74 protein-coding genes, 1 pseudogene and 1 riboswitch (2 of these 76 running past the window's edge) are annotated in these 115,343 nt (G+C 42.6%); of the genes and pseudogenes, 56 read left to right on the forward strand and 19 right to left on the reverse strand.

Annotated features, from left to right (window positions below):
- On the reverse strand, window positions 1–346 hold the 5' portion of the coding sequence (locus ACFGVS_RS03665; RefSeq protein ID WP_439697505.1) for a LysE family translocator. It extends 281 nt beyond the left edge of the window; the window shows 346 of its 627 coding nt (coding positions 1–346); the start codon lies at window positions 344–346; the stop codon falls past the left edge of the window.
- Window positions 347–616: 270 nt separating this feature from the next.
- Between ACFGVS_RS03665 and ACFGVS_RS03670 the strand changes: the two genes are divergently transcribed.
- Window positions 617–1,318, forward strand: a complete 702-nt coding sequence (locus tag ACFGVS_RS03670) for a uracil-DNA glycosylase family protein (RefSeq protein ID WP_439697506.1) — start codon at window positions 617–619, stop codon at window positions 1,316–1,318.
- A 67-nt stretch (window positions 1,319–1,385) separates the two neighbouring features.
- Here ACFGVS_RS03670 and ACFGVS_RS03675 read toward each other — a convergent pair whose 3' ends face one another.
- Entirely contained in the window at window positions 1,386–1,709 is a 324-nt protein-coding gene (locus ACFGVS_RS03675) for a hypothetical protein (RefSeq protein ID WP_439697507.1), read from the reverse strand.
- A gap of 381 nt (window positions 1,710–2,090) precedes the next feature.
- On the opposite strand from ACFGVS_RS03675, the gene ACFGVS_RS03680 reads away from it, so the two are divergent.
- The 3 genes from ACFGVS_RS03680 (at window position 2,091) to ACFGVS_RS03690 (ending at window position 8,860) form a co-directional block, all read left to right on the forward strand.
- A complete protein-coding gene (locus ACFGVS_RS03680) occupies window positions 2,091–4,388 on the forward strand; it encodes a family 20 glycosylhydrolase (RefSeq protein WP_439697508.1) in 2,298 nt (765 codons plus the stop codon).
- A 9-nt stretch (window positions 4,389–4,397) separates the two neighbouring features.
- Window positions 4,398–6,515: an alpha-L-fucosidase gene (locus ACFGVS_RS03685; RefSeq protein WP_439697509.1), complete on the forward strand. Its 2,118-nt coding sequence runs from the start codon at window positions 4,398–4,400 to the stop codon at window positions 6,513–6,515.
- 62 nt (window positions 6,516–6,577) lie between these two features.
- Window positions 6,578–8,860, forward strand: a complete 2,283-nt coding sequence (locus ACFGVS_RS03690) for a GH92 family glycosyl hydrolase (protein WP_439697510.1) — start codon at window positions 6,578–6,580, stop codon at window positions 8,858–8,860.
- Between the two features lie 72 nt (window positions 8,861–8,932).
- On the opposite strand, the gene ACFGVS_RS03695 is transcribed toward ACFGVS_RS03690, so the two are convergent.
- Window positions 8,933–10,585 (reverse strand): L,D-transpeptidase family protein, encoded by a 1,653-nt coding sequence (locus tag ACFGVS_RS03695; protein ID WP_439697511.1) that lies wholly within the window; start codon window positions 10,583–10,585, stop codon window positions 8,933–8,935.
- Window positions 10,586–11,005: 420 nt separating this feature from the next.
- On the opposite strand from ACFGVS_RS03695, the gene ACFGVS_RS03700 reads away from it, so the two are divergent.
- The 3 genes from ACFGVS_RS03700 (at window position 11,006) to ACFGVS_RS03710 (ending at window position 13,824) form a co-directional block, all read left to right on the forward strand.
- Window positions 11,006–11,647, forward strand: a complete 642-nt coding sequence (locus tag ACFGVS_RS03700; RefSeq protein WP_439697512.1) for a peroxiredoxin family protein — start codon at window positions 11,006–11,008, stop codon at window positions 11,645–11,647.
- Window positions 11,648–11,686: 39 nt separating this feature from the next.
- Complete coding sequence (locus tag ACFGVS_RS03705; RefSeq protein WP_439697513.1) at window positions 11,687–12,304, forward strand: beta-class carbonic anhydrase; 618 nt, start codon at window positions 11,687–11,689, stop codon at window positions 12,302–12,304.
- Between the two features lie 65 nt (window positions 12,305–12,369).
- Window positions 12,370–13,824: a phytoene desaturase family protein gene (locus ACFGVS_RS03710; RefSeq protein WP_439697514.1), complete on the forward strand. Its 1,455-nt coding sequence runs from the start codon at window positions 12,370–12,372 to the stop codon at window positions 13,822–13,824.
- 79 nt (window positions 13,825–13,903) lie between these two features.
- On the opposite strand, the gene ACFGVS_RS03715 is transcribed toward ACFGVS_RS03710, so the two are convergent.
- Together ACFGVS_RS03715 and ACFGVS_RS03720 are read right to left on the reverse strand one after the other, a co-directional pair.
- On the reverse strand, window positions 13,904–15,460 hold the full coding sequence (locus tag ACFGVS_RS03715; protein ID WP_439697515.1) for an alpha-N-arabinofuranosidase: 1,557 nt from the start codon (window positions 15,458–15,460) through the stop codon (window positions 13,904–13,906).
- Between the two features lie 216 nt (window positions 15,461–15,676).
- On the reverse strand, window positions 15,677–16,264 hold the full coding sequence (locus ACFGVS_RS03720; protein WP_439697516.1) for a TlpA family protein disulfide reductase: 588 nt from the start codon (window positions 16,262–16,264) through the stop codon (window positions 15,677–15,679).
- A gap of 284 nt (window positions 16,265–16,548) precedes the next feature.
- On the opposite strand from ACFGVS_RS03720, the gene ACFGVS_RS03725 reads away from it, so the two are divergent.
- From ACFGVS_RS03725 to eutC, 13 genes are all read left to right on the forward strand, one after another.
- Window positions 16,549–17,097 (forward strand): hypothetical protein, encoded by a 549-nt coding sequence (locus ACFGVS_RS03725; protein WP_439697517.1) that lies wholly within the window; start codon window positions 16,549–16,551, stop codon window positions 17,095–17,097.
- Window positions 17,098–17,392: 295 nt separating this feature from the next.
- Complete coding sequence (locus ACFGVS_RS03730; protein ID WP_090652649.1) at window positions 17,393–18,283, forward strand: hypothetical protein; 891 nt, start codon at window positions 17,393–17,395, stop codon at window positions 18,281–18,283.
- Between the two features lie 25 nt (window positions 18,284–18,308).
- Window positions 18,309–19,862 carry a phosphatase PAP2 family protein gene (locus ACFGVS_RS03735; RefSeq protein WP_439697518.1) on the forward strand — a complete coding sequence of 518 codons (1,554 nt, stop codon included), beginning with the start codon at window positions 18,309–18,311 and terminating at the stop codon, window positions 19,860–19,862.
- A 29-nt stretch (window positions 19,863–19,891) separates the two neighbouring features.
- Window positions 19,892–20,707: a hypothetical protein gene (locus tag ACFGVS_RS03740; RefSeq protein ID WP_439697519.1), complete on the forward strand. Its 816-nt coding sequence runs from the start codon at window positions 19,892–19,894 to the stop codon at window positions 20,705–20,707.
- Between the two features lie 97 nt (window positions 20,708–20,804).
- Window positions 20,805–21,911, forward strand: coding sequence for a hypothetical protein (locus ACFGVS_RS03745; RefSeq protein WP_439697520.1), 1,107 nt, complete (start codon window positions 20,805–20,807; stop codon window positions 21,909–21,911).
- A gap of 203 nt (window positions 21,912–22,114) precedes the next feature.
- On the forward strand, window positions 22,115–22,579 hold the full coding sequence (locus ACFGVS_RS03750) for a RidA family protein (protein ID WP_439697521.1): 465 nt from the start codon (window positions 22,115–22,117) through the stop codon (window positions 22,577–22,579).
- Between the two features lie 190 nt (window positions 22,580–22,769).
- Entirely contained in the window at window positions 22,770–23,903 is a 1,134-nt protein-coding gene (locus ACFGVS_RS03755; protein ID WP_439697522.1) for a D-TA family PLP-dependent enzyme, read from the forward strand.
- Between the two features lie 11 nt (window positions 23,904–23,914).
- Window positions 23,915–24,985, forward strand: coding sequence for a dipeptidase (locus ACFGVS_RS03760; RefSeq protein ID WP_439697523.1), 1,071 nt, complete (start codon window positions 23,915–23,917; stop codon window positions 24,983–24,985).
- A gap of 99 nt (window positions 24,986–25,084) precedes the next feature.
- Complete coding sequence (locus tag ACFGVS_RS03765; protein ID WP_439697524.1) at window positions 25,085–27,682, forward strand: MGH1-like glycoside hydrolase domain-containing protein; 2,598 nt, start codon at window positions 25,085–25,087, stop codon at window positions 27,680–27,682.
- A gap of 415 nt (window positions 27,683–28,097) precedes the next feature.
- Window positions 28,098–29,030, forward strand: a complete 933-nt coding sequence (locus ACFGVS_RS03770; RefSeq protein WP_274213461.1) for a sugar phosphate isomerase/epimerase family protein — start codon at window positions 28,098–28,100, stop codon at window positions 29,028–29,030.
- 410 nt (window positions 29,031–29,440) lie between these two features.
- A complete protein-coding gene (gene eat / locus ACFGVS_RS03775; RefSeq protein ID WP_274213460.1) occupies window positions 29,441–30,790 on the forward strand; it encodes an ethanolamine permease in 1,350 nt (449 codons plus the stop codon).
- Between the two features lie 62 nt (window positions 30,791–30,852).
- Window positions 30,853–32,229, forward strand: coding sequence for an ethanolamine ammonia-lyase subunit EutB (locus ACFGVS_RS03780; RefSeq protein WP_439697525.1), 1,377 nt, complete (start codon window positions 30,853–30,855; stop codon window positions 32,227–32,229).
- An 86-nt stretch (window positions 32,230–32,315) separates the two neighbouring features.
- On the forward strand, window positions 32,316–33,068 hold the full coding sequence (gene eutC / locus ACFGVS_RS03785) for an ethanolamine ammonia-lyase subunit EutC (protein WP_439697526.1): 753 nt from the start codon (window positions 32,316–32,318) through the stop codon (window positions 33,066–33,068).
- A gap of 171 nt (window positions 33,069–33,239) precedes the next feature.
- Here the strand turns inward: eutC and ACFGVS_RS03790 are convergent, their stop codons facing one another.
- The 5 genes from ACFGVS_RS03790 to ACFGVS_RS03810 form a co-directional block, all read right to left on the reverse strand.
- Window positions 33,240–33,653, reverse strand: a complete 414-nt coding sequence (locus ACFGVS_RS03790; protein WP_439699232.1) for a DUF4251 domain-containing protein — start codon at window positions 33,651–33,653, stop codon at window positions 33,240–33,242.
- Between the two features lie 239 nt (window positions 33,654–33,892).
- A complete protein-coding gene (gene htpG / locus ACFGVS_RS03795) occupies window positions 33,893–35,776 on the reverse strand; it encodes a molecular chaperone HtpG (protein WP_439697527.1) in 1,884 nt (627 codons plus the stop codon).
- A gap of 228 nt (window positions 35,777–36,004) precedes the next feature.
- Window positions 36,005–36,526 carry an NADPH-dependent FMN reductase gene (locus ACFGVS_RS03800; RefSeq protein WP_439697528.1) on the reverse strand — a complete coding sequence of 174 codons (522 nt, stop codon included), beginning with the start codon at window positions 36,524–36,526 and terminating at the stop codon, window positions 36,005–36,007.
- 788 nt (window positions 36,527–37,314) lie between these two features.
- Window positions 37,315–38,664 carry a sensor histidine kinase gene (locus tag ACFGVS_RS03805; RefSeq protein WP_274213454.1) on the reverse strand — a complete coding sequence of 450 codons (1,350 nt, stop codon included), beginning with the start codon at window positions 38,662–38,664 and terminating at the stop codon, window positions 37,315–37,317.
- Entirely contained in the window at window positions 38,654–40,012 is a 1,359-nt protein-coding gene (locus tag ACFGVS_RS03810) for a sigma-54-dependent transcriptional regulator (protein ID WP_274213453.1), read from the reverse strand. The genes ACFGVS_RS03805 and ACFGVS_RS03810 overlap by 11 nt, the downstream gene beginning before the upstream one ends.
- Window positions 40,013–40,701: 689 nt before the next feature.
- Between ACFGVS_RS03810 and ACFGVS_RS03815 the strand changes: the two genes are divergently transcribed.
- The 13 genes and pseudogenes from ACFGVS_RS03815 to ACFGVS_RS03875 form a co-directional block, all read left to right on the forward strand.
- Window positions 40,702–41,955 (forward strand): efflux RND transporter periplasmic adaptor subunit, encoded by a 1,254-nt coding sequence (locus ACFGVS_RS03815; protein ID WP_090652632.1) that lies wholly within the window; start codon window positions 40,702–40,704, stop codon window positions 41,953–41,955.
- Between the two features lie 136 nt (window positions 41,956–42,091).
- Window positions 42,092–42,769, forward strand: a complete 678-nt coding sequence (locus ACFGVS_RS03820; RefSeq protein WP_090652755.1) for an ABC transporter ATP-binding protein — start codon at window positions 42,092–42,094, stop codon at window positions 42,767–42,769.
- 280 nt (window positions 42,770–43,049) lie between these two features.
- Window positions 43,050–43,475, forward strand: a complete 426-nt coding sequence (locus ACFGVS_RS03825; RefSeq protein WP_439697529.1) for an ABC transporter permease — start codon at window positions 43,050–43,052, stop codon at window positions 43,473–43,475.
- A gap of 137 nt (window positions 43,476–43,612) precedes the next feature.
- The gene (locus tag ACFGVS_RS03830; RefSeq protein WP_439697530.1) at window positions 43,613–46,042 is read left to right on the forward strand and encodes an ABC transporter permease; all 2,430 of its coding nucleotides are present in this window, start codon (window positions 43,613–43,615) and stop codon (window positions 46,040–46,042) included.
- A 103-nt stretch (window positions 46,043–46,145) separates the two neighbouring features.
- Window positions 46,146–48,512 carry an ABC transporter permease gene (locus ACFGVS_RS03835; RefSeq protein WP_439697531.1) on the forward strand — a complete coding sequence of 789 codons (2,367 nt, stop codon included), beginning with the start codon at window positions 46,146–46,148 and terminating at the stop codon, window positions 48,510–48,512.
- A gap of 71 nt (window positions 48,513–48,583) precedes the next feature.
- Window positions 48,584–50,938, forward strand: a complete 2,355-nt coding sequence (locus ACFGVS_RS03840) for an ABC transporter permease (protein WP_439697532.1) — start codon at window positions 48,584–48,586, stop codon at window positions 50,936–50,938.
- Between the two features lie 232 nt (window positions 50,939–51,170).
- Window positions 51,171–53,597, forward strand: a complete 2,427-nt coding sequence (locus ACFGVS_RS03845; protein WP_439697533.1) for an ABC transporter permease — start codon at window positions 51,171–51,173, stop codon at window positions 53,595–53,597.
- Window positions 53,598–53,811: 214 nt separating this feature from the next.
- Window positions 53,812–56,223: an ABC transporter permease gene (locus ACFGVS_RS03850; protein ID WP_439697534.1), complete on the forward strand. Its 2,412-nt coding sequence runs from the start codon at window positions 53,812–53,814 to the stop codon at window positions 56,221–56,223.
- A 108-nt stretch (window positions 56,224–56,331) separates the two neighbouring features.
- Window positions 56,332–58,800 carry an FtsX-like permease family protein gene (locus ACFGVS_RS03855; protein WP_439697535.1) on the forward strand — a complete coding sequence of 823 codons (2,469 nt, stop codon included), beginning with the start codon at window positions 56,332–56,334 and terminating at the stop codon, window positions 58,798–58,800.
- 88 nt (window positions 58,801–58,888) lie between these two features.
- Entirely contained in the window at window positions 58,889–61,354 is a 2,466-nt protein-coding gene (locus tag ACFGVS_RS03860) for an ABC transporter permease (RefSeq protein ID WP_439697536.1), read from the forward strand.
- A gap of 156 nt (window positions 61,355–61,510) precedes the next feature.
- On the forward strand, window positions 61,511–64,018 hold the full coding sequence (locus ACFGVS_RS03865) for an ABC transporter permease (protein ID WP_439697537.1): 2,508 nt from the start codon (window positions 61,511–61,513) through the stop codon (window positions 64,016–64,018).
- A 178-nt stretch (window positions 64,019–64,196) separates the two neighbouring features.
- Window positions 64,197–66,626: an FtsX-like permease family protein gene (locus ACFGVS_RS03870; RefSeq protein WP_439697538.1), complete on the forward strand. Its 2,430-nt coding sequence runs from the start codon at window positions 64,197–64,199 to the stop codon at window positions 66,624–66,626.
- 105 nt (window positions 66,627–66,731) lie between these two features.
- Window positions 66,732–69,095 (forward strand): annotated as a pseudogene (locus ACFGVS_RS03875) (ABC transporter permease); the annotation flags it as partial.
- Here ACFGVS_RS03875 and ACFGVS_RS03880 read toward each other — a convergent pair.
- Window positions 69,077–69,151, reverse strand: coding sequence for a YSIRK-type signal peptide-containing protein (locus tag ACFGVS_RS03880; protein ID WP_143065467.1), 75 nt, complete (start codon window positions 69,149–69,151; stop codon window positions 69,077–69,079). The pseudogene ACFGVS_RS03875 and the gene ACFGVS_RS03880 overlap by 19 nt on opposite strands.
- Window positions 69,152–69,358: 207 nt before the next feature.
- Here ACFGVS_RS03880 and ACFGVS_RS03885 point away from each other — a divergent pair, with 207 nt between their 5' ends.
- The 11 genes from ACFGVS_RS03885 to ACFGVS_RS03935 all read left to right on the forward strand — a co-directional run bounded on the left by ACFGVS_RS03885 (window position 69,359) and on the right by ACFGVS_RS03935 (window position 89,074).
- Window positions 69,359–71,779, forward strand: coding sequence for an ABC transporter permease (locus ACFGVS_RS03885; protein WP_439697539.1), 2,421 nt, complete (start codon window positions 69,359–69,361; stop codon window positions 71,777–71,779).
- Window positions 71,780–71,888: 109 nt separating this feature from the next.
- A complete protein-coding gene (locus tag ACFGVS_RS03890) occupies window positions 71,889–74,243 on the forward strand; it encodes an ABC transporter permease (RefSeq protein WP_439697540.1) in 2,355 nt (784 codons plus the stop codon).
- A gap of 124 nt (window positions 74,244–74,367) precedes the next feature.
- On the forward strand, window positions 74,368–76,752 hold the full coding sequence (locus tag ACFGVS_RS03895) for an ABC transporter permease (RefSeq protein WP_439697541.1): 2,385 nt from the start codon (window positions 74,368–74,370) through the stop codon (window positions 76,750–76,752).
- A gap of 156 nt (window positions 76,753–76,908) precedes the next feature.
- Complete coding sequence (locus tag ACFGVS_RS03900) at window positions 76,909–79,290, forward strand: ABC transporter permease (RefSeq protein ID WP_439697542.1); 2,382 nt, start codon at window positions 76,909–76,911, stop codon at window positions 79,288–79,290.
- A 447-nt stretch (window positions 79,291–79,737) separates the two neighbouring features.
- Window positions 79,738–80,415: an ABC transporter ATP-binding protein gene (locus ACFGVS_RS03905; RefSeq protein ID WP_090651025.1), complete on the forward strand. Its 678-nt coding sequence runs from the start codon at window positions 79,738–79,740 to the stop codon at window positions 80,413–80,415.
- A gap of 13 nt (window positions 80,416–80,428) precedes the next feature.
- Window positions 80,429–81,862 carry a TolC family protein gene (locus tag ACFGVS_RS03910; protein WP_439697543.1) on the forward strand — a complete coding sequence of 478 codons (1,434 nt, stop codon included), beginning with the start codon at window positions 80,429–80,431 and terminating at the stop codon, window positions 81,860–81,862.
- A gap of 197 nt (window positions 81,863–82,059) precedes the next feature.
- Window positions 82,060–82,662, forward strand: coding sequence for a porin family protein (locus ACFGVS_RS03915; protein WP_439697544.1), 603 nt, complete (start codon window positions 82,060–82,062; stop codon window positions 82,660–82,662).
- 219 nt (window positions 82,663–82,881) lie between these two features.
- A complete protein-coding gene (locus tag ACFGVS_RS03920; protein WP_439697545.1) occupies window positions 82,882–84,672 on the forward strand; it encodes a glycoside hydrolase family 9 protein in 1,791 nt (596 codons plus the stop codon).
- 28 nt (window positions 84,673–84,700) lie between these two features.
- Window positions 84,701–86,983 carry a glycoside hydrolase family 3 N-terminal domain-containing protein gene (locus ACFGVS_RS03925; RefSeq protein ID WP_439697546.1) on the forward strand — a complete coding sequence of 761 codons (2,283 nt, stop codon included), beginning with the start codon at window positions 84,701–84,703 and terminating at the stop codon, window positions 86,981–86,983.
- Between the two features lie 189 nt (window positions 86,984–87,172).
- Window positions 87,173–88,204 carry a glycoside hydrolase family 53 protein gene (locus ACFGVS_RS03930; protein ID WP_439697547.1) on the forward strand — a complete coding sequence of 344 codons (1,032 nt, stop codon included), beginning with the start codon at window positions 87,173–87,175 and terminating at the stop codon, window positions 88,202–88,204.
- Window positions 88,205–88,315: 111 nt separating this feature from the next.
- Window positions 88,316–89,074: a ThuA domain-containing protein gene (locus ACFGVS_RS03935; RefSeq protein WP_439697548.1), complete on the forward strand. Its 759-nt coding sequence runs from the start codon at window positions 88,316–88,318 to the stop codon at window positions 89,072–89,074.
- Between the two features lie 114 nt (window positions 89,075–89,188).
- On the opposite strand, the gene ACFGVS_RS03940 is transcribed toward ACFGVS_RS03935, so the two are convergent.
- From ACFGVS_RS03940 to ACFGVS_RS03950, 3 genes are all read right to left on the reverse strand, one after another.
- Entirely contained in the window at window positions 89,189–90,364 is a 1,176-nt protein-coding gene (locus tag ACFGVS_RS03940; RefSeq protein WP_439697549.1) for a DUF5009 domain-containing protein, read from the reverse strand.
- A 315-nt stretch (window positions 90,365–90,679) separates the two neighbouring features.
- On the reverse strand, window positions 90,680–92,605 hold the full coding sequence (locus ACFGVS_RS03945) for a TonB-dependent receptor (protein WP_439697550.1): 1,926 nt from the start codon (window positions 92,603–92,605) through the stop codon (window positions 90,680–90,682).
- Window positions 92,595–94,088: a carboxypeptidase-like regulatory domain-containing protein gene (locus ACFGVS_RS03950; protein WP_439697551.1), complete on the reverse strand. Its 1,494-nt coding sequence runs from the start codon at window positions 94,086–94,088 to the stop codon at window positions 92,595–92,597. Before ACFGVS_RS03950 ends, ACFGVS_RS03945 begins: the two co-directional genes overlap by 11 nt.
- Before the next feature lie 635 nt (window positions 94,089–94,723).
- Here ACFGVS_RS03950 and ACFGVS_RS03955 point away from each other — a divergent pair.
- The gene (locus ACFGVS_RS03955) at window positions 94,724–97,603 is read left to right on the forward strand and encodes a TonB-dependent receptor (RefSeq protein WP_439697552.1); all 2,880 of its coding nucleotides are present in this window, start codon (window positions 94,724–94,726) and stop codon (window positions 97,601–97,603) included.
- A gap of 151 nt (window positions 97,604–97,754) precedes the next feature.
- Window positions 97,755–98,645, forward strand: coding sequence for an AraC family transcriptional regulator (locus ACFGVS_RS03960; RefSeq protein ID WP_090651034.1), 891 nt, complete (start codon window positions 97,755–97,757; stop codon window positions 98,643–98,645).
- A gap of 6 nt (window positions 98,646–98,651) precedes the next feature.
- Here ACFGVS_RS03960 and ACFGVS_RS03965 read toward each other — a convergent pair whose 3' ends face one another.
- On the reverse strand, window positions 98,652–99,341 hold the full coding sequence (locus tag ACFGVS_RS03965) for a class I SAM-dependent methyltransferase (RefSeq protein ID WP_439697553.1): 690 nt from the start codon (window positions 99,339–99,341) through the stop codon (window positions 98,652–98,654).
- A gap of 365 nt (window positions 99,342–99,706) precedes the next feature.
- Between ACFGVS_RS03965 and ACFGVS_RS03970 the strand changes: the two genes are divergently transcribed.
- The 4 genes from ACFGVS_RS03970 to ACFGVS_RS03985 all read left to right on the forward strand — a co-directional run bounded on the left by ACFGVS_RS03970 (window position 99,707) and on the right by ACFGVS_RS03985 (window position 102,427).
- Complete coding sequence (locus ACFGVS_RS03970) at window positions 99,707–100,210, forward strand: helix-turn-helix transcriptional regulator (protein ID WP_439697554.1); 504 nt, start codon at window positions 99,707–99,709, stop codon at window positions 100,208–100,210.
- Entirely contained in the window at window positions 100,210–100,860 is a 651-nt protein-coding gene (locus ACFGVS_RS03975; RefSeq protein WP_274213426.1) for a nucleotidyl transferase AbiEii/AbiGii toxin family protein, read from the forward strand. The genes ACFGVS_RS03970 and ACFGVS_RS03975 overlap by 1 nt, the downstream gene beginning before the upstream one ends.
- Before the next feature lie 63 nt (window positions 100,861–100,923).
- Window positions 100,924–101,634, forward strand: coding sequence for a DUF92 domain-containing protein (locus tag ACFGVS_RS03980; protein WP_439697555.1), 711 nt, complete (start codon window positions 100,924–100,926; stop codon window positions 101,632–101,634).
- 16 nt (window positions 101,635–101,650) lie between these two features.
- A complete protein-coding gene (locus tag ACFGVS_RS03985) occupies window positions 101,651–102,427 on the forward strand; it encodes a zinc-dependent peptidase (RefSeq protein ID WP_439697556.1) in 777 nt (258 codons plus the stop codon).
- On the opposite strand, the gene ACFGVS_RS03990 is transcribed toward ACFGVS_RS03985, so the two are convergent.
- Window positions 102,424–103,242, reverse strand: coding sequence for an MBL fold metallo-hydrolase (locus ACFGVS_RS03990; RefSeq protein ID WP_439697557.1), 819 nt, complete (start codon window positions 103,240–103,242; stop codon window positions 102,424–102,426). The genes ACFGVS_RS03985 and ACFGVS_RS03990 overlap by 4 nt on opposite strands.
- A gap of 160 nt (window positions 103,243–103,402) precedes the next feature.
- On the opposite strand from ACFGVS_RS03990, the gene ACFGVS_RS03995 reads away from it, so the two are divergent.
- A complete protein-coding gene (locus ACFGVS_RS03995) occupies window positions 103,403–104,056 on the forward strand; it encodes a YceH family protein (protein WP_439697558.1) in 654 nt (217 codons plus the stop codon).
- A gap of 36 nt (window positions 104,057–104,092) precedes the next feature.
- Here ACFGVS_RS03995 and ACFGVS_RS04000 read toward each other — a convergent pair whose 3' ends face one another.
- The gene (locus ACFGVS_RS04000) at window positions 104,093–108,388 is read right to left on the reverse strand and encodes a two-component regulator propeller domain-containing protein (protein WP_439697559.1); all 4,296 of its coding nucleotides are present in this window, start codon (window positions 108,386–108,388) and stop codon (window positions 104,093–104,095) included.
- Window positions 108,389–108,652: 264 nt separating this feature from the next.
- Here ACFGVS_RS04000 and ACFGVS_RS04005 point away from each other — a divergent pair, with 264 nt between their 5' ends.
- Complete coding sequence (locus ACFGVS_RS04005; protein WP_274213421.1) at window positions 108,653–108,877, forward strand: VF530 family protein; 225 nt, start codon at window positions 108,653–108,655, stop codon at window positions 108,875–108,877.
- Here the strand turns inward: ACFGVS_RS04005 and ACFGVS_RS04010 are convergent.
- Together ACFGVS_RS04010 and ACFGVS_RS04015 are read right to left on the reverse strand one after the other, a co-directional pair.
- Window positions 108,874–110,166, reverse strand: coding sequence for a DEAD/DEAH box helicase (locus tag ACFGVS_RS04010; RefSeq protein ID WP_439697560.1), 1,293 nt, complete (start codon window positions 110,164–110,166; stop codon window positions 108,874–108,876). The two genes, ACFGVS_RS04005 and ACFGVS_RS04010, sit on opposite strands and share 4 nt — an antisense overlap.
- A 103-nt stretch (window positions 110,167–110,269) precedes the next feature.
- Entirely contained in the window at window positions 110,270–111,079 is an 810-nt protein-coding gene (locus ACFGVS_RS04015) for a tRNA pseudouridine synthase A (RefSeq protein WP_439697561.1), read from the reverse strand.
- Between the two features lie 126 nt (window positions 111,080–111,205).
- Window positions 111,206–111,404, forward strand: a riboswitch (cobalamin riboswitch).
- A gap of 120 nt (window positions 111,405–111,524) precedes the next feature.
- Here ACFGVS_RS04015 and ACFGVS_RS04020 point away from each other — a divergent pair.
- The 4 genes from ACFGVS_RS04020 to ACFGVS_RS04035 all read left to right on the forward strand — a co-directional run.
- A complete protein-coding gene (locus ACFGVS_RS04020; RefSeq protein ID WP_439697562.1) occupies window positions 111,525–113,477 on the forward strand; it encodes a TonB-dependent receptor plug domain-containing protein in 1,953 nt (650 codons plus the stop codon).
- A gap of 50 nt (window positions 113,478–113,527) precedes the next feature.
- The gene (locus ACFGVS_RS04025; protein ID WP_090651045.1) at window positions 113,528–114,100 is read left to right on the forward strand and encodes a DUF6580 family putative transport protein; all 573 of its coding nucleotides are present in this window, start codon (window positions 113,528–113,530) and stop codon (window positions 114,098–114,100) included.
- A 72-nt stretch (window positions 114,101–114,172) separates the two neighbouring features.
- On the forward strand, window positions 114,173–114,862 hold the full coding sequence (locus ACFGVS_RS04030; RefSeq protein WP_439697563.1) for an SIR2 family NAD-dependent protein deacylase: 690 nt from the start codon (window positions 114,173–114,175) through the stop codon (window positions 114,860–114,862).
- Between the two features lie 78 nt (window positions 114,863–114,940).
- Window positions 114,941–115,343: the 5' portion of a diphthine--ammonia ligase gene (locus tag ACFGVS_RS04035; RefSeq protein ID WP_439697564.1), read on the forward strand. The gene runs 311 nt beyond the window's last position; 403 of the gene's 714 nt are visible here — the first part of the coding sequence; it begins with the start codon at window positions 114,941–114,943; its stop codon lies beyond the right edge, outside the window.

Genomic DNA, 115,343 nt, shown 5'->3' on the forward strand with positions numbered 1-115,343 from the left:
CAGATAAATAAGTTTTACGCACAGGCTCCAATACCATGGTTACATCCTGTTTTAAAATTTCTTCTTTGGAAAGAAACTTACTGATGCCAAGATAAACCAGGTAGGCAGCGCCGGCGTATTTTACAAAGCTGAAAGCCATTGCAGATTGTGATAATATTAACGACAAACCAAATGCAGCCAGCGTAGTATGTACAAGCACCCCTGTAGCAATACCCAAAGTTGCGTAAATTCCCGCTTTTTTGCCTTGGCCTATTGATTTGTTAAGCACGAAAATGGTATCGATACCCGGTGAAATGATAAAAAGGAGAGATGTGACCAGAAAAGTAGTAAAGTTGACAATGCCCATAACGTAAAAGTAAACAGATCTAAGCAAAATATAGGCTTTAAAAAAGGAGGCACCTACGGAGCCAAACAATAGGTATTTATCATGCTATAAACACGTAACTCCGCTGGAGTTAGAAATAATGCGTGTCATTGACTCCGTAGGAGTCGCGTGTTTATAGCTAAATAAAACTCAAAAGCAGGGCTCCGTAGGCGCCTCCTTTTTTAAAAGCAATTGCTGAACCAAAATAACTTTATGCGTTAAGCTTTTTGCTTTTTACTAATTTTACCCGGTATGAACACCTTTGCCGATAGAATAATAGCCTTTAACCAACAACTGGAATATACAGGAACGCTGCCAACAGGCATAAGCATCATGAACCCGTTCAGGGATAATGATTTTGCGCTGGATGTATCCACGCGGTTTTACGGCAAATATTATAGCGATAACCATCCCCGCCATTTGATATTGGGTATTAACCCGGGCCGGTTTGGCTCGGGCATGACAGGAGTGTCATTTACCGATCCCAAACGGATGATCAGCAAATGCCAGATACCCTATATCGGGCCTATTACACATGAACCCTCGTCAGAATATGTGTATGATATGATTGAAGCCTTTGGCGGAATAGAACAGTTTTACCAGCAATTTTATATTCATTCTGTTTGTCCGCTGGGTTTCACCATAACAGGCCCCAAGGGTAAAGAGATAAACTATAACTACTACGATACACCTGAGTTAACAAAGGCAGTGTATCCTTTTATTGTAGAAAACATCAAAAAGCAAATTGCTATAGGGTTTGAAACTGATGTTTGTTTTTGTTTTGGTACCGGCAAAAATGAAAACTTTTTGCGCAGGCTTAACGATGAGCACCGGTTTTTTAAACAGGTTGTAGCGTTGGAGCACCCGCGTTTTATTATGCAATACAAATCAAAAACAAAGCAGGATTATATAGCCAAATACTTAAAAGCTTTTAACGCGGTTGTTATTCCCTAAAAAATGCGGGTAAAGGTTAAAATTGAGGGTAAATGAACAAGCCTGAAGCTATCTTGACTCTTAACTCTTACTTAGTGCTGATATCGCGTTTATGATCGTCAAACTCCTGGCCTGTGGCATGGTAATCCCTTATCAATTTGGCCAGTTGTTTCAACTCAAAATCAGTAAGCTCGGTACCACCGGAGTAATGATACCCCGGCTCTGTATCATCTAAAAAAATAGCGCCCAAATATCCCTTATCAAAAGTTTTTGGGCTGTCTATATCCCTGTATAGCTTGTAGGTCCCATTATTGTCTTCGTTGATCTTATTAGTATCTGCCGGATCAACTGCAATAATAATATGGGTTCCGTCTTCTTTATTAATACCGAATGTTACGCCGCTGGTTATCATAAATCAAGAAACAAGCCGGTTGGATAAATGTTTGAGTACACACGAATTGCACGAATTAAATCGAATTTCACGAATTGAACTAACACGAATTGTACGAATTGAGGCGAATTTCACGAATTTGCATAGATCGCTAAATTTTAAGCTCAGTAGTTGCAATTAGTAAGCCAACTTTGAACCCCTTGTTTGCGCTAATTCGCTTCAATTCGTGCAATTTGTGTTAATCTTCTTTAAGAAAATTAAAAAGTTTTAATATGTTTATAAAATTATTGGAATTATCTATTGTGACACATAAAAAGCAATGTTTATCATAGCTTTGTTACGCGGGCGGAATAATTGATGTTAGATAATTTCAGGAAAATACTATTAAAATTCAAACTATCAATGATAGCTTTTTTACGAAAAAATGCCGGCATCAAGCTGGTAACCCCACTCTTGTTTGTATGGTTTAGTTCAAACGCACAAGACGCAGCTAAATTTCCACTGATACCTTATCCTGCAAAATTAACATCAGGTAAAGGTGCATTTGTTATAACCGCACGAACAACTGTGAGCGGGCCAGCATTTAAGAACGAGACTAAAGAACTCGCTGCTCTTTTAGAAAAAGGACTTGGACAAAAATTAACACCAGCTAAAATCCAATCAGCATCAGCTATAAGCATTATTAAAAGTACCGATATAACAGCATCAGAAGGCTACCGGCTTACTATCACACCAAAGCATGTCGAGATTTTGGCCAACTCCGGTGCCGGCGTTTTTCATGCCATCGAAACCATCAGGCAACTGTTGCCTGTATCAATAGAGAAAGGTATCACCAATAAAAAGTTAGTTTTGCCGGCGTTGACTATCCAGGATGAACCTGCTTATGAGTGGCGCGGTATGCACCTGGATGTTTCGCGGCACTTTTTTTCTATCAGCTATCTTAAAAAGTTTATCGACAGGATGGCACTTTACAAAATGAACAAGCTGCACCTGCACCTGACCGACGACCAGGGCTGGCGCATCGAAATAAAAAAATATCCCAAACTAACCGAAGAGGGGGCATGGCGCACATTCAACGGCCAGGATTCGTTGTGTATGAAACTTTCAAAAGATAATCCCGATTTTGTGATCGATAAGGAGCATATCATTCAGCGCGGCGGTAAAACACTTTACGGCGGGTTTTACACCCAGCAGGAAATGAAGGGTGTTGTAACTTATGCCGCGGCAAAACACATTGATATTATTCCCGAGATAGATATGCCGGGTCACATGATGGCCGCCATCAATTCGTACCCGTTTTTAACCTGTAATGGCGAGAATAAATGGGGAACGCTGTTCACCAAACCCATTTGCCCTTGTAACGAAACAACCTTTGAGTTTGCCCAAAACGTATTTACCGAAATTATGGACATCTTCCCATCCCAATATATCCACATTGGAGGCGATGAAGTCGACCGTACCGATTGGGGGAAATCTGACGCCTGCAAGGCTTTGATGGAGAAAGAAGGAATAAAAGACCTGGCAGCGCTGCAAAGCTATTTTATTAACCGCATGGAAAAGTTTTTTAACTCCAAAGGCCGTAAATTAATAGGTTGGGACGAGATTATTGAAGGTGGCATCAGCCCAACAGCCATAGTGATGTATTGGCGCGGATGGGTACCTAATGCGCCTGTTGAAGCGGTAAAAAACGGTAATATGGTGATCATGACGCCCGGCGAGCCCTTATATTTTGATAACCAGCCCGATCAGTATTCGGTTGACAGGGTATATCATTTTAACCCAATCCCCAAAGTACTAAATGCGCAGGAAGCTAAATCGATCATCGGTGCCCAGGCTAACATCTGGTCGGAACGGATTCCATCCGAGCGCCGTGCCGATTATATGGCCATGCCCCGGATGACCGCCCTTGCCGAAAAGCTTTGGACAAATCAGCCCGATAAATATGATTCATACCTGAAACGGCTCGTGCAGCAATATAGCAGGATGGATGGCATGGGGATAAATTATCGCCTGCCGGATTTGCCGGGCCTGCTAAACGAATATGTATTTACCGATGAAGGCAAATTAAGTATTGCATCGCCTTTGCCAACTTTAACCATCCGTTATACTACCGATGGAACCCTGCCAGGCGTAAACTCCCCGGTATTGCCTTCACCATTAGTTATCAAAAAATCCGAATTGGTAAGGGTTGCAGTATTTACAACCGTTGGCACCCGCGGCGATGTTTACAACCTGAATTATACCCAACAGCAAATGCTTGGCCCGGTTAAAATAGCGCCGCCAAAACCTGGCCTGGCTTGTACTTATTACAAAGCCTACTTTAAAGCAACAACTTTTATGAAGGACGCTAAAGTTGATAGTACATTTACCACAGATAAAATTGAAGTACCGGCAACTGTAAAAGCGCCATCATTTGGTATTACTTATAAAGGCTATATTGATGTACCCGATGATGGTATTTACAGCTTTTACCTTACCTGCGATGACGGCGGAGTGTTAAAAATAGGCCCCAATATGGTTGTCAATAACGATGGAAACCATTCGGCCCAGGAGCGCAGCGGGCAGGTGGCCTTAAAAATGGGGGCACACCCTTTTCAGCTTGATTTTATTGAGGGCGGCGGCGGCTTTAAGCTGGGCCTAAAGTATAGTGTTAATGGCTCGGTACCGCAAGAGGTGCCGGCTGGTTGGTTTAAAAATTAAAATGTATTCATGAAAAAGGTTACAGGTATCATATTATTGTTATTGGCCATCGGCCTAAAAGGATTTAGCCAGGCGGCACCGAAGCCCTACGGCCCGCTGCCAACCAAAGGGCAGCTAAACTGGCAGGAAATGGGTATGTATTGCATTATTCATTATGGCGTTGATGTTTATACCGATAAAGAGTGGGGCTATGGCGATGAAGATCCTAAGCTTATCAATCCATCGCAGTTTAGCGCTATGCAAATTGTAGGTGCTGCCAAAGCCGGCGGTTTCAAAGGCGTTGTAGTGGTTGCCAAGCACCACGATGGTTTTTGCCTTTGGCCGACCAAAACAACCGAGCATAACATATCCAAAAGCCCATACAAAAATGGAAAAGGTGATATTTTAAAAGAGTACCGCGAAGCTTGCGATAAATTAGGAATGCAATTGGGTGTTTATTGCTCGCCCTGGGACAGAAATAACCCTAACTATGGTACGGATGAATATATCAAAATCTATCGCGAGCAATTGCGGGAATTATATACTAACTACGGCCCGCTGTTTATATCATGGCATGATGGCGCCAACGGCGGCGACGGCTATTATGGTGGCAAACGCGAGGTTAGGCATATCGACAGGTCTACATATTATGGTTGGGATACCACCTGGGCTATTACCCGTAAACTACAGCCTAACGCCGTTATTTTTGGTGACGTTGGCCCCGATGTGCGCTGGGTTGGTAATGAAGAGGGCTATGCAGGCGAAACCTGCTGGGCAACTTATACACCCCATGCCCCCATAGAGGGCAAAAAACCAGGCAATGGCTTTGTAAAAGATTATGAAGGAACAGAAGGTACCCGCAATGGCGATTTCTGGATGCCCGCAGAATGCGACGTGTCCTTAAGGCCAGGTTGGTTTTATCACAAAACACAGGATGATGGCGTAAAATCACCTTATACATTGCTTGATCTGTATTACAAAAGTGTAGGCCGCGGTGCGGCGCTGGATTTAGGCTTATCGCCAGATCCTCGGGGTATTGTAAATGAGATAGATGTTAAATCGCTTACCCAATTTGGCAACCTGTTAAAACAAACCTTTGCGGTTAACCTGGCAAAAGGGGCTACCGTTTCCGCAAGTAATATCCGTGGCGGTAATAAATTAAGCTTTGGCCCGCAGCTTTTGTTAGATAACGACAGGTACAGTTATTGGGCTACGGATGATAAAGTAACCACCCCCAGTTTAACTATCGACCTGCACACGCCAAAAACATTCAACGTTATCCGCCTACGCGAAAATATTAAGTTAGGCCAGCGGATAGAAGCTTTTGAGGTTGATGCTTTTATGAACGGCAAATGGCAGCAAATTGGCGCAGCCACCAGCATAGGCGGTAACAGGCTGATCCGTTTAACTCAAAACATTACGGCAAGTAAGTTAAGGTTAAGAATAACCAAATCGCCTGTTGCCATAGCGCTTAGCGATTTTGGATTATTTAAGGAACCTGTACATTTAACGGCCCCTAAAATTGCCCGAAACAAAAAAGGTGAGGTTAGCATAACAACCGAAGCTCCGGTGAGTGCCATCAGGTATACGTTGAGCGGACAGGAACCAACCCTTACTTCGCCTGTTTATAAGGAGCCGGTTTTGCTGGCTAACGGTGGCATTGTTAAAGCACGTAGCTTTGAAGGCAAAGGGCAGAAAAGTGATGTTGCTTTCGCCTCATTCGGCTATGCCAAAGCAGATTGGAAAACCATTGATGCAACTACTGCAAATGACGGCGGTAACCGGGCAGAAAATGCGATTGATGAGCACACCAGTACGCTATACAGTACATTAAGCAAGGATGATGCAAAATTTCCGCAGCAAATAGCCATTGATATGGGCACTGCCCGCCAAATTAAAGCGTTTGGATATTTACCAAGACAGGATAAGCAGCCGGACGGCATTGTTGACCGGTATGTTTTTTATACAAGCCTGGATGGCAAAGAATGGGTGAAAGTGGCTTCGGGAGAGTTTTCGAATATTAAATCGAACCCGATTGTGCAGCCGGTTGTTTTAAGCAACCCCGTAAGCGCCAGGTATTTTAAATTTGAGGCAGAGCATGTAATAGCCGGCAATGGTATTACCGTTGCCGAATTAAGCGTTTATTAATAATCTATTATATAGCCGGGTTTATGTTTGTGCAAACCCGTCATACAATCTATAAATAACGAATGAAAAAACAGATCTTTTTAGCCGGAATACTGGCTGTCTTAACATCAAGCTCATTTGGCCAGGCCCATAAGTCCCAAAAAACCGGGAAAGCGGTGTCTGTCTCTTTTACCAAATATGTCGATCCTTATATCGGCACCGGCTTTCATGGCCACGTGTTTGTAGGCGCAAACGTTCCTTTTGGTGCTGTGCAATTAGGGCCAACCAACTTATCCGAAGGCTGGGATTGGTGCTCGGGTTACCATATTTCCGATTCAACCATCATCGGCTTTCAGCATACCCACCTAAGTGGTACGGGTATCGGCGATTTGGGCGATATATCTTTTATGCCAACCACCGGTGCCATCAAAACTTACAAGGGCAGCTTGAAAGATATGCAAAACGGCTATGTTTCACTTTTTAGTCATAAAGACGAAGTTGTAAAACCCGGGTATTATAAGGTTAAGCTAAAACGCTACGATATCGGTGTCGAGCTTACAGCCAGTACAAGGGTGGGAATGCACAAATACACTTTCCCGGCTTCAAAAGATGCGCATATTGTAATTGACTTACAGGAAGGTATAGGTTGGGACAGATCGTACGAAACCTACATTAAACAGGAAGATAAATACACCATCAGCGGTTACCGCTTTTCAAAAGGATGGGCGGCTGATCAGCGTATTTACTTCACCGCTGTTTTCTCAAAACCGATAGAAAAATTCGCGGTTTATGACAGTACAGCCAAAGTTGCCGGTACCAAATTAAAAGGAGTAAAAGTTAAAGGCGTTATCAGCTTTGCTACCTCAAAAGGCGAGATTGTTTATGCTAAAGTTGGTATTTCGCCGGTAAGTTCGGCAAATGCCATGCTAAACATTAAAGCCGAAATACCTGGTTGGGATTTTGCAAAAGTTGTTACCGAGGCCGACCAGGCCTGGAATGCACAGTTAGGTAAAATCAATATCAAAGTCGATTCATTGTCGATATTGAAAAAGTTCTATACCGCCTTCTATCACTCCATGGTGGCACCATCTATATTCAACGATGTAAACGGCGAATATTGGGGTACCGATAAAAAGGTACATAAAAACGTTGGTTTTAATAATGTAACCACTTTTTCGTTATGGGATACTTACAGGTCTAATAACCCGCTGTCAACCATTATCCACCCGGAGCATACCAACGATATGATAAACTCGATGCTGGCTATTTACCAGCAGCAGGGTACTTTGCCAACCTGGCATTTAATGGCTAATGAAACTAACTGTATGGTTGGTTATAGCGCGGTGCCCGTTGTTGCCGATGCATTGCTTAAAGGCTACAAAGGTTTTGATGCTAACCTTGCATATGAGGCTATGAAAACTACCGCCATGCAGGATGCACGCGGCGTTAAATTTGTTAAAAAACTCGGTTTTATTCCTGCAGATAGCACAGCGGAATCTGTTTCGATGGGTTTGGAATATGCTATCGACGATTGGTGCCTTGCACAAGTTGCCAAAAAACTGGGTAAAACAGCCGATTATGAATACTTTAGCAAGCGCGGCAAATACTACAAAAACTACTACGATCCTAAGGCCGGGTTTATGCGTGGCCGTTTGGCCGACAATTCATGGCGCACGCCGTACAGCCCATTTATCTCGATTCATGAAACAGGTGACTTTACTGAAGGCAATGGCTGGGAATACACTTTCCTGGTACCACAGGATGTTGAGGGATTAATTAATTTGCTGGGTGGCAAAGATAAATTTAATATCAAGCTCGATTCGTTATTTATTGCCGAGGGCGATATGGGTAAATTTAAATCGCCCGACGTTTCGGGATTAATAGGCCAGTATGCCCATGGCAACGAGCCTGGCCACCCAATGGCCTACTACTATGATTACTCGGGCCAGCCATGGAAAACAGCCGCCAAAGTGCGCTATATCCTGGATGATTTTTATACCACTAAAACCGACGGTATTATTGGCAACGAAGATGTTGGCCAGATGTCGGCATGGTACGTACTCTCGGCCCTCGGCTTTTACCCGGTTAATCCGGCAAATGGCCTGTATGTTTTTGGCAGCCCGGTAATCACCGAGGCAAGGCTGAAACTGCAAGGCAATAAAACATTTCACATCGTTGTAAAAAACAACGGGCCTAAAAATATGTACATCAACGCCATGAAGCTAAACGGTGTAAATTATACCAAAACTTACTTTTCGCACAAAACCCTGATGGCCGGCGGCGAGCTGGAAATAACCATGGGCGATAAACCAGGTACCGTTTGGGGAGTTGGGGATGCCAATAAAGCGGTATCGGTGTTGAAGTAGAAAGTAAAAGCGGCAAAAGACTTACGAAGTTTTAAAAACTTCGTAAGTCTGGCTCTGCGGATGGATATATTCTTAATATTTCCCGCTTCCCGACAATATCATCGAAGCCAGCTGCTCATCCCTGTCGTAGATATCCTGGCGAAAGTTGAGTTGGTTATCTCTATCGGTAAAAGCTGTGAAATAGGCGATGAACACAGGTACTTTTTGTTTAAGTGTTATAATTTGTTCTTTGCCAAGATGCATCGCTTTGTAAATTCTGTCAGCAGTCCAGGTAGTATCATATTTCAACAGAAAAGCGGTAAGCTTTGCAGGTTCGCCAACGCGGATGCAACCGTGACTAAAGGCCCTGGACGATTCGCCAAATAACGATCGTGAGGGTGTATCATGCAAATAAATACTATAGCTATTGGGGAACAAAAATTTTACAAGGCCTAAAGAGTTCTCAGGGCCTGGCTTTTGTTTAATTACCGGTAAACCATTTTCGCGGCCGGTAATCACCATATTATGCTTGTTAATATAATTGGGGTTCTTTCGCATATCGGGTAAAACTTCGTTCCGTACAATGCTCTCGGGTACATTCCAGTACGGGCTAAACACCACATACTGCATTTGACCATAAAATATAACTGTTTGATGAACCTTTTGGCCTACAACCACATTGCAACTCCATAACAAACTATCGGCATGATAAACGTGCAGCTTAAACTCGGGGATATTTACCGCCAGGTAGTCGGTACTTAAACTAACCGGAAGCCAGCGGCACCGCTCCATATTAACAATAATCTGCCTGATGCGTTTTTTTAAGGGTACGTTCATCTCTGCAAGTGTCCCCGGCCCCGGCAGACCATCGGCTGTTAAGCCATGCCTTAGTTGGAACCGCTTGATGGCCTGTTGTAAAGTATCATCGAAAATATTGTTTAGCGTGTCGCCTTTAAAATCCTCCAGTTTATAAAGACGAGCTCTTATCTGGGAGATAACTGCCGACGAGTCTCCCGGTTTTACGCCCTTGGCCGATGGAATTGCGGTCCATTTTTCTCTCGCATCTAAAGCCCGGTATTTGGCAAGGTAAGCCTTCAATAAATCGTACTGTCTGTAAATAGGTTCTGACAAGGGACTGCCGGCCTTACCGCTTTGCTTCAACAAAGTATCCAGGTAATCATTATAGGAGATTTTTTTGCGCGGTAAAAACCAGTTAACCGCTTTACTGGTAGAATCGCTCATTCCCTGGAAAGCCAGCTTTGAAAATACAAAATACTGGGCGGTAAGCATTAATTCGGTTTCGATATTGGGTTTTGATGACTTGCTATTAGGCGCAAATATCAATGAGTCTAAAACTTTGGGGTAGGGAGTGGCCTTGTAAATACCCTCATTTTGTAAATTTCCTACTCTGTCTGCCAGGTTACCGGCCTGTTCAATCAACTTTCCTTTGTTGTACCAGGCGTAAGCAAACTTGCGCTTGCTATAAAACAGGTTGATATCCTTAACATAGGGCTCAAATGCAGGGTGGGTTTTAACAAAAGTGGCAAGCAGCGTGCTATCAAAAGTTGCTTCGGTTTGATCGCTGAAATTGCCTGGGATGGTTTTATTCCATTCTTTAACAGCTTTTCGTTTAAGCGAGTCGGCTTTTGATTGCCGGCCGGATTTAGAACTATGATTACAGCCTAATGGTATGTATAAGAGCGGAATAAGTGTTATGGAAATGAATTTGCAAACGCCTTTTAACATGGATGTTTTTATTGGTAAGTTAAGTAACTAAAAGAAGAATTAAAAAAATTATAAAAATGTATACTAATTATATAGACATTATAGTACATTTGTTTCGTTAATTCAAAGGAATGTTAAACAACACAATAAAATACAAATCAAATAACTTTTTAAATCGCCACGATTTAAGAGGGATAATGTGTATGTGTTGCTGCTGTTGAGTTTCTCTCCCTTAAAACCACAGATCCCGCCAAAAGTTTACTGACCTCGTTATTTAATATATTTTATGAACGCTTACCCGATAAATCCTTTAAAGAAACCATTTTTTGATAGGGTGCTGCATTACCAGCACGTGATTTATGGCTTATGCCGTTGTTGAAGGTGATACCTCTCTCATCTGCGCCAATAAACATAATTTACTACTATTAACCACACTACAAAATGTCAACTACTGCTAATAAATACCCGTTTTTCGATCTTTCAGAAATTGTTCCTGATAACGATATTGCTTTTAAACCTTACCGCGCTTTGCAACCCGTAAAAGCAGGTAATTATATTCCGGATTTAAAGTTTTCCAATGATTATACTCGTTGGCAATCGTTTTTCAACGGTGCACAAACACATGGGCCAATTGCTTTAAGGCAACTGCTCAAAAAACCATTGGTGATTGCATTTTACTCGCACCACTGGAAAGAGCAAGGCTTTGAATTGTTAAATCAATTGAACAATATCCAGCAGGAAATAAGAGCAAACGGCGGTAGCTTGTTGATTATCAGCGATGAGCGTACCGACGAACTGGCAAAACAGGCCTGGGAAAGCAGTTTTACCCTTAACTTTTATCACGACGAGGAGAAAAATATAGCTCACACATTCAGGATTTATTCTGACAACGACCCGGTTTGGAACCGCTTTTCGGGTATTGATGTTAATGTGCCCTTACTGGCCACCTATATTATCGATGCCAATAAGCAAGTGATTTACAACCACATCGATCTTGACTTTTTGGGAACTTTCAATAGTGAAGCGATCATTACTTCGGTTTACGAATCGTCATTGATAGCTAACAGCAGGAAATCAGCCTGACAATTTAAAAACGAGGTTTATTCACAAAAACATAAAACTATGTCGAACGCAATTGATGAGCTTCAGCAAGTTAAAAGCAAGGTACATCGCCAGGTACTTAAGGCTAACGATGAATATGTAAAACATTTTGGCGAAAAGGGTAATCTTACCATACCGCCGGCACGCCAGTTTGCTATTTTAACCTGTATGGATGCCCGCCTTGATCCAGCTAAATACGCAGGCCTTGCCGAGGGTGATGCACATGTAATCCGCAATGCAGGCGGCCGGGCAAGTGACGATGCTATCCGTTCATTGGTGATATCGCATAAACTATTGGGCACCAAGGAATGGTTTGTAATACACCATACCGATTGCGGTATGGGCTTGTTTACCGACGATATCATTCGCGACTTACTCTCCAAAAGCCTGAATACCGCCACTATCGACGAAAACGGCTGGCGCAATACCGACGAAAACGGTGGATCTGACGAGGCCAACCATGTCGCATTTCTCACCTTTAAAAACCTTGAAGCAAGCGTTATTGAAGATGTTGAACGGATAAGGCATCATCCTTTAGTAGCTGGTAACATTCCCATTTACGGTTATATATATGATGTGCGGTCGGGCAAATTGATTGAGGTGCCCCAGGCCACGCATGCAGGCGAGGTTTTAAACTAAACAATGTCAGCTTAAAACAGTTAATTTGGATATCTTAGGGGGATAAACACCTCTTTGCACCATACATGAAGCTTGAAAAGCGCGATTACGATGCGATAATAGTAGGATCGGGGCCAAACGGACTGGCGGCTGCAATTTTATTACAGCAAAACGGTCTTTCTGTTTTATTACTCGAAGGCAAGAGCGAAATAGGAGGAGGGCTGCGCACTACCGAACTTACCCTGCCTGGCTTTAAACACGATATATGCTCGGCCATCCACCCACTGGCGGTTGCATCGCCTTTTTTTGAAACATTGCCGCTTGTACAGCACGGCCTTGAATATATATTTCCAGAGATAGCAGCCGCCCATCCTTTTGATGATGGAACGGCTGCTGTTTTGCTAAAATCGGTAACAGAAACCGCAAGGTTACTTGGCAAGGATGAGCAGGCATATCTTGATTTAATGCAGCCTGTAGTAAAAAACTGGCCGCTAATTGCCGCAGATGTTTTAGGCCCGCCGCATTATCCGAAACATCCCTTGCTGATGGCACAATTCGGCCTTCCCGCCATAACGCCCATCACATGGTTAGCCAAAAAGTTTAAAACCAAAGAGGCAAAAGGCTTATTAGCAGGGATGGCGGCACATTCCATACAGCCTTTGAGCAATATCGCCACATCCGCTATTGCACTGGTACTAATGGCACAGGGGCATTTAAAAGGATGGCCATTACCCAAAGGCGGATCTGAGCAAATAGCAAAGGCCTTGGCTTCGTATTTTATATCGATTGGCGGTAAGATTGAGACCGGGTTTTATGTCGAGTCATTAAATCAATTACCCTCATCACATGCTGTTTTGTTCGACGTTACACCAAAACAACTGTTAAAAATTGCCGGCCATAAATTTTCGCCGCTATACAAATGGCAATTAGAACGCTATCGTTACGGTGCGGGTGTATTTAAAGTAGATTGGGCTTTGGATGCGCCAATCCCGTTTAAGGCCGAAGCAGTTAAACAGGCAGGCACGGTACATATTGGCAACACATTTGCCGAAATTGCCGAAGGCGAGCAACTGATTTGGAAAGGTAAACACCCGGACAAACCCTATGTACTTTTGGCTCAGCAAAGCATCTTCGACACATCACGGGCACCGGCAGGCAAACATACGGCATGGGCGTATTGTCATGTCCCGAATGGTTCAAATAAAGACATAACTGATATTATAGAACGACAGGTGGAACGTTTTGCACCCGGTTTCCGGGACACAATTTTGGCTAAGCATACCTTTAACACCGCCCAGCTTGAAGAATACAATCCCAACTATATAGGCGGTGACATTAGCGGCGGCGCAATAGATATCGGCCAGTTATTTACGCGGCCTGTGCTAAGGGTTTCGCCTTATAAAACATCAGCCAAGGGGTTGTATATTTGTTCATCATCCACGCCTCCGGGTGGGGGGGTGCATGGCATGTGCGGGTATCATGCGGCTAAAAAAGCGTTGAAGGATATATGGAACAAAAGCCCCACCCAAACCCTCCCCTGAAGGGGAGGGCCCAAGAAGGTTTTACTACTATTAATAGAAGGGGAACTTTACTTTTTAAAGTCTCCCCTTCCGGGGAGATTTAGAGGGGCTGTAACTCCAGCGTAACTACCGATTTTGCGGGTAGTGTAACCACCAGTTTATCTCCATCTTTTTTGGCATTGGTAAAGGTTGCCAGGTGCAGTTTGTTTGGCACCGCAAAAGTGTTAATATCCGTAATATTTGCTGAGGTTAACACCTGGCCTTTAACAGCACTCCATTTAACATCCTTCAATTCGGTAGTAATGGTGATGGCATTATGCATATCAAGGTTAACTAATGAAATATGTACCTTGCCTGTGTTATCCTGCGATGCAGACGCATTTACCGCCTCTATTTTTTTGCCATCAACCTCGTAGTTTGGCACATCCAGCTTAATAGGCAGGTATTTGGCATCCTGGTGCACCTTGTACATATCAAAAACATGATAGGTAGGGGTAAGCACCATTTTTTCTTTGTCGGTTAAAATAAGCGCTTGTAACACGTTGACGGTTTGTGCCAAAGCTGCCATGCGCACACGATCACTGTGGTTGTTAAAAATATTAAGTGTTGTTCCCGCAATTAATGCATCGCGCAGGCTGTTTTGCTGGTATAAAAAGCCGGGGTTGGTACCTGGTTCTACATCCGTCCAAACACCCCATTCGTCAACTACTAAGGCTACTTTCTTTCCTGGATCATATTTGTCCATAATGGCCGAGTGTTTGGTAACCAGCTCTTCCATTTTAAGGCAGTTAACCATCGTGTTAAAGTATTCCTTCTCGCTGAATTCAGTGGCCGACCCTTTTTTACCCCAGTTACCGGTAGGGATAGTATAATAATGCATTGATAAGCCCGACATCATCCAGTTTGGTATGTTTTTCATACAAACCTCTGTCCAGTTATAATCGTCTGAATTGGGCCCACTGGCTATTTTTTTGAGATGCGCACCAGGGTAATCTTTAGCGAAGGAAGCGTAACGTTTAAAAAGGTCGGCATAATATTCTGGTGTCATGTTACCGCCGCAGCCCCAGCTTTCATTACCCACGCCCCAAATAGTTACTTTATATGGCGCCGGATGGCCGTTTTTAATACGTTCTTTAACCACTGTGCTGGTACTGTTTGAGTTAAGGTACTCAATCCATTTCGACATTTCTTCTACCGTGCCACTGCCAACATTGCCGGCTACGTAAGGCTCACATTTCAATAATTCGCAAAGCTCCAAAAACTCATGCGTACCAAAGCTGTTATCTTCGGTAGTGCCGCCCCAGTTGGTGTTTACCATACGCGGGCGTAATGCGGTTGGGCCAATACCGTCGCGCCAGTGATATTCGTCAGCAAAACATCCGCCCGGCCAGCGCAGGTTAGGTATTTTTATCTTTTTTAAAGCCTCTACAACATCCAGGCGAATCCTGTCCTGCTTTTTTACAGGGAGGCTTTTATCAACCCAAAAACCGCCATAAATGCCATGGCCCAAATGCTCGGCAAATTGCCCGTAAATGTGCTTGCTGATGGTTGTTTTTGAATCGGTACTGATACTAAGCGTTCCGGTTTGGCTGTAACCGGATGCCGAAATTAAACACAAGGCGGCAGCGCCAAGTGATGAGAGCAAATTTCTTTTCATGGAATAACAGGTTTATGCCGTAAAGAAAAGAAAAAATAATTAATAAGTGTTGTTTTAACAATAAAAAAGATTTGAGATGTTAGATATGAGATTTGAGATGAAGGTTTAAAATAGGTATTTCGCTTCATTAATAGGATATTTTGATTTTACATTGTAAGGTAACCGAGCATATTTTTTAACTCGTCTGTCTCATATCTCATATCTAACATCTCATATCTATTTCGCTTCCCTCTCCAAAAACTCATTAAACTTATCGCTGTTGTAATCGGCTGCGCCGGTGTGTTTGTATTTTAGCTTGCCGTCTTTGCCAAATATGAGGGTTGTTGGAATAGTGCCATCCAGTAAAGTATCCGGAAATTTGCCGACAGACGTATATAATGGCAGGCTGTAATGGTTATTTTTGAGGAACGTTCCTGACTTTAGCTGGTCGTTATCTGTATCAACCATTATAAAAACAACATTGGGGTTATTTTTAAACTTCATGTAAAGCCCGTTTACCGATGGCATTTCGGCGAGGCAGGGCGGGCACCAGGTAGCCCAATAATTTACAAACACAACCTTATTTTTGAGGCCGGATATTGAAATTGTATTTCCTGATGTATCCCGGTAACTATAATCGGGCAGGTTTGCAGGGGCTTTATGGTTACGGGCATAATCATCCGGATCTGGTTTAAAAGCCCCAACGGCCATCAGCCCACGAATTAGCTCAATTTTGGCTGTGGGGTTCACCCAGGTAATCACAGCCAGTACCATGAGCAATGCAAACATGATGTTTGATGCCGAAAAGTATTTTCGTAGTATCATATGATAAGTTTGGTGCAAATATGCAAACAAAGTTATATTATGTTAATCATATATAATATAATGAAGGATAGCCCTTCGGGCGAAAGGGTTGAGTTCTGAGCGCCTTATAGGACGTGTCGTGTTTTGTTTGTCCGGCTCAAAATACCTGAAATTTTAAGTCCCTTATCTCATATCTAACATCTCATATCTGCTTTTCGCAGTACAATTTTTACTTTTATTTGTTTTAATAGTATTGTAACAATATATTTACCGCTAATTATTACCCTAATAGTTAATCTGGAAAAGTGAAAAGGTTTATTGCAATGCTATTACTTAATGTGCACCTGTTCAATTTGGGCGGGTACCAGTTTGTATTTCAGTATTTCATTCACCAATCAGAAATACAGATAGTTAAAGAGATTTACGAAAACAAGATTGACGCAACCAAACTTGTCGAAATCAAAATTCCGGTTCACCTTCCCGGTATAAAAAAATGGGACCACTACGTAAGGGATAACGGCCAACTACAGTTAAAAGGAGTTTATTACAACTATTTAAGATACAAAATGTCGCCGGATACCATGTCGTTCATTTGTATTGCAAATAGTGTTAAAACCCGCCTGGTATCTGCCAACCTGGTCATTGCCAAAGAAATTAATGATGTACCACTTAGTAAAAAGGGGCATGATCAGCTTAAAAAATCCGGCACAGGAAACGATTATAGCTTCCAGGTAACATACTACCAGTTTGTAGCCTTTTCAACGCTGCTTAAAGCTATTGCAAGCCCTATAGCCTACCATGTGAACGACCCTTACATTGAATCTCCAGGCAAACCGCCAAATTTTACCTGCTAATTATAGCTTATAAATTATGATGTTGAATTGTTCTTTTATCGGCAAAAGATAAAGGCTGTTTAATTTGCTTATCATTTAAATAACTCTTTTTAGTCTGCATAGTGGGCTTCAATCAGATATTTTGATGACACATAATCGTAGGCTTCCGGCTTTTACGCTGAATTAATGTTTAACGTGTTATTTAATGCTTTAAATCATTTTCTGTCAGTTGGTTTATTATTAAATTTTTATTGATTTTCCTTACTTAAATAGAATGAAATATTCATTGCTGTATTTTTACAGATGCTGTATTGTTATGGCTGTATGCCTTACTTTAACTAAACATGTACAAGCCCAAACTGATGCCGACGCACTGATGATACCTAAAAACTATGTTTGCGTGGCTGGCGCTTACACACATAGCCAGTGGGACCATTACTGGGAAGGTACCTTTAAACGTGATGCGCCAAATATGGGTACGGTAAGTTCAAATGCTTACATGCTTGGTGTTGTTTATGGCTTGTCAAACAAAATCAATATATCTGTTGCGCTTCCTTATATTACAACCAATGCCAGCGCCGGAACTTTGCGGGGCGAGCACAATTTTCAGGATGTAAGCGCCTATGTAAAATGGCTGGCTGTTAAACATGAAATAGGTAAAGGATCTTTGAGTTTACATGCTATTCTTTCGGGCTCGATACCTGCAAGTAACTACGAAGCTGATTTTTTACCATTATCTATCGGCTTACACAGTAAAAATGTCGCTTTACGTGGTTTACTCAATTACCAGATTAGCAGGTTTTTTGTGGCCGGTGCTTATCAGTACGTGCGCCGAAGCAATATTACTATCGACAGAAACTCCTATTACACTACCGAAATGCATTATACCAACGAAGTGCAGATGCCCGATGTTTCTAATTATCTAATCAGTGCCGGTTTCAGGAGCCTGCAATTTAATGCCGAGGCTACGTTTACGCAGGTTGATACGCATGGAGGCTTTGATATCAGGAAAAACGATAATCCTTTCCCAAGTAATAAAATGAATTCGCGGGTCGCGGGGCTCATCCTTAAATATATGTTTACCAAAATACCAGGATTAGAAGTGACAGCGGGCGGCAATTATGTGTTGAAAGGCCGAAATGTTGGCCAGTCGCGCACCTTCTACGGTGGTATTGACTATGTTTTTAATACCAGGAAAGAGAAATAATTTTTAATAATTAAAAGAGAATCTGATGAAAAGATCATTACTTTATATAATACCATCAATGTTTATAGGCGTGGCTATATTTAGCTTATCCTGTAAAAAAGACATTGTAGATCGTACTCAACAATACCCCGCGCTGGCCCCCGCTAATATCGACCTTAATGCCGATACCTGGAAACCAGTGCTGGTTAATGATTTTAGTGTGCTTACCGTTGCCGCCCCCGATGCGGTTACTTCGCCGGCTTACCTTGCGGATATTAACGAAATTAAAGCAGCTCAGAGAAATTTAACTGATGACCAAAAGGCATCTATTAAATACTGGAGCGCAGGTGCTGTGTTAAGGTGGAACGAGATTATGCGCCAGTTGGTTGCCAAACATAATGTTGCGCCATATCAAAATGAAGATGGTACTTATCCCGCGCCAAGTTCGGCCAACCCATTTAATTATCCAGAGTTTCCATTCTCAAACCCGCCTTATGCCGCCCGCGCTTATGCTTATGTGAGCGCAGCGCAATATGATGCTTTGTTGGCTGCGTGGCACTTTAAAAACACTTATAAACGTACGGCCCCTTACAAAAACGATGCAGCTGTACAGGCCTTGGTGCCGGTTTCTGAGCTGCCATCATATCCAAGCGAAGATGCAGTTGTTGCCGGCACCACCGTTGAGCTAATGAAGCTGTTATTCCCTACCGAACTGGCTTACATCAACCAAAAAGCCCAGGAAGAAAAAGAATACCGTATAATGGCAGGTGCAAATACCCGCGGCGAGATAGCAGCAGGTGAATCATTAGGAAAACAGGTTGCAGCTTTATTTGCAGCCCGTGCCCGTGGAGATCGTGCAGGTAAAGCAATAGGTACGCCGGCTGTTTGGGCCACGCTACAAACAACGGCATTTGAATCAGGAAAGTTTTGGGTGAGTTTAGAAACACCTAAAAGACCACCGATGTTGCCTTTGTTTTCAAAAGTGCTTCCGTTTTTGTTTGATACATTAACTGTTGTTTCACTGCGCCCGGCGCCACCGTATTTATCTACTTCGGCCGAATATAAAAAAGAAGTTGATGAAGTACTATCAATGAGTAAAGATCATAGTCGGGCACATGAAGAGCAGGTTGCTTTTTGGGCTGATGGCATTGGTACCTACACACCGGCTGGCCACTGGAATGCTATTGCTGCCGATGAGTTTGTGAAACAAAATTATAGCGAAGTGCGCTGGGCCCGTAACTTTGCGTTGCTAAATATGGCCGAAATGGATGCCGCTATTGTTTGCTGGGATACAAAATATTTTTACTTTAACCAACGCCCGTCGCAGGTTGATCCGTTGATTAAAACGCTTACGGGGGTGCCAAATTTCCCGGCTTATACATCAGGACACTCTAACTTTAGCGGCGCAGCAGCAACCGTATTAAGTTATTTATTACCTGACAGAGGAACTAAGTTTACTGATCTGGCACAAGCGGCCGCCATGTCGAGGCTGTACGGTGGTATCCACTTCCGCAGCGATTGCGAAGTTGGTTTAGTAACCGGCAAAGCGGTAGGACAATACGCGGTTAACAGGGGTAAAGCAGACGGTGCAGGATTATAACGGGTAGGGAGAGTTTAAGATACAATAACATGTCGCGTTTAATTTCAGATAAAAATATATACTACACGCTCAGGTTTGCGTCAGCAATGTGTTTTATAGGTCATGGTGCCTTTGGTATCATCACCAAGCAAATTTGGTGTAATTATTTTGCCGTAGTTGGCATCGGGCATGATATGTCATACACGCTGATGCCCTACGTAGGAATGATGGATATTTTGTTTGGCTTATCGCTATTGGTATATCCAACACGTGCGGTAGCCGGCTGGCTGGTGGTGTGGGGGATAATTACAGCCGCCATGCGTCCTTTATCGGGCGAGCCATTTGCCGAGTTTATTGAACGCGCAGGTAATTTTGGTGCTCCATTTGTACTGCTGCTAATGCAGGGTGGGGTTAAAATACCGCTAAAAAAATGGTTCGGCCGGATGGATGACAATGTAAACATGGATGCAGGTACCTTAAAAAATGTTTTAAATTGTTTAAGGTTGTTTGCATTCCTGCTGCTGTTGGGCCATGGTTGGTTAAACCTGATACAAAAACAAAGTTTAATTAATCAGTACCATGCTTTGGGTTTTAACGATCCTGATAAAACCGCGCTGGTAGTTGGCACTTTTGAAGTTTTGGCAGCACTTTCTGTACTTATTCGCCCATTCGCAAATATTCTGTTTTTGTTTATCATCTGGAAAATAACAAGCGAACTCTTTTACCCTAAATATGAAATATTTGAATGGGTTGAGCGGGGCGGCAGCTATGGGGTATTGTTATCCTTATGGTTTGCTGTTAAGCGATCGCCTACCGGATTTTTATCATGGCCTTTTAAAAAATCAGCCCATTTACAAACTAATTAATTAACCTGATACCCTGTAAAAAGCAGGCTTTAGCTGGGTTTTATCACCCGGCCTTAATACTCAATTATCTAAACAATAATAACCACTAAAAAAAACTATGAAACTAATTTTAAAATTGAGCTGCGTTGCAGCATTATTTGTACTTTTTACAAATGCAAAAGTAAACGCACAGGGCTGCGTAGCCATCAGGAGTACAGGTGGTTTGTGCACTATGGACGAACATCCGGATAGTGCCAATGTTGCTGAAGGAAGCTGGTTGTTAAATAGCAATAGCCGCTACTTCAGGTCATACAAACATTTTGTTGGCACAACCGAGCAAAAACAACGTATAGCGCTGGGTACAAATGTTATTAATCACTCCTATACCAATGATATAACACTTACCCGTATTTTTAACAATCGCTGGTCGTTTGCGGTGGATGTACCTATTGTGGATAACAGCCGCTCATCATTATATGAGCACGGCAGCAAAGAACGTTTACAAACACATTCATTTGGCCTGGGCGATGTTCGTTTAACTGCATATGCCTGGTTATTAAATCCGGCTAAAGCACGTAAGGGAAATATCCAGGTTGGCTTGGGCTTAAAACTCGCTACCGGTGCTTATAACTACCAGGACTATTTTTACCACCAGGGCACAACCGATGCCAAAGTACTTGGCCCGGTTGATCAGTCTATACAGTTGGGCGACGGCGGTACAGGTATAACCACCGAAATTAACGCTTATTACAATTTTACCCACAAATTTGGTGTATATGGTGGTTTTTATTACCTCGTTAGCCCAAGAGAACAAAACGGCGTTTCAACAGCCCGCGGTGGTACTGCAAGCGCTAAGGCCATTGCTAATGGCAGCGATATTATGAGTGTGCCAGACCAGGTAATGCTTAGGGCGGGTGCAAGCTATGGCACAGGTAAATTTGACTTTTCGGCAGGTGCACGTTATGAGTGCTTACCGGTTCATGACCTTGTTGGCGGCAGTAACGGTTTCAGAAGGCCGGGTAATATCCTTTCGGCCGAGCCCGGGGTTACATTCCGTTTAAAATCACTTTCTATTTATGCATTTGTGCCGGTTGCTTTACGTCGCGAACGTACGCAAAGTGTTGCTGACAAAATTTCAACCAACCTTACCGGAACATACACACAAGGCGACGCGGCTTTTGCCGATTACGCCGTTAACATTGGAATTACGTACAGATTTAAATAAAGTTGATTCATGGTTTAAGCAAAAGCCGGGTTTGAGATCCCCGGCTTTTTTGTTTTTATGGCAAACAGAAACCTACTTTGTTGCTTTTGGGGGGTGTTTTCGATGGTCTTACTACCATATCGTAAGTTTTTAAAATTTTTAAATATGTTTTCTCTACTTTATGAATAGTATTTTTAGATTTGAAAATACTATAGTTTTACAATATGAACACTCCCGAAGAAAATTTTGCTGCGCTGGGTTTAAACCTGCCGCCGGCACCAAAGCCGCTTGGCGTTTATAAACCATGTTTAATTGATGGAAAATACCTTTACCTATCCGGTCACGGAACGGTACAGGATGATGGTACCCTGATTATAGGCCGTATTGGCGATACCATAAATATGGAAGATGGGAAGCTTGCTGCCCGCCAGGTTGGTTTAGCCATGCTGGCTACCGTAAAAGCCAACGTAGGCAGTTTAGATAAGGTAAAAAGGGTAATCAAAGTATTAGGTATGGTTAATTGCACCCCCGATTTTGAAAAACATCCCTTCATCATTAACGGGGCAAGCGAGCTTTTCGCCAAAATTTGGGGCGAAGAAAATGGCATTGGTGTGCGTAGCGCAGTAGGCATGGGATCGTTACCCGATAATATTCCGGTTGAAATTGAGGCTTTATTTGAATTGGTTTGATTTTAGTATCAAGTAGTTAGTATCAAGTATCAAGGATTTTTAGATGGAAGATGGGTACGCGGTGAGGAAAAAAAACTATCTTAAGACGACTTGGACCGTTTTTGATGGCGCAAATCAATGGGATTTATTATAAAACAAATGGCAAAATACAGACTTTAGAAAAACTCGTTTGCTATTCATTTAACTGGTCATGACTCACCACTCACCACTCACCACTCACCACTGGTTCAAGATAGATAACGTAGATAAACTGGATACACCGGCTTTGGTTGTTTATCCCGATAGGGTACAGGCCAACATCGATGTGCTTAAAACCATGATTGATGATGTGGCACGGTTGCGCCCTCATATTAAAACTTACAAAAACAAACAAGTTACACAACTATTACTTGAAGCTGGGATTAACAAATTCAAGTGCGCTACTATTGCCGAAGCGGAATTGCTGGGCATGTGTAAGGTACCCGATGTTTTGCTGGCTTACCAGCCTGTTGGGCCTAAGCTGGATAGGTTTATCAAATTAATACAAACTTACCCGCAAACCCGCTTCTCGTGTTTGGTTGATAACGATTTAGCAGCCAAAGAGATTTCGGATGCGGCAGTGGCTGGTAAAACTACTGTTACTGTTTACATCGATTTGAATGTTGGCATGAATCGTACAGGCATTGCGCCTGGTTTTGATGCACTGCAACTGTATATGGATTGCGCCGTTTTGCCGGGGATTACGCCGGTTGGCTTGCATGCCTATGACGGCCATATCCACGATGTTGATGTGGCAAAACGAAAAGAGCGCTGCGATGCCGGTTTCGCACCTGTATTAAAACTGCAACAGGATTTGAAAGCGAAAGATTATCCCGAGCCGGTTATTATTGCTGGTGGGTCGCCGACCTTTACCATCCATTCAAAAAGACCTGTTGTAGAATGCAGCCCGGGTACTTTTGTTTATTGGGACAGGGGCTATGAATTGAACATACCAGAGCAGGCCTTTTTGCCGGCAGTATTGGTAGTTACACGGGTTGTATCGTTGCCCGATACTACTAAACTTTGCCTGGATGTTGGGCATAAATCTATTTCGGCCGAAAATGAACTGGCAAAGCGAATTTACTTTTTAAATGCACCGCAACTGGTGCCTGTTGGCCAAAGCGAAGAGCACCTGGTTGTTGATGCGGGTAAGGGCCATGACTACCAAATAGGCGATGTGCTTTACGGCATCCCGCATCATGTATGCCCAACAGTGGCTTTATACGAACGCGTTTGTACCATCGAAAATAATATACTTACCGGCGAATGGCTTAACCTGGCCCGCGACCGTAAAATTACCATCTGATAATAAAAAATATGTTTGTAATTGATGCCCATTTAGACCTCAGCATGAATGCGCTGGAGTGGAACCGCGACCTGACCCGTCCGCTGGCCGAATTAAACCAGCGCGAAGAAGGCCTTACCGATAAACCCGACCGCGCCAAAGCAGTTGTTACCTTGCCCGAATTGCGCAAAGGCAATATTGGTTTGGTGGTAGCCACACAAATTGGGCGTTACGTAGCTCCCGGTAACCCATTGCCCGGATGGCACTCGCCCGAACAGGCCTGGGCGCAAACACAGGGGCAGGTAGCCTGGTATAAGGCCATGGAAGATGCCGGCCAAATGGTGCAGGTGAATAACCTGGCATCGTTAGAAAAACACCTTGCTTATTGGAACGATGGACAGCCAACAGAAACTAAGGCCGTAGGGTATATCCTAAGTTTGGAAGGCGCAGATTCGATTATAACGGCACAACATTTGGAGCGCGCCTACAATTACGGGCTGCGGGCTGTAGGACCCGCGCATTATGGCCCTGGCAGGTATGCCCAGGGTACAGATGCCACCGGCTACATGGGGCCAAAAGGGCATGAACTGCTTAAAGAAATGGAGCGTCTGAATATTATTTTGGATGCAACTCATTTGTGCGATGACAGTTTTTGGGAAGCGCTTGATCATTTTAACGGCCACGTTTGGGCCAGCCACAACAACTGCCGCGCACTGGTAAACCACAACAGGCAGTACAGCGATGAGATGATTAAAGCTTTGGTTGACAGGGGGGCAGTAATTGGTGCTGCATTGGATGCCTGGATGATGGTGCCGGGATGGGTGAGGGGGGTATCAACGCCTAAGGGGATGCATTGTAACATGGAGGTGATGATAGATCATATCGATCATATTTGCCAGATAGCCGGCAACGCCCTGCATGTAGGCATGGGCACCGATCTTGATGGCGCTTTTGGCCGGGAGCAATGCCCATATGACCTGGAGACCATAGCCGATTTGCAAAAAGTGCCGGATATGCTAAGAAAACGAGGTTATACCGATGTAGATATTGAAAACATGATGCACGGTAACTGGTTAAGGTTTTTGAGGAAGGCCTGGGGGTAAAATGTCGAATAGCAGGTTTATTTAGATGTCTTTTTCACCATCGTGTAAAACATCTCCTACAATTCTGTTAATTATTTCAAATAAGCCTACTTTGCATTCATGAATGCAGAACAAGCAAGATTAAAGGATGCAACCTGGAAAAAGTGGGGCCCCTATGTGAGCGACCGCCAATGGGGTACTGTTAGGGAAGATTACAGTGCCAATGGTGATGCCTGGAACTTTATAACTCATGATATGGCCCGTAGCAAAGCCTATCGCTGGGGCGAGGAGGGTATAGCGGGCATCTGCGACCGTCAGCAAAACCTTTGTTTCGCGATATCTCTCTGGAATAAAAAAGACCCCATCATCAAAGAACGCTACTTCGGACTGAGTAACCCCGAGGGAAACCACGGCGAGGATGTAAAAGAATTATACTATTACCTGGATAGTACGCCAACGCACTCGTACATGAAAACCTTGTACAAGTACCCGCAAAATGAGTTTCCCTACGCCTGGCTGGTTAACGAAAATAAGCGGCGTACACGCAACGATCCTGAGTTTGAGCTGATGGATACCGGCATTTTTGATAACAACGAATATTTTGATGTTTTTACTGAATACGCCAAGAATGACCCAAATGATATCCTCGTAAAAATTACCGTCTATAACCGATCCGATAAAGATGCTGCATTAAATGTAATGCCTACACTATGGTTCCGTAATACCTGGAGCTGGGGTATTGATGATTACAAACCGCAAATTTCGGCCCATGGTAACGGCGTAACCGGCATATTTCATGAAGATCTTGGACAGCTTTGGTTGCATACGGAGGGCAATCCGGCGGTAATGTTTTGCGATAATGAAACCAATATGCAGCGGCTATACAATTTCGACAGTGGCCAAAAATACCATAAAGACGGGATTAACGATTACATAGTTCATGGGGCCGACACTATCAACCCAAAGAAAACCGGTACAAAGGCAGCTGTTAATTATGATATAAATATTGCCGCCCGGCAAGGTGTTACTATTAGGCTCAGGCTTTCGCCGGATGCCAATTATAGTTTTGAAGACTTTGACAACATATTTAGCGTACGTTTAACAGAAGCCGACCAGTTTTACGCCGATATTTATAGTAATAAAGACGATGCCGACAAATGCCTTATTCAGCGGCAGGCTTTTGCCGGGATGCTCTGGAATAAGCAATTTTATTATTCCGACATTCGGCAGTGGCTCAACGGCGATCCTTCTCAGCCGGAGCCACCTGCCCAGCGTGAAAATGCCCGCAACAGCAAATGGAAACATTTAAATACCAAGGATGTCATATCGATGCCCGATAAATGGGAATATCCCTGGTTTGCCGCCTGGGACCTAGCCTTCCATTGCCTGCCGTTGGCGACGATAGATATGACATTCGCAAAAAATCAGTTGATACTACTCACCCGCGATTGGTATATGCATCCCAATGGGCAATTACCGGCCTATGAATGGGATTTTAGTGATGTAAACCCGCCGGTGCACGCTATGGCCGTTTGGAATATTTATAAAACCGATAAGGCAGCCAATAATGGAAAGGGCGACACGTACTTTTTAGAAAGGATTTTTCATAAACTCATGCTCAATTTTACCTGGTGGGTAAACCGTAAGGATGAAGCCGGTAACAATATCTTTGAGGGGGGCTTCCTTGGTATGGATAATATCGGTGTTTTCGACAGAAATACCCGTCTGCCATCCGGGCAACACCTGGAACAGGCCGACGGTACAAGCTGGATGGCAATGTACTCACTTAATCTGTTACGAATTGCAACCGAGCTTGCCGAAACCGATAAAGCATACCAGGATATAGCTTCGAAGTTTTTTGAGCACTTTATTTATATCGTGGGGGCCATGTCAAACTTTGGCGAAAGCAATGAAGGACTTTGGGATGATGAGGATGGTTTTTTTTATGACCAGATCCGTTTCCCGGATGATGGCTCTGTAAAAATGAGGGTAAGAAGCATCGTAGGCCTGATACCGTTATTTGCAACCGAAGTTTTGGATGAAGCAGATATAGCCGACAGCCCTATATTTAAAGAACGGATGAAATGGTTTGCCGAAAAACGGCCGGATTTGGCTTCCTTAGTTTCGCGCTGGAACGAGGCAAGTAATAATGGCAAGCATCTTATCAGTTTGTTGCGTGGGTACAGAATGAAATCACTGCTGAAATATATGCTGGATGAAAATGAATTTTTAAGTGATTATGGCATCCGCTCATTGTCAAAATATCACCTGGATCATCCTTATAAAATAGCGGTTAACGGAGTGGATTTTGGCATCGCCTACACACCTGGCGAAAGCGACAGCGGCCTTTTTGGTGGTAACAGTAACTGGCGTGGCCCGATCTGGATGCCGATTAATTACCTTATTATTGATAGCCTTCAGCGTTTTTATAAATATTACGGCGATGATTTTAAAGTGGAATGCCCCACCGGATCGGGTAATTTCATGAACCTGTCCGAAGTAGCCAATGAACTATACAGCAGGGTTTCTAAACTGTTTTTACCCGATGATAAAGGGTACAGGCCATTATTTGGCGCAAATCACAAAATGCAAACTGATCCGCATTTTAAGGACCATGTACTGTTTTACGAATATTTTGACGGTGATACAGGTAGGGGTTTGGGGGCTTCTCATCAAACCGGCTGGACAGGGTTGATAGCTAATTGTTTGTATAAATAGGCACCTGCTGATGACAGCGCTTTACGAGCGCCAAAATCAAATGTAAATGCCGCATAAAAGCATTTAATTGGGTTAACATAACTTAACATATTTTGAATAAAATATGATATAAGCATTTGGTAGCCAATTATTTGTATTTTATCATGGTTAACATAAAACTCACGTTTTGGGCAAATTAAAGGCAGCCCATTTGTGTGCCTGTTGGCCAAAACAGTTGCTGAAGGTTTGGGTTTTTAACCAGGATCAGGCAGTAAAAGCAAGGTGTCATTTGATGCTTTTATCTCCCCGACATCATAAGCTTGTGCCTGCCTGGAGATGATTATATGAGTTAATGTGTAAAAAAGACACAATAAGTTTTAATTTGCTGATAATTATTATTTAGATTTACTGTACCACTTAAAACTAAATTATCAGCATGAATTACAACAGGAGAAAATTTATCCAAAGTACCGGGGCTTTGATGCTTGGCGGTATGGCCTTATCCGGCAAAGCTGCTTCCTTATTAAGTAATATGGCTGCTCCGCATGCCATTGGTTTACAGCTATTCACTTTTTTTGGTGTTATTGACGAGGATGTAAAAGGCACGCTGACCAAAATAGCAGCCCTTGGCTTTAAAGACATGGAATCGGCCTTTAGCAAAAAAGGGGGCTACTATGGTATGACACCCAAAGAGTTTAAAGCCATGGTAAATGACCTGGGCATGAACTGGACGTCGCACCACGTGTTAGGCGCACCATTTAAACTTCCTCCCGGAACAAAATTGCCAAACGGCGCCGATGGCAAACCGATGGTTATACCTCCAATGAAAAACCTGCGCGATAATATGCAGGAGTTGGTTGATGATGCAGCCGCAGGTGGTGTTAAATACCTGGTTTGCGCCAATTCGCCAACTGCTACGCTCGAAGAAATCAAATCGACCATAGAAGTATTGAACAAAACAGGGGAGGCCGCCAAAAAGGTAGGTATCCAATTTGCCTATCATAATCATGATATGGAGTTTCATGCCGTTGACGGCAAGGTTCCTTATGATCTTTTATTGAGCGAAACCGACCCCCGGAATGTGAAAATGGAGCTGGACCTGGCCTGGGCTGTTAAAGGCGGAAAAGACCCGGTTGAAATGTTTAAACAACATCCCGGCCGTTTCCCGCTTTGGCACGTAAAAGATCTGGATACCGAGCGTAAAACCATATTACCCGTAGGCAGCGGCACAATCGACTTTAAACCAATCTTCGCAGCCGCAAAATCAGCCGGCATGAAACATTTCTTCGTTGAACACGATGGCCCGAAAGATCCGCTGGCAAGCATTACCAGCAGTATAGGGTATTTGAAAAATACGCTGAAGGTTTAATTGGTTCATTAGTTCACTGGTTCATTAGTTCATTGGTCTGGTCTGAAGGTTAGTCATCAGTCCGGTTGCCGAAAGACTTCCGAAGTTTCTAAAACTTCGGAAGTCTGATGCCGTCGACAACTTTTGCCCGCTATGCCCGCGTTCCAATGAACCAATGAACCAATGAACCAATGAACCAATGAACCAATGAACCAATGAACCAATGAACCAATGAACCAATGAACCAATGAACCAATGAACCAATGAACCAATGAACCAATGAACCAATGAACCAATGAACCAATGAACCAATGAACCAATGAACCAATGAACCAATGAACCAATGAACTAACGGGTTAACAATTCCATAACATACGTCAATTTTGATATTCGCCCCGCAATAAGTATCTTATGGCGGCAAATCAAAACGTATGGCAACCCCCCCGGCAGAGCAATTAAAGAGAGTTTTAAAACCAGTCCATTTATGGGCGATAGCTGTAGGGCTTGTCATCTCTGGTGAATACTTCGGCTGGAATTTTGGGTGGGATGTTGCCGGTACAATCGGGATGCTTATAGCCACTGTGGTTATAACGGTGATGTATATCACGTTCATTTTCAGTTACACAGAACTTACCACGGCAATTCCGCATGCAGGCGGGGCCTTTGCTTATGGCTACAGGGCCATGGGCCCATTTGGTGGCTTAATAGCTGGTTATGCCACGCTTATCGATTTTCTTTTTGCATCGCCGGCAATAGCAATTTCGTTAGGGAGTTACCTCCATTTTTTATACCCGGAAATCCCGGTTATGCACTCGGCCCTGGTATTTAATGCCGCATTTTTGTTGCTTAATGGTTTGGGGGTAAAAGAATCTGCCGCATTTTCGGTATTCATTACCATTTTGGCGGTTGCCGAATTGGTTTTGTATTTAGGTATAGTTTCGCCTCATTTTAAAATGAGTAACTACATGAGTAACCCAATGCCCTTTGGCTGGGGAGGTGTGTTTGCCGCTCTTCCGTTCGCGATATGGTTTTACCTTGCCATAGAAGGCGTGGCCATGGTTGCCGAAGAAGTTAAAGACCCACGAAAAGATATCCCCAAAGGTTACATTAGCGCTCTGGCAACATTGGTAGCATTGGCATTAGGCGTAATGGTTGTTACTGGCGGGATAACCGATTGGCGTAAACTAAGTACCTTAGATTACCCCTTGCCCGAAGCAATAGGTATAGTGCTGGGCAAGGCAAGCGGCTTAACCAAAATATTTGCCAGCATCGGCTTATTTGGGCTGATAGCTTCGCTTCATGGCACTATTCTGGCATCGTCAAGGCAGGTATTTGCAATGGCCAGGAGCGGTTATCTGCCAAAAGGATTAGATAACCTAAACCACCGCTTTAAAACCCCGCATTGGGCGTTGGTGGTGGCCGGGGCCGTTAGTTTTATAGCCATTTATATTGGTACCCATACCAAGAATGGTACTTCGCAAATCCTGGTACTGTCTGTATTAGGGGCAGTTGTTATGTACATTATGTGCATGGTGAGCTTGTTCATCCTGCGGAAAAAGGAGCCAAAGCTTCCACGACCATTTAAAGCACCTGTGTATCCGTGGTTTCCGGGTATAGCGCTGCTTATAACAATAATAAGTTTATTTGCCATTATGTGGTTTAATTTTACGGTGAGCATTATATTTTTTGCAGGCCTGCTCCTGATCAGTATTATATTTATTCTTATGGGTAAACACAAAGTAGCCCTTACAGATGAAATGATGGCAACGCCTGATCTGTAGATGAACAACGGCACTCCGCAAAGCACCAATGAACTAATGAACCAGTGAACTAATGAACAAAAATGCCATACCGCCACACCATACGACATAAGGTTTACAAGTTTCAGGATTTGAAAACTTTGTTGGGCAAGGCATCGCCCTACCGGTCGGGCGATGAGTTGGCTGGTGTATGCGCGGGCAGTTATGAGGAACGGGTTGCCGCGCAAATAACCCTGGCCGATGTGCCGCTCAAAACATTTTTAAATGAGGTTATTGTGCCTTATGAAGAGGATGAAGTAACCCGTTTAATTATTGATAGTCATGATGTTAAGTCATTTAACCAAATAAGCCATTTAACTGTTGGCGAATTACGCGACTGGCTGTTAAGCGACGAAACAGATACCCAAACCCTAACGGAGATTGCCGATGGATTAACGCCCGAAATGGTTGCAGCGGTATCTAAACTAATGCGTAACCAGGATTTGATTGCAGTAGCAAAAAAATGTAGGGTAGTCACCCGGTTTCGTAATACGATTGGGTTAAGCGGACATTTTAGTACCCGTTTACAGCCAAATCATCCAACAGACGATCCCAGAGGCGTGGCTGCCAGTATTATCGATGGCCTGCTGCATGGCAGTGGCGATGCTACCATTGGTATAAACCCGGCGACCGATAGCCCCGCTGCGGTGAGTAGTTTACTAAGGCTTATGGATAATATCAGGCAACAGTTTAATATCCCCACGCAAACCTGTGTATTAAGCCATATTACTACCACTTTGCAACTGATTAATGAAGGTGCCCCAGTGGATCTTTGCTTTCAATCCATAGCCGGTACCGAAAAAGCGAATACAAGTTTTGGTATCAGCCTCAATTTAATTGAAGAGGCTTACCAGGCAACGCTATCACTTAACCGTGGCACGGTGGGCAATAATGTGATGTACTTTGAAACGGGACAGGGGAGCGCCCTATCTGCCAATGCCAATTTTGGCGTCGACCAGCAAACCTGCGAGGTAAGGGCGTATGCTGTGGCACGGAAGTTTAAACCCCTGTTGGTGAATACCGTTGTTGGCTTTATCGGGCCTGAATATTTATATGATGGCAAGCAAATAATTCGCGCAGCATTAGAAGACCATTTTTGCGGTAAGCTGCTTGGTTTGCCCATGGGCTGCGATGTTTGCTACACCAACCATGCCGAGGCAGATCAGGATGACATGGATAACCTGCTAACCCTGTTGGGCGTGGCGGGTTGTAACTTTGTTATGGGCATACCGGGTGCTGATGATATTATGCTTAATTACCAGTCTACATCATTTCACGACGCCCTATATTTGCGCAAAGTACTTAATTTAAAACCAGCACCTGAATTTGAACAATGGTTAATAAGGCAAGGAATTATCGATAGTAAAGGCAATATGATACCTATCGATCCGACGCATGGGTTGTTAGGAGCGATGGTTTAATATAAGGTGAAAGGCTAAAGGTAAAAGGCAAAAAGAACCGGGTAAAGGACAATCCAAAAACCTGCCGTTTTCTTTGATATAGAAACATGAAAAGAAACATCCCCCACGAGATAGAGCCTTTGAAGGCCTTGCAGGAGTTTACTACTGCCCGCATAGCTATTGGCCGTGTAGGTACAAGTATCCCGCTGAAACAATCTCTTGATTTTAAACTGGCCCATGCCCACGCCCGCGATGCTGTTTATTCCGAATTGAATATCAGTCACTTAACAGATGTATTTAAACAATTTAATTTGCCCATTCTGCAGCTGCACAGCCGGGTAACCCACCGCCGGCAGTACCTGCAACGCCCGGATTTTGGCCGCAAACTGAATGAAGCTTCGTTAAACCAACTGGAAGATTATTTTATCCAAACCGATATCGCCATCATTATAGCCGACGGACTTTCGGCAACTGCCGTAAATGAAAATACATTTGGACTGCTAAAAGAACTCATCCCGCTGTTACTGGCCGCTGGTTTTAAGTTTGCGCCAATAAGCCTGGTTGAACAGGGCAGGGTAGCCATCGGCGATGATATTGGCTATAACCTTAAAGCGCAATTATCTCTGATGCTTATTGGCGAAAGGCCTGGATTAAGCTCGGCAGATAGTTTAGGAGCGTACCTGACTTACGCCCCTAAACCAGGGTTAACAGACGAATCCCGAAACTGCGTTTCAAACATCCGCCCCAAAGGCTTATCCCATAAAAAAGCCGCCAAAAAGATCTTTTACCTTATCAGCGAGGCCTTTAAACGCAAGTTATCGGGTGTAGATTTAAAGGACAATGCCGGATTATTAAGCTGAAAGCCGAAGGCTTAAAGCAGAAAGCATCCCCATTAAAAAGCTTTTAGCTTTAAGCCTTCAGCTTTGAGCTACTTTTTCGCCGGATTATTAAGCAGAAAGCAGAAAGCCGAAGGCCAAAAGCAGAAAACATCTCCATTAAAAAGCTGTTAGCTTTAAGCCTTCAGCTTTTAGCTACTTCTTCTCCGGTCTTTTTTCAATTGTGCCGTTAAAGGAAATAGGATCGCGGTTGGTGCTGATCACCTGTAATGAAGCATAACCATCCGAGCTAATGTTCAAGTACATGGATTGCACATCCCTTGAATCACTGATATTTTTTACCGTTGGTTTGATGGTGATATTCCAGCCATCCTTTTTGCCGGGTTTAGCTACGTAAGTAAACTTGGTGGTAGTAAATTTAATCCCGCCCTCGGTCGATCCGTATGCCGGCGCTACAGTGGCCACACCAAAGTAGGGCAGGTAAGCGATGATAGTATCCTTGGCAACAGTTAGGTCGTAGCTTGAAGTGAGCGCCCTGCTGTTTAAGCGCGTTGGGTTTACATAGTTGGCGTTAAATACAAAGTTTTGGGCCTCAACAATGGCCTTTATTTCGGCAACGTGGGCCGCTTTTTTTCTTTACGGGTAGTTTGAGCGTTAACAATAGCTGTGCCCATCAATACCATCGCTATCAATAACGAAAATCTCTTTAATGGTTTCATATCCAAATGATTTAATATTTATGACAAGGATGCAGTTGTAAGGTTTATTCCATATCAAATTTAAATAATATTTAAACAAAAAAGCCACCTGTTTTTGCAGGTGGCTTTAGTATTACTTAAGCAGATCGCTTAGATCAAATTAACACTTCGGTTTACAAACTCGGTAAGTTCGGCGCCGGTTAATAATCCTTGCGAAAGCAGGGCCAGGTCAAATGCCTGTTTTGATAACTGGGCCTGTATTTCTTCATTTTCTTCCTGTAAAATGCGGGTTATCAACTTGTGGTTGCCGTTAACAATTACCTTGTAATTATCGGGCATATTGCCATAAAAGCCCATGCCGCCACCCATAGCTGCCATGTCTTTCATACGGCGCATAAACTCATCCATGGTAACAGTTACCGGTAATTCATCCGGGTTAAGACTCTCTAATTGAACGCTATATGCCGGCTTGTTAATGGCTTTGTTGAAGATATCTTTAACCTTTGTTGATTGCTCATCGGTTAAAACTGATTCAGGCGCTTCGTCTTTCTTTATCAGTTTATCGGCCACATCAGCATCAACGCGTTTCAACGAAGTTTTTTCCAGTTTTTGCTCCAACTGGCTAATGAAGTGGTTATCAATAGGCGAGTTCATCACCAATACATCATAACCTTTTTTGTTGGCCGATTGGATAAACGAATCCTGCTTAGCCGGATCGTTGGTGTAAATGTAAACCAGCTGACCGTCTTTATCGGTTTGGATGGCTTCAACTTTTTCTTTGTATTCCGGTAAAGTAAAGTTTTCTTTTTTGGTGTTACTTACCAAAACAAAATCTTTGGCTTTATCATAAAACTTATCTTCGCTTACCATACCGTATTTTACAAACAGGCCAATGTCGGTCCATTTTTCTTCGTAAGCTTTACGGTCGGCTTTAAACAGTTCTGACAATTTATCAGCTACTTTTTTGGTAATGTAGCTGTTTATCTTTTTAACGTTGCTATCGGCCTGTAAAAAGCTGCGCGAAACGTTCAAAGGAATATCCGGCGAATCAATTACACCATGTAACAGCATCAAAAACTCAGGCACTATATCCTTCACTTCGTCGGTAATAAATACCTGGCGGCTAAATAATTTGATCTTGTTTTTCGAGATCTCAAAATCGTTTTTCAGCTTAGGGAAATACAATACACCGGTAAGGTTGAAAGGATAATCAACATTCAGGTGGATCCAGAATAACGGGTCTTCGCTGAAAGGGTAAAGCTGTTTGTAAAAGTCAAGATAATCCTGGTCTTTTAATTCAGATGGCGCTTTTGTCCAGATAGGGTTAGTATCGTTAATGATATTATCTTCCTGAACATCAATATATTTAGGTTTTCCTTCTTCGTCAACACCATCCTCAACAGATTCGGTTTTGGTGCCAAATTTAATAGGCACAGGTAAAAATTTACAGTATTTGTCAAGGATTTCCTGCAATTTGTATTTGCTCAAAAACTCTTCCGATTCGCTGTTGATGTACAAGGTAATCTCGGTACCGCGCTCGGCCAAAACGCCTTCGCCAATTTCAAATTCGGTGCTGCCATCGCAAACCCAGTAAGCTGGCTCTGCACCTTCCTGGTAGCTAAGTGTTTGTATTTCAACCTTGTCGGCAACCATAAAGGCCGAGTAAAAACCTAAACCAAAGCGGCCGATGATCTCATTGGCATCCTTAGCTTCCTTGAATTTCTCCATAAACTCAGTAGCACCCGAAAATGCTATCTGGTTGATGTATTTTTTTATTTCTTCAGCGGTCATACCCAAACCATTGTCGGATATGGTGATGGTTTTCTTAACCTCGTCAAATGCAACTTCAACGCGCAGATCGCCAAGTTCGCCGCTATATTGGCCTAAAGAAGCCAGGCGTTTTATTTTTTGGGTAGCATCTACAGCGTTAGATACCAGCTCGCGCAAAAATATCTCATTATCAGAGTAAAGAAATTTCTTAATTATCGGAAAAATGTTTTCGGTGTGGATTGAAATGCTGCCTTTTTCTTGCATAATATTGATATATAAATGGATTAATATTAATTTCTACCTGCAACCATCAATGCATGTTCCAAAGCAGGCTAAGTTGTCAAATTGGCAGACTAATAATTTACCCGAATGTAAACCGGCTTCCGGCAATGCGGATGCGACGCAATAGATACTGGCTACAATGCCAATAACGGTATTTAGGGTGATTAACCTGAGCTGTGATAAAGCGGTAAGACCAAATAACGACCAGTTTTAAATATTGTCCAAAAACGTTTTCAAAACTGCATTTAACGCCTGAACGGTATCCTGATCTGTAACATTGCCCTCCCCATCCATTTTCGACCTGATAAAAGATATATTCAGCTTTGCGCCGTCGGCAACTCGCGCGTTTAGGGCGCCCAGGATCAATAGCATGGCGGCGTGGGCTGCTTCGCCGCCTAAGGAGGCGGTGATAAGGGCTACCGGCTTTTCGGAGAATGAGCCGCTGGATACCGTCCAGTCCAGCATGTTTTTAAGCTGGCCGGGTACGCCGAAAGCATATTCGGGTGTGCAAATGATAACACCATCGACCTGCTTTAACAGTTCCCTTAATTCAAAAACGGGTTCGGGCGGGTAATCATCGTCGTTGCCAGGGTCAAAGGGAGGTATAAGGGCCAAATCGTTGTAAATGCTGTAATCAACATCCGAAGGTACCAGGGCACCTAAGTGTTTCAGGATATTATGATTTGTTGAACCGGCCCTGAGGCTGCCGGGAATGGCCAGGATGTGTTTCATGGTAAATTGTTATTTGTTCGAGCCTAACCAAACTTACGAAGTTTTTAAAACTTCGTAAGTTTCCATCGTAATCAGGTTCAATTCTTTTTATGTTCTGGGAGGGCCGAACAAACAATAAAAATAAAATTCAAGCTAAAATGGTTTAGCAAATGACTTCGGGCTTTAAATGATAGTAAATACCTATATTAATCTACAATCCCTGACTGCTAAACCGATAACCGACGACATGCCGGGAAGATGCCTGTGAGGACACAGGCATCGGGAAAAAGCATTTATTTCCTGTCATGCTGAGTGGTAAAATTTCGCGAAATTCTGAAGGGAGAATGACATAGTTAAAAGGGCTGTCATGGTGAGCCTGTCGAACCATAGCGGGCAAAGGCCTCTCCGCGCGACCTTTCGACAGGCTAAGGGTGACAGGCCTGCGCACCTCGAAAGTGTAACATGTCATGAGTAGGTACGAAGCATTTACCAGCGAACTTTTCCGGCGGTTATATATGGTGGCGAATAGATTCTTCGTACCTTATAATGACGTGTTTGTAAGTTGCTGATTGTTAGTATAAAATATCCGTCATTGCGAGGTACGAAGCAATCCCCGACGTGCTAAGTCCCACATAGTTTGGGATTGCTTCGTACCTCGCAATGACGATTCTATTGTATTTTTGTTCATGACGTCATCACTGTTTTTTTCAGGGGCAACCCTGGTGGTTACTCAGAATGACAGATTTTTTGTTCTTTTGATAATCAATCCTGCAATTCAAAAGTTCCCCCTTCAGGGGGCGGAGGGGGCTTTACGGTACAAACTGCAATATAAATGATGATCCTTTGCCCTCGGTAGATAATACCTGGATGTTGCCTTTGTGCAGCAGCATGATTTGTTTACACAAACTCAGCCCGATACCGCTGCCGGTTTTTTTGGTGCTGAAGAAGGGGATAAAAATTTTATCCAGCAGCTCGTGCGGCATACCCATACCGTTATCGGTTATTTTAACCAGGGTTTTACTGTTGTTTTGGGCCTCGGCAGATAGGGTGATGCGGGGTTCATCGCGGTCTTTAACGGCTTCAATGGCATTTACCAGCAGGTTAATCATTACCTGCTCTATCAGGTTTATATCGGCCTCAATGGCCAGGGCAGGGTCGCGCAGGATAATTTCCAGTTCGATGTTCTTTTTGGATAGCGTTGGCTTCATCAGGCTGTTCAGGTTCTCGAACAGGTTGCGTACCAGTATCCTGTCGCGCTCCAGCTTGGTTATCTTGTTCAGGCTGCGGTAGCTTTCGGTAAACTTCAGCAAGCCGTCGCTGCGGCGTTTAATGGTATCTATACCCAGCTCCAGGTCCTCCAGTTCGGTAGCCTCCATCGTTTCAGTAATTTCGGGGCTTTGCAGCCGGTTTTTCAAGGTATCTGCCAATGACGAAATTGGGGCAACCGAGTTCATAATCTCATGCGTCATCACGTTCAGTAATTTCGACCATGCTTTTGATTCCGTTTCGTCCAGCGCTTCGCTCACGTTTTGAAAAGCCAGTAGTTTATACAACTTATCGTCGCTGCGCATCATGCTGGATGTTATTAAAATTTTTACCATCTGCTGGTTACGGATAATGCTGATGATATTGCTTTCCCCGGGTTTTAGCTTAAGTAACTCATGGTAAAGCGCCGGCTCCCGTTTTTCGAGCGATTGGATAGTTTTAAGGTAGGGGATGCTGAGTAATTTTTTAAAAGCCTCATTTATCCAGCTGATGGTGCCGGTATCTTCCTCGTACGATAGGATGCCCGTATCTACCAGTTCCAGTATCTTTTGCAGGTAATGGTATTGTGTTTCGCGTTCGCGGCTTATTAATTTAAAAGTGGTATTGATATCGTTAAAGCCCTTGCGTAACGGCTTTAATTCGTTTGGGGCTTTGCGCACATCAAAATGACGCGAGAAATCGCGGTAGTGTATAGATTCGACAAACTGGTTTACCTCGTCCTGCGCTTTTTTCTGAAAGCGTATCATCTCTATCACAGCGTAAATTACCAGGGGGACGAATATCACCAGGTATAGCGGCTGGCCTTTAACCGTTACATAAGCGGCGGCAGTAAGTGCCAGGAATAACAAAAACACACGCAGCAATAGCCGCCATTCGTAACGGTTAAATATCATATTTGCTTAATCTGCGGTACAGGGCAGTACGGGTTAATCCCAATTCTTTGGCGGCACGGGTAATGTTGCCATTATGCTTTTCAATAACTTTTAAAATAGCATTCTTCTCCAGTGTGCTCAACTGAATGTTATCATCATTGATGTTGTTGTCCGTTTGCGTTTCCAGTATTGAAAAGATAAGGTCATCGGGCCTCAGCGTACTGTCGTCGGCCATAATAACTGCGCGTTCAATAGTATATTGCAGCTCGCGTACATTACCGGGGTAATTGTATGATTTTAATTTTGTTAAAGCCGGGCCATCAAAATCAACGGCAGCCTTAAGGTACTTGCCGGCATACAATTTGGCAAAATGCCTGGCCAAAATCACAATATCTTCGCTGCGGCGGCGTAAGGGTGGCATATTAATTTCTACGGTGTTTATCCGGTAAATTAAATCCTTCCTGAAACGGTTTTCATTCGCCAGTTCGCTCATCGGTACATTGGTGGCACATATCAGCCTGATATCTACATCAACCGCCTTATTGGTCCCTAACCGGGTTACTTGCCGGTTTTGCAGTATGGTTAGTAATTTAGCCTGTTGCTGTAAGCTAATGTTGCCAATCTCGTCTAAAAACAGTGTACCGCCATCGGCATCTTCAAAACGACCGGCGCGGTCTTCCCGCGCGTCGGTAAAAGCGCCTTTTTTGTGGCCAAATAATTCGCTTTCAAACAAGGTATCGGTAAGGGCGCCTACATCAACTTTAATAAAAGGCTTATCGGCGCGTAATGAGCGCTCGTGAATGGCTTTGGCCATCAAATCTTTACCTGTGCCGTTTTCGCCCAACAGCAAAATATTGGCGTCGGTAGGGGCTATTTTATTTACTTTATGGAAAATATCCTGCATCACTTCCGATTCGCCCAATATCGATGTATCCCCGGCCGTATTTTTCGCAGGTGCTTTGGTGGCTTTGGCGCCACCTTCTTTTTTATCCAATAGCTCTTTTATAGTGCCTATCAGCTTTTCGTTATGCCATGGTTTTACCACAAAGTCGTCGGCGCCTTCTTTTAATGAGCGTACGGCCAGGTCAATATCGCCATAGGCGGTTATCATAATTACACAAACGTTGGGCTTCCAGTCTTTTACTTTACGCAGCCAGTACAAACCCTCGTTGCCGGTGTTAATGGCGCTGTTAAAGTTCATATCAAGCAAAACCAGGTCAACCTCGTTGCGTTGCAGCAGCCAGTTCAGGTTTTCGGGATTCTTCTCGGTTATCACCTCGCCGGCCTGGGTTTTTAACAGCAGCTTTACGGCAGTTAGTACATCCGGGTCGTCATCAACAATAAGAATAGTAGCTTTTTTTAGTATCATGTTTTTAGGTTCATAGTTGATAGTTCATGGTTCATGGCCCTATTTTGTTGATTGTTATATGACAGACGCCTGTTAAACAGTAAATGTTACAGTACCGGCAGTTGCTAATCTTAGCCATGAACCATTAACTATGATCCATGTACCAGTTGCAACAAACCTCCTGCCATTAACCATCAATAATGAACCATGAAGCAAACAAAACTTTCTGCAAATTAATAATTGCATACTTAAGTTTTATACGGCCGGCAAAAAATGATGAGCGGTAAGTTGTGAATGGTGAGTTGTGAGGTATATTTGTTATGATTGACAATGGCTTGTAGTGTTGAGATTTGTTCTGTCGGGAAGGTAAGGTATAACGGAGAATGGGCGAAAAGCAATGCATTTGCGGCTGGCTTGAAGAAATACCTACTGGTTTTGTGCTCATTTCGGCGGGTACCTCCAGGGAAAGGCAATTTAAAATAAACAGAAACGGCGCATTGAAAGAATGTATAAATTCTATTTAATTGAAAATTAACCACCCACTCACCACTCACAATTCACTACTCGCGCACACTGTATCATTACCGTACACTTGATGTAACAGAAGCGTACGCCCTAAATACGTAATATGTATTTAATGTATTGAAAAACAGTGTTTTAATTTGTGGCATGTGTTTTTGTAACCATTATTCAAAATATCATAAACTACAGTGGACAGAAAAATTGAGAAAAAGACCTGGAACAGCAAGCGAATATTAACTATTGCTGGTATTGCAGGCATAATTTTATTAATAGGGGGCAGTATTTATTTTACATCGGGCAAAAGCAAATTGGATGTTGATACAGAGCGCATAACTATCAGTACTATAACAAAAGGCCCGTTCCAGGAGTTTATACCTGTTAACGGTACCGTGATGCCATTGACCACCATTTTTCTTGACGCAACAGAAGGCGGCGAGGTTGAAGAGCGTTATGTTGACGATGGCGCCATGCTTAAAAAAGGCGATCCGATACTAAAACTAAGCAACGTTGACGAAGAACTTAACCTTGCTACCCAGGAGTCGGCAGTTTTTGCAGAGCAAACCCAGATGCAAATTTCACATAACAATGCCAACCAGGCTACTATTAACAAATTAAACACCATGGCCGATGTTGAGAACGCATTCAAAGAAGCCAAAAGGATATATGAGTTGGATAAAAGGCTTTACGATCAAAAAGCGATTGGATTGCAGGAGTATCAATCGGCAAAAAATAGCTATGATTACCAGGTAAACCGCCGCAAACTGGCTATCCAGATTTTGAAGCAGGATACATCGTTGGTTAAACAACAGGATCAGCAATCACAGGAACACTACGCTCAAATGAAGGCTGCGCTGGCGCTGATGCGTAAAAAGGTAGCCAGCCTTACTCTAAGGGCACCTATTGACGGCCAGCTCACTAACCTTGATGCCGAAGTTGGTCAAAGCAAAACCAAAGGTGTACGTTTAGGACAGATTGACGTACAATCGGGCTTTAAAGTACGGGTTGATATAGATGAACATTACTTATCACGCGTGTTTCCGGGTTTGAAAGGCGATTTTCAGTTTGCCGAAAAAACATATAACATGATAATTAAAAAGGTTTTTACAACTGTAACGGCCGGCAGATTCCAGGTTGACATGCAATTTGTGGGCGAAGTGCCTAAAGGGATTCGCAAGGGGCAAACGCTGCAGGTTAGGTTGGCGCTGAGCGATGAAACCACAGCTGTACTTGTGCCTAAAGGCGGCTTTTTCCAGCAAACCGGTGGCAATTGGATATTTAAAGTAGCAGAAGACGGTAAGCGAGCTTATAAAGTAAACATTCAGCTTGGCCGCCAAAGCCCTGACTATTTTGTGGTAACCGATGGTTTAAACCCTGGCGATAAGGTAATTACATCGAGCTATGAAACTTATGGCGACATACAGGAACTTGTGCTCAAAAAATAGATATTTTGCTCATGCTATTGCAACGAAATACTGATGCTAAACGTCATATAAACAGATAATTAATTTAATAAATAATAATATAAACCAAATCAAACAAACATCGTCGGCCGAAAGGCAGATGATTCAGGAGGGGCAAATGATAAAAATTACTAATCTCGAAAAATTTTACCGCACAGAAGAGGTAGAGACCATAGCCTTAAACAAGCTATCAATTGAAATTGCAACAGGCGAGTTTGTGGCCATAATGGGCCCGTCTGGCTGTGGTAAATCAACATTGTTAAATATCCTGGGAATGTTGGACGACCCGGATGAAGGCAGCTACGTTTTTAACGATATTGAAGTAGCTCATTTTACCGAGCGTAAACGTGCCGACCTGCGCAAGCACAACATCGGCTTTGTTTTCCAGAGTTTTAATCTTATTGACGAGTTAACCGTGTTTGAAAACGTTGAATTACCGTTAATTTACACCGGTGTGCCATCGGCCGAGCGTGTTAAAAGGGTAGAAGAGGTGCTGGATAAAATGCAGATTATGCACCGCCGCAACCACTATCCACAACAGTTATCGGGCGGTCAGCAACAACGTGTGGCCATTGCCCGCGCGGTTGTAAACAAACCAAAACTGATCCTTGCGGATGAGCCTACCGGTAACCTGGATAGTACCAATGGTAATGATGTAATGGAACTGTTAACCGACCTGAACGAGCAGGGTACAACCATCATCATGGTTACACACTCTGAGCATGATGCCCGTTACAGCCACCGGATTATAAGGTTACTTGACGGCCAGGCCGTTGTAGAAAACATTATGGTATAAAACCAAAGTGTCGTCTGCCCCAATAAAAAGATAGTTTATATAAGTTAATGTTGTTAAAAGCTAACCTCTCCGCGATGGAGGGGTAAGCTTGTTTTGCCCCTAATCGTTCACTGGTTCTTGGTGGGATAATTTTAGATTTTGTAGCTATGACTTAACGCCAGCTATGGCGGCTACTCATGAGCCCATAAGTAAACCACCCAATCAAAACTAATGAACAAGCGAACCCATAAACCACCAGATACTACCAATGAATTAATGAACCAAAAGTGAGCCTATTAATATGATCAGGAACTACATTAAAATTGCATGCAGAAGCCTTTGGAGACACAAAGGCTCTTCGATTTTTGCTGTGCTGGCCATATGTATTTCATGCATGGGCTTATTTGGTTTGGCATCATACAGCACCATACAGCGTACCCGCGAAATTGGTATTCGCAAAGTATTTGGTGCTTCTGTAACCGGCATAGTAAATATGTTGTCTATTGAGTTTTTACAGCTGGTAATCATCTCATCGCTAATAGCATTTCCGCTGGCATGGTTTGCAATGAACAAATGGCTGCAAGACTTTGCATACCGCATAGCTATAGGTTGGTGGGTTTTTGCATTGGCAGGAGTAATAGCGCTTGTAATTGCATTTGCTACGGTTAGCTTTCAGGCGGTTAAAGCCGCGATTGCCAACCCGGTAGATAGTTTGAGAAGTGAATGATCTTGGTTCATTGATGGGTGGGAGTAAAATTGCACCACCTTGGGCCATTATTTCACATAACCAACCCAATGAACCGCCATACAAAACCAATGAATTAATGAAAAAGTGAACTAACACGGTGTACTCAAGAATTAATTATGATAAGAAACTACATAAAAACCGCCATTCGTGGCCTGCGTAAGAACAAGGGTTTCACGGCTATAAATATATTGGGCCTGGCTTTGGGTTTGGCCACTTGCTTACTTATTGTGTTGTACGTAGCCGACGAGCTGAGTTACGACAGGTACAACAAAAAAGCCGGCCGTATTTACCGGGTTAATGAGGACCTAAAACTGGGCGATAACAGCGTAAAGTATGCGGTTTGCATGGCGCCGCTGGCTAAAACCTTGATTGCCGAATATCCTTATGTTGAGAATGCCACGCGCATAAAAAACGCCGGCTCCTCGCATGTTAAAAAAGGCACGCTGAACATGGTTGAAAACAGGGTGGCATTTGCTGACCCTTCTTTGTTTAGCGTGTTTACATTCCCTATGATCAATGGCAACGCGGCTTCGGCGCTTGTTGAGCCCAACAGCGTAGTAATTACCGAAACCACCGCCCAAAAATATTTTAACAGCAGCAATGTAGTTGGTAAAACACTGCTGTTTAATGATAATACCCTTTGTAAAGTAACCGGGGTAATTAAAGATGTACCCAAACAGTCGCATTTCAATTTCGACTTTTTTATCTCGATGTCGTCCTTCCCCGACAGTAAATCGACAGAGTGGCTGCGCAGCGATTATAATACCTATGTATTATTAAAAGACAAATCATACGCCAAACAATTAGAGGCCGCTTTCCCGGCGTTATTAGAGAAATTCAGCGGTGCTCAAATGAAATCTGAGTTAAACATGTCTTACGCCGAGTTTGAAAAACGGGGCAGCTTTTTCAGGTTGAATTTAATTCCACTCACAGATATTCACCTCAAATCAAATATCTCCGGCGAATTAGGTTCAAACGGTACTACGCAGTATGTTTATATATTTTTGCTGATAGCGGTATTTATACTGCTGATAGCTTGTGTAAACTTCATGAACCTGTCAACAGCCCGTTCATCAAACCGCGCCCGCGAGGTAGGGGTACGCAAGGTTTTAGGATCGGCGCGTAAGCACTTGATAGCTCAGTTTTTAACCGAGTCGGTGTTGGTAACTGTAATAGCTACTGTGCTTGCTTTTATTATTGCGTTGTTTTTATTGCCGGTGTTTAATCAATTATCGGGTAAAGTGCTTGCCATCAATGCGGCTTCATTAAACTGGATGCTACCACTGCTGCTATTGGTTGCATTGGTTGTAGGTATACTTTCCGGCTCGTACCCGGCATTTTATCTGTCGGCATTTCAACCTGTTGATGTGTTGAAGGGCAAGCTGGCAACCGGCTTTAAGGGAGGCAGGCTTCGCAGTTTTTTTGTTGTGTTCCAGTTTTCCATATCCATATTTTTAATTATCGGTACGCTGGTTATTTATAATCAGCTTAATTATATTCAAACCAAAAACCTGGGCTATAACCGTAACCAGGTACTTATCATAAAAAATGTTTACGAACTTAATAACCAGGCTAAAATATTTAAGCAAAAGGTAAAGGAACTACCCGGTGTTATTAACGCTACCATGACTGGCTTTGTACCAACATCGGGTTGGAAAAGTACTGCCATTTATTACAGGGACGCCACCTTAAACGAAAAAACCTCCATGTTTCCGCAAAGCTGGCAGGTTGATGAAGATTATTTGCCTACCCTGGATATGAAAATAGCCGCCGGGCGTAATTTTTCAAGAAATATGCCTACAGATTCGGACGGGGTTGTTATCAACGAAGCTGCGGCTAAGTTCCTGGGTTTTAAAGAGCCGGTAAATAGTGTTATCTACCGGTCGATGGCCAGCCAGCACGACCTGAAACACATGAAGCAATACCGTATTTTAGGCGTAGTAAAAGACTTTAATTTCAATTCCCTGCACGAGAATGTAAGCCCTGTGATATTGACCCTTGCCGATAATAACGGTGGCCTTAGTGTACGAGTTCAAACTAATAACTTGCCAACGCTGATGGCGCAAATCAATGCCGCCTGGAAAGAGCTGAACCCCAATATCCAGATCGACTACTCTTTTATGGATCAGGATTTTGACGCCTCGTACCGTACGGAGCAGCGCACCGGGCAAATCTTTATGGTATTTACCACCCTGGCCATCGTGATAGCTTGTTTAGGGCTTTTTGGTTTAGCAGCCTACGCTGCCGAGCAACGTACCAAGGAAATAGGCATCCGTAAAGTATTAGGGGCGAGTGTTGCCGCTATAACGGGGATGCTCTCGGTCGACTTTATAAAACTTGTGGGCATATCCATTTTAATAGCCTCGCCTATAGCCTGGTACCTCATGAATCTTTGGCTGCGCGATTTTGCCTACCGTATAAGTATTCAGTGGTGGGTATTGGTTGTAGCTGCTGCGGGTGCATTGATCATTGCTATAATAACGGTAAGTTTTCAATCCATTAAGGCGGCGATTGCCAACCCGGTAGATAGTTTAAAGAATGAGTGACCTTGGGTCATTTAAATGGAGTATCAATTTAGGTTAGCGTTTGAATTTTAGGATTTGGAAATTGCGATTTGGAGTTTAGCGTTTAAAATTTAATACCAGAATCATGATTAAAAGCTATGTAACTATTGCCTTCAGGAACATCCGGCGTAACCTTAGTTATGCTTTCCTGAACGTTTTTGGGCTTACTTTGGGTGTGGCCGCTTGTTTGGTGATCTTCCTTGTTGTTAGGAATGAGCTGGGCTTTGACGGCTACAATAGCAAGGCGAGCCGCACTTACCGGGTAACTTTAAACGGAATCGACTTTAACTCCAACGTTTCTATGGCGATAATTCCGGCTATGCGGATTGATTTTCCAGAGCTGGAGCAAACCACGCAGCTTTTTTACCTGCCCGACGCGATGATTAAGATAGGCGAAAACCGGTTTAAAGAAAAGAACATAGTTTTTGGCGATGGGCAAACTCCGATGGTCTTTGATTACCAATGGCTGGCCGGCGATCCTAAAACCGCGCTTTCGCAACCCAATAGTGTAGTACTTACCGAGACCGCCGCCAAAAAATATTTCGGCAACAGCGAAGCTATGGGGAAAAATATCAACTTCGAAAATCAGTTTGATATTAAAGTAGCAGGCATTATTAAAGATTTGCCACCCAATTCAAGCACGCCAACATCGTTGCTGATCTCGCTCAAAACCATCGAACAGAAGTTAAAAGGCGCCATGGGTAATTTCTGGTCTATCCCGGGCGGTAGCTATGCCTATATCGTGATCCCTAAAAAGTATTCCATCCATCAATTGGAAAGCAAAATACCCGCTTTTATTAAAAAGAACTGGGGTGCCGATATTGCCAAAGCAGCTCATTTGCCGCTGCAGCCATTAAAAGATGTTCATTTCGATCAGCGTTATATTAATAACATTATCACACCAACCTCAAAAGATACGTATTACGCGCTGATAGGGGTTGCTTTGCTTATTATCATTACCGCCTGTATCAATTTCGTTAACCTTGCCACGGCTCAGGCTATCAGGCGGGCTAAAGAGGTTGGGGTACGTAAAGTGTTAGGCGCTACCAAATCGCAGCTAATAAGGCAATTTATGGGCGAAACTACTGTCCTGGTTTTACTATCGGTAATTTTAGGCGTATTGGTATCAGCTTTTTTCCTTGCCCGGGCGGGCGAATGGATGTCGATAACTATTGATCCCAAACAGCTGTTACAACCCGAAGTTATGACCTGGATAGCGGGAATAACCTTCCTGGTAATCCTGCTGGCTGGTTTATACCCATCATTTGTGCAATCGGCATTTCAGCCGGTTGAATCATTAAAAAGCCAGGCGGGCATACCGGCAAAAGGCTTAACCTTACGTAAAGGCCTGGTTATAGCGCAGTTTGCCATCTCGCAGATATTAATTGTTGGCACCTTGATAGTTGCCCATCAAATGGACTTTTTTAAAAACCAGGACCTTGGATTTAATAAGGAAGCTGTTATTACGGTTAGTATCCCGACAAAAGAGAAACGGGATGTATTTAAACAGCAACTGATGACAAATCCCGGTATCAAAGATCTCAGCTTCTCTAACGGCGGACCTGTATATAATAATTCTTTCACCAGTTTTCAGTCGCCCGAGCTTGGACTTACCAAAGATGATGTTACCGAGATGAAATTTGTTGATGAAAAATATATCGACATGTTTCAGCTGCACATGCTGGCCGGTCAAAAAATCTGGAAAAAAGATGATAAAGATACACTGAATAGCATCGTAATCAACGAAACTATGATGCATAAGCTGGGCATCCAGGATCCGCAACTTGCTTTGAACAAACACGTAAAGCTTAATGGCGATCAACAATCAACTATCGTGGGCGTAGTACAGGATTTCCAAAGCGAATCAAAACATAAAAAACGGAGGGCCTGCGTGTTGGAGTACAATTCGCGGGGCTTTTTCATGGCCAGCATACGGATTCAGCCCGCCGCAATGAATAAAACCATTGCTTTTATCGGCAAACAATGGCTTGGGCTTTTCCCTGATAATGTTTTCCAATACGAGTTTATGGACGAGCATATAGCCAATTTTTACAGGCAGGAACAAAAAGTTTACACAGCTTTTCAGCTATTCTCGTACATCGCTATACTTATTGGTTGTTTGGGCTTATATGGGCTGATAGCTTTTGCCGCATCGCAACGTACAAAAGAAGTTGGTATCCGCAAAGTTTTGGGTGCGCCCATATACAGTATTGTAGCCCTGTTTGGTAAAGAATTTATTTACCTGATAGCAATAGCCTTTTTTGTAGCCGCGCCGCTGGGTTACTATGTGATGCATAACTGGCTTCAAAATTTTGCATATCACATTAGCATCGGTCCGGGCATATTTTTCGTCGCTATAGTATCATCATTTATCATAGCCGCGGTAACCATTGCCTATCAGGCCATAAAGGCCGCGTTGGTTAACCCGGTGAACAGCTTAAGGAGTGAATAACTTTATACTTTTTGATGCAACGTTGTTAACAAAAGTTTCGTCTTTATATTATTCAAACTTATCCCGGTTGTATGTTTAAAAATTTTATAAAAATAGCCTGGCGCAATTTGCTGCGTAACAAATCATTTTCATTAATCAATATATCGGGCCTGGCTATAGGTATGGCCAGCGCGGCGCTTATCCTGTTCTGGATCCAGAATGAGCTGAGCTACGACCAGTTTCATCAAAACCGCGACAGGTTGTACCAGGCCTATAACCGTGCTGTATTTGATGGCAAACTGTGGTGCTGGGGAACCACACCCAAGATCATGTCGAAAACTTTGAAGCAGGATTACTCTGCTGTTGAACAAAGCTGCCGCACAACATCGGCCAATTTCTTGTTTACCCTTGGCGATAAACACCTGAACCTTAATGGTGATTTTACCGATCCTGATTTTTTGACCATGTTCAGCTTTCCGCTGGTGGCGGGCAATCCTAAAACAGCGCTCAATACCATTAACTCTATAGTTATTACGCAAAAACTGGCAAAAAAACTATTTGGCGAACAAGACGCTATGGGGAAAGTGGTACGTATTGACAGCGTTGACCATTTTACGGTGACAGGGGTAATGAAAGATTTGCCCAACAACACCCGTTTTGATTTTGAATACCTGATGCCCTGGAGCTACCTGAAAAAAACAGGTGGCGATGATGAATATTGGGGCAATAATTCGGTACAAACCTGGGTGCTTACTAAACCCAATGTAACCGAAGATCAGCTTAACAAGCAAGTCCTCAACATCACCAAATCGCACTCCGACCAAAAAGACCAGGAAGTGTTTATGCACCCCGCTGCCAAATGGCATTTATATTCCAAATTTGAAAACGGTAAAATAACCGGTGGCAAAATTGAATCGGTAAGGTTGTTTGCTGTTATTGCCGCATTCATTTTATTGATAGCCTGTATAAATTTCATGAACCTGAGCACAGCCCGGAGCGAAAAGCGCGCCCGCGAAGTTGGCATCATGAAAGCGATAGGTGCAAAAAAAGGCTCGATTATAACACAGTTTTTAGGCGAAAGTATCCTGATAGCTTTTATTGCGGGCGTAATAGCCATTGTTATTGTGCAAATCAGCATGTGGGGCTTTAACCAGTTAACCGATAAGCAATTGTTTGTGCCTTATGCCAGTGTTTATTTCTGGCTGGCGGGCTTAGGATTTGTTTTGTTTACCGGCGCAATTGCGGGTAGTTACCCGGCTTTCTTCCTGTCGTCATTTAAGCCGGTTAGCGTGTTAAAAGGGACGTTTAAAAATGTAGACGCCGTAATCAGTCCCCGCAAAATATTGGTGGTGGTGCAGTTTATATTCGCTATTTTTCTTATCATTTGTACCATTCTTATCCGCGATCAGATGCAGTACGCTCAAAACAGGGACCTTGGCTACAAAAAGGACAACCTGGTGTACACCATGATGTCGGGCAGTATCGATAAAAATTTTAAAATGATCCGCAATGAGCTGGTAAGCAGCGGGGCCGCGGTATCGGTCACCAAAACCAATTCGCCGGTTACCCAACGCTGGAGCGACAGCTGGGGTTTTGACTGGAAGGGAAAAGATCAAAGCCAGAAGATAGATTTTATTATGTACAACACCGATGGCGACTTTGTAAAAACAATGGGTTTAAAAATAGCCGCAGGCAGGGATATCGATGTAAATACTTACCCAACAGACTCAACAGCGATATTACTCAACGAAGCTGCTGTAAAAGTTGTTGGTTTTAAAGACCCGATAGGGCAGGTGATCAAGCGCGACAACCACAATTTGGTTATAGTAGGCGTGATTAAGGATTTTATTATCGAATCGCCATATCAGCCTGTTAAAGCCATGATTATCCAGGGGCCAAAATCATGGTTCAACGTGGTACACTTCAAGCTTAACCCCAATAACACCACAGCCCAAAACCTGAAACTTGCCGAAGGCGTTTTTAAGAAATATAATCCTGAATATCCCTTCGAGTATCATTTTGTGGATGACGAGTATGCTAAAAAATTCAGCGACGAGCAAAAAGTTGGAACCCTGGCCAGTTTGTTTGCCGGCTTAACCATCTTTATATCATGCCTCGGTTTATTTGGCTTGTCGGCCTATATGGCTCAAAACAGGCAAAAAGAGATTAGCGTACGCAAGGTGCTTGGCGCATCGGTATCAAACCTTACGGGCATGCTATCCAAAGAGTTTTTACTGCTGGTATTCATCGCCTTTGCCATTGCATCGCCAATTGCCTGGTGGGGCATGCACAAATGGCTGGAGGGCTATACCTACCGCATAACTATACAGGTATGGGTATTTATAATGGCAGGCGCCGGCACCGCCATAGTAGCGCTGCTAACCGTAAGCTTCCAATCGATCAAAGCCGCACTGGCCAACCCTATTAACAGTTTGCGGAACGAATAATATCGAGGCGAAAGGGAAAAGGCGAAAGGGAAAAGGTTATTCAAGGTTACAAGACACTGTGACCTTTCGCCTTTAACCTTTTCCCTTTCACCTTTCGCCCTGTATCATAATCGTACACCTACTGTTACGCCTGCGTACAGTTGTAATTTGAGCTATGAATTAACTATTTGATTTTCAGCTGTTTTAATAATTGGTATGTATTTTAAACTGCATTGCGGGTAAATACATCACAATGCTTAAGAACTATATTAAAACCGCATGGCGTAGTTTAAAACGCAATAAAATATTTTCGTTTATAAATGTATTTGGCCTATCGGTTGGCCTGGCCTGCTGTATGCTGATAACGGCATACGTTTATAGTGAATTAAGTTACGACAGATACCCGCAGGATTCCGGGCAGATTTATCGCGTTGGTATTAAAACTATTGAAAACGCGGGAACAAGCGAGTACCCCAACGTAGATGTTGCTGTAGCAAAAGGCATTAAAGATCAATATCCGCAGGTAAGCGATGTAACCAGGCTTACCGGCCGCAAACCATCATTTATTGAATACAATGGCAAAAAGTTTAAAGAAGAACACCTGTTTATGGTCGACGCTAATTTTCTGCAGCTATTTTCTATCCCCTTAATTGATGGCGAAAGCAAAACCTGCCTGAAAGAACCCAACAGTACCGTAATCACCGCGACATTTGCAAAAAAATACTTTGGCAATGGGCCCGCTGTAGGTCAGTCGTTACTGGTAGACGGGGAGCCCTATAAGGTTACCGGGGTTATTGAGAAAGTACCCGACAATTCCCACTTTCATGGCGACGCGTTTTTTAGCATGAATAATTATGTACGAACCGCGCATCAAACCTGGAGCAACATTGGTTATTTTACCTACATAAAACTAAACAAGAACGCCGACCCGAAAAAGCTGGAGTCGGCGTTTCCGAATGACCTGGTCAAAAAGTTTGTAGTGCCCGAAATTGCCCACGACATGAATGTAAGTGTGGCCGAGGCAAGTAAATCTGTAAATACCTTCCTGTTTTATTTGCAACCCTTAACCGATATCCACCTGCACTCGGCAACCAAATACGAGCTGGAAGCTAATGGCGATATTCATTACGTTTACATATTTGGTGTTTTGGCTATATTTATTTTGATGCTGGCCTGCATTAACTTTACCAATTTATCAACCGCCAGTTCGGCAAAACGGAGCAAAGAAGTTGGCATCCGTAAAGTATTAGGTTCAGAAAAAAGCGGGCTTATTTCACAGTTTCTTACCGAATCGGTACTGCTTACATTAGGGGCTATGGTACTGGCCATCGTATTCGTTTACCTGCTGCTGCCGGTTTTTAATGACCTGTCGCGCAAGCATATCGATATTAGTTTCTTTGTGAGTTTCCAGGCCATAGTTACCGAGGTATTACTTGTTTTTGTAGTTGGGGTTATAGCAGGTATTTATCCGGCATTTGTATTGTCGGGCTTCCAGATCATCGCTGTATTAAAGGGTGGCTCGGGGACTACCAAACAGGCCAGCAAAAACTATTTACGCAGCGGGCTTATCGTTTTCCAGTTTGCAGTATCTACCGCACTTATTATAGCCACATTTGTAGTTTACCAGCAATTGCATTACATGCAAAACAAAAAACTGGGCTATGATAAAGATCAGGTACTGGTAATAAATGAAACTTATTCGTTACGCAACAACATTGACGCATTTAAGCAGGAGTTGCTGCGCAATCCACAGGTTATAAATGCTACCATATCCAGCAGTGTTCCCGGTTCAGGAGGCGGTATTGACGGCACGCAGATAGATGCCAAGGAATTTAATGACAAAGGCGGCCACGCCGAAATTCATACAGATATTTTTCATGTGGATGAACACTATATACCCACTTTAGGGATCCAGATAGTAAAAGGGCGTAATTTTTATCCATCGTATCCCGGCGATTCCATGGCGGTGGTTGTTAACGAGGCGCTGGTGCGTGATTTGGGATGGGGCAAAAGCGATCCGATAGGCAAAACCATTGTCCGCTCGGCAAGAGCTCAGTATACTGTTGTAGGGGTAGTTAAAGATTTTCATTACGTATCAACAAAGCAAAAGATTGCGCCGCTGATGTTGTTGCCCGGCCACAGCATCAGTTCAATTATGGTTAAGGTAAAAACAAAAGATATTAAAAACCTTATTGCCGATATGCGCACACAATGGGATAGCTTTAAAACTGATTTACCTTTCAGCTATTCCTTCCTCGACGAAAAATTTGCGTCGCTTTACGCATCAGAACAACAAACGGGGAAGATATTTACCGTGTTTGCCGTTGTTGCCCTGATAATAGCCAGCCTGGGCTTGTTTGGCCTGGCAGCATTCATGATCAGGCTAAGGGTTAAAGAAATAGGTATCCGTAAGGTTTTGGGGGCATCAACAGGCAGCATTACCACATTATTATCAAAAGAGTTTTTAAAACTTATTGTGATAGCATCGCTCATATCATTCCCTATAACCTGGTACGCCATGAGCAAATGGCTGCAGGATTTTGCCTACCGTATAAGCATCCAATGGTGGGTGTTTTTATTAGCAGGCTGTATTGCATTACTGGTAGCCGCAATAACCATCAGCTTTCAATCGGTAAAAGCGGCCCTGGCCAACCCGGTGAAAAGTTTGAGGAACGAGTAGGTGAGTGGTGAGTGGTGAGTGGTGAGTGGTGAGTGGTGAGTGGTGAGTGGTGAGTGGTGAGTGGTGAGTGGTGAGTGGTGAGTGGTGAGTGGTGAGTGGTGAGTGGTGAAAATTGCCTGTTAATTTAGGAATTATAGTTTAAGGTTGCGATTTAGAGTTTAGGACTTAGAGTTTTTAAATTATTATTTAGAGTTTAGAATTTAACTACACCGTTATGATAAAGAATTATTTACGCAGTGCTTTACGGAACATTACCAGGCACAAATTTATATCGTTCATCAATATATTTGGTTTAACCGTTGGGTTAAGCTGCTGTTTGCTGATTGTGGTTTACGTAATCAACGAGACGAGCTATGATAAGTTTAATGCCAATGCCGACGATATTTATCGTGTTACCCGCAGCTTTAATACGCCTGATGGGGTAGAAACGCTTCATTTAGGGGCGGTTGCGCCGCCGTTTGGCCCCTTGCTAAAAAATGAGTTTTCGGATATCAAAAAAGTCACCCGCATATACCCGGCAGGCGGCAGTTTAGTGATCAGGTATAAAGACAAATTGCTTACCGAGAATGAAGGCTACTTCGCTGATGAGAATTTGTTCGATTTTTTTAACATTAAAACCACCCAGGGAGATCCGAAGTCGGCATTGTCAGACCCGTTTACGATGATGATGACCGAAGAAATGGCGCATAAATATTTTGGCAACGAAGACCCGATAAACAAGGTGGTACGGTTGGGTAACCAGTTTAATTTTAAGGTAACCGGAATTTTTGAACCGTTGCCGGCCAATTCGCAGTTTCATGCTAAAATGCTGCTTTCATTTAATACCCTGAACGACACAGCGGTTTATGGCCGAAAAGGTTTGCAAACTAACTGGGGCAATAATTCCTTTTTTACCTACCTGTTGTTCCCCAAAGGATATAACGCAGATAAAGTGGCTGCGCAGTTCCCTGCTTTTTTGGATAAATACGTTGGTACACGCGAATCAAAAAACAGTAAACTGTCGTTTCAAAAATTCCTGAGTATCCACCTGCATTCTCATCTTGATGACGAGCTTGATCAAAATGGCGATATCAAAAGGGTTTGGATATTTTCGGCCATTGCGCTGTTTATCCTGCTTATCGCCTGTATCAACTACATGAATTTATCAACCGCCCGTTCGGCCTTAAGGGCAAGGGAAATAGGTATCCGTAAGGTTATTGGCGCACAGCAAAAGGAAATCATTATCCAGTTTTTAAGCGAATCGGTATTGATAACCGCATTTTCGCTGATACTGGCGCTTGGCATTACCTATGCGGTAATCCCGCTGGTGAACACTTTTTCGGGATTGTCATTATCTTTTAACCTGTTGTTTCAACCTCAAATAGTTACAGCCGTTGTTGCAATGCCTTTTGTAATTGGTATTATCAGCGGCATTTATCCGGCTATTTTTATGTCGTCATTTAAACCCGTAAAAGTGTTAAAGGGCCTGGTTAAAGTAGGATCGGGCAGTATTTCGTTCAGGAAGGTATTGGTGGTTATTCAGTTCTCCATATCTATCATCTTAATTGTTGCCACCACTATTGTTTTTCAGCAATTGAGGTATATGCAGCAAAAGGCGCTGGGTTTTAATAAAGATCATATCCTAACCGCAGCCAATCCTTTTACCCCCGGGCAATTTGAGGTTTTTAAAAATGAGGTTACCAAAGAAGGAATTGTGAAAGATGTATCCCGTTCGTCGCGGATCCCCTCCGGAAGGTTATTGGATGACCAGGGGATTTCCGTGATGCAGAACGGATCGTCAAAAATGGTGAACGCAGATGTAAAATACATCAATACCGATTACGGTTTTATACCAACTTACGGAATGAAAATGGCTGCCGGCCGTAATTTTTCGAAAGATTTTGGAACCGACACCAACAACTATGTAATCAATGTTTCGGCCGCAAAAGTGTTGGGCTGGCAAACCCCCGAGAGCGCCGTTGGTAAAGAAATTAGTTATGGTGGCGTAAAAGGGAAGATAATAGGTGTAGTTAATGATTTTCATTTTGAATCACTGCATCAAAATATCATTCCGTTACTGATGCGGATGCCGTCATTCGCCAACAACAGTTATCGCCGGTTATCTGTTAAAATTGATGGTGACCACGTTCAGGAGGCCATTAATACCCTGGAGCAGGCCTGGAAAAAATATCAGCCCGAGACCCCGTTTGAATATGTTTTCCTGGATGATAAATTTCAAAAGTTATACAACAGTGAGCAACAGCAAGGGAGCTTGTTTACTATATTCTCGTTCATTGCCATATTTATAGCCTGTTTGGGTTTGTTTGGTTTGTCGGCATTCACCATTACACAGCGGGTTAAAGAGATAGGTGTGCGCAAAGTTTTGGGCGCCAGCATCCCTCAAATAGTAACCGAACTATCTAAAGACTTTTTAAAACTGGTACTTATTGCATCGGTAATTGCATTACCCATAGCATGGTACTCCATGAGCAAGTGGCTGCTTGATTTTGCCTTTCGAATCAGTATCCAATGGTGGGTGTTTGTAATGGCAGGCGTAATTGCCGTTGTCATCGCTTTTTTAACTATCAGCTTTCAATCCATCAAAGCAGCATCGGCAAACCCGGTAAAAAGTCTTCGGAGTGAATAGTGAGTGGGCAGTTGTGAGTTTGCAGTAAGCAGCGAGGTGTTCGCTACAAAGTTATAAAGCGATAAGTACCAATGAACTAATGAACCAGTGAACTAATGAACAAAAAGAATGATTAAAAACTATTTTAAGATAGCCCTGCGCAACTTTTGGCGGCACAAGTTTTTTACGTTTATCAATGTAATCGGCTTGGCTATCGGAATTAGTTCGGCATTGGTTATTTATTTGATAGTACATTTTGATTTTACTTTTGATAAGTCGGTTCATGATAGCGACCGGGTATACAGGGTAGTTTCCAATTATACTTATGCCGGCGAACAGGCCTATAACCGCGGTGTTTGCGGCCCTTTGCCCGAGGCCGTGCGTACGCAGGTTAGCGGTGTTGAGGTGGCAGCCCCGTTCTTTGCATTGTATCAACCAAATGTATTTGTGCCGGGTAACTCCGGGGTGCCTGTTAAATTTAAACTGCAGGATCATGTGGTATTGGCCGATGAGCGCTATTTTGAGCTTTTTAACTATACTTGGCGTGCAGGCAAAGCTAAAACCGCATTCAATGGCCCCAACCAGGTAGTGCTGACCACCGACCAGGCCGAAAAATATTTTCCTAAACTGTCATACAATCAAATGATGGGCAGGGTTATTACCTATGATACCTTAAATACTGTTGTTACCGGCATCATAGAGCCGTTAAAAGGCAATACTGATTTTAAATCGCAGGCTTTTATATCTTACTCAACAGCAACTAATAACAAAGCTTTACAAGACGAATTAAGGCCGAAACATTGGGGTGGTACAACACCAGCATCACAGCTTTTTATTAAATTATCTCCTCAGGCTACAGTTGCGCAAATAACCAGGCAGCTGAATGAAATCCTGAAAAAACATAACCCGCCAACGCCATCCAATAAAGGCAATACGCGCAGCTTTGCTTTACAACCACTAAGCGATGTTCATTTTAATGCGCTTTACGGTACTTTTTATGGCGGCCGCACAGCAAGCAAAACAACATTGTACGGCTTGCTTGCCATTGCCATGTTTTTATTATTGCTGGGCTGCATCAATTTTGTTAATTTAACAACAGCGCAGGCTGCCCAACGCGCCAAAGAAATTGGCATTCGCAAAACAATGGGCAGCAGCAGGCTTCAACTTATCATTCAGTTTTTGACCGAGACCTTTTTTATTACCCTGATCGCAGTCGTTATCTCGGTTTTGATTGCGCCGGTGATCCTCAACTTGTTTAAAGATTTTATTCCTCAAGGGATTACGTTAGATCTTTTAAGTGAGCCCAATCTTATTGTGTTTCTGGTGGCGCTTACATTCGTAGTGAGTTTGTTATCCGGTTTTTATCCCGCGGTTTTACTATCGGGCTATAAACCGGTTTTGGTACTTAAAAACCAGGCATCGTCAAACAGCAGTAAAACACGGAATGCCTGGTTGCGTAAATCGCTCACGGTAACGCAATTTGTAATAGCCCAATTTTTTATTATGGCTACCGTATTGGTTAGCAAGCAAATATATTACGCGCTGCATAAAGACCTGGGGTTGAAGAAGGATGCTATTTTGATTATCAATTCCCCATGGAAAAATCGCACAGAAAGCCGTAACCAGGTATTTTTAAATAAGATTATCGCCCTGCCACAGGTGCAATTGGTAAGCCTGGGCAAAGATGCGCCGTCGTCTGATAATGGTAACTCAACCGAGGCTACTTTCCGCGATGGCAAAAAGGAAATTAAAATGGAGCTGGCTGAAAAATTCGGCGACGAAAACTACATTAAAGTATACCACATTAAATTAATAGCCGGGCGCAATTTACTACCGGGTGATACCTCAAAAGCATTTTTAATAAATGAAACCTACGCCCACGCCATTGGCTTTAAAAACCCAGCCGATGCGGTTGGCAAATACATCGACAATTTTAACGGAGATGTAAAAATGCAGATCATCGGTGTAGTACATGATTTCCATGCCGAATCATTACATGCGCCAATTAGTCCGATATGTATTTTAACCGAGCTTAACCACTACAATAACGGCACCTTCCACATCGCACTAAAGCCACAATCGGCCGGCGGTGATGACTGGAAAAAAGCGATTGCCGCGATGGAAGTATCCTGGAAGGAAATTTATCCCGAAGATGATTTTGAATACCACTTTTTTGATGAAAATATTGCCAGGTTCTACGATGCCGAGCAGCATACATCAACCCTGTTAGCTTGGGCTACTGGCTTATCGGTATTTATAAGTTGTCTTGGTTTATTAGGCCTGGCCATTTACAATACCAATCAGCGTACTAAAGAGATAGGTATACGTAAAGTACTTGGCGCCACCGTATCGCAGATAGTTGCGCTGCTATCAACCGAGTTAATATTAGTTATCCTGCTGGCATTTGCGCTGGTTACGCCATTAGCCTGGTACGCCATGAACAAATGGATGCAAAGCTTTGCCGACCGTACCAGCATCAGCTGGTGGATTTTTGTACTAAGCGGTGGCGGGATGCTGTTAACCGCCCTGATAATATCAAGCTTCCAGACCATAAAAGCCTCGATGGCTAACCCGACCAGGAGCCTTAGAAGTGAGTAGGCAGTTGGCAGTTGGCAGTTAGCAAGGCTGATGGATATACAAGCGGCACCAATGAACCAATGGACAAGTGAACTAATGAACCAATAAAATGATAAAAAATTACTTCAAGATTGCGTTCCGTAATTTCGGACGGCACAAGTTGTTTACAATGATAAACATTGTAGGGTTGTCTATCGGCATTAGTGCCGCTTTGGTAATTTACGTTATTGTAAATTATGATTTTACGTTTGATAAAAACCATAGGGACAGCGATAAGATTTACCGCGTGGTTACCGAGTATTCGTTTTCGGGCAATGTGGGGTATAACGGTGGCGTTACCGGCCCATTGGCGGGGGCTGTAAAAGCCGAAGTAACGGGCGTAAAAGACGTGGTGCCGTTTTTTACCAATGGCGGCATGAATGTATTTATTGCCAATAACACCAATGTACCCACAAGGTTTAAAGACCATGAAAATATTGTACTGGCCGATGGCAGATATTTTACACTATTTGATTATACCTGGCTTGCAGGATCGGCTAAAACGGCGCTGAACGAGCCTTACCAGGTGGTGCTTACGTCAGATCAGGCTAAGATATATTTCCCCAAGCTTTCTTACGGCCAGATGCTGGGCAAAACGGTAACTTATGATACCATTAAAACTACTGTTACCGGTATTATACAAACGCCTCAAGAAAACACCGACTTTAATTTTCATGATTTTATATCCTATAGTACTGGCCTCAACAATCCGGCCCTCAAAGATAATCTTCAGTTAACAGAATGGGGGAGTACCACATCTGCATCCGTATTGTTCCTTAAACTTGCAGATAATGCATCGGCAGCTAATGTTGAAAAGCAGCTGAATGTATTGCTAAAAAAGCATCATCCGCCTAAAAAGGAAGATGCCGGCAATACCCAGGTTTTTCATTTGCAGCCGTTAAGCGATCTGCACTTTAACAAAGATTACAATAATTTTGATGGTGGCCACACAGCAAGCAAGACAACCTTATATGGCTTACTGGTTATAGCTGCATTTTTGTTACTATTAGGTTGCATCAACTTTGTAAACCTTACAACAGCCCAGGCTTCGCAACGCGCCAAAGAAATAGGCATCCGTAAAACAATGGGAAGCACCCGCCGCCAACTGATAACCCAATTTTTGAGCGAAACCTTCCTGATAACCATTTTTGCAGTAATTATAGCGCTGCTGGTCGCACCATCCATCCTTAAACTATTTGCCGATTTTACCCCCAAAGGTATCACGGTTGATTACCTGCATCATGGCAATATCCTGCTGTTTATGCTTGCATTAGTGGTGGTTGTAAGTATATTATCTGGTTTTTACCCAGCGCTGGTATTATCGGGCTATAAGCCGGTTGATGTGTTTAAAAACCAGGCGCACTCGGGTACAAGTAAAACCCGTAACGCGTTTCTGCGTAAATCGTTAACTACGGTTCAGTTTGTAATAGCGCAATTTTTTATCATGGCTACCATATTGGTAAGCAAACAAATTTATTACGCCCTACATAAGGATCTGGGTTTTAAAAAAGATGCTATTATCAATATAACCATCCCGTATAAAAATTCAAATGAAGGAACAAAGCAGGTTTTTAAAAACAGGGTTGCCGCCATCCCGCAAATTGAAATAATGGCTGTTGGTAGTAATCCGCCATCTTCGGGCAATACCAACAGCACCGAGGCCACTTACAAAGACGGTAAAAAGGAGGTTAAAACAGATGTTCAGCAAAAATTCGGGGATGAAAACTACCTGAAGGTTTATAATATTAAACTACTGGCCGGCCGCAATATCACGCAAGCCGATTCAACAAAGGCTTTGATAATTAACAATACTTATGCCCGGACGCTCGGTTTTAAAAAGCCATCAGATGCGATAGGTAAAATGCTTGATTATAACGATGATAAAAAAATGGAGATAGTAGGTGTGGTTGCCGATTTTTATCAAAAATCATTACATGATGCCATTAAGCCGCTTGCCATACTTATACCATACCGTAAATATCAAAACCGTACTTTCCATATCGCTTTAAAACCACAATCAGCCGGGGGCGACGATTGGAAGAAGGCCCTTGGCAGCATGGAAAAAACCTGGAAGGAACTATACCCCGATGATGACTTTGATTATAGTTTTTATGATAAAAACATCGAAAAATTTTACGAATCAGAGCAACATACGTCTACCTTGCTTACCTGGGCAACAGGCCTATCTATATTTATCAGTTGTTTAGGTTTGTTAGGCCTGGCTATGTACACCACCAATTTACGCACCAAAGAAATTGGCGTACGGAAGGTACTCGGCGCGTCGGTTGCGCAGATTGTCACCCTGCTATCAACCGAGCTGATATTACTTATTTTACTTGCATTTGTGCTGGTTACCCCATTGGCCTGGTACGCCATGAACAAATGGATGGAAAGTTTTGCCGACCGTACCACTATCAGTTGGTGGATATTTGTGGCAAGCGGTGCAGGTATGTTATTGGCTGCACTATTTACACTAAGCTTCCAAACGGTAAAGGCCGCGGTTGCTAACCCTGTGAATAGTTTGCGTAGCGAATAGATTAGTTCATTGGTTCACTGGTGGCGGGCGGCAAACCTTAGTTTGATCTGCTGACCGCGCGGCCAAAAAACTAACAAACCATCCATGACCAATAAACAGTGAACCAACATACAAGACCAATGAACTAATGAATTATTGAACTAATGAACCAATAATATGATAAAAAACAATTTAGTATTGGCCTTCAGGAACATTTTGCGCAACAAGTTATACACCGCTATCAATATAGTTGGATTGAGTATCGCAAGCGCCTTTTGTATTCTTGTCTATTTATATCTAAAAAACGAGCAATCGTTTGATAAGTTCCATAACGACGTAAATAGGTTGTACAGAGTGGAAGAGTCGGACATATTTTCAAAACCAACTGATGATAAGAGCGAAAATGGTTTCTTTTCGTTTTTGACTAATACAGAAGATAAAAAAAATATAACCACTACGCCGCCTGCGTTAGCACCGGATATGAAGCGAAATTTCCCGGAGATTGAAAGTGCTGTGCGGTTTGAAGGTTTTTATAAACCGGTTATAAAAGTGGGCAACCAAAATTTTCAGGAAGATGACAATATCGTTTGCGCCGATGCCGATTTTTTTAAAGTATTTAGCTATCCGCTAATTAAAGGAGATCCCAAAACGGTTTTAAACGGTCGTAACCAGGTGGTGATTAGCCAGCGGCTGGCTAATAAATATTTTGGTGCTGCCGACCCCATAGGCAAAACCATCCAATTGCCGGGAGATACCAAACCTGTATTGGTAACTGTTAATGGTGTGATGAAGGATTTTCCGGCAAATTCAAGTATGCAGTTTGATTTGATCTTTCCGCTGGAGTCGAGAGAAGATTATAAGGAAAAGATTAGTAATGGAGTTAACTCATTTAGCGAAGTGCTGATTGTTAAAATAAAAGAAGGAACAGACGTGTTCCGTTTTCAGCAGAAACTCGATGTTTTTGCGAAAACTTATTTTAAATCGCTTACCGAATTCATGCAAAAGCAGGATCCAACAACCAAAGCTTCTGATACCCATATTTATTTAAGAAGTTTTGCCGATGCCCATTATAACCAGGGCGGGGCATGGGGACATTACACCAACCTCAAAAACATTTATCAACTGATAACCCTTGCAGTAATTATTTTGGTGATAGCCTGCTTTAATTATGTACTGCTTACGCTTACTAATGCTATTTCGCGATCTCAGGATGTTGGCGTTCGCAAAACCATAGGGGCAGGGCGAATACAAATCATTATGCAATATTATACAGAAACCCAATTGCTCGCTTTTATATCGGTATCAGCAGGCTTTGTACTGGCGGTGTCTGTAATGCCATTTTTTAGCACGCTTACAGGTGCCGGCATTAGCTTAAATAATTTTTCATCTGTTAATCTTTTAGTGTTGCTGCCCGTGCTGGCTATTTTGCTTGGCTTTGCAGCAGGCATTTACCCTGCTTATGCCATGTCTGGGCTAAAACCTCTAAATATCATGAGAGGGTTTTCGGCTTATCGCATTAATCCTGTATTGTCAAAAAGCCTTATCATCATACAGTTTTCGGTTTGTGTTATTTTAGTGATATCATCGTTGGTGATTAATAAACAAATGCGTTTTATTAATCAAACCGAGATGGGGTTTGATAAAGACCAGGTTGTGGTACTGCACAATCCTTATGATTATGCGGATAAACAAAACGGCAACCGATTAAAAGAGGCCATATATCATTATGCCGATACTGAACCATCCCTGGATGGCGCAACAGGCGCTTCATTTTATTTTGATGTGGCAAGCACCAACGGGCATACCATTAACGGCAAAAGTGTTCCGGTTGATTTTTTAAATGTTGATTATGATTATTTTAAATTCAACAAAATACCAATTGTTAAAGGGCGCGATTTTTCGCGTGATATAGCAAGTGATAGCGCCAGAATGGTGCTGTCTGAAGAGCAAAAGGCGCCCGCCGGAACCAAGATCAGGCACAATGTAGTTGTAAATCAAACATTGTATAATATGCTTGGTAAGCCGGCACTTGATGTATATAATACCACCATTGGTGGTATTATTATTGGCGTTTGTAAAGATTACCACAACCGCGATCTCACCCAGGTGATCCCACCGGCCTATCATACCATCAACCGCGATCCTATATTTTATTACTGGCTGCGGATAAAGGCACACCAAAGCATTCCGGGAACTATGGCTAAATTAAAAAGCGAATGGAACAAATTAACCAATAACCTTCCGCTTACTTATACTTTCATGGACCAGGATGTTGCCAAAAGCTACGATGCTTATTTGCGCTGGATGACTACCATTACCGTATCATGTATCATCGCTATCATACTTGCTTGCTTAGGATTGTTTGGCCTATCCGGCCTTACAACCATTAACCGCACAAAAGAGATTGGTATCCGCAAGGTACTTGGGGCATCGTTGGTAAATTTGTTTGTGTTGCTTAACAGGGGCACAATATACCTTGCGCTGGGCGCATTTGTAATTGCCGTTCCGCTGTCCTGGTACCTGGTAAACCAATGGCTGCAAAACTTTGCATATCGCATAACACCCGATTGGTTCCTTTTTACTATCGCTGGTTTTATAGCCATAGCTACCGCTTTGTTGGCTGTGAGTTACCATACCTTAAAGGCGGCCAGAGCAAACCCAGTGAAGAGCTTGCGTAGCGAATAGCTTCGTTCATTGGTTCACTGGTTCATTAGTTCATTGGTCTTGTGTGGTTATACAGGTTGCAACTAATAGCGATTTATCTGCTATACCCGCGTTCCAATGAACTAATGAATCGAATCAGCAAAGCTAATGAACAATACAACCAATGAACTAATGAACCAGTGAACAAATGAACTGACATATGATAAAGAATTATATCAAGATAGCCTTCCGTAATTTGCAGCGCAACAGGGTTTATTCCCTGATAAATATAGCCGGGCTTACTATTGGTATGGCGGCATGCCTGCTGGTTGCTACGGTGGTGATAGATGACCTATCCTATGATAGGCAATGGAAAAACGCGGATAATATTTACCGGGTAATAACGGTAGATAACAGCGATAAAAACTTAGTGGACAGATCTCCCCGAAGCTTTACCGGATTGGGGCCAAGCCTGAAAGTCAATTTTCCGGAGGTAAAGGGTTATTGCAGAATGGTAAACGGCGAGGACCGGTATAAACTGGGCGATAACAGGGATGGTGTAAGCATTGTTGCACTGTCAGCCGAACCAAGCGTTTGGAATATGCTGGATTTTTCGGTTGTGCATGGCAATCCTAAGAAGTTTGTTCCCGGGTACCCCAACCTTGTCATCACTGAAAAAATAAGGAAGCAATATTTTGCTGACGGAAACCCCATAGGGAAAACCATAACGGATATTCCTGATTTTGGTAAAGCGAAAACATACATTATTACCGGTATCATAAAGGATATTCCTTCAAACACGCATTTAAGGGCAGATATGCTGGTTTTAAATGAACATGATGCCGATTACAATCAACTTAATAAAGGTGGCTTCGGTACATTTACTTCGCAATACATTCTGCTAAAACCGGGCACTTCGGTAAAAATATTTAGTGCCAAGGTTAATAAATGGTACGCCCAGTTTACAAAGGGAAACAGCAGGAATGTTAGCTATGAGTTTCAACCGATGACAGATGTTTATTTAAAGTCTGATTTTGGGGGATACCAGCGTGTGCAGGGTAAAATAAGCAATGTATACATCTTTAGCGGCATCGCCGTGTTGTTATTAATTATTGCCTGCATCAACTTTATCAATTTAACCACAGCACGCGCGTTAAAACGGATAGCCGAAGTAGGGATACGTAAAGTACTTGGCGCTGCCAAGGCCGATTTGATTGCCCAGTTTTTGTTCGAGTCGATTTTGTTTTTTGTTATCTCTTTTGCCATAGGCATATTTGTTTACAGCATATTACTTAACCCGGTCGAAAACTATTTAGGATATAAGCTAACGTTGACACTATCCCGTAACATCGGCATGTTTTCGGCAATATGCGGGGTGGTTTTACTGGTGAGTTTATTAACCGGGTTATACCCGGCTTTACTTTTATCGGGGCGCTTACCGGCAACGGCTTTAAAGGGTAATACTGGCGTCCAACAGGGTAGCGGTGTATTGCGTAAAGCCTTGGTTGTCGTGCAATTCACTATATCTGTAGCAGTATTGATTTGTACCATTGTTGTTCAAAAACAACTTAAGTTTATCATTAATAAAGATTTAGGGTACGATAAAAATAACCTGCTGCGTATTAACGAAACAGATTTGGGTACAAGTGGCGATGCCTTTAAACAAGAGGTGTTAAAAATTGCCGGCGTCGAAAATGCCAGTATCAGTACTTGGTACCCATCCGGCGGCGGCGGCTTTATGACAACAATGGTTGATGATCCTAATCAAAAGGGCAATAAAATTCAGGCCACTTATATCAAAGCTGATGTGGATTTGGTCAGTACTTTAAAACTCCAATTGCAGAAGGGACGGTTGTTTAGCAATAAATTTGGAAATGATGCTTTAAACTCAGATTCATTAATGCAAAAAAGTATGGAGAAGTTTGAGGAAGCGCAAAAAACGCAACCTGTTTTAATTACAGCTTATACAGCGCAGGCGTTCAATATCAAAGAATTAAACAAGCCTATATTAAACATGCGCGGGATACCGGTGGGTATTATTAAAGATTTCAATAACGAATCGCTTAAAATTGCGATGTCGCCAACACTAATTGTAGCCGATAATAAAATTACCTATGGCAGTATGCTGATGAGAGTGCAGCCTGGTAGCCAGAAGCAGGTATTAACCAACGTTGATAAACTATGGAAGCAATTTTTCCCAGGTAAAATATTTGAATACCGATGGGTAAACGATTTGTTGCAGGAGCAATATAAGGCCGATAATAAATTGCAGCAGCTTTTTACATTATTCAGTTTCCTGATTGCATTTATGGCATGTATGGGGCTATTTGGCCTGGCAACGTTTACTGCCGAGCAGCGCATTAAAGAAATTGGCATTCGTAAGGTATTGGGAGCTTCGGTAACGTCAATAACCACTTTGCTATCAATTGATTTTGTTAAGCTTGTGCTGGTAGCAATTATAATAGCCGCGCCGATAGCCTGGCTGAGCATTGGTAAATGGCTGCAAACTTATGCTTACCGAATAAAACCCGATATTGGCCTGGTTTTTATTTCGGGTACAATTGCAGTGGTTATGGCGCTGATAGCGGTTGGCTATCACACCATAAAAGCCGCCACAGCCAACCCGGTTAAAAGTTTAAAGAGTGAATAAGAAGCATTTTCAGACAGGGCGACTTTAATTTAAAAATTGCCGGTTTAACAAAATTTAACTTCTGATCCAAAGCTTTTTACCTATCATCGTATAAGTAATATCTACATGATTAAAAACTACTTAAAAATAGCCTGGCGTAATTTGTGGAAGCACAAATTTTATACCCTTATAAATGTATTCGGCCTATCCATGGGGATAGCGTGCAGCATTATTCTGTTCCAGTTTATCAGCTATCACCTAAGTTTTGATGCTTATCATCACAATAAAAAATCGTTATATAAAATCGTTGAACAACTGCACCTTGAGGATGGCACCACGCTATATGAAAAAGGCGCACCAATGGTGTTGGCCCGCGCTGTTAAAACAGCGTTGCCGCAGATAAAAGACGCAGCCGTTTTGGTTCAAAAGCGTTCGTTCACCATATCGGTTCCGGAAAGTGACGGGGCGGGGAAGAAGTTGTTTTATGAAAAAGAAAATGTTGGCCTTGCCGATAAGCACTGGTTTAACATGCTTGACTATACATGGCTTGCCGGCAGTGCCGAAACTGCATTTAATGACCCGGATAATGTGGTTATCACCCAAAAATTGGCGTTGAAATATTTTGGTACCGGCGATGCTGTTGGTCGGGTTATCCGCCTGGATAGTAAGCACAATTTTAAGGTGACCGGGGTATTGGCCGATAATGTGGATAATACCGATTTTAAGTGCGATATGTTTTTATCGCTAACTGCCCTTAAAACACTTTATCCGGATGTTCAAAAAGATTTCCAGGAAAGCTGGTCTTGGGAAGACTCGCGGAATGTTATATTTCTGCAATTACCGCCAAATTTGTCGCCCCAAAAGGTAGAGGCTACCATACCCAAACTGATGGATAAGGAAGCGGCAAAAACCTTCAAATACTTTTTGCAACCCATAAATGAGGTGCATTTTGATGGCCGGTATAGTGGCGTAATACAAAAATCGTTGCTAACCACACTGGGCATTGTTGGTTTATTACTTATTGTGATAGCGTGTGTAAACTTTGTTAATATGGCAACCGCCCAGAGCTTTAAACGCGCCAAAGAAATTGGTACCCGTAAAGTTTTAGGCAGTACCCCTGCTGCTATATTCATCCAGTTTATGACAGAAACGGCGTTAATAGTTTTGGCCGCCGGGCTAATAGCTGTATTATCAGTTTGGATGTTTTTACCGGTTTTAAATTCCTGGCTACAAACATCGCTTACATTTAATTTTACACACGATAAAACGCTGTTTGTTTTTATTGCCCTATCCATGCTGATAGTTACCATTGCCGCAGGGTTTTACCCTGCTTTGGTATTAAGCAGGTTTAAACCTGTAAATGCGCTGAAAAACCAGGTTGGCGGGCATTCGCAAGCTGCCGGGTTTAGCCGTAAAAGCCTCATCGTTATTCAAAATGTAATTGCACAGGTACTTATTATCGGTACCATCATTATCACCATGCAGGTGCGCTACCTAAAGACCGCCGATCTTGGCTTTAATAAAACGGGCGTAGTAACGCTTCCGTTGCCCGATTTTGACAAGGGTAAAACAGATTTCTTCCGGAACCAGCTACTGGCTAACCCCGCTATTAGCGCCGTTTCTTTTTGTTACCGGGCACCTTCCTCAACAGCCGATAAAGGCGGATCAATAAAGTACGAGGGGAGGGATTGGGAAAAGTTTGTAGGCCGCACTTTGATGGGCGATGCAGGTTATGCTAAAACATTCGGGTTGCGGATTATAGCAGGCAAAAATATTGCCGAAGCGGATTCGGCAAAAGAGTACCTGGTGAATGAGCAACTGGTTAAACAATTAGGTATCAAAGATCCCCGGAAGATAATTGGCCACCAATTTACCGCCGGAGACCTGACTGATAAACGAGGTACCATTGTTGGGGTTGTGAAAGATTTTCACGCCAAATCGCTTTACAAAGTAATAGAACCGTCGTATATCAGCACCCTCCGTGCCCAGTATCAGTACGCTGGCGTAAGGATCGATCTGAAAAACCGTTCTGCTGCTTTTTCGCAGATCCAAAAAGTATTTCAATCAGTATTCCCGGAAAATGTATTTGAATATCGCTTCCTGGACGAACAGATTAACGATTTTTATCAGAAAGAAGACTTGCTGAACAAACTTATTACCTCCAGTGCGGTTATCGCCATTTTTATCAGTTGCCTTGGTCTTTTAGGTTTAATATCCCTGCTCACCGTACAGCGAACCAAAGAAATAGGCATTCGTAAAGTGCTTGGGGCTTCGGTAACCAATATTACCGCATTACTCTCGGCCGATTTTATTAAACTGGTTGTTATTGCCATTGTAGTAGCATCGCCCATAGCCTGGCTAACCATGAGTAAATACCTCCAGGATTTTGCTTACCGGATAGCTATTCAATGGTGGGTATTTGCATTGGCTGCTGCCTTATCTGTGCTGATAGCATTTGCAACAGTATGTTATCAATCGCTTAAAGCGGCAATGGCCAACCCGGTTGAAAGTTTGCGAAACGAATAGTGTTGAGGTTGAAAGGCCAAAGGTGAAAGGTAAAAGGTTGTTTAAGGTTAATGTGGCCTTTTACTTTTTACCTTTCGCCTTTTACCTTTCACACTGTATCATTACCGTACACCCACTGTTACACTTACGAACATGTTCGTAAATTTCTCCGAATATAACTTATTTATTATCAGGTATTTAATGTTTTGGTATGTGTTTTAAACCATGTGTACAAATCTGCATATCACATGTTCAAAAATTACATCAAAATAGCGTGGCGTAATATAGTTAGGCACAAGGCCTATTCAAGTATAAATATAGCCGGGCTTACGGTTGGTATAGCCGCTTGTTTGCTCATTTTTGTTATCATTAATTTTGAGCTGAGCTTTGATAAATTTCAGCCCAACTACAAAAACATATACCACGTTGTAACCCAGGAAAAACACGAATCGGACCTTACTTATAATCCGGGTATTGCAGTGCCTGCTACTGAGGCCCTTCGGTTAGATTTTCCGCAGGCAAAGGTAGCAGCCTTAAACAGCAGCTACGGCAGCCAGATAACCGTTCCCGAAGTTGCAGGCACAGGTTCAGGCGATAAAAAATTTACCGAAAACCTGGGCGTTTTATTCATTGAACCTCAATTCTTTGACATTTTTAGTTCAAAATGGTTGGCCGGCACCGCCTCGGTTTTAAAAGATCCGGATATGGCAGTGATTGACAAAAGCATGGCCAATAAATACTTTGGCGACTGGAAAAATGCAGTTGGCAAAACCCTTAAAATGGACAATGTTATAACGCTTAAAGTTGCCGGGGTTATTGAAGACGCGCCCGTTAATACCGACTTTCCGTTTAAAATAATGGTATCGTTTGTGAGCTGGAAAGCACACGGCAAAGATTATAACTACAGCGGCGAATGGGGATCGACAAGCAGCAACCACCAGGTGTTTATGATGATGCCCCCGAATATAAGCGCCGATAACGTAAGTAAACAGTTGGAAGCTTTTTCGCGCAAGCACTTTAAAAAAGGTATATCTGAAACCCACATCCTGGCTCAACCACTATCGCTGTTTCATTTTGACACCCGTTTTGGTAACCCGCTGGCAGACCATACCATGAGTTACGCCACTTTGCGTACCATATCGCTCATCGCATTACTGATCATCGTAATGGCCTCCATCAATTTTATAAACCTATCTACAGCGCAATCCGTTGGCCGCTCAAAAGAAGTGGGTATCCGCAAAGTGTTAGGCAGCACACGTAAGCAATTGATAGCCCAGGTTATTGGCGAAACTGCGTTGGTGGTCTTCTTTTCGGTGGTGCTGGCTTTAGGCATTGCAAAATTGGCCATGCCCCAACTTAAAAGCATTGCCAATGTACCCGAAAGCATTGGTTTATTCACTGCCCAAAACCTGCTGTTTTTATTTGTTGTAATGATAGTTGTCATTGTGTTGTCGGGCATTTACCCAGCGATGGTGGTATCTGGTTTCAAACCGGTCTTAGCTTTAAAAAATAAGATCACCGCTGCTTCAATTGGCGGCATTCCGTTACGTAGGGCGCTGGTTATTACTCAGTTTGCGATATCTCAATTGTTAATGATTGGCACTATAGTGGCCATGAACCAAATGGATTTTGTAAACAAGGCCGATCTTGGCTTTAATAAAGAAGCGGTACTCGTTATTCCCGGCTACACCGATAGCATCAGTCTGGGTAAAATGGTAGCCTATCGTCAACAGCTTATGCAAAATTCTGCTGTAAAATCGGTTAGTTTTAGCTCGGATGCACCTTCGTCAGAAAACAACTGGGGCACCAATTTTAATTTTAATAACAACACCAAAGATCCAGGCTTTAATACCTATTTAAAATTTGGCGATGCCGACTATTTTAAAACCTTCGGGCTCCAATTTACCGCCGGCAGAGAATATGATGTAAGCGACACTGCCAGGCAGGTGGTGGTCAACGAAACATTTATCCATAAGTTGGGAATCCAAAATGCCGAAAGCGCAATTGGTAAAACCGTACGAATGGGTGGCAATGGAAGGTGGATGCCTATAACCGGTGTAGTGAAGGATTTTAAAACCAACTCGCTGCGCGAAACTGTAAAGCCAATTGTTATCAGCCCTGCAAAAAAATTTGAAGGCAATGTTGCCATTAAAATCCAGACCAAAAACTTAAGTAAAACCGTTGCCGAATTACAAAAAATGTGGGAGAACACTTACCCCGAATATGCTTACAACGGCTATTTTCTGGATGATAATATTGCTAAATTTTACCAGGCAGAAAACCAGATGGCCATGGTTTACAAAATATTTGCCGGCATAGCTATTTTTATTTCGTGTCTTGGTTTATACGGCCTGGTATCGTTTATGGCGGTGCAACGCACGAAAGAGGTTGGTATCCGCAAAGTATTAGGCGCATCGGTAAGCAGTATTGTTTACCTGTTTTCTAAAGAATTTGTGGTGCTTATCGTTATCTCATTTGTAATTGCCATGCCATTGGCCTGGTACGTGATGACCGGCTGGCTACAAAACTTTGCCTATCGCATATCGTTAAGCGCCTGGATATTCCTGTTGGCCATGGCTTCATCAGTGGTCATTGCCTGGGTAACGGTAGGGTACAAGGCCGTGCGTGCGGCGTTGGCCAACCCGGTGAAAAGCTTGCGTAGCGAGTAGTGGTGAGTGGTGAGTGGTGAGTAGAATTGGGCAAGCAAGTTAGAATTTAGGATTTGTGTAGGACCGGTAATTTTTAGGGTTTGGGATTTAGAATTTAATTATCATGATAATGAACTTCCTGAAAACAACATTTCGTAGCTTGTTAAAAAACAAGGCTTACAGTTTTTTGAATATCGCGGGGCTTGCAATAGGCATTTCCTGTGCATCTATTATATTTCTGTGGGTTCAGGACGAGCTTACTTTTAACCATAACTTTCAAAAAAGGGATAACATTTATGTTATCTATGAAAATCAAACCTATGAAGGTAAGGTTTCTACTTTTCACGCTACGCCAGGCCCTATGGCCAAATCATTAGTCGCGGATATCCCAGGTATAAAAACAGCTGCCCGATCGGGCGGTACCGGTGATGTTTTGTTTTCTCTTGGAGATAAAGCAATTAACGAACAAGGAGATTATGCTGATGCCGGGATATTTTCGATCCTGAAACTACCTTTTGTTTATGGCGATGCCAATAATGCTTTCCGTGATGTGCATTCGGTGGTGATTAATACAACCATGGCCAAAAAGTTTTTTGGCGATGCCAACCCGGTAGGCAAAACGCTTAAGATGAATAATGAGCAGGATTTTACTGTTACCGGTGTAATAAATGATCTGCCTAAAAATTCGACAATGCAGTTTCATTGGCTGGCGCCATTAAACGATATTGACCCTAAAAAGCCCTGGATGAAAGATTGGGGTGCTAACTGGGCGCATACTTACTTGGAGTTGGAGCCCAACGCCGATGTTAATGCAATTAATAAAAAACTGGCTAACTACATCGGAACCAAAAAAACGGGCAACAATACGCAATCATTTCTTTTTGCTATGAACGACTGGAATTTGCACAATAATTTCACCGATGGTAAAATGGATGGCGGCCGCATTGTGTATGTTCGTTTGTTTGCCATTATTGGTTTCATCATATTATTCATAGCCTGTATCAATTTCATGAACCTGGCAACAGCGCGGTCAGAAAGGCGGGCCAAAGAAGTTGGAGTGCGTAAGGTGATGGGGGCTGGTAAAGGTAAACTCATCAGTCAGTTTATTGGCGAAGCATTGATTATGTCATTTATAGCAGTCGCCGTGGCTGTATTATTGGTTGCTTTAACACTGCCGGCTTTTAATAACCTGGTTCAAAAAGAGCTGGCCCTTAACCTGTTTGCTGCCGGTCATGTTATTTACTTGATAGCGATAGGTACAATTACAGGCTTACTTGCAGGTAGCTATCCGGCTTTTTACTTGTCATCTTTTAACCCTATAACGGTGTTAAAAAGTATCAAAATAAAGTCAAGTACAAGCTCGGGCCTTATCAGGCAAAGCCTGGTGGTTATTCAATTTTCAATTTCGATTATTTTGATTATCGGTACTGTGGTAATCTATCAACAGATACAGCACGTAAAAAACCGCAAACTGGGATTTAATAAAAATGACCTGATCAGCATCGGCACGCAAGGTAAACTGGTTGACCACTTCCCTGCAGTTTACAACGAATTAAAAGAAACAGGTTTAGTTGAGGACGCCGCGTTGAGTGACTATCCCGCTTTAGAGATTTGGAGCAATACCGATAATTACTCGTGGGAAGGCAAGGATGCATCAAAAAATCCATTGATAAGCCTGGAGAATGTTAACGACCATTTTTTATCAACCATGGGTATGAAGCTGGCTTCCGGCAGGAATTTCCATTCAAATGAAACTACTGATAATAATAACGTGATCATCAACGAAGCCTTTGCCAAACAAATGGGTAAACAAGGACATGTTGGAGCTATTATAACAGAAGGTGGCTCAAAACGATTAACTGTAACCGGCATAGTTAAAAATTTCCTCTACAATGATATGTACGCCGCCAGTGCCCCCATGTTATTATATAATCATACCGACGGAGCCCGCTTTTTAACCATAAGGTTTAAACACGGAGCAAATTTGCCGGATGTGTTGAACAAAGTTGGCAGTATAATTAAATCAAATAATCCCGGCTATCCCTTCGATTATAAATTTGTTGACGACGAATTTGACCTGATATTTAAAACCGAAACACTTACCGGAACACTGGCAGGCGTTTTTGCATCGCTGGCTATATTTATATCCTGCCTGGGCTTATTTGGCCTGGCCGCGTACACTGCCGAACGGAGGATAAAGGAAATAGGCATCCGCAAAGTTTTGGGCGCCAGCGTAGCAGGTTTAACGGGGCTATTATCAAAAGATTTTTTACAACTGGTCGGTATTTCATGCCTGATAGCATTCCCGGTAGCCTGGTGGGCCATCAACAACTGGCTGCAAAATTACCAATACCGGGTAAGCATTCACTGGTGGGTATTTGCTGCCGCGGGCATAATAACCACGCTTATTGCGCTGGCAACCGTAAGTTTCCAGGCTATAAAAGCAGCGTTAAGTAACCCGGTTAAAAGTTTGAGGGATGAGTGATTTAAGTCATGAGGTCATTAGCCCAACGTCGTCAGTTCATTGAACGCAGCGGGAAATGATTTAACCATCGTACGATATAAATGATCAATAACAGCAAAGGGAAATAACTAATTGACTAAACGAAATGATAAAAAACTATATTAAAATTGCCTGGCGGAATTTAAAACGCAACAAGGCTTATGCCACTATAAGTGTTATTGGCTTGGCGTTGGGTATTGCCTGTGGTATCCTGATATTTACACTGGTTACCTATCACCTAAGCTTCGATACTTTTCATAAAGATTCGGACAGGATATACCGTTTGTATACCGAATGGCATGACGATGGCATTGGAAAATCAAACGGCGTGCCGCAACCATTAGGAAAAACCTTCAGGAATGACTTTACTATCGGCGAAAAAACCGCGAGGGTAATTAACTTCACAGGTACCCTTATCACCATAACAAACGGCACGGAGGTTAAAAAATTCCAGGAAGATGACGGCGTGGCTTTTACCGAGCCGGAATATTTTGATATTTTAAACTTCCCCTTAATTAAAGGCGATAAAAAGAAAATGCTGGTTGCGCCTGGTGAGGCGTTGCTGACACAAAAAATTGCACAAAAATATTTTGGCAACGATAACGCCATTGGCAAAGTGTTTCGCCTGGATAATAAGGTGAATTTTACGATTACCGGTATCTTGAAGGATTTACCCAATAATACAGATCGCCGGCAACAGATTTATGTATCGTACGGTAACATGGACGAGTACACCGGCAATAAGCGGCGCGAAGAGAATTGGGGTGGTGTATATAGCGGGAGCGAGGTATTCACCAAATTAAAAAAAGGGGTAACACAGGCACAGGTAGATGCAACCACCGCACAAATTGTTAAAAAGCATTATACAGGCCGCGATTTAAAAGTTTGGTTTTTTAAGCTGCAACCCCTTAACGATATGCACTTTAACCCCGAACTGAATGGCTATGCCGATAAAAAGTACCTTTGGGCACTATTCTTTATTGGCCTGTTCCTGATTATTACCGCAAGTGTAAATTTTGTTAACCTGGCAACAGCGCAGGCACTTAACCGGGCAAAAGAGGTTGGCGTACGCAAAGTTTTGGGCAGTATGCCCGGCCAGTTGTTTTGGCAATTTATAGCCGAAACAACTTTAATAACCATATTTGCGATACTGGTTGCTATAGGCTTATCGTATATCGCTTTGCCTGCTATCAATCATCTGTTTCAGTCAGAAATGGAATTCAATAAAAGCGAGTTAGCTGTTTTTATTGTATTAATTGGCGTTGCAGTAGTGTTTTTATCGGGGTCATACCCGGGTTTGGTATTGGCCAGGTTTCAGCCTATTCAGGCGCTTAAAAGTAAACTTTCGCAAAAGGATATCGGTGGATTTTCATTGCGCAGAGTGTTGGTGGTTACCCAATTTACCATTTCGCAGGTGCTGATTATCGGCACTATCATTATAGTGTCGCAGCTGCATTATTCGCAAACTGCCGATTTAGGCTTTAACAAGGATGCTATTGTTTTATTACCCATCCCCAAAAACGACAATAAGGCCATTTTAAGCACCATGAAAAATCAGTTAAACCAAATTCAAGGTGTCGAAAAGGTGACTTATTGCTATAGGCCTCCCGCGTCGCAATCCAATAACAGTACAGGCGTTAATTTTGACCATCGGGCCGAAGAGGAGCATTGGAGTATCAACGTTAAATCGGCAGATGAAAACTATCTTTCAACCTTTGGGATGAAACTGGTTGCCGGCCGCAATTTCTTTCCTTCAGATACCACACGCGAGTTTGTAGTGAATGAGATGGTAGCCAAAAAACTAAACATGAAGCCGCAGGATTTGATAGGTAAAATGTTATCGATTAATGGTAAAGGTACAACTGCACCCATAGTTGGTGTGGTGAAGGATTTTTACAACTATTCGTTCCACAGTGAAATTTCGCCTGTGTGCATTATGCCAAATTATAAAGGTTATTCTACCATTGCCATCAAAATAAATATGCGTAATGCCAAGGCATCGTTAGCATCCTTTGAAAAGGTATGGAATCAGGGCTTTCCCGAAGAGTTTTATTCGTATCAGTTTCTGGATGATAGTATCAGGAAATTTTATGAATTGGATAATATCCTGCTAACACTCATAGAAGCTTTCGCGGGTATCGCTATAGCGATAGGCTGTCTTGGCTTGTATGGCTTAGTTTCATTTATGGCTGTACGTAAAACAAAAGAAATTGGCGTACGCAAAGTTTTAGGTGCAAGCATTTCATCTGTGCTATGGGTTTTTGGCAAAGAGTTTTCCATCTTATTGGTGATTGCATTTGTTATTGCCTCGCCGTTGGCGTATTGGGCCATGCATAATTATTTAAAAGATTTCCAATACAGGATATCCATCGGGCCCGAAATTTTCGTCGAATCCATATTGTTCACGTTTGTGATAGCGGCAATAACGGTAAGCTACCGGTCGGTGCTGGCCGCGCTGGCTAACCCGGTGAAAAGTTTAAGAAGCGAATGATAATTTGGTCATTGATGCTTATCTGGTGGTAAATAAGTCAACTTAAAAGACTAATGACAGCGCAGTGAAATGGCAAATGACCAATCGCCAATGACAGCATAGCGAAATGACCAATGACTAATGACAGTGCAGCGAAATGACTAATGACTAAATAACATGATAAAAAACTATTTCAAAATAGCTTTGCGCAACCTGTGGAAGCATAAAGCATTTTCTATTATCAATATAACAGGCTTATCCATAGGGATAACAGCCTGTTTTTTTATATTTATGTATGTAGGCTTTGAGCTGAGCTACGATAAAATGCATATAAAGGCCGATAGGATCTATCGCCTGGTTACAGATATTAAAACACCTACCGAAACCATCAATACGGGCGTTACGGCATGGCCATTTGCTCCAAATATCAAAGCCGATTTCCCCGAAGTGGAATCGTTTGTACGGATAAGCGGCGGCAGTTTCCTGGTGAAAAAAGGTAATGTTAAATTCCAGGAAGAGCACTCCATATTTGCCGACTCCGCATTTTTTAAGGTTTTTGATTTTAAACTGCTGAAAGGTGATCCCAAAACAGCATTGTCGGAAGTAGCCACAATCGTATTTTCCGAATCGGCAGCAAAAAAATACTTTGGAAATACCGACCCGGTAGGGCAAACTGTGCTGGTTACCGGCGATAACATACCAGCCAAAGTTACCGGAGTTATGAAGGATATCCCCGAAAATTCGCAGATTAAAGCGGATATGCTGATATCGATGGTTTCGCTTACCCAAAAGTTTAACAAGGGGCTGGATAACCAATGGAGCAATTTTGGAGCATCAAGCTACTTGCTGTTAAAACCCGGCACAAATTTTAAAAGCCTTGAAGCTAAGCTGCCTGCTTTTTTAGAACGTCGCAACGGCGAAGAGGAAAAGAAACAACATATGTTTTTTAAACTGTTTTTAGAGCCTTTAAAAACGGTTTACCTGTACTCCAAACGCGGTGGACAGGAATCAGGAAGTATAAACAATGTTTACATATTTACTGTTGTAGCCATATTTATATTATTGATAGCCTGTATCAACTTCGTGAATTTAACCACCGCACGGTCTGTTGAACGGGCCAAAGAGGTTGGCATCCGCAAAGTGGTTGGCGCCGAAAAAGGACAATTGGCCAGCCAGTTTATCGGCGAATCGGTAGTACTTTGCCTTATCGCATTTGTACTTACCATCATTCTTTCGGTTTTAGTCTTGCCGCTATTTAATCAGCTTGCAGGCAAAACAATCAGCGCGGGTATATTTTCTAACTGGTATTATGTGGCCATCTTGCTGGGCACATCTGTGGCTATAGGGCTTATCGCCGGTATTTACCCGGCGTTGGTTTTATCGTCGTTTATGCCGGTATTGGTGTTAAAAGGCAGATTTTCGAGTAGTAAAAAGGGAAATGTGTTACGTAAAACATTGGTAATAGCCCAATTCACTATTTCGATATTCCTTATTATAGGTACTATCATAGTTTACACCCAGATGGACTTTATGCAAAACCGGGATCTTGGTTTTAGTAAAGATCAGATGCTCGTTTTGGATACCAACGATGATCCCGCTGGCAAGGCACTTAAAGAAGCGCTTACATCAATTCCTGGTGTAAAATCAGCAGCGATGTCATCAAGCGTTCCGGGCGGCGGCAATCCCGGTGCCTATTCCGAGATTGAGAATAAAAAGGGCGATTTGCAGATAGCTAATCTCGATCTGTATTTTGTCGACTGGGATTATGTAAACCAATTTAAGATTAAGATGGTAGCAGGCAGGTCATTTTCCCGTGAGTTTGGCACAGATACCGCCCAGGCGATGTTATTGAACGAGGCTGCAGTTAAATTATTTGGCTATAGCTCACCACAACAGGCCATTGGCAAACGCTTTAAACAATGGGGCCGCGAGGGCAAAATAGTTGGGGTGATGAAGGATTTCCATTTCCGGTCATTACAGGAAGTTATTAAACCGTTAAGCATGCGCATTGAAATGAAGAACATCTCTTTAATTTCGGTAAAAATGTCAACCCAAAATACCGCGGCAACGCTGGCCGCCATTGAAAATAAATGGAAGATGTTAATTCCGAACAGGCCGTTCAGCTATTACTTTTTAGATGAATTTTTTGACCGGCAGTACCGGGCTGAACAGCGATTTGGCAAGCTGTTCCTCAACTTTGCTGTGCTGGCCATATTTATATCATGCCTTGGTTTATTGGGCCTGGCATCATACAGCACACTACAGCGCACCCGCGAAATTGGCATCCGCAAGGTATTGGGCGCCACAGTACCCGGCATTGTAAATATGTTATCCAGGGATTTTATCATATTGGTCATCATATCTTTCTTTATCGCATCGCCTTTGGCGTACTGGTTTATGCATAGCTGGCTCAATGATTTTGCCTACCGTATTGATATCAGCTGGTGGATCTTTGCCACCGCCGGCATCCTGGCTTCCGTTATCGCCCTGGGCACCATCAGTTTCCAGGCCATCCGCGCAGCGTTAAGCAACCCGGTTAAAAGTTTAAGAAGCGAGTAGTATATAGGTGAAAGGCAAAAGGAGAAAGATAAAAGGTAGCTGCGTTTGCGATATGTCCCAACCAGTGAATCAACCGGCGAAGCAAGGTTGATTCACCTTTCACCTTTCACCTTTCACCTTTCACCTTTCACCTTTCACCTTTCACCTTTCACCTTTCACCTTTCACCTTTCACCTTTCACCTTTCACCTTTCACCTTTCACCTTTCACCTTTCACCTTTCACCTTTCACCTTTCACCTTTCACCTTTCACCATTGTATCATTACCGTACGCCCCATGTTACATAAGCGTACAGTTATTATTTATTTGTTTTTGATTAAGTTGCTGATAATTAACTGTTTGAAAGTTTGGTATATTATTGATACCTGAATGATAAAATGATTATTATTATTGCTGTTAAGTAAAATTCAAATCACTAATTCATCAACTTATTAATTCACAACAAAAAAATGTTATCACTTCAGCATATTTCAAAATACTACCAGGTAAGTGGACTAAAAAATTATGTGCTCAACGATTTGAGCCTTGAGGTTGACGAGGGCGAATTTATTTCTATTATGGGCCCATCGGGATCAGGAAAATCGACTTTGCTTAACGTTATAGGTATGCTGGATGAGCCAACCGACGGCTATCACTATTTTGCAGGCCATGCTGTACACCAGCTTAAAGAAAAACAGCGCTCGGCTTTGTATAAACAATATATTGGTTTTGTTTTCCAGGCTTATCACCTGATAGATGAGCTTACTGTTTATGAAAACATCGAAACGCCGCTAATTTACCAGGATTTCAAAAGCGCCGAACGCAAGGCCATGGTTGCTGATATACTGGATAAATTTAATATAGTTGGAAAAAAAGACCTTTTCCCAGCTCAGTTATCAGGTGGGCAACAGCAGCTGGTAGGCATTGCCCGCGCGTTGATTGCCAAACCAAAATTGTTGTTAGCCGATGAGCCAACAGGTAACCTTAACTCCAAACAAGGCGAAGAGATCATGGAGCTTTTCCGCAAGCTGAACAAGGAGGATAAAGTAACCATTATACAAGTAACCCACTCTGAAAAAAATGCCGAATACGGTACGCGCATCATCAACCTGCTCGACGGTAAAATAGCATCATCAAAACAACTCTGATCATCATATAGTAATGCGATATTTTAAATTTATATTTCTGGGTTTGATAGCACTGTCGGCAACACAGGTACAGGCACAAACTGATTCTGTTCTTTCAATCAGGCAGTGTGTAGATATTGCCATAAAAAACAATCTCGACGTAAAGAAAAGCGAACTGCAAATGGAACGCCTGCAGGTTGGTTATAACCAGGCAAAGGAATATTTACTGCCTGCTATCAATGGTTCGGTTAACCATGGTATAAATAATGGCCGTAACATTAATCCTTTTACAAACAGCTATGTTACGCAATCACTTACTTATGGTAATTATAGTTTGAACGGTTCACTTACGCTTTTTAGCGGGATGCAAAACTTAAACAACATCAAGCAAACCTCGCTTTCTTACCAGGCGGGCAAAATGGATTTTCAGCAGGCTAAAGATCAGGTAACCATCAATGTAATTACCGCGTACCTTCTGGTATTAGATAATGCAGAGTTGCTTGGCCAGGTAACTAATCAGCTCGAGGTATCAAAAAAGCAGGTTGAGCGATTGGATATATTGGAAAAAGAGGGCGCCAATAAACTACCATCAGATTTGTACGACTTAAAGGGTACTCTTGGCGATAATCAATTAAATGTGGTATCGGCCAAAAACGCATTAGAAGTTTCAAAGCTTAACCTGATGCAAATGCTAAATATCCCTTACAATAGGAACCTTAAACTGGAACCCTTAACTGTACAGGATGTTTCTGCGAAAACAGATGCCAGTTCAGACCAGGTATATGATGCTGCACTGCAGCAACTGGCTTACATTAAAGCTGCCGAACTAAGAAGTAAAAGTGCCGAAAAAGGTGTTAAGGTAGCGCAGGGCGCATTACTGCCTACGCTATCTTTAGGGGCCGGAATTTTTACTAATTATTCCAGTGCAGCACAAAGCTCAACGTTTATCGATTCTACAACTGTAAATACCGGGGCTTTTGTAAATGGTGCCGGCGGTACCAAACAGGCTGTTTACTCTACCCAGGCCAACTACAGCAATCATAGCATTGGTTATTACGATCAGTTTAAAAACAATTATAGTACCCAGGTTAGTTTAAACCTGCAAATCCCTATCCTCAATTATTTTCAAAACCGTAACAAAGTAAAACTGGCTAAAATAAACCTGGAAGAAGCGAAGTTTGTAGAAAGTAACTCCAAGATAGTTTTAAAACAAAACGTAGAACAGGCTTACCTGAACATGACGTCGGCATATGAAAGGTATACCGTGCTATCCGATCAGGTTAAAGCTTATACAGAATCATTCAGGATAGCCGAGATTCGTTTTAATAATGGAGTCCTAACTTCATACGATTTTGTATTAGCTAAAAACAACCTGGACAGGTCAAAAATCAATATGATAAATGCCCGCTACGATTGTTTTATCTATAATAAAATATTAGATTATTACCAGGGCAAGTTAACGTTATAAAAAAAGCTGAAAAGTTTTGGGATTTGTAAAAAAGTTTTATTTTTATCGCAGAATTTAAATCCCAATATCCGGTTTATATGCCACTGCAATAGCTGTGTAATATAAACCGGATTTCTATTTTGTGGCCTCCTTAAATTACCTTTTGTTGCTTCTGGGTAATTTTAATAATTTTATCGGCTAAAACTAACCCTACGAAAATGAAAAAAACAATCTTACTAACACTTAGTATCTGCCTGTTATCCATGGGCATGGCATCTGCCCAAATAGTGCCAAGCTTTTCGTTTGGCGCTAAAGCTGGTTTAAACTTCTCGGCATTTCCGGCAAATGGAAAGTATGATAACAGTTCGCAAGCAGGTTATTTAGGAGGTGTTTGGGCAAGGTTTGGTGCACTTGGCTTTAATTTTCAGCCAGAGATGTATGCCACAGCAAAAAACCTGACTGTTAAGGACGATGCCGGAAATGAAAACAAGGCCAAGTTCACAAGTTTGGATGTGCCCTTGCTTGTAGGTACAAAAATTGGCGCGCTGGGCTTAGGCGGTCGTTTTTATGGCGGCCCCGTTTTTTCCTTTACCGTAAACAGGGATCAAAGTTATAGTAGTGCTGCTGCCGAAGTTGCTAAATTAAACTATAAAGACGCTAACTACGGTATTCAACTTGGCGCTGGTGTGGATATTAAGGATTTTTCGGTTGATTTAAGGTACGAAGGCGGTTTGAATAAAATTAGCTATGGCCCGGGTTATACGCACACCCGCGTTAGCATTTTTAGCCTTTCATTGGCTTATAAAATATTTTCGCTGTAAAGGCGTAAACCCTGTTCAATATTATCACAAGGCTTGCCATACAACGGCGGGCCTTTTTTATTTACCGGCCCCGTCCCATTATACATCATAAACATGTCTTTTTAGTATTATATTTTCAGGCTAATTGGCAATAATAGTATTATACTTATTGTAAATTGTACACCTATATTTAAATTCCGGTTTGTTATCCAACAAAACCGCGCAAAAGGTTGCAATACAATGAGTATAATTTTCAATAGCGTCAAAATTTCGGCAGGCAGGTTAACAGGGCTATTTTTATTACTGTTTATGGTTAAGCCGGGCACAGCCCAAACTAAAGATACCTCGTCAAATCCAATAAGGTTAAACCAAATAGGGTTTTATCCAAACGCCATAAAAAAGGCAATCGTTTTAAGTGGCGCTGGCGGTTTGTTTGCAATCCAGTCGCCCAATAAACGCACCGTGTTCAGTGGGAGCTTAAAACCTTCTGTAAGTCTGTCTTTCGCAGGCAGAACTACTTACATAGCCGATTTTAGTGATTTTACTAAACCGGGCGAATACCAGCTGACTGTTGCCGGCGCAGGCAGCTCTTATCCATTTAAAATAGCTGGTAACGTTCATCAGAAAATAGCAAAAGGAGTTATCAAAGCCTATTACTTTATGCGGGCATCAACGCCGTTGCCGGTAAAGTATGCCGGTAAATGGAGCAGGGCAGGGGGGCACCCGGATGATAGAGTAATAGTACATCCTTCGGCAGCAAGCGAAAAACGGCCTGCAGGTGCTATTATATCGTCGCCCCGTGGCTGGTACGATGCCGGGGACTATAATAAATATGTGGTAAACAGCGGCATCAGCACAAGTACCCTGCTTTCATTATACGAGGATTTTCCGGCTTACATGAAAACCGTTAAGCTTAATATCCCAGAAAGCGGCAATGGCGTACCCGATCTGCTAAACGAGGTGCTTTGGAACCTAAGGTGGATGCTTACCATGCAGGATCCAAATGACGGCGGCGTGTACCATAAGTTAACCAACGCCGTTTTTGATAAGTTTGAGATGCCGGATAAAGATATCACGCCCCGGTATGTGGTACAAAAAGGTACCGCTGCCGCCCTTGATTTTGCTGCGGTTATGGCACAGGCCTCAAGAATTTTTAAGCAATTTCCGCAACAAACACCTGGCCTGGCCGATTCATGTATCGTGGCCGCGAAAAGCGCCTGGCAATGGGCTGTCAAAAACCCAAATGTTGCTTACCGGCAGGATGAGAATAATAAAAAATTTAACCCCGCCATAACCACCGGAGGGTACGGCGACAACAACTTTACCGATGAATTTATTTGGGCAGCATCCGAAATGTTTGTTACCACAAGTGATTCTGACTATCTGAAAAATATCAACCTGTTACCCGACGATAAAATGCCGGTACCGGCCTGGGGGCAGGTAAAGCTCTTAGGCTATTATACGCTGCTTAAAAACAACGCGGGCATTGCTGAGCTACCGGTGATCAAAAAAAGATTAATAAATGCCGCAGATGGATTAATTAAGGGCGTTGATGATAATGCTTATCAAACATCCATGACATTATCGGCCCGGCATTTTGGCTGGGGAAGCAATTCGGATGCGGCAAATCAGGGCGTTTTATTATTACAGGCTTATCGGCTAATACCCGATAAAAAGTACCTGGATAACGCGCTGGCCGATTTGGATTACCTGCTGGGCAGAAATGCTACCGGGTACTCATACGTAACCGGGTATGGTACTAAAACGCCTATGCACCCGCATCACCGCCCTTCGGCAAGCGATGGGATAACAGAGCCGATACCCGGCTTATTGGTAGGTGGGCCAAACCCGGGGATGCAGGATGGTATCAAAGTGCCATCTAAGGTACCTGACGAAGCTTACATCGACGATACCCAGGCTTATGCCGCCAACGAGGTTACCATAAACTGGAATGCACCGATTGCTTACCTGGCCAACGCGATAGAAGCCTTGCAAAATCAGTTAAGCCTAAAAACGAAATCAACTAAATAGATATCTCTCAATTCAAATCAACAAACAAATGCGAAAAATTTACATAACAGCAGCAAGTTTAATTTTGCTCAATGTAATATCCCCGGCGGTACAGGCCCAAAAAAAGCCGGCAGAGAGCGCTACCGATAAAAAAGTAGATGCCCTGATAGCCAAAATGACGTTGGAGGAAAAGGTAGGCCAGATGACCGAAGTAACCTCTGATGTAGTATCAAAAACAAACGCGCCCGATCATGAGCTGGATGCCGATAAACTAAAAGAGGCCATCATGAAATACCATGTTGGCTCAATTTTGAATGTAACCGGCCATGCTTACAGCCGCGAGCATTGGTATGATGTAATATCAACCATCCAAAAAGCTGCCGGCCAGGACCGTTTAAAAATCCCGGTTATTTATGGTATCGACGCCATACACGGTGTAACTTATACAGTTGGCAGTACGCTTTTTCCGCAGGAAATTGCTGTGGCAGCTACTTTTAACCGTGATATTGCTCATAAGGCCGGCGAGATCACCGCGTATGAAACCCGGGCCAGCTATATTCCGTGGAATTATTCGCCCGTGCTCGATTTGGGAAAATCGGCCCTTTGGCCGCGTATTTATGAAACCTTTGGCGAAGATCCTTATTTAGTTAAAACAATGGGTGCAGCCATTATAAAAGGCTACCAGGGTAATGATGTTGGTGATAAATACCACGTAGCTGCCTGTATGAAGCATTACCTGGGTTATAGCTTCCCTTTAAGTGGTAAAGACCGTACCCCGGCCTGGATTCCCGACCGCTATATGCGCGAATACTTTTTACCTTCGTTTGCCGAAGCGGTGAAGGCAGGTGCTAAAACCCTGATGATCAATTCGGGCGAGATTAACGGTGTACCGGTACATGCCAGCAAATACCTGCTTACCGATGTACTGCGCGGCGAACTGCACTTCGATGGCATAGCAGTTACCGACTGGCGCGATATTCAATACCTGCATGATCGCCACCATATAGCCGCCACTCAAAAGGATGCAGTAATGATTGCGGTTAACGCCGGTGTGGATATGAGTATGGTGCCTTACGACTATACTTTTTTCACTTACCTGGTTGAGTTGGTTAAAGAAGGAAAAGTGCCTATGACCCGTATCAATGAAGCCGTACACCGCATATTGAAAGTTAAGTACGAACTGGGCTTATTTGAACGCCCGGTTGGCAACCCCACTGATTATCCAAAATTCGGATCGGAAGAATACCGCTTGGCAAGCGTACAGGCCGCAAATGAGGCCATCACGCTGCTTAAAAACAATAACAACGTGTTGCCGCTTAAAAAAGATATGAAAGTGCTGGTAACAGGCCCTACGGCCAATACCATGCGTTCATTGGACGGGGGATGGAGCTATACCTGGCAAGGTGATGAATCGGACAAATTTGCCGCTAATAAGAACACCATATTGGAGGCTATCCAGCAAAAAATCGGAAAAAACAACGTAAGCTATGAGGCAGGTGCTGGTTTTGACAGTTTGCAAAACATCGACGAGGCTGTTAATGCCGCTAAAAAAGCAGATGTAATAGTGCTTTGCCTTGGTGAACTATCTTATACCGAAAACGTTGGCAATATTGAAGACCTGAATCTTCCGCCTGCCCAAATTCAATTGGCACAGGCATTGGCAAAAACAGGCAAGCCCGTGATACTGGTGCTGGCCGAAGGTCGCCCAAGGATAGTTACCGATGCCGAGAAACTTTCGGCCGCCACATTGATGGCTTATTTGCCGGGCAACGAGGGCGGCGATGCTATAGCAAGCGTATTGTTTGGCGATGTAAACCCATCAGGTAAATTGCCTATAACGTATCCGCGTTTCCCTAACGCTTTAAATAACTACTACCGTAAAAACCTGGAGAATGGTAACCCTGATGATAAACACGGTTACAATCCTTTATACGAGTTTGGTACCGGCTTAAGCTATACCACGTTTAGTTACAATAACCTGCACGTCAGCAAACCCGAGTTAAAGGATAACGAAACCTTGACAATTACTGTTGATGTTAAAAATACAGGCCAGGTAGAGGGTAAGGAATCGGTATTGTTGTATACCAGTCAGCAGTATGCCAGCATTGCGCCAGATACCAAACGTTTAAGGGCGTACGATAAGATTTCGTTAAAACCCGGCGAAACAAAAACGGTATCGTTTAAAATAACCCCGAAAGACCTCGCCTTTGTGAACGATATAAGTAAAACCGTTACCGAAGCGGGTGAGTTCAAGATTATGGTTGGCGATCAAACGCAAAGCTTTAATTACGTATCGGCAAGCACCGTTCCGTCAAGAACCGGTAAACTATAATTTGAGCCAAAAGCAGAAGGCATAAAGCACAAAGCGTGGAAATAAAAGTTACCGAAGCAGGTATTGAGAATTTGGCGTATGCCGGCTTTTCAATACCTGCTTCCTGTTTTTGAAGCCTGTTAAAAGCTTTATGCCTTAGGCTTTCAGCTTTTAGCATTATATTTGTTTACCCGTTATAAATTATTCCAGATGAAGAAGGCGCTGTGTTCATGCTTGCTATTGATATCCTGTTTAAATTTTTCCTGTTCCAAAACAAAATCAACGCCTGAGCCGGTGGTGGTTGATCCGCCAGTTGTGATTGCCAAAGGCGCCGATATCAGCTGGGTTACCGAAATGGAGGCCAAAGGCATAAAGTTTTATGATAAATCGGGTACTCAGCAAGATTTGTTCGCCCTGTTAAAAAGCCTCGGATTTAATGCTATAAGGTTGCGTGCCTGGGTTAACCCAACAAACGGTTATTGTAACACTGCCGACGTTGTGGCTAAGGCGTTGCGTGCCAAAGCCCAGAGTTTTAATATCATGATTGATTTTCATTATAGCGATTGGTGGGCCGATCCGGGTAAGCAAACTAAACCCGCTGCCTGGGCCGCGCTTGATTTTACCACGCTGACTTCAACCCTGCATGATTATACCAAAAGCGTTATGAATACGCTTAAAGATAACGGTATCACCCCGGTATGGGTGCAGGTTGGTAACGAAATCAACGACGGCATGCTTTGGGAAGATGGCCGCGCCTCAAAAAACATGGCCAATTTTGCTACTTTGGTCAAAAGCGGTTATGCTGCTGTTAAAGAAGTGAGCCCAACCACCCAGGTAATTGTACATATTTCAAACGGTTATGATAATGGCCTTTTCCGTTGGATGTTTGACGGGTTGAAGGCTAACGGTGCAAAATGGGATATGATCGGTATGTCTTTATATCCATCCAAAACAAATTGGGCTACTTTGGATTCGCAGTGTTTAACCAATATGAACGATATGGTTTCCCGTTATTCAACCCCGGTTATGGTGGTTGAAGTTGGGATGGAAGCCGGCGCACCGGCCGAAGCAAAAGCTTTCCTGTCGGATATTATCAGCAAAGTGAAATCTGTAAATGGAAGCAGCGGTAAAGGTGTTTTTTACTGGGAGCCCGAAGCCTATAACAACTGGCAGGGCTATGGTTTAGGCGCCTTTGATACCGCGGGAAAACCTACGGCGGCATTGGATGCGTTTGCAAATTAAAGACTTAGTTTGTTCAGTGCGATGAATTTAAAAAGCCCTGAATGGTGAAAAACAGATGATAATAAAGTGCCTTTTTTCTACAAGTTTCCGGATTAGCATATAACAACCTTCATGAAAAAAATACTATTCCTCATTGTATCGGTGCTTTTAGCCCCGGTTAATTTAAAAGCCCAGCCAAAACATTTTAAGGTACTGGCGCTGTATGAGAATGGAGGGCACCATATAGCGTTTTCAAAACGCGCTATGGTTTGGCTGGATAAACTGGCTGCCGAAAAGGGGTTCAGTATTGATTATATTCAAAAGCCTGATAAAATTAATGATGAATTTTTAAGCCATTACCAGTTGTTTTTGCAACTGGATTATGTACCCTATGGCTGGCCGGATAGCGCCGCTGCCGCTTTTAAAAAATATATTACCGAAGGCAGGGGCGGATGGGTTGGTTTTCATCACGCCACCTTGCTGGGCGAGTTTGACGGTTTTCATGAATGGCAATGGTTTTCGGATTTTATGGGAGGCATCAGCTGGAAAAATTATATAGGAACGTTTGCCAGGGGCACGGTTAATGTGGAGGATAAGCAGCACCCGGTTATGAAGGACATCCCTGCATCCTTCCGGATTGAACAGGAGGAGTGGTATACCTATGATAAAAGCCCCCGGCCCAATGTACACGTACTGGCAAGTGTTGATGAATCAACCTACGATCCACAAGGTGATGTAAAAATGGGCGATCACCCCGTGGTGTGGACTAATGAGCATGTTAAAGCGCGCAACGTTTATATTTTCATGGGCCATTCACCAAACTTACTGGATAACCCGGCCTGGGTGAAGTTGGTTACAAACGCTATTTTCTGGGCTGCGGGTGTTAAGTAGTAAGTCTTAAGTCCTAATTCTGAAGTCAATAGCCTTAAGTAAAAGGCGAATTTTAAATTATCATTTTCAATTCAAGAATTCCGACTTAGGACTTAGAACTTTAGGCTCAGGACTTCAAATTTTAAGGCGTAAACGCTTCTTTTCCATTAAACCAACCAGGGCAATCAGTATAAACCCGGTAGCCATTGAACGCGCCAGCCCTAAGGCCCCGTTGTTAAATATATCGGGATATTTTAGGTGAAAAAGCTTTAATATATACACCTGGAAGTAGGGCATCAGGTAACAGGTAAGCGTGCTGGTACCTGCAGGCCATATCAGTTTAAACCAATTCTTTTTACCTTTAACATCTACCAGGAAAATCATCAATTCAAAAACCAATATGGTAATGCCGCTGCATATAAAGATCCAGGCGGGGGTGGAACGTATTTTTGAGATTCCATCTGCATAAGGGCGGATTAATAAACCTGATACAATTAATAGTAATCCTGTTGCGCCAAATATTACCCACAATAATTGCGTTTTGTTTTTTGATACAAGCAGCGCGTAAATTTCAGAGATCATAGCGCCGCCCATTACTAAACACACTGCCGATGCATCGCCCAGTACCGGAATTTTAAATTTGAAAGCACCGGCGTGCCTGGCTATATTTATGGCTACAAAAGTGAGTAATACAATCACCAGGATATTGATTTTTCCTTTGGCCAAAAGATATACCAGCGCACATACCAGGTAAGCCCAGCCTATAATGCCCAAAATACCCCACCAATAAGGGCGCATGCCCTGTATTACACCGTCTTCGCCTCCTTTATAGATAACAGCCATAACGATGAGCAGCAAAATCCCAGCGCCTATAAATGTGTACCGTTTTTTTGGAGCCATTGTTTCGGGATAATCCAGCCAGATGAGGAAGAAACCGATGGTTATTAATATGCCCCAGAGCGCCTGCGGGATGATGCCCGCTGTAAGCGCATAGTTTTCCAGGTTTACATGAAAAAAGCCCATAATAATCAGTGCAGCGCTGCGGGTAAGTATATAGGTTAATATTGATGAAAAAGAATCGCCCTTATTCAACCTGTTTTTAATAGCAAAAGGCAACGAAAGCCCTACAATGAACAAAAACGCCGGGAAAATGGTATCTGCAAAACCCATCGCATCGGCTTTCCCGCTTGCGTGGTCTATCCATTCGGGAATGTGCTTTACACCGCTGGCGTCATTAACAAATATCATCAATAACATAGTGACAGCACGTAGGACATCAATAGATAAAAGGCGTTTAGGGAGCTGGTTCATTGTGATTTTGCGATTTAATTACCGGCCATTAAAATACTTGTTTTCATGGAATTATCATAGAATATTAAAAACATTTTAGTTCTTTTTAAAATTTTTATAAAACTTTTGATTTTGAATTTTACGTCTGTCTATATTTATGGTTTTGGTTAAATGTTGACCCATAACGTAAAGTTTAGGATGGACACTAAGGAGTGTACATGCATAATTAACCGCAGGCAAAGTTATGCTGATGGAATTGATAGCCAGACAGGTAGGGGAGCAGTTTTGCTTGTTGAGTTGCCGGCGATTATCGGTTGCTACATTTTGGTTAGGGTATCAATTTACCAAATACGTATACACCTGCCTGCCTATATTGCCATCGTTATCAATACCTTCAATAATTACACGGTATTTGCCGGTTCCGTCCGCATTAAAAAAACTAAAATTTGCTTTGCCATCTTTGCCGGTAATAACTTCGGGGTTCCAATAAATGGTACTGCGTAAATCGGGTTGGTTAGTTGCGGGTCCATCATACTTCGGGTTATAAAACGCGCGCGCTTTGTAAAAACCGGCAACAGTTATGGGAAGAATCCCTTTTGATGGAATGTCCTTGGCCTGTAATCCCCCTCCTTGCCTGGTTGTTATTACCAATACACCATGGCCGCCTTGTACCCCATAAATGGCGGCCGAAGGCCCGTAAAATAATTCGATAGTTTCAATATCTCGTATATTCAGGTCGGTAGGGTTCATTCCCGGTACACCATCAACAAGAACGTACCCGGCTGTATGGCCATGAAACTTTTGTAGCATCACATTCCCGATATCCAGGTTTAATCGTTCCAGTTCTTCGCGACGAATTACGATATCTGCACCGCCCGGCCCGCCTAAAGCCGATGACCGATAATTATCATTTCTTTTTATAGTTTTTATTTTTACCTCTTTGAGGTTGATTGTTTTGTTATTAAATTTCGAGGCGCCTTCCCGTTGTCTTTTGCTGTTATCAATATAAGCGGTCATCAGGTCGCCAGTCCCATTTTTGTTGCCGGGATTATTCGCCATCACAATTGGCCCGGGCAGGTCATTTTTAAAAGTGAGTACAGTGTTGTCGCCGTTTTTTGCGGTTACCGCCTGTAAAATGAAGCGGGTACTATCATTAAACATTAAATTATTAAAACTAAAACTGCCATCACTTCCAGTTTGCTGGTCAACTGTTTGCCCGCCGCCGCGTGGTAAAAGCGATACAAGGCCCTTATTAACGGGATTTCCCCATATGTTTTTTACTATTCCGCTTATACTCAACCCGCTTTCGAGCTGATAAGCCATCTGCGGATAGGTATTTGTCAATATCGGTTTCCATTCAAAACGACGGTATCCGTGGGTTAGCATTACCAAATCCAGGTTGGCTGTGGTTTCGGCGTTAATTTGGTTAAAATAGTAGTTGGGCTGTTCTATATAACCCTTAAGATCGCTGGTTAACAACAAGCCTGCAAATATCGAGTTTTGATCATTTTCATCAATCTTTACTTTTTCTGCATCAGTTACAGCAACAGAAAAATGTCCTTCTGCAGCATCACCAGTCCTGTTTTGTACGTTTACGCTGATGTTCACCTGCTCTCGTTTAAGATAGTTGGTCTTGTCTGTGTTTACATTTAGGCTTAATCGGTTATAGTTTTGTACAAAAATCAACCGTTCGGCCAATGGTTCATTTTCAATGGAAAAAAGGGTGACTTTGGCTATCCCGGTGTGCAATTTTCGTTTTAAAATATCTAACTCCACAACGGGTTTATCCAACCTGCAGGCTATCGGCGTAATTACACCGCCCGACCAAATAAGCAATGTGTAATACTGGTTTTTATGTTCCTCGAAATAAGCTTTGCTTGCTTCTATCCGGGCAGTAGCTTTAGGTATCGAATCATTATCAATTGATAATACAATCCCTTTTTTTTCGGCAATGGGCAGGTTTATTGTGCTTGCTGCCCCGTTGTCATGGGCTACATTTGCCTTATAGGTTTTGCCTTGTTGTGGTGTAAGGTAAAAATATCCCATCCCTAAATGTACTGATGTAAACTCTGTAACCTTTTTGTCATCATTATCGAGCACTTCGCCGATAATATTCCCGCCCAGGCCAGATGGCAATATTGCCTTAAAGGCTATTTTACTTTTTACGCCGTTAATTAGCCGGCCTCCTTCGGGAAAAAACTGAATATCGGCCTGCGTATTAATGTTCTTTAATTTTTTAGCAGTACTATTTTCAAATACCATCTACACCATCGGCAATTTTTAATTTGATTGACCGGTCAATCTTATCAGCTGTATTGATAAAATCGACGTGTAATACACCGCTTGTCCTGGTTGGTTCATGATTGTCGCCCTGGGTTATATAGGCCTTAAAGTAAACCGTGTCGCCGGCCGCATAATATGGTTTGTCAAAATGCAGGTATGCTTTTTCATTGATATGAATTTCGGCGTAGTTTTTTAATTTGGCCATAGCTTCTTCGGCTAAAACAGCTGTTGGCGCAGCCAGCGTGCGCTGTAGCGGTTCATAATCAACAGGTAACAGTTCGGCAACACGGTAATGGGTCCACGCGCCACTGTACGATAAACTATTAGGATCAACCAGGCCGCCGTTATTATCAACCAATGCATAGGGTGTGTTAAAAGTAATCAGGGAGGTTTCTGTATTATAAAACTCGTTCAGGTGATTTAATGCCCCGCTTTTACTAAAATGGCGGTCTTTGTTATAGGTTACGTGTAAGCCATCCATTTCGCAGTTAAGCGCGTACATTTTGGTTACATCAGTCGGCTTTAAAATATCCGATTGATTAAGGAAAAAGTTCCTGAGGTTAAGATAGGTTTTATCAAGTTTGGATTTTTTAATCCAGTAGGAGAGCGAATCGGTATAGCGTTTGTTGCCTCCTGTCTTCAGCTTAGTAAACTGGTTTATTTTAGCCGCTATCAAATCGTCAGCAGGGCGTTCCGGATTTGGTTCATTAGCATATTGGAATACCCTGAAGCCTTCCTCTTCAACCTGGTTGGTAATAACCGAACGTAAAAAATGCATCGGCGAGTTTTCATAAACCTGCTCCCTGTTTTTTTTCCATCGTTTTTCCTCGGCCGGTGTACCTTTTATTTCTTCGAAAAGCACGGAACCCTCAAAATGTGTTTTAAAGCTGCCGTAATAATTGCGGTTATTATAAAAGTCTGCGAGCAGATATTTTAGGCGATAGCCCAGGCCTCGGTTTTCAATAACCAGGAAATCAACAGATGATGCAGTTAAGGTATTGGTGGTTTCATCAAAGTCAACATCCAGCATATCGGGGTTAATGAGTTTACACTCCCTGGCCAATGCAGATGTGCCTATAAACTCATTTATAAATAACTGGATGTTGCGTTGCCGGCTGGCATCGTTTTGCGGTTTTATTTTCACCTCCATCAAACTGATGGTTTTAGGAATAATGTGGATATCAGGCAGTGTGATCCCGATGTTGTTGACTATAATAACCTGGTGGTAGCTTTCAAAACCGATGATAGACACTACAAGGTTATACTTACCGGTTTTAACTTTATTTAAAGTAAAGCTCCCGTCGCTTGAAGTTTTTGTGCCGATGGTGGCATTGCTTAAAAAAATACTGGCGCTACTTACCGGTTCGCCGTCGGCCTGGTTAATAACCCTGCCCGATATGTTTACCTGCGCCAGGCAGGTGAAGGGTAATATTATCAGTAAAAAAACAATGCTTTTTTTCATTTAATTGCGATTGATTTAGGTAACATAACTTATATAAGCCAGCAGAAATATTCACCGCCAAATTACTGGCATCTACATTATTACAGAACTTACACTTTTAGGTTTATAAGGATTGATATAAAGTTATGAAAATTAATCATTTTAATAATATGCCAATATCGTTTCAGTAAGGTTTCGTTACATGCCGATCAAGAAAATAGTAAGGCACACAAATAAATGGCGATGAATTCTCTGGATAAAACATAAAATAACAGTCTTAGTAGTTAAAACCGCAATGCAGTTAATAGTGTATTTGTCACACTGTAAATTATTAAGGAGTACTTTTTTATTTTAAATAATTAGATTTCTGATTTAATTATTAAAAATTTTGATTATTTATTTAAATAAAAATTGACTTTGCATAATACAAGCTAAAAAAATCAATTATATTAATTATTTTCTTAGCTTATTTTATAAAATTAATTAAAAATCTACTTTTTTAATTGAATAAAACGTTAAAATTTGGTTTATTTTATAAAATAAAATGTTAAAAATCCATTTATTCTGTACTTTTTGTAACAAAAATGATATTTAGTTAAAATTTATTGCTATTTTGTTGATTAATTAACATAACAACCAATCCAATCAAACAAAGCATGAATTTAAAATTACATTTTTTCCTTTTCGGAGCATTTTTACTGGCCTGCCTGCCGGTGTTTGCCCAAAAGCTAACGGGAACTGTTACAAGTGGGGGCCAGCCGGTAACGGCGGGCACGGTTAAAGTAGTACCTACAGGCACTGGTACCATCACAGATGCAGATGGTAAGTATAGTTTAACTTTAAAAGCAGGTAGTTACCAGGTTAGTTTTTCGGCTATAGGGCTTGAAAAGAAAACAGTGTCTGTTCAGCTTGCAGCCGGTGAAACTAAGGTGTTGAATATGGATCTTTCCGCTTCGGCTGAGGGATTGAAAGAGGTGGTAGTAGTGGGAAGCCGCGGCGGTGGCCGTACTAAAATGGATTCGCCCGTACCTGTAGATGTACTCCGGATGAACCAGATAGGCGAAACTACCGCTAAACCCGATTTGATGAGCCAGCTAAACCAGGCCGTACCTTCATTTAACTACAACAAGCAAAGCGGCGGCGATGGATCTGATGCTATTGACTTTGCCAGTTTGCGGGGCCTTGGCTTCGATCAAACGTTGGTACTCATCAATGGCAAGCGCCGTCACTTGTCGGCTTTCGTAAACCAGGTAGGTACCCGAGGCCGCGGTAATAGCGGTACCGATTTAAATGCCATACCCGAAGCGGCTATTGACAGGGTGGAGATTCTACGTGATGGCGCATCGGCGCAATACGGCTCAGATGCCATTGCCGGTGTTGTTAATATTGTTTTGAAAAAAGATATCGGTAAGCTGAATGTAAACATCGGCGGTAGTGGTTATTATGACCATAAATACAATACATTGAACAATGTTGACCCAACCCAATATTATACGGGGTCGCAAATTGACGGCAAAACCTTTACTTTAGGATTAGACTATGGATTGGCTATTGGCAAAAACGGTGGTTTTATCAATTTTGGAGGCAACTTCATGGATCAGGGCAAAACCTTTAGGGCTGCGCCTGATACCAACTGGTCAACCAACCCCCAGGCCCTGAGTGTTGATGCCTGGCGAAGAGCTTTTGGTGATGGCTCTGTAAAGTCTGGTGGCGGAATGTACAATATGGAAATTCCACTTGCCGGTACCAAAACCACTTTCTACTCTTTTGGCGGCTATAACTATAAACACTCCAATGTTTATGCCTGGACACGCCGGTGGAGCAGTTCAAGTAATCACATCAAATTCCCTACTGACGAAAACGGGAAGCTGATATTTGTACCCGGCATTATGCGTGTTTTTGACCCTACGCCGGGAGCTTTGGATACTGCCAACGTATATTATAACCCCCAGGAGGATGTTTATATAAAGGATATGTCGGCTGCGCTGGGCTTTAAAGGCACAATAGGTGATGGCTGGGATTGGGATTTGAGCAATAATACAGGTTATAATGATTTTCATTATTGGGGTAACCAAACATTTAATTCCTCGTTGCCTTTGCCCGAGCAATATACTAAAACCAGGTTTAATGACGGCGGGTTCAACTTTTTACAAAATACTGCCAATTTAGATGTGACCAAACATTTTGAGCATGTAGCCCAGGGCTTTACGCTATCTTTTGGCGGAGAGTACAGGTATGAGCGCTATAAACTATACGCCGGGGAGCCCGACTCCTACAGAAATGGCGGAGCTTTGTTAAACGGTGTTCCTAAAGCTTCCGGATCCGAAGGGTATCCCGGCTATCAGCCAACCGATGCAACCACAGCCAACAGAACAAATGAGGCCGCTTATATTGAAGGCACTTTAGATGTAACTAAAGATTGGCTGGTTGATGGTGCAGCCCGGTTTGAACATTACTCGGATTTTGGAGGGGTAAGCACATTTAAATTAGCATCCCGCTATAAAGTAAGCGACAACTTCAATGTAAGGGGATCATTTAGTACAGGTTTTAGGGCACCTTCATTGCAACAAATGAATTTTAGCAATACCAATACCAACATTATTGCAGGTGAATTGGTTTACGCTAAATTGATTCCAAATTATGCCGATGCCGCCCGCCAGGTAGGGATTCCAAAGCTTACCCAGGAAACCTCAACCAATACCAGCTTAGGCTTTACATGGAAACCAACACATGATTTTAATGTTACAGTTGACGGTTATCTTATTAAAATTAAAAACAGGATAGTAATTACAGGTGCTTTTGATACCTCGGTTGCCGCGTTAAAAGACTACCTTATAGCTAATAATGTAACAAATGCCAACTTTTTTACCAATGCTGTCAATACAACCAACAGAGGTATCGACATTGTATTAGATTATCGCAAATCGTGGGGTAAAAATAAATTTACTGCTTTATTTGCAGGTAACATTCAAGGGATAACTATTAATAAGGTTAATATCCCGGCCGCGCTGAATGATACCTATGCACACCAGCAAGCATACTTTAGTACAAGAGAAGCTGCGTTTTTAAAAGCTTCTGCTCCACGCGAAAAATTCTCATTAGGGCTTGAATACGGATATGGTAAGTTTGCCGCCGGTAGCCATATTACCTATTACGGCCAGTTAACTACACAGGGCTTTGGTTATAGCAGCGTACCAGGTGCGAACCCCGACGGACCGGGCGGCTCAAACATATCTGCATCGGGTAACGGCTGGGACCCTTATGTTGATTTGGATAACGGCAAAGGTGTTGTTCCCGAAAATTTTGTTTTTCACGGAAAAGCTACTACCGATATATACGTATCTTATAAAATATCAAAGCAGATATCGTGGACAGTTGGTGTAGATAACATATTTAATGTACACCCTGATCTGGCTGTTACAGAAGGCGCTCATCAATCATCATGGGGTGATAGTGAATCGGGCGGACCTTTTGATGCTGTACAAATGGGTTTTAACGGTATGAGGATGTTTACCAAATTGGCCTTACACTTTTAATAATAGGGTATAGCTTAGTAGTCCCCCGGCTTGATAATCAGTCGGGGGACTTTTTTTGTCTTATTTTGGTAGTATTTGACAAATATTAGCCTGTTCGTTTGAAAAATAAGCTATTTTATGATAATATTTGCTTATTAATAGGCAATTGCAAATGAAAGTTTTACAGTTTACCATTCCTGTACCCCACGATAAAAGCGTAATTGCCGATCAGTTTAGCCTGCCTTATTTTTACCCTTACCTGCACCGGCACAAAGAGGCGCAAATTACCTGGATACAAAAAGGAGAAGGCACGCTTATAGCCGGTAATAACATGCACCATTTTTCACCCGGCGATGTTTTTTTAATAGGTGCAAACCTGCCGCACCTGTTTAAAAGCAATCCCGAATATTTTGAAAATGAAACTGAAGATGCGATAAGCGCGCTAAGTATTTTTTTTAATCCCGAAGGAATATTAACGCCGCTGTTTAACCTGCCGGAAATGAGGGCCTTTAAGCTATTTATACAGCATCATCAGCAAGGATTTAAGGTGCCTTTACCTGACGTGGAAAAGGCTATAATTAATATGACTGCTTTAAGTGATACCACGGGTGCGGAGCAACTTATCCAGTTTATAAAACTAATGAAAGGTTTAAGCGAGATAAACGAACAGCTGCAGCCGCTGTCATCCTATGGTAATTTACCGGGGATTACCGAAAACGAAGGGATTCGGATAGGTAATATTTACAATTACATTATGCAAAACTACACGGAGCCTATAACGCTGGAGGATGTATCTAAAGCCGCGTTTATGACATCCGAATCATTTTGCAGGTATTTTAAAAAGCATACGGGCAACACATTTGTCACTTTTTTAAACGAAGTACGTATCAACGAAGCATGTAAAATATTAAACGCCAATAAAGCCGAGAGCATCTCGGCGGCGGCCTATCAATGTGGTTTTAAAAGCATTACCAATTTCAACCGGGTATTCCGTTCGGTAACCGGTAAATCGCCAAGGGAGTATATGGATAATTATAATGGAAAGGTTAAGGATCTGATTTGATCACACCTATGCTACCGTTAGCCTCACCAGGTATTGCTGATATTCATCTTCCAGTAAAACTTCCAGTTCATAACCGGCTTCGTTGGCAATTGTTGTTAACGTTTTTTCGTCTATATAAAGCCACGGAAACCAATCGGATGTTTGGCGATTGTATTGATACTGGTAGCTTAGTTCGCCATAGTATTTGCCGGTATCGGGCAGGTTTCCTTCGTACAGGTAAGCAATATCAGATGAATCAAACAGCAGCTGTCCGCCTTTATTAAGTAGCAGTTTGGTATGCTGCAGGAAAGTTTTTAAGTGGGATAAAGTACCTGTTAGGCCAATACCATTCATAAGCAGTAACAAGGTGTCGTATTTATGATCGTTGTATTCAAAAATGTCGGCGGTAAACACTTTTTTAACACCGCGTGCCTGCATTACATCTACGGCTAAGGCAGAAATTTCCAATGCGGTTACATCAAAGCCGCGCTCCTGTAGTATGAGGGCATGGCTGCCGGCCCCCGCGCCAATATCCAGTACTTCGCCGCGGCATTCATTCAGGGCAAGCCATTCAATATCGGGCATGTCATCCTCATCCCTGAAATAGGTCTCGACAGGCATTTCCTCCTTTGGGCCATACTGGTTGTTAATCCACAATTTGTGGGCTGCTTTTTTATAGTGATGATTGTGTATGGCCTGGCCTAAAATATCTTTCATGCTGTGACAAAAGTAGCAATTGACTGCCTAATTACCGTTACAGAAACGATTTACACTATGGAATATCGGAAAGTTATGAGTTCTGAGCAACAAATGAGTAACAAATTTTCGACCTTTTTTAAGACATTTTACCATTTTGGGAAATGATGGAAAACTCATGCTAAATTAAAAGAAATTTCAAAACCATAAAAAACACCCTCCATACGTCCTCTCGTATCTTCGGCACATGCAACATACTCAATTACGAATACTTGTATTTGCAGTTAAGGTAGATTAATATGAAACGCTACAGATTTGTCACCCTGATCATAAGGTACGTACTATATAAAAATTGGAATTATAAACAAATCTGTTTATTTTTGAAGATGGAGAAATGGATCGAAAAATATCGTGGAATTAATCCTGGCGCAATTTTGGACCGGGAGCTGAAAAAGAAAAAGCTAAAACAAACAGCTTTTGCCAGGGATATTAAGCTACCTGCTCAAACATTAAATGCGATTATAAAAGGTAAAAGGAAAATGACGCCCGAAGTAGCCTTTAAAATAGACAACGCACTTGGTTTGGAAGAGAGCACGATGGCTATTTTACAAGCTATGTACGATACTACATTGGTTAAACATAAGATCGGGATTATTAATCGTCCTGATATATCCAGGCTCCGCAGGATATTGTTTTGGGACACTGATTTTGACAAAATTGACTGGCAACGGCAGAAAAACGCCGTTATCCGGCGTGTGTGGGAACGTGGTAATGAAGACGAGAAAAAGGAGATACAACGGTTTTACGGCATTGATAGTACATATGCTGTTATAAATGAGATTAAGCCCAATCGTCCAGATCCTTCATTTTTAAGAAAAAAATCCAGCTAATGCTCCATTGGAATACGGTATCCGTACAGCTTAAACAAACCCTGGCTACCTTAATGCAAGCTGATGTATTAAAAGACCATCGGTTGGTTGGCGGCACCGCCCTTAGCTTATATTTAGGCCACCGAATGTCGGTAGACATTGATTTATTTACTGATGCCGGTAACTACGGCAAAATAAATTACAACAAAATAGAGGAATATTTGAGAAACAGCTTTCCTTATGTAAGCGGCGACTTTGGAAGTGATCCTGTATTCGGCAAGTCGTATCTCATCGGCGAGAATAAAGATAATATCGTCAAAGTGGATATTTACTATGCCAGTGAGCCGTTTTTCGGGGAGTTAATCGAAAGCGACGGCATTCGTTTAGCCTCTGTTGAAGAAATCATCGCAATGAAGGTCGACGTAGTGCGACGGGGCGGCAGGAAGAAGGACTTTTGGGACCTTCATGAGTTGCTCGAACAATATTCGATTAACCAAATGATAGCGTTACACGCTACGGGATATGAATGGACACATGATGAAGAACTCATCACCAAAAACTTTACTGACTTCGGGCAAGCGGATGAAGATTTTGATCCTATTTGCCTCAAAGGGAAGGAATGGGCGTTCATTAAAGAAGATTTTGAAGAAGCAGTTAACAGCCGGCAGTGAAATAAGAATTTTTATCGCCATAAAAAAACTGCTTTACTTATACAATAAAAACCTTTGGCAATTATGTTTAATAGTAATGCTTTATTGGCCGCCATTATTATCGCCGGCGTAAGCTATAGCGTTATAGCCAAAAAGCTAACCGTTGCCGCTGCTTTAACCGGTGGGGTAGTGGCTTACCTGGTTTTTACAGGTGCAGGGTTTACAGGTATAGCAATGATGACCAGCTTTTTTATTTTAGGATCGGCCGCTACATCCTGGCAACAAAATAAAAAGCAGGCGTTTGCCATAGCTGAAGAACACAAAAGCGGGCGAACAACCGGGCAGGTATTGGCCAATGCAGGCGTACCGGCTATTATTGGCATCCTGGTGTTATTTTATCCCCGGCATAGTCATTTATTTACACTGATGATGGCTGCAGGTTTTGCCTCGGCCACGGCCGATACCTTATCATCTGAACTGGGGACAGTTTATGGTACAAGGTTTTTCAATGTTATCACGCTAAAACCCGATCAACGGGGATTGGACGGCGTAATAAGCGTGGAAGGATCATTGATTGGTATTGCAGGAAGCTGCGTAATAGCCTTAATTTATGGCATTGGTTTTGGCCGGGATTTGAACCTGATTTCGATAATTATAGCAGGTACCGCAGGGAATTTAAGTGATTCGGTATTGGGGGCATTGTTGGAGCGCAAGGGCATCATTGGTAATAATACTGTTAACTTTTTAAATACATTTATAGCCGCATTGGTCGCGCTGTTGTTTTACTTTATTTAATCCTCACATTTACCACATGGCTTTTATAATAATTGGCTTTATCGTTTTAGCACTGATCGGCTATTTCATTTTAAAAAACAACAAATCAAAATCGGCCGGCATTGTTGCCAATACCGATTACAAACCTGTTTTGTTGCAAAACATATCGTTTTACCGGGAATTAGACGATACGGGCAAGCTATTGTTTAAGCAAAAAGTAAATAGCTTTTTATCGCGCATCACCATAGAAGGTGTGGGAACTGTGGTTGATGACATCGACAGAGTGATGATAGCTTCAAGTGCCGTGATTCCCATATTTGGTTTTAAAGATTGGGAATACCGCAACTTAACCAATGTAATATTATACCCGGATACTTTTGATGGTGAGTTTCAGTTTGAAGGAGGCAGCCGGAACATATTGGGTATGGTTGGTAGCGGTTATATGAACGGGCAAATGATATTATCGAGGGCGGCGCTCATCAAAGGTTTTTCCAAATCGGCAGGGAAGGAGAATACCGCTATCCATGAATTTGTGCACCTGCTGGATAAAAGCGATGGCGCTACCGACGGCGTACCCGAAAACCTGCTGGCTCACGAATATGTATTGCCCTGGCTAAAGATGATACACCAGGAAATTCATAAAATTGAAGCGGGTAAATCAGATATCAATCCCTATGCAATTACCAACGAAGCTGAATTTTTTGCGGTAGTAGCCGAATATTTTTTTCAAAAGCCAACCGAGCTTAAGCACAAACATCCCGAACTCTACGAAATACTAAGCACCATATTTATGCAGGATAGGGCCGGTGATTAATTAAAGCCTAAATCAAGCTGCCCTAAAACTTCCAGTGTTTTACCCGGGTTGCCATCAATAAGATAGACAGGGGTCTCCTCATGCCTTGAAGCTACAACAATGTGAACACCATCGGCGCAGGCAGAAAAAAGCTCTTCCACCAGTTTTGGATCGTTGTTGTTTTTGGAGAGGTGCGACAGCAGCAAATGCGTCATATGTGCCGGGCGATGTGTTGTAAATAAGGCCAAAGCTTGCTTGTTGCTCAGGTGCCCCTTACCGCCACGGATACGCCTTTTAAGATGATAGGGGTAGCCGCCGGTGTCCAGCATAACCTCATCGTAATTAGCCTCTAAAAAAGCGGCGTGGCATTGGCTGAAATAGCGGATAAGCCTGTCGCAAACCATGCCCAGGTCGGTAAATACGCCAACTTTAATGTCGCGGCAACTAACTATAAAACTATGGGGCTCCGATGCATCATGCTCTTTGGGGAAGGATGTCACTTCCAACTGGCCAATGGTAACTGTTTCAAACTCGTGCAGGTGGTGGATTAGTTTGGCATCTACCGTGTTTCCTAAATGAAGCAGGGTACCAGGAGTGATATAAACAGGCAGGTTAAACTTTTTGGCCAGTACCGGAATGCCCCGGATATGGTCGGAATGTTCATGGGATACAAAAATGGCTTTTACCTTGCTCATGGGCAGGCCCAGGCGGGCCATGCGTTTTTCGGTTTCGCGACACGATATACCTGCATCAACCAAAATAGCCTCCTGATCGTTCCCCACATAATAGCAATTGCCATTACTACCCGAATTTAGTGATGTAATAAATAAAGACATGTTTTTGAGCCAAAAGCTGAAGGCCGAAAGCTAAAAGCCGTCACTTCAAATGTATGATACAAAGTAACGGATTTACTGAATAATTTTGTTTCTGACTTGCCTAATCTTTTAAATAAACTGAAGTTTTTTTGCACTTATAAAAACCTGCTTATATTTAGCCATGGATTCACCGCAAACTTTACCCGTACTTGATGCCGCCGAACTGCGTGTGCTTGGCTCGCTGATGGAAAAAAGCAAAACCACACCCGACTATTACCCCATGACCCTTAACGGGTTAACCGCTGCCTGTAACCAGAAGACCTCCCGCAAGCCAGTGATGAACTACGATGAAGCTACAGTAACTGAAGCCCTGAACACGCTAAAAAGGCGCGGACTAATTTCGACAGCAACCGGCGGATCTATCCGTAATATCAAGTACAAGCATAACTTTGCTATCGTTTTCCCGGTAATACCGGCCGAGGTGGCTTTAATTTGCCTGCTGATACTACGGGGGCCGCAAACGCCAGGTGAGTTAAACACCAACTCGGGCAGGTTGTACGAATTTGAATCGATAGAAGAAGTCCAGGAAATGCTGGAAAAACTGGCCGATCCGGCTATGCCTTATATCGTACAACTCCCCAAACGCCCCGGTCAAAAGGAACAGCGTTACGCGCATTTACTGGCCGGTACTCCTGATATTAATGACGACGAGGAAATAGAAGAGACCGGTGGTCGCTCTTCAAGTGGTCTTGAAGCGCGTGTAACCAAACTGGAGCTTGAACTTGCCGAAATGAAGGAGGCCTTTGATAAGTTGATGAAGGAGTTGATGGGGTAATAGTAGCTTAATTATTGTTTATAAGAACCATCAATTCTACTTAACTTTCTTACCCACCCAGGCCATCATTTTATGCGCCGCTTTCAACACGGCAATCAGCCCTTCCGATTTCATGGGTTTGGCAATATAATCGTCCATGCCTTCCGCTATGCACATATCGCGGTCACCAGGGCCGGCATTGGCGGTCATGGCGATGATAAAAGGCTGTAGCTTACGGTTGCTTTCACGGATTGACCGGGTGGCCTCAAAACCGTCCATTTCGGGCATCTGCACATCCATCAATATGACGTTAAATTCCTGCTCGTCCAGTTTTTTTAATACTTCAAGTCCATTCTCTACCATTGCAAATTCATAGCCCAGTTTGCTCAGCATCCGGCTTATTAGTTTTTGGTTAACCTGGTTATCTTCGGCCACAAGTATATTTAGCGGATATTCCACCGCGAAGTTACTGTCAAGCAACTTAACTGCTTTGGGTTCGGGCGCCGGCGCTTTTCCAACACTCCTCAATTCGGCTTGTACGCTTTTGCCTAACTGATTTAGCTTAACCGGTTTTGTTAAAATAGCTGCAAACAAGCCCGGATATTTTACCTTCGAGCTATCGCCAATGGAACTGAGCATGATAATGGGCAGCTGCGGATATTTTATTTTGGCAGCCTCGGCAAAGCCAACACCATCCATTTCCGGCATTTCCATATCGGTTATAATCAGGTTATAGTCGTTATCATTGGCCAGCAAATCAAGTCCCTCTGTCGCAGATGATGCTGTATGTGTAATAAGGCCCCATTGCTCCAGTTGGGTTTTAAGGATAAAACGATTGGTTTTATTATCATCAACAACCAATACCTTTTTGCCTTCCAGATCAGCGGTATCAAATACCAGGGGAACATATTTTGATTGTTTTTGGCTCACCGCAACTTTGATAGTAAACACAAATACCGATCCTTCGCCATACACACTCTCTACCCAAATATCGCCGCCCATCAATTTAACCAGGCGTTGGCTAATTACCAGGCCAAGGCCGGTGCCGCCGTATTTGCGCGTGGTTGATGAATCGGCCTGCCAAAAGGCGTTGAACAAGCTGGATACCTTTTCTTCAGAAATACCTATACCGGTATCCATGATACTGAAACCTATTTCAATCTGTCCATCGGGATGTGTTTTCGACGAAAATACCTTTATAAATACTTCTCCCTTTTGCGTGAATTTAAGTGCATTGCCGGTTAAATTGGTAATAACCTGTTTAAGGCGCAAACTATCACCAATAACCTGCTGGGGCAGGGCAGGGTCTATCTGGTACACCAGTTCCAGTCCCTGTTGCGAAGCTATGGGCGAGAAAATGTCCATCACTTCCTCAATGCAATGGCGTAGGTCAAAATCCTCCTGCTCCATATTCATCTTGCCCGACTCTATCTTAGAGAAATCAAGAATGTCATTTATCACGTTCACCAGGCTATCGCCGCATGATATGATGGTATCCGTATATTCCCGCTGTTCGGTGTTCAGCTCGGTTTCGCCCAAAAGGGAAGCCATGCCTATAACGCCGTTCATCGGCGTACGAATTTCGTGACTCATGGTGGCAAGGAAAATACTTTTAGCCTGGTTGGCTTTGTCGGCCTCTTCACGGGCCTCTTTTTCATGCGCCATATGCAATTCCAGCTCTTCCGATTGGGATAATAGCTCCTCATTTAAGGCTTGCAACTCTTCCGACTGTGCCTGCAATTCTTCGTTTAGTAACTGCAAATCTTCCGATTGCTTTTTTAATTCCTGCGATTGTTGTAAAACTTCGGTGGTACGCTCAGATACCTGCTCTTCCAGCAAACGTTTTTGATTTTCTATGCTGTTTACCTTCCACCGGTAAAGGCTATAAATTAAAGTAAGCACAAGCAAAAGTATAGCCGAAATAAACCACCAGGTAAGCCAGAAAGGGGGCAAAATGGTAAGATTTAAACTTAGCTCGTGCTTTGACCACTGGCCATCGCTGTTACGGCTTTTTACCTTGAAAGTGTAGTCGCCAGCCGGTAAATTGGTATATGTAGCAGTATTTTTGGTGCCTACATAGTTCCAGTTTTTATCGAAGTTTTCTAACTGGTATGCATATTCTTTTTTATTAGCCTGGGCAAAATCCAGTGATACAAATTCAAAAGAAATAACCGATTGCTCATGGGTTAAAGTAATAGATTTTGTTTCCGTAATATCCCTTTTTAATGGTGAGGGATCATCATTGGTTTGGGCTACAGGAACAGTTTTATTAAAGATTTGGAAATCGGTTAACCGTAGTGGTGGATCATAAACGGCTTGGGTTATCCTGTCAGGATTAAATATGTTGAATCCGTTAACCCCGCCGAAATATAAAGTGCCATCATGGCTTTTTACAGCTGCGTGTGGTTTAAACTCATCGGCCTGTAAACCATCGTCAGTAGTAAAATTCCTGAACGTTTTTGTTCGCGGGTTGAATCTCGACAGGCCATTATTGCCGCTTATCCAAAGATTGTAGTTATTATCCTCTCTTATAGCATAAGCGTAATCATTAGGTAAGCCATCCCTGGCTTTATAAACGGTAAATTTGTTTGTTTTAGGATCAAAACGATTTAAACCATTATAAGTGCAGATCCATATGTTCCCCAAATGATCCTCGAACAAATCAAGAGCGGAATTATTGCTCAAGCTGTTTTTTGACGCATCATATTTAAAAGTTTTAAACGTATTGCTTGTTGTATTAAAAAGGTTTAAGCCGGCATCATTGGTACCAACCCAAAGGTTACCTTTCGAGTCGCCTAAAAGCGAATTAATATTATCGCTGCTAATGCTTTGCGGGTCGCTTGCCTTATGCCTGTAATGAATAAAACTGTTTGTTTTAGGATCAAATAAATCAAGCCCCTGCCCAAGCGTGCCAATCCATATTTTATGATCAAGGGTGGTTGTTATAGCATATACGTTGTCGCCGCCTAAGCTGGTAGAATCGTTTTCATTGTGTTTGTATGTTTTGAATTTGCGGATTTGCAAATTCATCACACTTACGCCATCGCCCCAGGTACCTATCCATAGGTTATTTTTGTCATCTTCTTTTAAGGCCAGGTTATTATTGCCCCCAATACTCGTTTTATCCCGGGCATTAAAACGATAAACTTTAAAAGTCCCTGTTTTAATATCAAACAGGTTTAGTCCGCCGCCATCAGTGCCAACCCAAATATTATGGTTTTTATCTTCGGTAATACTTAGTACAAAATTATTAGATAAGCTGTTGGCCCGTGAGTTGTGTTTAAATTGGGTGAAATTTTCATTCGTCTTTTTATAAAAGCTAATGCCTGATGCAAAGGTGCTTAGCCACATATTGCCAAACTTATCTTTCAATATCACATCAACGGAATTGCTGGGGATACTGCTATTATCTATATCGTCCTGGAAGTGATTACTGAATTTGCCTTCGGTAAAATTAAAAATGCTGAGTCCGCCGTTTTCAGTACCTATCCATAAGTTATGGTTGCTGTCTTCGTTAATGCATTGTATCCCGTTATACGGTAACGAATTGGAGTTATTGGCAATGTTTTTAAAATGTCTAAACGTTAGCGTATTGGCATCAAATAAGTTTAATCCGTTCCCGGTGCCAACCCATAGCCGGTGGTTGCTATCCTCAAAAATACTGGTTATTCTGTCCGAAGATATGGTTCTGTCGTCGTTTTCATCATGTTTAAAACTGGTAAAACTTTTGGTTTTAGGATTAAAAAGATTTAGGCCAGATGCGGTACCTATCCATATATTTTTTTTACCATCAACATAAATAACCCTTGCGTGATCATCGCTCAGGCTGCGTGGATCATCCTTATTGTACTTGTAGTGAACAAATTTGTTTTGACTGATGATGTACTCATCAACGCCATCCTTTAAAGTAGCTATCCATAAATTACCATCCTTATCCAGGGCAACGTTTACAGTGTAATTGTTTGTAAGGCTGTTTGGTAGTTTATCGTTGTGCAGATAACGGTAAAAGCGGTTCTTTTGGCGATCGTATCTATTAATACCACCGCTGGTGGCTATCCACAGATCGCTATTTTTATCCTCAACAATATGGTTTACGGAATTATTGCTGATGCTGGTATTATCGTTGATATTATTTCTGAAAACCTTAAACTTACTGCCGTCATAGCGGTTTAAGCCATCACGCGTACCTACCCATATAAAGCCGCGGCTACCCTGGATCATGGAGTTTACATTAAGTTCGGAAAGGTTCTCCTTGCTGCCGATGTGCTGGAAGTGAATAGGCTGATCCTGGGCAATTGCTGATAATGATATAGCTTGAAAAAATAAAACCAGGTAAAACTTATAGCCACTCATTTGATATCAGGATGTTATTAAATTGGGGTATATGGTGCATACAATTTAGATGCTGGAAATTAAGTAATTATTTGGTATTGTATGTCAAATATATTTAAACGGGGATAGATAAATATAGTTATGCTTTAGCTTAGGTTATTTTAATAAAATACCCTATAATTTTACACTATGTTTCCGCTAAACGAACTTAAAACCCCATGCTCTTTTAACACTTTGGCAATTTAAGCTGAAAAGATGTAAAACATAATTTATTTACATTTGCATATGCCGCAACAAGTAAATAACCCGCTTCATGGAAAAACTTTAGAAACGATCCTGAACGAACTGGTGGCCCGTTTCGGTTGGGCCGAACTTGGTTACCAGATAAGGATCAATTGTTTTTTGGATAATCCGAGCATATCATCCAGCCTGAAGTTTTTGCGCAAAACACCATGGGCACGTAAAAAGGTAGAGGATATGTATATCCACTATTTTACCAAAAAAAATTAGTGCTTGCGCTTATTGTTCATTTTAGCCTTTTGGCCCGAGCTAAAGTTATAAGTTTTTGAATTGGCAGCCTTTTTTTCATGAAAAGCTGCGCCAACTATAGGGGCATCGGGGTTTGGTTTAGGTTCTTTTTTTGCTTTTACCTCTTTTTCAATAATAAGCTCTTCGGGTAATTCTGCAAGGGCTATTTTTTTGCCGGTGGCCTGCTCAATCTTTTTAACCTGGCTAAGTTCCAGGTCGGTAGCAAAAGTGAGGGCCATTGTCTCGTTCTGGCTTTCCGGGTAATGGTTTGTTACACGATCAATAAATAGTTCTTTTTCTGCCGGTACGTCAAAATGAATGATAAAAGGAATATCCGCCAGGCTGAAAGCTTCTTCCTGCTCATTAGCTACCAACAGTACCCTGGCACCTTCATCAGCCTTAAAATCATCTATCGATTTAAAACCCGGACTATCAAAAAACTGGGGATTTAAATAAGCCACGGCAGTGCGTAAACGTGTTTGCAGACTTTTATAAACTTTATCGGCGGTGGCGCGGGCATTTACAAAAACTACGGTTTTGGTAAATAGCTCTTCATCGTACATAAACAAATTGAGCAGGTTTAATTTTGTACCGAAGTTGGGCAAGTTATATAAAAACTGCGGATGCGTTTCTAAGGGTTGCTCAGCTAATGCTTCTACTTCTACAATAGCGGGGTCCTTCATAAAAGGATCCAGCATTTTTTGCAGTTTGCTGTGCATTACCTCGGTAAATACCAGTTTCTGGCTTTTGCCAATGCTATTTGCCAGTTCTACAACAGGAAGCTGCATGCCTCTTTTTATCATTTCATCCGCATCGTCAACCACAAACATATCAACCTTGTTAAGGTTAAGGGCAAGCTTCAGGTAAATGGCGCGTGCCCTGTCGGGAGTAGCTACTACTATATCGGCACCGTCGGCCAAGGCGTCCATCTGGGCTTCAATACCCGGAGCAACGTACAAGCCAACAATTTTTATTGATTTGTTTTTGTTCAGGCGGTCAAATTGTTCTATCACCCCAAATACGTCCTCTTTATCGGGTACAAGGATCAATACACGCGGAACGCCTTCTGGCGCGTAATTAAAGCGGTTTAATACACCAAGCACATAGGTGGTAGTTTTGCCACTACCTTCGTAACCAATTGCGATGATATCCTGGCCACCTACAATTCTTGAAAGGGTTTTTAATTGCAGTTCTTTAGGGTTTGTAAAACCAGCTTCATTTACCGACCGAACCAGCTGTTTTTTCAGCTTCAATTTTTCAAACCACACCATCTGAGAACTTTATTAAGTATTTAAGAGGGCGAATTTACCTAAATTTCCTTGAAAAGAGTCAAGATTCAAGAATCAAGAGCCAAGACAGGGAATACTTTAGGTATTATATTGATTGCCAAACAGGGTTTTCATCCTTTTGGAGCAGGCCTGTAAACGTTGGTTTGGCGGGGATATCAAGGTAAGGATACGTTACTTTTGACAGGTATAGTCCCTGGGGATAGGCTGGGATGATGATTTTTGGCGTTTGTTTGCTGATGAGGTGACTTTCAAATTCATCAACACTTATTTCGCCACGGCCAATTTCCAACAGGCGGCCGATAATGATCCTGATCATTTTGCTCAAAAACCGGTTAGCAGATATGTTGAACCGGAGCCTGTCGCCGTTACTGCTAACAAAAAGGCTTGCCGAGCTCACGTTGCAAATGGTATGGTCAACCCTGTCGGGCATTTTACAAAAGGCGCGGTAATCGTTATAACGCGGGAGCAGCGCTATAGCCTTTTTCATTTCATCAATGTTGAGGTTGGTTTCGGGATATAAGGCGCTAAAAGCACTTAAAAAAGGGTCTTTATAAGTATGAATAAAATAATCATATGAGCGCTGCACAGCATCAAACCGGGCGTGGGGCAGGCCCTGCATCGGGATGATATCAAATACCGCGATATCATCCGGCAGTATTTTATTGAGGCGGAAAAAGAGATCGAAATCCCATTCCTTTGCTAAATCGATATGAAAAAAAAATTGGCTGGCATGCACCTGCGTGTCGGTGCGGCCACAGCCGTTAACAGTTATGGGCGTTTTTAAAATTTGGCTTAAAGCTGTTTCAAAAACGGCTTGTACACTTGCAACGCCGGCATGTTTTTGCCAACCACTGTACTGTGTGCCGTGATAACCAATATGAAAAAAATAGCGCATAATTTCGTGCCCAAAAATCCGCAAAAATTATGGTAAAGCCATACAAAAACAAATGGGGATTGCTAAACGGATGGCTTTAAACCAGCTCGGGCTTTTCAAACAACTTGCGTATCTGCTGTACATAAACTACCTTTGCGGCGCTTTAGGTTCCTTTATTGCATATCATAAAGGATTAAAAGGGAATACGGTGTAAATCCGGAACTGTCCCGCAGCTGTAAGCTCCATAACCATAGTTCATTCTATTAAAGTCACTTGAGCTTAAGCGCAGGGAAGACAGAACGAAAGGGGAGTAAGTCAGAAGACCTGCCAGAGCATTATAAATTATTCATAGCTTTCGTGGATTGAAGCCTGAATGTGAATGCTCTTCTTTTGGTGGTGTGTTTTCATTTTATCAGTCCGTGTTGCGCTATTAAACTGCATTATTATTTAACGCTATAGCAAATACATGAAAAAAAAGTACCTTAAAATTGTTTTAGGATTAGGATTATTACAGGTGGGTTTATGCAACACTACCGTGCTCGCGCAGGATACCACCCGATTATTAAATAATGTAGTTGTCACCGCAACCCGCTCACCAAAAAAATTAACCGATATAGGTAGGGTAGTTACCGTAATATCGGCAGAGCAAATCAACCGTTCGCAAGGCAAAACATTACCCCAGTTGTTGAATACCGTACCCGGGATAACTTTCTCTGGTGCCCAGAACGCGCCCGGCATTAGTACCTCAGTTTTTTTACGCGGGGCATCGTCGGGTAATACTTTAATATTAATAGACGGTTTTCCGGTTAACAACGCAGGCTCAATTGATGGTAGTTATGATCTTAATGCCTTCCCGTTAAACCAGGTAGAAAGAATTGAAATATTAAAAGGAAGCGGATCGACACTTTACGGATCAGACGCTGTGGCCGGTGTGATCAACATCATCACCAAACATCCGCAGGGACAGGGCTTAAAAGGTAATGTACAATTAACGGGCGGAAGTTATAATACTTTCCAGGAATCGGCCGGGCTAAGTGGTTTAATAAATCACACAGGTATTGCCGTTAACCTATCTAATACAGATTCAAGAGGTTTTGCGGCTGCTACCGATACTACAAATAAAGCCGGATTTAAAAAAGATGGTTTCCACCAACGTTCGGCAAGTGTAAACATCAATCAATATGTTTCTGAAAAATTTAGCCTGAACGGTAATTTCCAGGGTAGCTATAACACCGGCGATTTGCCTTATGGCGCTTTTACTAACGATAACAACTACACCTACAACAATACGTTTATATTTGGTGGTTTAGGAGCTAAAGTGAAATTACCAAAAGGAACATTGGTGTTTAATGCCAGCCAAAATACAGTTCGTAACAACTTTAAAAACCTGCCACCCGATAATTATGAAACCAACCAGGTAACAAAAAATACTGGCCGCATAAGCAATTTGGAAGCTGTTTTGAATTATAATTTGGGCAGGTATTTTGATATCACAAGTGGTGCCGGTTATAAATACAGCAATACCAGTCAATACAGTTTGTTTGAGCAAACTGGTTACCACCCCGGTCCAAGTGTTATAAGCGATGATACAGCCCACAATAGCATTACCAGTGTTTACACGTCGTTATTTTTTAAATCAAATATCTTCCACATGGAGTTGGGAGGCAGGTACAATCATCATAGCAAATATGGCGATAACTTCACCTATACCATTAACCCTTCGCTGTATTTAGCAGATCAGTTTAAAGTGTTCGGAACTATTGCTTCGGCCTTTAAATCACCATCTTTGTACCAGCTGTCTTCTCAATACGGAAATAGTAAATTGAAGCCTGAAACAACTACATCGTACGAGGCCGGATTTGATTGGGAGGTCGTAAAAAACACGCTATCATTTAACACCGTATTTTATAAACGCAATACAAAAGATGTAATTTATTTCTTCTCTGAATCTGTGCCTCCTTATAGTTCATTCTATAAAAATGGATCTTTTCAAAAAGATAAAGGCTTTGAGGCTGAACTGAAATACAATTCAAACAAGCTAACCGCATCAGCATATTTTGCTTATGTAACAGGTAAGCAAACGGATGAAGCTGGCAAACAAACGGCTAACTTATACCGCAGGCCCAAAAATACTTTCGGTGCTAATGTTTCATACCAGGCCTGTGCAAATTTCCTGATAGGTGTAAATTACAAATATACCGGCAACAGGGCCGATCAAAATTTCGCCACTTATCCATCTACAATAACTACTTTAAAAAGCTACAACCTGGTTGATTTGCACCTGCAGCTAAAAGCCACCAAAAATCTGGATGTATTTGGGGACCTGAACAACGTACTCGATCAAAAATATACCGATTGGCTGGGTTATAACACACGGGGTATAAACTTTACGCTTGGTGCAAAATACCAGTTTAATTAGTAGTTTTTATTTAACATGATTATGAGTAATTTTACATCATAAATAAAACCATGAATAAAAAAGATACCATCAACAGGAACATTATCCTGATTTTAATGATAGTTGTTGCCGCAGCTTTCAGGCTAATAACCTTTAAGTATAAGGAACTGAGTAACTTTACACCTGTGGGCGCGATAGCTGTATTTGGCGGTGTTTACTTCACTGAAAAATGGAAGGGATATGTAACTGTATTACTTACCCTTTTTACTACCGATATCATCATCAATTACCTGTATACCTCAAAAGTTACTTTGTGGTATAGTGGTGCGGCGTGGGTTTATCTTTGCTTTGCGTTGATGGTTTTAGTAGGTAGCTTTATCAAAAAGGTAAATGTGCTTAACGTGTTGCTGGCAGCTGTTGCATCGGTATTGATTCACTGGCTCATTATCGATCTGCCATTTTTATACGGTACACTGTATCCGCATACTTTAGCAGGTTATGGTCAATCGTTAGTTAAGGCTATTCCTTTTGAAAAAAATATGGTGTTAGGAGACATGGTGTTTGGTTTACTACTATTTGGCGGTTTTGAACTTGCTAAAACCAGGTACACTTTTTTACGCACACAAAAACAATTGGCACTTTAATTTAAATTGATAAAATTGAAAAGCGATCTGCCATTATGCAGGTCGCTTTTTTTATGAACAAATATTTACCTTATGAAAAAGTTGGTAGTATTAACAGGAGCAGGAATAAGCGCTGAGAGCGGTTTAAAGACTTTCAGAGACAGCGACGGCCTTTGGGAGGGTTACAATATAGAAGATGTGGCTACACCCGAAGCGTGGCAGCGTAACCCGGCCCTTGTACAGCAGTTTTATAACGAGCGACGTAAAAATGTGATGGATGCGAAGCCTAATGCCGCACACTATGCCCTGGCCAAACTGGAAGCGAAATACGATGTAACCATCATTACCCAAAATATAGACGACCTGCATGAAAGGGCAGGCTCCACCAATGTGGTACACCTGCACGGCATCATTACCCGTTCGCAATCAAGTGTTAACCCCGAGCTTACTTACCCCATTGATGGGTGGGAGATTGGCATGAACGAGGTATGCGAATTAGGATCGCCGTTACGCGCCCACGTTGTTTGGTTTGGCGAAGCTGTGCCCATGATTGAAACGGCCGCAAGAATTTGTGGCCGTGCGGAGATTTTTATGCTGATCGGTTCCTCGTTGGCCGTATACCCGGCCGCCGGATTGATTGGCTATGTAAACCGCGATGTACCCCGATATGTTATCGACCCTAAAATACCCGATATCAATGTGCGCGGCCCGGTCATCAAGATCCAGGAAAAAGCGACAGTAGGGGTGGTGGCCCTGGTAAATGAATTGTTAAATGAGCAATAACATATATACATCCTGTCAATGCTACTTCACCAATCTGCCAAATCACTAATTCACTAAATCAATAATTCAATAATTAAAATGAAGTGTATTTTTAACTGGAGCGGCGGTAAAGACAGCGCACTGGCTTTGTACCATTGCCTGCAAAATGCTGACCTTGACATCAGGTACCTGGTAACAACTGTTAACGATGCTGCCGACAGGATCTCGATGCATGGCGTACGCACGGAACTATTGATAAAACAGGCCGAAAGTATTGGTATACCATTATACCAGATCCGGCTGCCCGAGATGCCGGGCATGAAAGAGTATGACGAGGTTATGCATTATCACCTGGCTCATTTCAAAAGCGAGGGGATAACGCATTCTATTTTCGGCGATATCTTTTTGCAGGATTTGAAAGACTATCGTGATGCAAGGCTGAGCGAAGTTGGCCTTACCGGTATTTATCCGTTATGGAAACGTGACACCCGCGAACTGATCA

It is taken from the genome of Mucilaginibacter sediminis, from assembly GCF_051903035.1.
GTDB lineage: Bacteria > Bacteroidota > Bacteroidia > Sphingobacteriales > Sphingobacteriaceae > Mucilaginibacter.

Coding starts and splice junctions, on each gene's coding strand:
- ACFGVS_RS03670 (WP_439697506.1), top strand. CDS start 617: ATGAACACCTTTGCCGATAGAATAATAGCCTTTAACCAACAACTGGAA.
- ACFGVS_RS03675 (WP_439697507.1), bottom strand. CDS start 1,709: ATGATAACCAGCGGCGTAACATTCGGTATTAATAAAGAAGACGGAACC.
- ACFGVS_RS03680 (WP_439697508.1), top strand. CDS start 2,091: ATGATAGCTTTTTTACGAAAAAATGCCGGCATCAAGCTGGTAACCCCA.
- ACFGVS_RS03685 (WP_439697509.1), top strand. CDS start 4,398: ATGAAAAAGGTTACAGGTATCATATTATTGTTATTGGCCATCGGCCTA.
- ACFGVS_RS03690 (WP_439697510.1), top strand. CDS start 6,578: ATGAAAAAACAGATCTTTTTAGCCGGAATACTGGCTGTCTTAACATCA.
- ACFGVS_RS03695 (WP_439697511.1), bottom strand. CDS start 10,585: ATGTTAAAAGGCGTTTGCAAATTCATTTCCATAACACTTATTCCGCTC.
- ACFGVS_RS03700 (WP_439697512.1), top strand. CDS start 11,006: ATGTCAACTACTGCTAATAAATACCCGTTTTTCGATCTTTCAGAAATT.
- ACFGVS_RS03705 (WP_439697513.1), top strand. CDS start 11,687: ATGTCGAACGCAATTGATGAGCTTCAGCAAGTTAAAAGCAAGGTACAT.
- ACFGVS_RS03710 (WP_439697514.1), top strand. CDS start 12,370: ATGAAGCTTGAAAAGCGCGATTACGATGCGATAATAGTAGGATCGGGG.
- ACFGVS_RS03715 (WP_439697515.1), bottom strand. CDS start 15,460: ATGAAAAGAAATTTGCTCTCATCACTTGGCGCTGCCGCCTTGTGTTTA.
- ACFGVS_RS03720 (WP_439697516.1), bottom strand. CDS start 16,264: ATGATACTACGAAAATACTTTTCGGCATCAAACATCATGTTTGCATTG.
- ACFGVS_RS03730 (WP_090652649.1), top strand. CDS start 17,393: ATGGCTGTATGCCTTACTTTAACTAAACATGTACAAGCCCAAACTGAT.
- ACFGVS_RS03735 (WP_439697518.1), top strand. CDS start 18,309: ATGAAAAGATCATTACTTTATATAATACCATCAATGTTTATAGGCGTG.
- ACFGVS_RS03740 (WP_439697519.1), top strand. CDS start 19,892: ATGTCGCGTTTAATTTCAGATAAAAATATATACTACACGCTCAGGTTT.
- ACFGVS_RS03745 (WP_439697520.1), top strand. CDS start 20,805: ATGAAACTAATTTTAAAATTGAGCTGCGTTGCAGCATTATTTGTACTT.
- ACFGVS_RS03750 (WP_439697521.1), top strand. CDS start 22,115: ATGAACACTCCCGAAGAAAATTTTGCTGCGCTGGGTTTAAACCTGCCG.
- ACFGVS_RS03755 (WP_439697522.1), top strand. CDS start 22,770: ATGACTCACCACTCACCACTCACCACTCACCACTGGTTCAAGATAGAT.
- ACFGVS_RS03760 (WP_439697523.1), top strand. CDS start 23,915: ATGTTTGTAATTGATGCCCATTTAGACCTCAGCATGAATGCGCTGGAG.
- ACFGVS_RS03765 (WP_439697524.1), top strand. CDS start 25,085: ATGAATGCAGAACAAGCAAGATTAAAGGATGCAACCTGGAAAAAGTGG.
- ACFGVS_RS03770 (WP_274213461.1), top strand. CDS start 28,098: ATGAATTACAACAGGAGAAAATTTATCCAAAGTACCGGGGCTTTGATG.
- eat (WP_274213460.1), top strand. CDS start 29,441: ATGGCAACCCCCCCGGCAGAGCAATTAAAGAGAGTTTTAAAACCAGTC.
- ACFGVS_RS03780 (WP_439697525.1), top strand. CDS start 30,853: ATGCCATACCGCCACACCATACGACATAAGGTTTACAAGTTTCAGGAT.
- eutC (WP_439697526.1), top strand. CDS start 32,316: ATGAAAAGAAACATCCCCCACGAGATAGAGCCTTTGAAGGCCTTGCAG.
- htpG (WP_439697527.1), bottom strand. CDS start 35,776: ATGCAAGAAAAAGGCAGCATTTCAATCCACACCGAAAACATTTTTCCG.
- ACFGVS_RS03800 (WP_439697528.1), bottom strand. CDS start 36,526: ATGAAACACATCCTGGCCATTCCCGGCAGCCTCAGGGCCGGTTCAACA.
- ACFGVS_RS03805 (WP_274213454.1), bottom strand. CDS start 38,664: ATGATATTTAACCGTTACGAATGGCGGCTATTGCTGCGTGTGTTTTTG.
- ACFGVS_RS03810 (WP_274213453.1), bottom strand. CDS start 40,012: ATGATACTAAAAAAAGCTACTATTCTTATTGTTGATGACGACCCGGAT.
- ACFGVS_RS03820 (WP_090652755.1), top strand. CDS start 42,092: ATGATAAAAATTACTAATCTCGAAAAATTTTACCGCACAGAAGAGGTA.
- ACFGVS_RS03825 (WP_439697529.1), top strand. CDS start 43,050: ATGATCAGGAACTACATTAAAATTGCATGCAGAAGCCTTTGGAGACAC.
- ACFGVS_RS03830 (WP_439697530.1), top strand. CDS start 43,613: ATGATAAGAAACTACATAAAAACCGCCATTCGTGGCCTGCGTAAGAAC.
- ACFGVS_RS03835 (WP_439697531.1), top strand. CDS start 46,146: ATGATTAAAAGCTATGTAACTATTGCCTTCAGGAACATCCGGCGTAAC.
- ACFGVS_RS03840 (WP_439697532.1), top strand. CDS start 48,584: ATGTTTAAAAATTTTATAAAAATAGCCTGGCGCAATTTGCTGCGTAAC.
- ACFGVS_RS03845 (WP_439697533.1), top strand. CDS start 51,171: ATGCTTAAGAACTATATTAAAACCGCATGGCGTAGTTTAAAACGCAAT.
- ACFGVS_RS03850 (WP_439697534.1), top strand. CDS start 53,812: ATGATAAAGAATTATTTACGCAGTGCTTTACGGAACATTACCAGGCAC.
- ACFGVS_RS03855 (WP_439697535.1), top strand. CDS start 56,332: ATGATTAAAAACTATTTTAAGATAGCCCTGCGCAACTTTTGGCGGCAC.
- ACFGVS_RS03860 (WP_439697536.1), top strand. CDS start 58,889: ATGATAAAAAATTACTTCAAGATTGCGTTCCGTAATTTCGGACGGCAC.
- ACFGVS_RS03865 (WP_439697537.1), top strand. CDS start 61,511: ATGATAAAAAACAATTTAGTATTGGCCTTCAGGAACATTTTGCGCAAC.
- ACFGVS_RS03870 (WP_439697538.1), top strand. CDS start 64,197: ATGATAAAGAATTATATCAAGATAGCCTTCCGTAATTTGCAGCGCAAC.
- ACFGVS_RS03885 (WP_439697539.1), top strand. CDS start 69,359: ATGTTCAAAAATTACATCAAAATAGCGTGGCGTAATATAGTTAGGCAC.
- ACFGVS_RS03890 (WP_439697540.1), top strand. CDS start 71,889: ATGAACTTCCTGAAAACAACATTTCGTAGCTTGTTAAAAAACAAGGCT.
- ACFGVS_RS03895 (WP_439697541.1), top strand. CDS start 74,368: ATGATAAAAAACTATATTAAAATTGCCTGGCGGAATTTAAAACGCAAC.
- ACFGVS_RS03900 (WP_439697542.1), top strand. CDS start 76,909: ATGATAAAAAACTATTTCAAAATAGCTTTGCGCAACCTGTGGAAGCAT.
- ACFGVS_RS03905 (WP_090651025.1), top strand. CDS start 79,738: ATGTTATCACTTCAGCATATTTCAAAATACTACCAGGTAAGTGGACTA.
- ACFGVS_RS03910 (WP_439697543.1), top strand. CDS start 80,429: ATGCGATATTTTAAATTTATATTTCTGGGTTTGATAGCACTGTCGGCA.
- ACFGVS_RS03915 (WP_439697544.1), top strand. CDS start 82,060: ATGAAAAAAACAATCTTACTAACACTTAGTATCTGCCTGTTATCCATG.
- ACFGVS_RS03920 (WP_439697545.1), top strand. CDS start 82,882: ATGAGTATAATTTTCAATAGCGTCAAAATTTCGGCAGGCAGGTTAACA.
- ACFGVS_RS03925 (WP_439697546.1), top strand. CDS start 84,701: ATGCGAAAAATTTACATAACAGCAGCAAGTTTAATTTTGCTCAATGTA.
- ACFGVS_RS03930 (WP_439697547.1), top strand. CDS start 87,173: ATGAAGAAGGCGCTGTGTTCATGCTTGCTATTGATATCCTGTTTAAAT.
- ACFGVS_RS03935 (WP_439697548.1), top strand. CDS start 88,316: ATGAAAAAAATACTATTCCTCATTGTATCGGTGCTTTTAGCCCCGGTT.
- ACFGVS_RS03940 (WP_439697549.1), bottom strand. CDS start 90,364: ATGAACCAGCTCCCTAAACGCCTTTTATCTATTGATGTCCTACGTGCT.
- ACFGVS_RS03945 (WP_439697550.1), bottom strand. CDS start 92,605: ATGGTATTTGAAAATAGTACTGCTAAAAAATTAAAGAACATTAATACG.
- ACFGVS_RS03950 (WP_439697551.1), bottom strand. CDS start 94,088: ATGAAAAAAAGCATTGTTTTTTTACTGATAATATTACCCTTCACCTGC.
- ACFGVS_RS03955 (WP_439697552.1), top strand. CDS start 94,724: ATGAATTTAAAATTACATTTTTTCCTTTTCGGAGCATTTTTACTGGCC.
- ACFGVS_RS03960 (WP_090651034.1), top strand. CDS start 97,755: ATGAAAGTTTTACAGTTTACCATTCCTGTACCCCACGATAAAAGCGTA.
- ACFGVS_RS03965 (WP_439697553.1), bottom strand. CDS start 99,341: ATGAAAGATATTTTAGGCCAGGCCATACACAATCATCACTATAAAAAA.
- ACFGVS_RS03970 (WP_439697554.1), top strand. CDS start 99,707: ATGGAGAAATGGATCGAAAAATATCGTGGAATTAATCCTGGCGCAATT.
- ACFGVS_RS03975 (WP_274213426.1), top strand. CDS start 100,210: ATGCTCCATTGGAATACGGTATCCGTACAGCTTAAACAAACCCTGGCT.
- ACFGVS_RS03980 (WP_439697555.1), top strand. CDS start 100,924: ATGTTTAATAGTAATGCTTTATTGGCCGCCATTATTATCGCCGGCGTA.
- ACFGVS_RS03985 (WP_439697556.1), top strand. CDS start 101,651: ATGGCTTTTATAATAATTGGCTTTATCGTTTTAGCACTGATCGGCTAT.
- ACFGVS_RS03990 (WP_439697557.1), bottom strand. CDS start 103,242: ATGTCTTTATTTATTACATCACTAAATTCGGGTAGTAATGGCAATTGC.
- ACFGVS_RS03995 (WP_439697558.1), top strand. CDS start 103,403: ATGGATTCACCGCAAACTTTACCCGTACTTGATGCCGCCGAACTGCGT.
- ACFGVS_RS04000 (WP_439697559.1), bottom strand. CDS start 108,388: ATGAGTGGCTATAAGTTTTACCTGGTTTTATTTTTTCAAGCTATATCA.
- ACFGVS_RS04005 (WP_274213421.1), top strand. CDS start 108,653: ATGCCGCAACAAGTAAATAACCCGCTTCATGGAAAAACTTTAGAAACG.
- ACFGVS_RS04010 (WP_439697560.1), bottom strand. CDS start 110,166: ATGGTGTGGTTTGAAAAATTGAAGCTGAAAAAACAGCTGGTTCGGTCG.
- ACFGVS_RS04015 (WP_439697561.1), bottom strand. CDS start 111,079: ATGCGCTATTTTTTTCATATTGGTTATCACGGCACACAGTACAGTGGT.
- ACFGVS_RS04020 (WP_439697562.1), top strand. CDS start 111,525: ATGAAAAAAAAGTACCTTAAAATTGTTTTAGGATTAGGATTATTACAG.
- ACFGVS_RS04025 (WP_090651045.1), top strand. CDS start 113,528: ATGAATAAAAAAGATACCATCAACAGGAACATTATCCTGATTTTAATG.
- ACFGVS_RS04030 (WP_439697563.1), top strand. CDS start 114,173: ATGAAAAAGTTGGTAGTATTAACAGGAGCAGGAATAAGCGCTGAGAGC.